General features: G+C 73.5%; 103 protein-coding genes and 1 pseudogene. 66 read left to right on the top strand and 38 right to left on the bottom strand.

What is annotated here, in order from left to right:
- Positions 1–119 precede the first annotated feature (119 nt).
- From ABZ806_RS13995 to ABZ806_RS13975, 5 genes are all read right to left on the bottom strand, one after another.
- Positions 120–1,379 carry an ABC transporter substrate-binding protein gene (locus ABZ806_RS13995; protein ID WP_500217509.1) on the bottom strand — a complete coding sequence of 420 codons (1,260 nt, stop codon included), beginning with the start codon at positions 1,377–1,379 and terminating at the stop codon, positions 120–122.
- A gap of 39 nt (positions 1,380–1,418) precedes the next feature.
- On the bottom strand, positions 1,419–2,294 hold the full coding sequence (locus ABZ806_RS13990; RefSeq protein ID WP_500217506.1) for a carbohydrate ABC transporter permease: 876 nt from the start codon (positions 2,292–2,294) through the stop codon (positions 1,419–1,421).
- Complete coding sequence (locus ABZ806_RS13985; protein ID WP_500217503.1) at positions 2,278–3,285, bottom strand: carbohydrate ABC transporter permease; 1,008 nt, start codon at positions 3,283–3,285, stop codon at positions 2,278–2,280. The genes ABZ806_RS13990 and ABZ806_RS13985 overlap by 17 nt, the downstream gene beginning before the upstream one ends.
- A gap of 208 nt (positions 3,286–3,493) precedes the next feature.
- Positions 3,494–4,465 (bottom strand): aldose epimerase family protein, encoded by a 972-nt coding sequence (locus ABZ806_RS13980; RefSeq protein WP_500217501.1) that lies wholly within the window; start codon positions 4,463–4,465, stop codon positions 3,494–3,496.
- Positions 4,462–5,424 carry a LacI family DNA-binding transcriptional regulator gene (locus tag ABZ806_RS13975; protein WP_500217498.1) on the bottom strand — a complete coding sequence of 321 codons (963 nt, stop codon included), beginning with the start codon at positions 5,422–5,424 and terminating at the stop codon, positions 4,462–4,464. Before ABZ806_RS13975 ends, ABZ806_RS13980 begins: the two co-directional genes overlap by 4 nt.
- A 145-nt stretch (positions 5,425–5,569) precedes the next feature.
- On the opposite strand from ABZ806_RS13975, the gene ABZ806_RS13970 reads away from it, so the two are divergent.
- The 4 genes from ABZ806_RS13970 to ABZ806_RS13955 are packed head-to-tail and all read left to right on the top strand — an operon-like array spanning position 5,570 to position 11,483.
- Complete coding sequence (locus ABZ806_RS13970; protein WP_500217496.1) at positions 5,570–6,457, top strand: NAD-dependent epimerase/dehydratase family protein; 888 nt, start codon at positions 5,570–5,572, stop codon at positions 6,455–6,457.
- A 12-nt stretch (positions 6,458–6,469) separates the two neighbouring features.
- Positions 6,470–7,522: a mandelate racemase/muconate lactonizing enzyme family protein gene (locus tag ABZ806_RS13965; RefSeq protein WP_500217494.1), complete on the top strand. Its 1,053-nt coding sequence runs from the start codon at positions 6,470–6,472 to the stop codon at positions 7,520–7,522.
- The gene (locus ABZ806_RS13960) at positions 7,522–9,429 is read left to right on the top strand and encodes a DUF6807 family protein (RefSeq protein WP_500217542.1); all 1,908 of its coding nucleotides are present in this window, start codon (positions 7,522–7,524) and stop codon (positions 9,427–9,429) included. The genes ABZ806_RS13965 and ABZ806_RS13960 overlap by 1 nt, the downstream gene beginning before the upstream one ends.
- A complete protein-coding gene (locus ABZ806_RS13955; protein WP_500217493.1) occupies positions 9,426–11,483 on the top strand; it encodes an aldehyde dehydrogenase family protein in 2,058 nt (685 codons plus the stop codon). The genes ABZ806_RS13960 and ABZ806_RS13955 overlap by 4 nt, the downstream gene beginning before the upstream one ends.
- 24 nt (positions 11,484–11,507) lie before the next feature.
- On the opposite strand, the gene ABZ806_RS13950 is transcribed toward ABZ806_RS13955, so the two are convergent.
- Positions 11,508–16,970 (bottom strand): ATP-binding protein, encoded by a 5,463-nt coding sequence (locus ABZ806_RS13950; protein WP_500217491.1) that lies wholly within the window; start codon positions 16,968–16,970, stop codon positions 11,508–11,510.
- Between the two features lie 139 nt (positions 16,971–17,109).
- Entirely contained in the window at positions 17,110–19,149 is a 2,040-nt protein-coding gene (locus ABZ806_RS13945; RefSeq protein WP_500217489.1) for a SpoIIE family protein phosphatase, read from the bottom strand.
- 124 nt (positions 19,150–19,273) lie between these two features.
- Here ABZ806_RS13945 and mftG point away from each other — a divergent pair, with 124 nt between their 5' ends.
- From mftG to ABZ806_RS13895, 10 genes are all read left to right on the top strand, one after another.
- Positions 19,274–20,839, top strand: a complete 1,566-nt coding sequence (mftG, locus tag ABZ806_RS13940) for a mycofactocin dehydrogenase MftG (RefSeq protein WP_500217487.1) — start codon at positions 19,274–19,276, stop codon at positions 20,837–20,839.
- A 68-nt stretch (positions 20,840–20,907) separates the two neighbouring features.
- The gene (locus tag ABZ806_RS13935) at positions 20,908–23,712 is read left to right on the top strand and encodes an AAA family ATPase (protein WP_500217485.1); all 2,805 of its coding nucleotides are present in this window, start codon (positions 20,908–20,910) and stop codon (positions 23,710–23,712) included.
- A gap of 142 nt (positions 23,713–23,854) precedes the next feature.
- On the top strand, positions 23,855–26,302 hold the full coding sequence (locus tag ABZ806_RS13930) for a M4 family metallopeptidase (protein WP_500217483.1): 2,448 nt from the start codon (positions 23,855–23,857) through the stop codon (positions 26,300–26,302).
- Between the two features lie 62 nt (positions 26,303–26,364).
- On the top strand, positions 26,365–26,922 hold the full coding sequence (locus ABZ806_RS13925; RefSeq protein ID WP_500217481.1) for a DUF488 domain-containing protein: 558 nt from the start codon (positions 26,365–26,367) through the stop codon (positions 26,920–26,922).
- A 241-nt stretch (positions 26,923–27,163) separates the two neighbouring features.
- Positions 27,164–27,919 (top strand): SDR family oxidoreductase, encoded by a 756-nt coding sequence (locus ABZ806_RS13920; RefSeq protein ID WP_500217478.1) that lies wholly within the window; start codon positions 27,164–27,166, stop codon positions 27,917–27,919.
- Positions 27,920–27,974: 55 nt separating this feature from the next.
- Positions 27,975–28,769, top strand: a complete 795-nt coding sequence (locus ABZ806_RS13915) for a class I SAM-dependent methyltransferase (protein ID WP_500217476.1) — start codon at positions 27,975–27,977, stop codon at positions 28,767–28,769.
- Positions 28,759–28,959 carry a hypothetical protein gene (locus ABZ806_RS13910; RefSeq protein WP_500217473.1) on the top strand — a complete coding sequence of 67 codons (201 nt, stop codon included), beginning with the start codon at positions 28,759–28,761 and terminating at the stop codon, positions 28,957–28,959. Before ABZ806_RS13915 ends, ABZ806_RS13910 begins: the two co-directional genes overlap by 11 nt.
- Positions 28,956–30,050, top strand: coding sequence for a ferritin-like domain-containing protein (locus tag ABZ806_RS13905; RefSeq protein WP_500217471.1), 1,095 nt, complete (start codon positions 28,956–28,958; stop codon positions 30,048–30,050). The genes ABZ806_RS13910 and ABZ806_RS13905 overlap by 4 nt, the downstream gene beginning before the upstream one ends.
- A 25-nt stretch (positions 30,051–30,075) precedes the next feature.
- Positions 30,076–31,320: a low temperature requirement protein A gene (locus ABZ806_RS13900; RefSeq protein ID WP_500217468.1), complete on the top strand. Its 1,245-nt coding sequence runs from the start codon at positions 30,076–30,078 to the stop codon at positions 31,318–31,320.
- Between the two features lie 87 nt (positions 31,321–31,407).
- Positions 31,408–32,151, top strand: coding sequence for a TVP38/TMEM64 family protein (locus tag ABZ806_RS13895; RefSeq protein WP_500217466.1), 744 nt, complete (start codon positions 31,408–31,410; stop codon positions 32,149–32,151).
- Between the two features lie 18 nt (positions 32,152–32,169).
- Here the strand turns inward: ABZ806_RS13895 and ABZ806_RS13890 are convergent, their stop codons facing one another.
- The 3 genes and pseudogenes from ABZ806_RS13890 to ABZ806_RS13880 form a co-directional block, all read right to left on the bottom strand.
- A complete protein-coding gene (locus tag ABZ806_RS13890) occupies positions 32,170–32,595 on the bottom strand; it encodes a cold-shock protein (RefSeq protein WP_500217465.1) in 426 nt (141 codons plus the stop codon).
- Positions 32,596–32,746: 151 nt separating this feature from the next.
- Positions 32,747–33,748: pseudogene (locus ABZ806_RS13885) on the bottom strand (NAD(P)/FAD-dependent oxidoreductase); the annotation flags it as partial.
- Positions 33,749–33,897: 149 nt separating this feature from the next.
- Complete coding sequence (locus ABZ806_RS13880; RefSeq protein WP_500217462.1) at positions 33,898–34,251, bottom strand: metal-sulfur cluster assembly factor; 354 nt, start codon at positions 34,249–34,251, stop codon at positions 33,898–33,900.
- Between the two features lie 85 nt (positions 34,252–34,336).
- Between ABZ806_RS13880 and ABZ806_RS13875 the strand changes: the two genes are divergently transcribed.
- Positions 34,337–34,789, top strand: coding sequence for a hemerythrin domain-containing protein (locus tag ABZ806_RS13875; RefSeq protein WP_500217460.1), 453 nt, complete (start codon positions 34,337–34,339; stop codon positions 34,787–34,789).
- A 99-nt stretch (positions 34,790–34,888) separates the two neighbouring features.
- Here the strand turns inward: ABZ806_RS13875 and ABZ806_RS13870 are convergent, their stop codons facing one another.
- Positions 34,889–35,386, bottom strand: a complete 498-nt coding sequence (locus ABZ806_RS13870) for a DUF2249 domain-containing protein (protein WP_500217459.1) — start codon at positions 35,384–35,386, stop codon at positions 34,889–34,891.
- A gap of 90 nt (positions 35,387–35,476) precedes the next feature.
- Here ABZ806_RS13870 and fdxA point away from each other — a divergent pair, with 90 nt between their 5' ends.
- The 6 genes from fdxA (at position 35,477) to ABZ806_RS13840 (ending at position 40,652) form a co-directional block, all read left to right on the top strand.
- Positions 35,477–35,818 carry a ferredoxin gene (gene fdxA / locus ABZ806_RS13865; protein WP_500217457.1) on the top strand — a complete coding sequence of 114 codons (342 nt, stop codon included), beginning with the start codon at positions 35,477–35,479 and terminating at the stop codon, positions 35,816–35,818.
- Between the two features lie 86 nt (positions 35,819–35,904).
- Positions 35,905–36,411: a hypothetical protein gene (locus ABZ806_RS13860; protein ID WP_500217456.1), complete on the top strand. Its 507-nt coding sequence runs from the start codon at positions 35,905–35,907 to the stop codon at positions 36,409–36,411.
- A 154-nt stretch (positions 36,412–36,565) separates the two neighbouring features.
- Positions 36,566–37,300 (top strand): LysR substrate-binding domain-containing protein, encoded by a 735-nt coding sequence (locus tag ABZ806_RS13855; protein WP_500217454.1) that lies wholly within the window; start codon positions 36,566–36,568, stop codon positions 37,298–37,300.
- Between the two features lie 54 nt (positions 37,301–37,354).
- Entirely contained in the window at positions 37,355–38,206 is an 852-nt protein-coding gene (locus ABZ806_RS13850; protein ID WP_500217452.1) for an SAM-dependent methyltransferase, read from the top strand.
- 22 nt (positions 38,207–38,228) lie between these two features.
- On the top strand, positions 38,229–40,493 hold the full coding sequence (locus tag ABZ806_RS13845; RefSeq protein WP_500217450.1) for an alpha-glucosidase: 2,265 nt from the start codon (positions 38,229–38,231) through the stop codon (positions 40,491–40,493).
- A gap of 30 nt (positions 40,494–40,523) precedes the next feature.
- Positions 40,524–40,652 (top strand): hypothetical protein, encoded by a 129-nt coding sequence (locus ABZ806_RS13840; RefSeq protein ID WP_500217448.1) that lies wholly within the window; start codon positions 40,524–40,526, stop codon positions 40,650–40,652.
- Between the two features lie 417 nt (positions 40,653–41,069).
- Here the strand turns inward: ABZ806_RS13840 and ABZ806_RS13835 are convergent, their stop codons facing one another.
- Together ABZ806_RS13835 and ABZ806_RS13830 are read right to left on the bottom strand one after the other, a co-directional pair.
- Positions 41,070–41,702: a dihydrofolate reductase family protein gene (locus tag ABZ806_RS13835; RefSeq protein WP_500217447.1), complete on the bottom strand. Its 633-nt coding sequence runs from the start codon at positions 41,700–41,702 to the stop codon at positions 41,070–41,072.
- A 195-nt stretch (positions 41,703–41,897) separates the two neighbouring features.
- Complete coding sequence (locus ABZ806_RS13830; protein ID WP_500217445.1) at positions 41,898–42,464, bottom strand: hypothetical protein; 567 nt, start codon at positions 42,462–42,464, stop codon at positions 41,898–41,900.
- 412 nt (positions 42,465–42,876) lie between these two features.
- On the opposite strand from ABZ806_RS13830, the gene ABZ806_RS13825 reads away from it, so the two are divergent.
- Positions 42,877–43,704, top strand: coding sequence for a helix-turn-helix domain-containing protein (locus ABZ806_RS13825; RefSeq protein WP_500217443.1), 828 nt, complete (start codon positions 42,877–42,879; stop codon positions 43,702–43,704).
- 20 nt (positions 43,705–43,724) lie between these two features.
- Positions 43,725–44,060: a DUF397 domain-containing protein gene (locus ABZ806_RS13820; protein ID WP_500217540.1), complete on the top strand. Its 336-nt coding sequence runs from the start codon at positions 43,725–43,727 to the stop codon at positions 44,058–44,060.
- 258 nt (positions 44,061–44,318) lie between these two features.
- On the opposite strand, the gene ABZ806_RS13815 is transcribed toward ABZ806_RS13820, so the two are convergent.
- Positions 44,319–45,506 carry a hypothetical protein gene (locus tag ABZ806_RS13815; RefSeq protein WP_500217544.1) on the bottom strand — a complete coding sequence of 396 codons (1,188 nt, stop codon included), beginning with the start codon at positions 45,504–45,506 and terminating at the stop codon, positions 44,319–44,321.
- Positions 45,503–46,834: a hypothetical protein gene (locus ABZ806_RS13810; protein WP_500217441.1), complete on the bottom strand. Its 1,332-nt coding sequence runs from the start codon at positions 46,832–46,834 to the stop codon at positions 45,503–45,505. The genes ABZ806_RS13815 and ABZ806_RS13810 overlap by 4 nt, the downstream gene beginning before the upstream one ends.
- 155 nt (positions 46,835–46,989) lie before the next feature.
- Between ABZ806_RS13810 and ABZ806_RS13805 the strand changes: the two genes are divergently transcribed.
- Positions 46,990–47,442 (top strand): TetR family transcriptional regulator, encoded by a 453-nt coding sequence (locus ABZ806_RS13805; protein WP_500217439.1) that lies wholly within the window; start codon positions 46,990–46,992, stop codon positions 47,440–47,442.
- A gap of 12 nt (positions 47,443–47,454) precedes the next feature.
- On the opposite strand, the gene ABZ806_RS13800 is transcribed toward ABZ806_RS13805, so the two are convergent.
- The gene (locus ABZ806_RS13800; protein WP_500217437.1) at positions 47,455–47,982 is read right to left on the bottom strand and encodes a dihydrofolate reductase family protein; all 528 of its coding nucleotides are present in this window, start codon (positions 47,980–47,982) and stop codon (positions 47,455–47,457) included.
- A 69-nt stretch (positions 47,983–48,051) separates the two neighbouring features.
- On the opposite strand from ABZ806_RS13800, the gene ABZ806_RS13795 reads away from it, so the two are divergent.
- From ABZ806_RS13795 to brxD, 7 genes are read left to right on the top strand one after another with little or no spacing between them, the layout of a single operon-like run.
- A complete protein-coding gene (locus tag ABZ806_RS13795; RefSeq protein ID WP_500217435.1) occupies positions 48,052–48,363 on the top strand; it encodes a hypothetical protein in 312 nt (103 codons plus the stop codon).
- Between the two features lie 30 nt (positions 48,364–48,393).
- Complete coding sequence (locus tag ABZ806_RS13790; protein ID WP_500217433.1) at positions 48,394–48,684, top strand: hypothetical protein; 291 nt, start codon at positions 48,394–48,396, stop codon at positions 48,682–48,684.
- 43 nt (positions 48,685–48,727) lie between these two features.
- A complete protein-coding gene (locus ABZ806_RS13785; protein WP_500217431.1) occupies positions 48,728–49,318 on the top strand; it encodes a PadR family transcriptional regulator in 591 nt (196 codons plus the stop codon).
- Positions 49,305–49,925: a GyrI-like domain-containing protein gene (locus tag ABZ806_RS13780; RefSeq protein WP_500217428.1), complete on the top strand. Its 621-nt coding sequence runs from the start codon at positions 49,305–49,307 to the stop codon at positions 49,923–49,925. The genes ABZ806_RS13785 and ABZ806_RS13780 overlap by 14 nt, the downstream gene beginning before the upstream one ends.
- Positions 49,926–49,977: 52 nt before the next feature.
- Positions 49,978–50,364 carry a VOC family protein gene (locus ABZ806_RS13775; protein WP_500217425.1) on the top strand — a complete coding sequence of 129 codons (387 nt, stop codon included), beginning with the start codon at positions 49,978–49,980 and terminating at the stop codon, positions 50,362–50,364.
- Between the two features lie 9 nt (positions 50,365–50,373).
- Positions 50,374–50,496: a hypothetical protein gene (locus ABZ806_RS13770; RefSeq protein WP_500217422.1), complete on the top strand. Its 123-nt coding sequence runs from the start codon at positions 50,374–50,376 to the stop codon at positions 50,494–50,496.
- Positions 50,493–51,806 (top strand): BREX system ATP-binding protein BrxD, encoded by a 1,314-nt coding sequence (gene brxD / locus ABZ806_RS13765; RefSeq protein WP_500217420.1) that lies wholly within the window; start codon positions 50,493–50,495, stop codon positions 51,804–51,806. The genes ABZ806_RS13770 and brxD overlap by 4 nt, the downstream gene beginning before the upstream one ends.
- A 416-nt stretch (positions 51,807–52,222) precedes the next feature.
- Here the strand turns inward: brxD and ABZ806_RS13760 are convergent, their stop codons facing one another.
- Positions 52,223–52,450 carry a hypothetical protein gene (locus ABZ806_RS13760; protein ID WP_500217419.1) on the bottom strand — a complete coding sequence of 76 codons (228 nt, stop codon included), beginning with the start codon at positions 52,448–52,450 and terminating at the stop codon, positions 52,223–52,225.
- A gap of 267 nt (positions 52,451–52,717) precedes the next feature.
- Between ABZ806_RS13760 and ABZ806_RS13755 the strand changes: the two genes are divergently transcribed.
- Together ABZ806_RS13755 and ABZ806_RS13750 are read left to right on the top strand one after the other, a co-directional pair.
- Positions 52,718–52,921, top strand: a complete 204-nt coding sequence (locus ABZ806_RS13755) for a cold-shock protein (RefSeq protein ID WP_024936225.1) — start codon at positions 52,718–52,720, stop codon at positions 52,919–52,921.
- A gap of 146 nt (positions 52,922–53,067) precedes the next feature.
- On the top strand, positions 53,068–54,672 hold the full coding sequence (locus ABZ806_RS13750; protein WP_500217417.1) for a DEAD/DEAH box helicase: 1,605 nt from the start codon (positions 53,068–53,070) through the stop codon (positions 54,670–54,672).
- 43 nt (positions 54,673–54,715) lie between these two features.
- On the opposite strand, the gene ABZ806_RS13745 is transcribed toward ABZ806_RS13750, so the two are convergent.
- From ABZ806_RS13745 to ABZ806_RS13720, 6 genes are all read right to left on the bottom strand, one after another.
- Entirely contained in the window at positions 54,716–56,062 is a 1,347-nt protein-coding gene (locus ABZ806_RS13745) for a ferritin-like domain-containing protein (protein WP_500217416.1), read from the bottom strand.
- 5 nt (positions 56,063–56,067) lie between these two features.
- A complete protein-coding gene (locus ABZ806_RS13740; protein ID WP_500217414.1) occupies positions 56,068–56,841 on the bottom strand; it encodes an HvfC/BufC family peptide modification chaperone in 774 nt (257 codons plus the stop codon).
- Positions 56,834–57,667 carry an MNIO family bufferin maturase gene (bufB, locus tag ABZ806_RS13735; protein WP_500217412.1) on the bottom strand — a complete coding sequence of 278 codons (834 nt, stop codon included), beginning with the start codon at positions 57,665–57,667 and terminating at the stop codon, positions 56,834–56,836. The genes ABZ806_RS13740 and bufB overlap by 8 nt, the downstream gene beginning before the upstream one ends.
- Positions 57,664–58,293, bottom strand: coding sequence for a hypothetical protein (locus ABZ806_RS13730; protein ID WP_500217410.1), 630 nt, complete (start codon positions 58,291–58,293; stop codon positions 57,664–57,666). The genes bufB and ABZ806_RS13730 overlap by 4 nt, the downstream gene beginning before the upstream one ends.
- Before the next feature lie 154 nt (positions 58,294–58,447).
- Entirely contained in the window at positions 58,448–60,223 is a 1,776-nt protein-coding gene (locus ABZ806_RS13725) for a hydroxysqualene dehydroxylase (protein WP_500217408.1), read from the bottom strand.
- 41 nt (positions 60,224–60,264) lie between these two features.
- Positions 60,265–61,347 (bottom strand): hypothetical protein, encoded by a 1,083-nt coding sequence (locus ABZ806_RS13720; protein WP_500217406.1) that lies wholly within the window; start codon positions 61,345–61,347, stop codon positions 60,265–60,267.
- Between the two features lie 143 nt (positions 61,348–61,490).
- Here ABZ806_RS13720 and ABZ806_RS13715 point away from each other — a divergent pair, with 143 nt between their 5' ends.
- The 5 genes from ABZ806_RS13715 to ABZ806_RS13695 are packed head-to-tail and all read left to right on the top strand — an operon-like array spanning position 61,491 to position 65,621.
- Positions 61,491–62,120 carry a TetR/AcrR family transcriptional regulator gene (locus ABZ806_RS13715; protein WP_500217404.1) on the top strand — a complete coding sequence of 210 codons (630 nt, stop codon included), beginning with the start codon at positions 61,491–61,493 and terminating at the stop codon, positions 62,118–62,120.
- Positions 62,121–62,153: 33 nt separating this feature from the next.
- The gene (locus ABZ806_RS13710; RefSeq protein ID WP_500217403.1) at positions 62,154–63,242 is read left to right on the top strand and encodes a TIGR03857 family LLM class F420-dependent oxidoreductase; all 1,089 of its coding nucleotides are present in this window, start codon (positions 62,154–62,156) and stop codon (positions 63,240–63,242) included.
- Positions 63,239–64,231, top strand: coding sequence for a phosphotransferase family protein (locus ABZ806_RS13705; protein ID WP_500217402.1), 993 nt, complete (start codon positions 63,239–63,241; stop codon positions 64,229–64,231). The genes ABZ806_RS13710 and ABZ806_RS13705 overlap by 4 nt, the downstream gene beginning before the upstream one ends.
- Before the next feature lie 9 nt (positions 64,232–64,240).
- Entirely contained in the window at positions 64,241–64,804 is a 564-nt protein-coding gene (locus ABZ806_RS13700; protein ID WP_500217400.1) for a GNAT family N-acetyltransferase, read from the top strand.
- A 49-nt stretch (positions 64,805–64,853) separates the two neighbouring features.
- Positions 64,854–65,621 carry a ribosome hibernation promotion factor gene (locus ABZ806_RS13695; RefSeq protein WP_500217398.1) on the top strand — a complete coding sequence of 256 codons (768 nt, stop codon included), beginning with the start codon at positions 64,854–64,856 and terminating at the stop codon, positions 65,619–65,621.
- Between the two features lie 91 nt (positions 65,622–65,712).
- Here ABZ806_RS13695 and ABZ806_RS13690 read toward each other — a convergent pair whose 3' ends face one another.
- Positions 65,713–66,279 carry an Rv1733c family protein gene (locus tag ABZ806_RS13690; RefSeq protein WP_500217395.1) on the bottom strand — a complete coding sequence of 189 codons (567 nt, stop codon included), beginning with the start codon at positions 66,277–66,279 and terminating at the stop codon, positions 65,713–65,715.
- 131 nt (positions 66,280–66,410) lie between these two features.
- On the opposite strand from ABZ806_RS13690, the gene ABZ806_RS13685 reads away from it, so the two are divergent.
- Both ABZ806_RS13685 and ABZ806_RS13680 read left to right on the top strand, forming a co-directional pair.
- On the top strand, positions 66,411–67,313 hold the full coding sequence (locus ABZ806_RS13685) for a universal stress protein (protein WP_500217393.1): 903 nt from the start codon (positions 66,411–66,413) through the stop codon (positions 67,311–67,313).
- Between the two features lie 21 nt (positions 67,314–67,334).
- Positions 67,335–68,177 carry a universal stress protein gene (locus ABZ806_RS13680; protein ID WP_500217390.1) on the top strand — a complete coding sequence of 281 codons (843 nt, stop codon included), beginning with the start codon at positions 67,335–67,337 and terminating at the stop codon, positions 68,175–68,177.
- A gap of 21 nt (positions 68,178–68,198) precedes the next feature.
- Here ABZ806_RS13680 and ABZ806_RS13675 read toward each other — a convergent pair whose 3' ends face one another.
- Positions 68,199–68,798: a TetR/AcrR family transcriptional regulator gene (locus ABZ806_RS13675; RefSeq protein WP_500217389.1), complete on the bottom strand. Its 600-nt coding sequence runs from the start codon at positions 68,796–68,798 to the stop codon at positions 68,199–68,201.
- A gap of 92 nt (positions 68,799–68,890) precedes the next feature.
- Between ABZ806_RS13675 and ABZ806_RS13670 the strand changes: the two genes are divergently transcribed.
- Complete coding sequence (locus tag ABZ806_RS13670) at positions 68,891–69,547, top strand: HAD family hydrolase (protein WP_500217386.1); 657 nt, start codon at positions 68,891–68,893, stop codon at positions 69,545–69,547.
- Positions 69,548–69,550: 3 nt separating this feature from the next.
- On the opposite strand, the gene dmpG is transcribed toward ABZ806_RS13670, so the two are convergent.
- From dmpG to ABZ806_RS13655, 3 genes are read right to left on the bottom strand one after another with little or no spacing between them, the layout of a single operon-like run.
- On the bottom strand, positions 69,551–70,579 hold the full coding sequence (dmpG, locus tag ABZ806_RS13665) for a 4-hydroxy-2-oxovalerate aldolase (protein WP_500217384.1): 1,029 nt from the start codon (positions 70,577–70,579) through the stop codon (positions 69,551–69,553).
- A complete protein-coding gene (locus tag ABZ806_RS13660; RefSeq protein ID WP_500217381.1) occupies positions 70,576–71,529 on the bottom strand; it encodes an acetaldehyde dehydrogenase (acetylating) in 954 nt (317 codons plus the stop codon). Before ABZ806_RS13660 ends, dmpG begins: the two co-directional genes overlap by 4 nt.
- Entirely contained in the window at positions 71,526–72,320 is a 795-nt protein-coding gene (locus ABZ806_RS13655) for a 2-keto-4-pentenoate hydratase (RefSeq protein WP_500217379.1), read from the bottom strand. The genes ABZ806_RS13660 and ABZ806_RS13655 overlap by 4 nt, the downstream gene beginning before the upstream one ends.
- Before the next feature lie 107 nt (positions 72,321–72,427).
- On the opposite strand from ABZ806_RS13655, the gene ABZ806_RS13650 reads away from it, so the two are divergent.
- On the top strand, positions 72,428–73,165 hold the full coding sequence (locus ABZ806_RS13650; RefSeq protein WP_500217377.1) for an IclR family transcriptional regulator: 738 nt from the start codon (positions 72,428–72,430) through the stop codon (positions 73,163–73,165).
- Between the two features lie 68 nt (positions 73,166–73,233).
- Here ABZ806_RS13650 and ABZ806_RS13645 read toward each other — a convergent pair whose 3' ends face one another.
- The 6 genes from ABZ806_RS13645 to ABZ806_RS13620 all read right to left on the bottom strand — a co-directional run bounded on the left by ABZ806_RS13645 (position 73,234) and on the right by ABZ806_RS13620 (position 80,455).
- A complete protein-coding gene (locus ABZ806_RS13645) occupies positions 73,234–76,008 on the bottom strand; it encodes an FAD-binding and (Fe-S)-binding domain-containing protein (RefSeq protein ID WP_500217537.1) in 2,775 nt (924 codons plus the stop codon).
- Between the two features lie 171 nt (positions 76,009–76,179).
- Complete coding sequence (locus ABZ806_RS13640) at positions 76,180–77,868, bottom strand: nitrilase-related carbon-nitrogen hydrolase (protein WP_500217375.1); 1,689 nt, start codon at positions 77,866–77,868, stop codon at positions 76,180–76,182.
- Between the two features lie 44 nt (positions 77,869–77,912).
- Positions 77,913–78,656, bottom strand: a complete 744-nt coding sequence (locus ABZ806_RS13635; RefSeq protein WP_500217373.1) for a maleate cis-trans isomerase family protein — start codon at positions 78,654–78,656, stop codon at positions 77,913–77,915.
- Positions 78,653–79,534: an isocitrate lyase/PEP mutase family protein gene (locus tag ABZ806_RS13630; protein ID WP_500217370.1), complete on the bottom strand. Its 882-nt coding sequence runs from the start codon at positions 79,532–79,534 to the stop codon at positions 78,653–78,655. Before ABZ806_RS13630 ends, ABZ806_RS13635 begins: the two co-directional genes overlap by 4 nt.
- The gene (locus tag ABZ806_RS13625; protein WP_500217367.1) at positions 79,531–80,169 is read right to left on the bottom strand and encodes an isochorismatase family protein; all 639 of its coding nucleotides are present in this window, start codon (positions 80,167–80,169) and stop codon (positions 79,531–79,533) included. Before ABZ806_RS13625 ends, ABZ806_RS13630 begins: the two co-directional genes overlap by 4 nt.
- A complete protein-coding gene (locus ABZ806_RS13620; protein ID WP_500217365.1) occupies positions 80,162–80,455 on the bottom strand; it encodes a Dabb family protein in 294 nt (97 codons plus the stop codon). Before ABZ806_RS13620 ends, ABZ806_RS13625 begins: the two co-directional genes overlap by 8 nt.
- A 143-nt stretch (positions 80,456–80,598) precedes the next feature.
- Between ABZ806_RS13620 and ABZ806_RS13615 the strand changes: the two genes are divergently transcribed.
- From ABZ806_RS13615 to narI, 16 genes are all read left to right on the top strand, one after another.
- The gene (locus ABZ806_RS13615; protein ID WP_500217361.1) at positions 80,599–81,369 is read left to right on the top strand and encodes an IclR family transcriptional regulator; all 771 of its coding nucleotides are present in this window, start codon (positions 80,599–80,601) and stop codon (positions 81,367–81,369) included.
- A 350-nt stretch (positions 81,370–81,719) separates the two neighbouring features.
- Positions 81,720–82,991 carry an FAD-dependent oxidoreductase gene (locus ABZ806_RS13610; protein ID WP_500217358.1) on the top strand — a complete coding sequence of 424 codons (1,272 nt, stop codon included), beginning with the start codon at positions 81,720–81,722 and terminating at the stop codon, positions 82,989–82,991.
- A gap of 127 nt (positions 82,992–83,118) precedes the next feature.
- Positions 83,119–84,174, top strand: coding sequence for a class I SAM-dependent methyltransferase (locus tag ABZ806_RS13605; protein ID WP_500217355.1), 1,056 nt, complete (start codon positions 83,119–83,121; stop codon positions 84,172–84,174).
- Positions 84,174–84,464 (top strand): hypothetical protein, encoded by a 291-nt coding sequence (locus ABZ806_RS13600; RefSeq protein ID WP_500217351.1) that lies wholly within the window; start codon positions 84,174–84,176, stop codon positions 84,462–84,464. Before ABZ806_RS13605 ends, ABZ806_RS13600 begins: the two co-directional genes overlap by 1 nt.
- A gap of 46 nt (positions 84,465–84,510) precedes the next feature.
- Entirely contained in the window at positions 84,511–86,064 is a 1,554-nt protein-coding gene (locus tag ABZ806_RS13595) for an ABC transporter substrate-binding protein (RefSeq protein WP_500217347.1), read from the top strand.
- Complete coding sequence (locus ABZ806_RS13590) at positions 86,064–87,161, top strand: class I SAM-dependent methyltransferase (RefSeq protein ID WP_500217344.1); 1,098 nt, start codon at positions 86,064–86,066, stop codon at positions 87,159–87,161. The genes ABZ806_RS13595 and ABZ806_RS13590 overlap by 1 nt, the downstream gene beginning before the upstream one ends.
- Complete coding sequence (locus tag ABZ806_RS13585; RefSeq protein ID WP_500217340.1) at positions 87,161–88,228, top strand: ABC transporter ATP-binding protein; 1,068 nt, start codon at positions 87,161–87,163, stop codon at positions 88,226–88,228. The genes ABZ806_RS13590 and ABZ806_RS13585 overlap by 1 nt, the downstream gene beginning before the upstream one ends.
- Positions 88,225–89,241 (top strand): ABC transporter ATP-binding protein, encoded by a 1,017-nt coding sequence (locus tag ABZ806_RS13580; protein WP_500217338.1) that lies wholly within the window; start codon positions 88,225–88,227, stop codon positions 89,239–89,241. The genes ABZ806_RS13585 and ABZ806_RS13580 overlap by 4 nt, the downstream gene beginning before the upstream one ends.
- Positions 89,242–89,256: 15 nt before the next feature.
- The gene (locus ABZ806_RS13575) at positions 89,257–89,550 is read left to right on the top strand and encodes a hypothetical protein (RefSeq protein ID WP_500217335.1); all 294 of its coding nucleotides are present in this window, start codon (positions 89,257–89,259) and stop codon (positions 89,548–89,550) included.
- A complete protein-coding gene (locus ABZ806_RS13570) occupies positions 89,547–90,473 on the top strand; it encodes an ABC transporter permease (RefSeq protein WP_500217333.1) in 927 nt (308 codons plus the stop codon). The genes ABZ806_RS13575 and ABZ806_RS13570 overlap by 4 nt, the downstream gene beginning before the upstream one ends.
- Positions 90,470–91,390, top strand: coding sequence for an ABC transporter permease (locus ABZ806_RS13565; RefSeq protein WP_500217331.1), 921 nt, complete (start codon positions 90,470–90,472; stop codon positions 91,388–91,390). Before ABZ806_RS13570 ends, ABZ806_RS13565 begins: the two co-directional genes overlap by 4 nt.
- 214 nt (positions 91,391–91,604) lie before the next feature.
- A complete protein-coding gene (locus ABZ806_RS13560; RefSeq protein WP_500217330.1) occupies positions 91,605–92,846 on the top strand; it encodes an MFS transporter in 1,242 nt (413 codons plus the stop codon).
- Between the two features lie 113 nt (positions 92,847–92,959).
- On the top strand, positions 92,960–96,652 hold the full coding sequence (locus tag ABZ806_RS13555; protein WP_500217535.1) for a nitrate reductase subunit alpha: 3,693 nt from the start codon (positions 92,960–92,962) through the stop codon (positions 96,650–96,652).
- Positions 96,652–98,394: a nitrate reductase subunit beta gene (gene narH, locus ABZ806_RS13550; RefSeq protein WP_500217328.1), complete on the top strand. Its 1,743-nt coding sequence runs from the start codon at positions 96,652–96,654 to the stop codon at positions 98,392–98,394. Before ABZ806_RS13555 ends, narH begins: the two co-directional genes overlap by 1 nt.
- A complete protein-coding gene (gene narJ, locus ABZ806_RS13545; RefSeq protein WP_500217326.1) occupies positions 98,391–99,077 on the top strand; it encodes a nitrate reductase molybdenum cofactor assembly chaperone in 687 nt (228 codons plus the stop codon). The genes narH and narJ overlap by 4 nt, the downstream gene beginning before the upstream one ends.
- Complete coding sequence (narI, locus tag ABZ806_RS13540) at positions 99,074–99,853, top strand: respiratory nitrate reductase subunit gamma (RefSeq protein WP_500217325.1); 780 nt, start codon at positions 99,074–99,076, stop codon at positions 99,851–99,853. Before narJ ends, narI begins: the two co-directional genes overlap by 4 nt.
- Positions 99,854–99,928: 75 nt before the next feature.
- Here the strand turns inward: narI and ABZ806_RS13535 are convergent, their stop codons facing one another.
- From ABZ806_RS13535 to ABZ806_RS13525, 3 genes are all read right to left on the bottom strand, one after another.
- Positions 99,929–101,122, bottom strand: a complete 1,194-nt coding sequence (locus tag ABZ806_RS13535; protein ID WP_500217323.1) for a globin domain-containing protein — start codon at positions 101,120–101,122, stop codon at positions 99,929–99,931.
- Between the two features lie 180 nt (positions 101,123–101,302).
- Positions 101,303–101,731, bottom strand: coding sequence for a pyridoxamine 5'-phosphate oxidase family protein (locus ABZ806_RS13530; protein ID WP_500217321.1), 429 nt, complete (start codon positions 101,729–101,731; stop codon positions 101,303–101,305).
- A gap of 66 nt (positions 101,732–101,797) precedes the next feature.
- Positions 101,798–102,223 carry a pyridoxamine 5'-phosphate oxidase family protein gene (locus ABZ806_RS13525; RefSeq protein ID WP_500217319.1) on the bottom strand — a complete coding sequence of 142 codons (426 nt, stop codon included), beginning with the start codon at positions 102,221–102,223 and terminating at the stop codon, positions 101,798–101,800.
- 134 nt (positions 102,224–102,357) lie between these two features.
- Here ABZ806_RS13525 and ABZ806_RS13520 point away from each other — a divergent pair, with 134 nt between their 5' ends.
- The 8 genes from ABZ806_RS13520 to ABZ806_RS13485 all read left to right on the top strand — a co-directional run bounded on the left by ABZ806_RS13520 (position 102,358) and on the right by ABZ806_RS13485 (position 108,234).
- Entirely contained in the window at positions 102,358–102,747 is a 390-nt protein-coding gene (locus ABZ806_RS13520; RefSeq protein WP_500217318.1) for a hypothetical protein, read from the top strand.
- Between the two features lie 86 nt (positions 102,748–102,833).
- Complete coding sequence (locus ABZ806_RS13515) at positions 102,834–103,715, top strand: Gfo/Idh/MocA family protein (protein ID WP_500217316.1); 882 nt, start codon at positions 102,834–102,836, stop codon at positions 103,713–103,715.
- Between the two features lie 3 nt (positions 103,716–103,718).
- Positions 103,719–104,111, top strand: a complete 393-nt coding sequence (locus ABZ806_RS13510; RefSeq protein ID WP_500217315.1) for a rhodanese-like domain-containing protein — start codon at positions 103,719–103,721, stop codon at positions 104,109–104,111.
- Between the two features lie 178 nt (positions 104,112–104,289).
- Positions 104,290–105,000, top strand: a complete 711-nt coding sequence (locus ABZ806_RS13505) for a hypothetical protein (protein WP_500217314.1) — start codon at positions 104,290–104,292, stop codon at positions 104,998–105,000.
- Between the two features lie 333 nt (positions 105,001–105,333).
- On the top strand, positions 105,334–105,825 hold the full coding sequence (locus ABZ806_RS13500) for a metallophosphoesterase family protein (RefSeq protein ID WP_500217312.1): 492 nt from the start codon (positions 105,334–105,336) through the stop codon (positions 105,823–105,825).
- Between the two features lie 177 nt (positions 105,826–106,002).
- Positions 106,003–106,953 (top strand): DUF4365 domain-containing protein, encoded by a 951-nt coding sequence (locus ABZ806_RS13495; RefSeq protein ID WP_500217311.1) that lies wholly within the window; start codon positions 106,003–106,005, stop codon positions 106,951–106,953.
- Positions 106,941–107,285, top strand: a complete 345-nt coding sequence (locus tag ABZ806_RS13490) for a hypothetical protein (protein WP_500217309.1) — start codon at positions 106,941–106,943, stop codon at positions 107,283–107,285. The genes ABZ806_RS13495 and ABZ806_RS13490 overlap by 13 nt, the downstream gene beginning before the upstream one ends.
- A 91-nt stretch (positions 107,286–107,376) precedes the next feature.
- Complete coding sequence (locus tag ABZ806_RS13485) at positions 107,377–108,234, top strand: crotonase/enoyl-CoA hydratase family protein (RefSeq protein ID WP_500217307.1); 858 nt, start codon at positions 107,377–107,379, stop codon at positions 108,232–108,234.
- A gap of 79 nt (positions 108,235–108,313) precedes the next feature.
- On the opposite strand, the gene ABZ806_RS13480 is transcribed toward ABZ806_RS13485, so the two are convergent.
- Positions 108,314–109,156: a patatin-like phospholipase family protein gene (locus tag ABZ806_RS13480; protein WP_500217305.1), complete on the bottom strand. Its 843-nt coding sequence runs from the start codon at positions 109,154–109,156 to the stop codon at positions 108,314–108,316.
- Between the last annotated feature and the right edge of the window lie 624 nt (positions 109,157–109,780).

The raw sequence follows: 109,780 nt of genomic DNA, 5'->3' as shown, positions 1-109,780 counted from the left end.
CGCCCGGGGCCCCCCCCCTACGACGGCTTTTCGCTGGGGGCGCACCTCCTGGGGGGGGGGGGGGCGCCGGGCGCCCCGCCCTGTCCCGGGCCCCCACGGCTCGTCATCGGGACGGGGCCCTACTGGGACAGGGCGCTGTCGGCCTCGGACAGGAAGGTCTTGGCCGCCTGGTCCGGCGACGCCTTGCCGAACAGCACCGAGTCGGTGGCGCGCTTGAGGATGTCCTCCATCTCCATCGCGCCCTTCGGCGGGATGGAGATCGGGCTGAGGTCGCCCTTGATCGCGTCCATGAAGGCCAGCACCTTCTGGTCGGCCGGGGACAGCTTGCCCTTGATCGCCGTGACGACCTTCGCGTTGGTGGGCAGGCCGCGGTCGCTCAGCAGGATCGCGCCGGCGTCCGGGTCGTTCACCAGGAAGTCGACGAACTTCCCGGCGGCGGCGGACTCCTCGGACTTGGACGAGATCGTGTAGTACATCGCCGGCTGCAGGAACATCCCGGACGTGGTGGCGCCCGGCGCCTTCGGCATGCGCAGCAGGTCCAGCTCCTGGCCGGACCCCTTGGTCAGGGTGTCCAGCTGGTTGCTCCACCAGCTGCCGAACGCGCTCTTGTTGGTGGCGACCAGCGCCTGGTCGGGCTTGGTGCCGGTCTCCAGCATCTCGTCGGCGCCGGGACCGGCCTTGGTGTCGATGATCTTCTTGATCAGCGCCCACCAGTCCTTGATGGTCTGCTCCGACAGGGCGACCTTGCCGTCGGCGTAGTACTGCTCGCCGCGCTGGGCGGCGAAGATCTGCAGGAACGCCGGGTTCTCGTTGTACTCGGTGCCCCAGACGTCGCCGCCGCTCTTCTCGGTCACCTTCTGGGACATCGCGATGTAGTCGTCCCAGGTCCAGGTCTTGTCGTCGGGGGCCTTCTCGCCGTACTTCTCCAGCGTCTTCTTGTTGACGATCATCGGGAACGCGTTGACGCCGGTGGGGATCGCGTACTGCTTCCCGCCGACCTGCCCGGCCTTGAGGACGCCCTGGTCGAGCCCGGCGGTGTCCACCTTGCCGTTCAACTCGGCGAGGACGCCGCGCCCGGCGTACTCCGCGAGGCCCCGGATCTCGATCGACATGACGTCCGGGGCGTCGCCGGCCGCGGTCTTGGTGGCCAGCTTCTCGTAGTAGCTGTCCCAGTCGGAGAAGTCGCCCTCGACGTCGATCGTGGGGTTCTTCTGCTCGAACGCGGCGATGGCCGACTCGGTCAGCTTCTGCCGGGAGTCGCTTCCCCAGTAGGAGAAGACGATTTTGGTCTTGCCGCCGGAATCGTCGTCGCCGCTGCCGCAGGCGGTCGCCGACAGGGCGATCGCGGTGACGGCGGCGGCCGCCAGGATGCGCTTCATTTCTGTGGTACCTCCGGGGGGAAGGAAAGGTTGCAGGGGCTATTTGAGGCCGGTGGTGGCCATTCCTCGGACGAGGTATTTCTGGCCGGCCAGGAAGAAGCCGAAGATCGGGCCGAGCGAGATGATCGACATCGCGAACATCGGCCCCCAGGAGGAGTCGCCGCTGGAGTCCAGGAACTGGCGCAGCGCGACCGGAGCCGTGAGGTTGTCGGAGTTGGTCAGGTAGAGGTTCTGGGTGAAAAAGTCGTTCCACGTCCAGATGAAGGTGAAGATCGCCGTGGTGGCGAGCGCGGGGACGCACAGCGGCATCACCACCTGCAGGAACGTGCGCAGGTGCCCGGCTCCGTCGATCGCCGCCGCCTCGTCCAGTTCCCGGGGGAGGGTGCGGATGAACTGCACCATCAGGAAGATGAAGAACGCGTCGGTGGCGAGGAACTTGGGCACGACGATCGGCCAGATCGTGTTGATCCAGTCGATCTTGCTGAACGCGATGTACTGCGGCACGACCGTGACATGGTGCGGCAGCATGATCGAGACCAGCATGATCGCGAACCAGAGCTTCTTGAGCGGGAACTCCAGCCGGGCGAACGCGTAGGCCGCCAGCGAGCAGGCGAGCAGGTTGCCGACGACCGCGAGGGAGGTGATGACCGCCGAGTTCCACAGGTAGTAGCCGAACGAGTGCTTGAGCGCGCCCCAGCCGTCGGCGTAGTTCTGGCCGGTCACCTCGCCGGGGATCAGGCCCGGCTCGCGGAAGATCACGTCCTCGGGCTTCACCGAGCTGGAGATCATCCAGAGCAGCGGATAGAGCATGAACAGCCCGAACGCGATCAGCAGCACGTGCTTGGTCAGCCGGGAGGCGGGCCGGAACAGGACCGGGGTCCGCCTGTTCGCCGGGCGCCTAGTTGTCGTCGCCATAGAAGACCCAGAATCGAGACATGAGGAAGTTGACGGCGGTCAGGGCCCCGATGATGAGGAGCAGCACCCACGCCATGGCGGCCGCGTATCCCATCTCGTAGTTCTTGAAGCCCTTGATGTAGAGGTAGAGCGTGTAGAAGAGCGTCGAGTCGACCGGTCCGCCGTTGCCGCCGCTGACCACGAAGGACTGCGTGAACGACTGGAACGACTTGATGACCTCCAGCACGGCGTTGAAGAAGATGATCGGCGTGAGCAGCGGCAGCGTGATCGAGCGGAACTGCCGGAGCCGGCCGGCGCCGTCGACCCGGGCCGCCTCGTAGAGGTTCTGCGGGATCTGCCGCAGCCCGGCCAGGAAGATGACCATCGGGGCGCCGAACGTCCAGACGTGCAGGATGATCAGCGTCCACAGCGCCGTGTCCGGGCTCGTCACCCACCCCTGGCCCTCGTAGCCGAACCAGCCCAGGAACGTGTTGACGATCCCGTCGACCCCGAAGATCTTCCGCCACAGGATCGAGATCGCCACGCTGCCGCCGAGCAGTGACGGCAGGTAGAAGATCGACCGGTAGAACGACAGCCCGCGCAGCCCCTTGTCCAGCGCCAGCGCCAGCCCGAGGGCGAAGGCCAGCTGGAGCGGGACGGAGACGAAGACGTAGGTGGTCGTGACCTTGAGCGAGTTCATGTACCGGTTGTCGGCCGTGAACAGCTTGTCGTAGTTGTCCGTGCCGACCCAGTGGGCCGGGGCGAGCAGGCTGTAGTCGGTGAACGACAGGTACAGCGAGGCGATCATCGGGCCGAGCGTGATGACGAACAGTCCGATGAACCAGGGGGCCAGGAACAGGTAGGCGGCCCAGGCCTGTGAGCGGGCGCGGGAACTCTTGCGGTGTCCCGGGCGGTGGTGGAGGCGGCGTCGTGCGGGCGTCTTCGCGGGGGGCGCGACCGTCGGTCCGGCCGTCCCCGTCGCCGTCTCGGCCGCGGCGGGCCTCAGCGTCATCACTGGCCCTTCGATGAGTCGGAGGTGGTTGAGATAGCGCTTTCTTAGCGCGAAGCCGGAGATGACGTCAACCCTTTGCAGTGAGATACCTCACTGCCGCTCACCAGGCGTTTTCGTATAAGCCGAGGTCAGCGCAGAAGTCGGGGACGGAGCGTCGCCTAACGATCTCCGTCCCCGTCTGCTTGTTACTACAACCGTTTGCAGTCGGTCATGCCGTACCGAACCGGTAGCCGGTGGTCGAGACGAGCTCCTCGCCGGGCCGCAGGACGGCGGACGGGAACCCCGGCCGGTTCGGTGCGTCGGGGAAGTGCTGCGTCTCCAGGCACAGGCCCGCGAACGGGCCGTACGGGCTGCCGCCGCCGCCCAGCATGTGGCCGGTGTAGAACTGCACGCCCGGTTCGGTGGTGGTGACCTCCATCGAGCGCCCGCTGCCCGGATCGGTGACGGTCGCCCGCCCCTGGAGGACGTAGCAGTGGTCGTAGCGGCCGCCGAGCCGCGCGTCGACCCGGCTGGGGGCGGTGAAGTCGAACGGCGTCCCGGCCACCGGCGCCAGTTCGCCCGTGGGGATCTTTCCCTCGTCCACCGGGAGGTAGCGGTCGGCCTCCAGCGTCACCACGTGCCCGCGCACGTCGCCGCCGCCCGCCAGGTTGAAGTAGGAGTGGTTCGTCAGGTTGACGACGGTGGGCGCGTCGGTCGTGGCCCGGTACTCCAGCTGCAGCGTGTCGCCGTCCAGGACGTACCGGACCTGGACCGTCAGCTCTCCGGGGTAGCCCTCCTCGCCGTCCGGGCTCACCAGGCCGAGCAGCAGGTCCGCCGGCGCCGCCGACTCGACCCGCCACACCCGCTTGTCGAAGCCGCGGACGCCGCCGTGCAGGCTGTGCCCGCCGTCGTTGACCGGCAGCCGGTACTCGGTGCCGTCGAGGGTGAACCTGCCGCGGGCGATGCGGTTGCCGTAGCGGCCGACGACCGCGCCGAAGTACCGGCTGCGCCGCAGGTAGTCCTCCAGCGTGCCGAGGCCGAGGACGACGTCGGTGCCGTCGGCCACCTCCAGCCGCTGGACGGTCGCGCCGTAGGTCAGGACCGCGACGCGCAGCCGCCCGTTGTCGAGGACGTGGCGTTCGACCTTCTCGCCGTCGGGGGTGACACCGAAGGCGGTGTCGTTGATGTCGGGACTTGTCATGGGAGTCCTTTCGGGGGAGCGGTGGACTCGCGGACCACCAGATGCGTTTCCAGGACGGTGGCCGCGCTCATCGACGTGATGAGCAGGTCGACGGCCATGCGCCCGGCGTCGGCCGTGGGCATGGCGACCGTGGTGAGCTTGGGCCGGTACAGGCGCCCGGTGATGCTGCCGTCGATGCCGATCACGCTGATGTCGCCGGGGACGCCGACGCCCAGCTCGTCCAGGCCCTCGATGAGGCCGATGGCGACGAGGTCGTTGTAGGCGAGCACGCCGGTCACCCCGGCCGCCGCGACCTCGGCGGCGATGCCGAGGCCGCCCTCCTCGGTGGGCGCGTTCGGGCCGATGACGACCGTTTCGAGGCCGGGCACGTCGGCGACGGCCCTGCGGATCTCGCCGCTGGTCCAGGAGCCGGCCGGGCCCGAGACGAGCGCGACGCGCCGGTGGCCGAGCCCGGCGAGGTGCTCCATCGCGGTGCGGGCGCCGCGGGCGACGTCCATGACGACGGTCGTCACCCCGCGCAGCCGCCGGTTGACCAGGACGAACGGGATCGTCTCGACCAGCTTCTCCAGCGCCTTGTTCGAGGAGCGGGGGCTGCACAGCACGATGCCGTCGACCTGCTTGGAGAAGGCGAGGACCAGCTCCTCCTCCTTGGCCGGGTCCTCGTCGGTATCGGCGACGAACAGGTGGTAGTCCTGGGCGCGGGCGGCGGCCTGCGCGGCCTTGATCAGCGGCGGGAAGAACGGGTTCGCGAGGTCGGCCACGATCAGCCCGAGGTTGTTCGTCCGGCCCGTGGTGAGCGAGCGGGCCGCCCGGTTGGGCCGGTAGCCGAGCCGCTCGGCCACCGCCAGCACCCGGGTCCGCGTTTGCGCGTTCACCATGTGCGGCGCGGAGAAGGTTCGCGAAACCGTCGAGACGTGCACGCCGCACGCGTGCGCCACGTCCCGGATAGTCACTGCCATGGCGCCTACCTTAACGCAACCGTTTGCACGTTCGTAATGATCGCTCTCACTGTTTCTGCTGGTCGCACGCCATTCACTTGACGTGCGAGTGATGTGGGCGCGATGGTTACTGCAACTGGTTGCAGCGAGCTGAGGAGTCCATGCGGTGAGCAGAGTGCTCGTCACCGGAAGCGCGGGCCGGCTGGGCCGCAGCGTCGTCACCACGCTGGCGGCGGCCGGACACGAGGTGATCGGCGTCGACAGCGCCCCCGGCACGCCCGCCGAGGCCGCCGCGGAGCTGCCCGCCGACCTCACCGATCTGGGCGAGGCCCATTCGGTGATCACCCGGTTCCGGCCGGACGCGGTGGTCCACCTGGCCGCCATCGCGGTGCCCTTCGGCCGGACGGACGCGACGACGTTCCGCGTCAACACCCAGCTGGCGTTCAACGTCTGCGCGGCCTCGGTGGCGCTGGAGGTGCCGGAACTGGTCGTCGCGAGCAGCCCGACGGTGATGGGCTACGGCGCGCCGGGCGGCTGGACGCCCGACTACCTGCCGCTGGACGAGGAGCATCCGCCGCGGCCGTGGAACGTCTACAGCCTGTCGAAGCTGGTCGCCGAGCAGACCATGGAGACGTTCGCCCGCTCGGCGGCCGCCACGAGGATGGCCGCGTTCCGCCCCTGCTTCGTCATCGCGCCCGAGGAGTGGGAGGGCGCCCCGACGCAGTCCGGGCACACCCTCCGCGAGCGGCTGGACCGGCCCGAGATCGGCAGCGTGTCGCTGTTCAACTACCTCGACGCCCGGGACGCCGGCGAGTTCATCGGCGCCCTGCTCGCCCAGCTGCCGGGGCTGGAGCGCAACGGCGAGGTGTTCTTCGCCGGCGCCGGCGACGCGCTGGCCGCCGAACCGCTGGCCGAGCTGCTGCCCCGCTTCTTCCCCGCGACGCGGGAGGCCGCCGCCGCGCTCACCGGCACGGCCCCCGCGTTCTCCTCCGCCAAGGCCGAGCGGCTGCTCGGCTGGACCGCCAAGCGCAGCTGGCGCACCGAACTCGCCTGAAGGGACCCCGGCGTGATCAAGGATCTGTCGGTCGAGCCGCGGTCGGTGCCGCTGGCCCGGCCCTGGGGCGCGGACGTGCCCCGCAACCACGTCCTGCTCGTCACGCTCACGCTGGACGACGGACGCTCGGGGACCGGGCTCTCCTGGACTCCCCAGATCGGCGCGCACGCGGTCCAGGCGCTGCTGGAGCACGACATCCGCGACGCGGTGATCGGGCTTCCGGCGCACGCCGGCGTCGTGTGGGACCGGCTGTCGGCCCATCTCGGCGAGGCGGGACGGTCCGGGATCGTCCCGATCGCGATGGCCGGGGTCGATCTCGCGCTGTGGGACCTGGAGTGCGGCGGCCGCTCCCTGGTGGAGGTCCTCGGGGCGCGCCGCGACAGCGTCCCGGTGTACGGCAGCGGGATCAACCGGCACTACCCGCTGGACGAGCTGACCGCGCAGGCCGGGCGCTGGGCCGCCGCCGGATACCCCGCCGTCAAGATCAAGGTCGGGCGGCCCTCGCTCGCCGAGGACGTCGCGCGCGTCGCCGCCGTCCGGGAGGTCGTCGGCCCGGACACCGCGCTGATGGTCGACGCCAACCAGCTGTGGGACCTGCACCGGGCCAGGACCGCGCTGCGGGCGCTGGAGCGGTTCGACCTGCACTGGGTCGAGGAGCCGCTGCCCGCCGACGACCTCGCGGCGCACGTGGAGCTGCGGCGGAGCACCGGCACGCCGATCGCCGTCGGTGAGAACATCGCCACCGCGCACGGGTTCCGCGACCTGCTGACCGCCGGGGCCTGCGACGTCGTCCAGCCGAACGTGGTGCGGGTCGGCGGGATCACCCCGTTCCTGCGCATCGCCGAGCTCGCCCGGGTGTTCGGCGTGCCGGTGCACCCGCACCTGATGACCGAGCTGTCGGGCCAGCTCGCCCTCGCCCTGCACCATCCGGCGATGGTGGAGGTCCCGGAGGACGCCACGCTCACCGACCTCGGGCTGCTCGCCGACCCGTCCCCGGTGGAGATCACCGGTAGCGCGCTGCGCGCGACGGGCGCGCCGACGCGCTGGTCGAAGGGGCGGGCGTGATGGGGCCGGTGAAGGTCGTCGTCGCCGGGGTCAACGGCTACGGGCGCCACCATCTGCAGAACGTCCGGCGGCTGGCGGCGGCGGGCCGGGCCGAGCTGGCGGGGGTGTGCGACGTCCGGCCGCCGGCCGGGCTGGACGTGCCCGTCTCGGCGGATCTGGCCGCGCTGATCGGGCGGACCGGGGCCGAGGTCGCGGTGATCGCCACCCCGATCCACACGCACGCGCCGCTGGCCGCGGCCGCGCTGCGGGCCGGGGCGCACGTGCTGCTGGAGAAGCCGCCCGCGCCGTCGGTGGCGGAGTTCGAGACGATCTCCGCGGCGGTCGCCGAGACGGGCCTTGCCTGCCAGATCGGCTTCCAGTCGCTCGGCTCGGACGCGATCGCCGCCGCGCGGGACGTGCTCGGCGAGCCGGTCCGCGCCATCGGGGTGGCCGGGTCGTGGACCCGCCCGCTCGCCTACTACACCCGCTCGGCCTGGGCGGGCCACCGCCGGCTGGACGGCGTCGACGTCATGGACGGGGCCCTCACCAACCCGTTCGCCCACGCGGTGGCGTCCGCCCTGGCCGTCGCCGGCGCCGATACCGTCGACTCGGTCGACGGCATCGAGCTGGAGCTGTACCGCGCCAACGCGATCGAGTCCGACGACACCTCCAGCGCGCGGCTCCGGCTCGCCGGCGGGACGGTCGTCGCGATCACCGTCTCGCTCTGCTCGGACCGGCGCACCGAGCCCTACCTGCACCTGCACGGCGAGTCCCGCTCGGCCCGGCTGTTCTACACCCTCGACGAGATCGAGGCCGGCGGGGTCAGGACCGGCTTCGCCCGGACGGACCTGCTCGGCAACCTCCTCGCGCACATCCGCGACGGCGCGGACCTGCTGGTGCCGCTCGCCCGCACGGGCGGCTTCACCCGGCTGCTCGACGCGATCCGGCGCGCCCCCGGACCGCGTCCGATCGAGGGGCGGTTCGTGCGGGCGGAGCCGTCCCGGCTGGTGCTGCCCGGCATCGAGGGCCTGGTCGTCCGCGCGGCGGACGACCTCGCGACCCTCTCCGAACTGGGCTTCCCCGGCAGCCTCGGCTCGGCCGGGAGGCCGTGGCCGGAGACGGTGCTGCGGGTGGCCGGGCGGGAGGTCGCCTCCTACATCCAGCGCGGTGACCTGCAGGCCACCGATGCCCCGCGGCCCCACCTGCACCCCGTCCGGACGCTCGGCGGGACGGCCGTCACCGAGACCCAGCCGGACGACCACGTCCACCACTTCGGGGTGAGCGTCGCGATCTCCGACGTGGACGGCGCCAACTTCTGGGGCGGCTCCACCTACGTCCGCGGCGAGGGCCCGAAGATCCTCCCGAACCACGGGCGGCAGCGGCGGCGCACGCTCCGCCCGGTCGGCGGCGGCTACGCGGAGTCCCTCGACTGGGTCGGCCCGGACGGCACCGTCCTGGCCGGCGAGGAGCGCACCCTGACCGCGCGTCCCGTCGCGGGCGCGTGGGTGCTGGACTTCGCGTTCACGCTGACCGGCCGCACGGGGAGGCCGCTCGTCCTGCGGAGCTCCGCCTGCAAGGGCCGGACGGGCGCGGGGTACGGCGGGTTCTTCTGGCGCGCGCCCAAGGACTCCGCCGGCCTGGCCGTCTTCACCGCCGAGGCGTCGGGGGAGGAGGCCGTGCACGGCAGCGTCACGCCGTGGCTGGCGCTGACCTCGGACGCGTGGAGCCTGCTGTTCGTCCAGACGACCGGGCTCGACCCGTGGTTCGTCAGGGTCGCCGAATACCCGGGCGTGGGCCCCGCGCTGGCCTGGGACGAGCCGCTGACCGTCCCGGACCGGCTGGACCGGGCGATCACCGTGGTGGTCGCCGACGGGCGCCTCACTCCCGACGCGGCCCGCGACCTCGCCGCCGGGGAGACGACCCCGTGAGGATCTTCGTCGCGGGCGACTCGACCGCCGCCGACTACCCGTCCGGCCAGGCGCCGCAGGCGGGCTGGGGGCAGGCCCTGGCCGCGTTCCTGGACGTCCCGGTCGTCAACGCCGCCTATCCGGGCGCGAGCGCCCGCAGTTCGATCGAGCAGCTCGGCATGTACGACCGGATCATGGCCGAGATAGGCCCGGACGACGTGCTGCTGATCTGCTTCGGCCACAACGACGGCAGGCACGACCAGGCGAGGTTCGGCGCCCCCTACGGCGCCTACACGTCCTGCCTCCGGCGCTACGTCGAGGGCGCCCGGTCGCGCGGCGCCCGTCCGGTGCTGGTGACCTCGGTCGAGCGCCGCACGCCCGACGGTTCCCCGACCCACGGCGAGTATCCGCCGGCGATGAGGGCGCTGGCCGCCGGGGAGGGCGTCCCGCTGGTCGACCTCCAGGCCGCCAGCGCCCGCCACTGGCGCGACCTCGGCCCCGAGGCCACCCGGGAGCTCTTCCTGTGGCTCGGCCCGCACCCCAACTACCCGCGCGGCAGCGCCGACGACACCCACTTCACCGCGGCGGGCGCGATCGAGGCCGCCCGGCTGCTGCTGGCCGAGGCCGGGCCGCTGCTGCCGCCGGCCGCCCGAGCCCCCGCCGACCTGACCTGGAGATCCCCGATGCCGGTCTGGAGCGTCGACGCGCGCACCGGCGGCCCCCGCAGGGCGTACGCGGCGGCCACCCCGCAGGAGGTCGGCGCGGTCTGCCGCCGCGCCGCCGACCTGCTGCCCGTCCTCGACGAGGCCGGGCCCCGCGAGCGCGCCGGGCTGCTGGACGCGATGGCCGCCGCCCTCGACGCGCGGGTGGACGCACTCGTCGCGGCGGCCGACACCGAGACGGCCCTGGACGCGGAGCGGCTGACCACCGAGGCCGCCCGCACGAGCGCGCGGCTCCGCCGGTTCGCCGGAGTGCTGCGCGAAGGCTTCTTCCTCGACGTCCACCTCGACTCCGCGCCGCCGGGACCCGACGTGCGCCGCATGAACGTCCCGCTCGGCGCCGCCGGGGTGTTCTCGGCGCCGGACCTCCCGTTCGCGTCCGGTGTCGCGGGCGGCGGCACCGCCGCCGCCCTGGCGGCCGGCTGCACGGTGGTCGTCAAGGCACACGAACTCCACCCGGAGACCGCCGCCCTCACCCTCGGCGCGCTCCGCGCGGGCGCCGCCGCCGCGGGCTTCCCCGAGGATGTGGTCCAGCTGGTCCACGGACGCGAGGCGGGCACCGCCCTGGTCAAGGACGCCCGCGTGAAGGCGATCGCCTTCACCGGCTCCGCGCGCGAGGGCCGTGACCTGCACGACCTGGCCGCGGCGCGGCCCGAGCCGATCCCGTTCTACGGGGAGACCGGCGGCCTCGACCCGCTCGTCGTCACGCCCGGCGCGGCGAAGGCCCGGCCGGCGGAGATCGCCGAAGGCGCGGCGGCGTCCGGCCTCGTCCTCGCCCCCGCGGGCTCCGGCCTCCCCGAGGCGATGGCCGAGTTCGTCACCGCCGCCGCCCCGCAGACGCTCCTCGGCGACGCCTTCCGCGCCGCCTACGCCGAAGGCGTCGCCGACCGCGCGGCCATCCCGGGCCTGCGCACGGTCGCGACCGGACGGCCGGGCGGCGACCGCCAGGTCACCGCCTGTCTGATGGCGGGACCGGTCTCACTCCTCGGCCAGTCCGAACTCCTCCTGGAGGAATGCTCCGGCCCACTGACCGTCGTCCTGGAGTACAGCGGCGAGGACGACCTGGCCGAGGCCCTCACCGCCGTCCCCGGCACCCGCACGGTCACGCTGCACAGCGAGCCTCACGAGACCGGCCTCGCCGCACGCCTGGTCGCCCTGGCCCGCGACCGTGCCGGCCGGCTGCTGTTCGACCCGGGTCCGACCGGTACCGCCGAGACGGGCACGGCCGCCGTCGCGCGCTTCCTGCGCCCGGTCACCTACCGGGACTGCCCGCCGCGCCTCCTCCCGCCGGCCCTGCGCGACGAGAACCCCTGGCGCCTTCCCCGCCGCGTGGACGGCGCCCTCGTCCTCCCCTGAGCGGGGCGGACGAGGGCCCGGCCGTCACGGCAGCCGGGACGCGACGGCCTCGATGATCCGCGGGCGGAGCTCCGCGGCGGGGATGACCGCGTCGACGGAGCCGACCTCGACCGCGCGCCGGATGTCGTGCACGCCGTCGAACTCGGTGGCCACCTCGCCGACCTTCTCGGCGCGGACCGACGAGCGGAGCTCGTCCAGCTCGGCGAGCAGGGCGGCGCGGTCGGGACCGGTCGCCGCCGCGACCCGCGACTCCAGGTCGCGGACGCGCGGGTCGGCGGCGGTGCGGGCGTCCACGTCGCGGGCGAACACCACCGCGGCGGCGGGGGCGCCGCCGAGCACCGACGCGAACGAGCCCTCCAGCGCGAGGACGGTCATGTTCGGGTTCAGCGCCTTGGAGAACACCACGAACGCGCCGCCGTGGTAGCGCGAGATCACGCAGAACACGATGGGGCCGCGGAAGTTCACGATCGCGCGGCCGATCTCGGCGCCGTACTCCAGCTGCAGCTTGCGCAGCGACTCCGGCGAGCCGTCGAAGCCGGACAGGTTCGCCAGTACCACCAGCGGGCGGTTGCCGCTGGCCGCGTTGATCGCCCGCGCGGCCTTCCGGGACGACTGCGGGAACAGCGTCCCGGCGGTGTAGGAGTCGGGGCCGTCGGTGGGCGGGAAGCCGCGCCGCGGCACCGAGCGGGACTCGATCCCGAGCAGGCACACCGGCATGCCGCCGAGGTGGACGTCCTGCACGACCGCGGTCTCCGCGTCCGCCATGCCCGCCCAGCGCTCCAGGACCGGGTGGTCCTGGTCGGACAGGGCGCGCATCACGGTGCGGATGTCGAACGGCTTCTTACGGTCCGGGTTGGCCGCGGCGGAGAAGATCTCGCCGACGGTGGTGAACTCGCTGCCCTCGACGGTGTGCGGGAAGTCGGACACGTCGCGGTCGGCGGGGTCGGACGTGGCGGCGCGGCGCGGCGCCTGTTCGCCGGCCGCGACGTAGGTGTGGTCGTAGTGCGCCATCAGGACGTCGCGGGCCGCCATGAGGTTCGGCGCCCAGTACTGCGCCTGCCCGTTCGGGCCCATGACCCGGTCGTAGCCGCCGATGCCGAAGTTGTCTTCGGCGGACACGCCGCCGGAGAAGTCCAGCGACTGCTTGCCGGTGAGCACCATCGCCGACTCCGGCGTCATGACGAGGACGCCCTTGGTGTGCATGAGCATCGTCGCCTCGGCGTTCCAGTACGGCTGCGCGCCGACGTTGATGCCCGCCACCACGACGTTGATCTCGCCGCCGTCCTGGGTGAACTCGACGATCCGCTTGAGCGCCGCCGCCACCCAGTCCATGTTCTCGGTGCCGGACTCCATGGAGATCCGGGCACCGGCGGACAGGGCGTACCACTCCAGCGGCACCCGCATCCGCTCGGCCAGGTCCAGCGCGGCGACGACGCGGCGGCACTCCGGCTCCGACAGCGCGCCGAGCGCCTTGGTCGGGTCGCCGAGCAGCACGACCCGGGTGACGCCCTGCGGGTGCCGCTCGGTCGGCGTGCTGACGACGCCCGCGACGATCGCCGCGGTGTTGCGCCCCTTCGGCCGGTCGACCGGGACGAGCGCGTGGTCCTCGTCCAGGTCGTGCTCGGTGAAGTCGCCGAGCAGCCCGGTCAGCTCGTACGGGTACACGGTGTTGCGGCTGCGGGCGCGCAGCACCTTCTGCCGGTAGCCGTCGACCGGCTCGACGGGCGCGTCGGACGGCTCGCCGACGGTCAGCGCGGTGCCGCCGGCGGCGTCGAAGGAGATCCGCACGGCGACCTTGGCCAGTTCGCCGGTCTCCCGGTCGCGGCGCCGCGCGATGAACTCGATCTCCTCCAGCCCGGCGCCCGCGGCCGTCGGCAGCATGCGCCGGGCGAGCATCTCCAGTTCGGCGCGGGTGAGGTCGCTCGGCGGCCAGACGTAGATCACGATCCGGTTGGTCGGCAGCCGCTTCTTCGACGGTCGCCGCTCCTGCGCCCGGCGGATCGAGTCCAGGCAGGTGGCGACGGTGAACTCGGCCGTCGGCAGGGTGCGCAGGTTGCCGTCGTTGTCGCGCAGCCCGGTCAGGTCGCGCACCTGCGCGAACGCCACGAGGCGGTCGTCGGACGGGTTCTCCCGTGCGACGCACTGGAAGAGGTACACCTCCTCGTCCGAGGACGGCAGCCGGGTCAGGTCGAACCTGCGCAGCCGCTCCAGCCGCATCCGCTCCGCGATGTAGGGGTGCAGGCCCCGGATCAGCCGCTCCTCGGCCATCCCGGCGGCCGACGGGCGGAACGTGAAGTGGTGGTGCATCACCGCGCCGCGGCTGCCCGCGACGGTGGCGGTGAGCCTGCGGACCCGGTCCGGCAGCGGGTGGGCGGCGATGACCTCGTGCAGCGCGGCGGCCATCGCGTCGAAGTCCTCCGGCTGGTTCTCCCAGGAGAGGTAGATGTCGGCGTCGAGAGCGTCCTCGCCGTCGGCGAGCCCGGCGAGGCCGCGCAGGGCGTCGCCGAACGCCTCGAAGCCCACCGCGGCGGAGGCCAGGCGGGAGCCCGCGCGCTCGGCGACGACGAACGTGCAGCCCCCGGCCTCGCCGGTGCGGACGCCGGTCAGCCCCTTGTTGCCGTAGTACCGCCGGGTCAGCACCTCCAGCATGACCGTGTTGTCCGGGTCGCCGCGGTCGAGGCGCTGGCCGAGCAGCCGCACGAGCGGCTCGGTGCTGCGCACCATCTCGGCGATGCGCTCGGCGCGGTCCGGCACGTCCGGCTGGAGGTCCAGCAGCCGCAGGTGCCGGCGGACGTCGGCGTAGACGCGGGCGCGGTTGCGGCGCAGCAGCGGCTGGGCGTACCAGGCGAACACCACGCCGCAGGCGAGGTCGTAGACCACCGGGAAGCGGACCTGCGCCGCCGCGATCAGCCGCTCCAGCGCGAGGCCGGCGGGTTCGCGCAGCGCCTCGGCCGGCGGCGGCTCCCGCAGCCACGCGCCGAGCAGCGCCGTGATCGCCGCGGCGTCCGCGGACGCGCGCTGCTGGGCGAGGAAGATCCGGAAGACGGCGGCCTCCAGCGCGGGGGAGCGCTCCAGCTCGGTGACGCCGTAGTGCCCGAGCGCCTTGGCGAGCGCGGCCCGGTAGGACTCGGGCAGCCCGGCCCGCTCGACGTCCAGGCTCTGCAGGTAGGTGTGGAAGTACTCGCGGGCGCTGTGCACGTGGCCGCCGTCGCCCGCGTCCGCGCCGCCCGCCGGCCGGTCCCGGCTCAGCTCGGCGAGGTCGGCGAACACGTCGATGAGCGCGAGCTCGGCCGCCAGCGGCCGGTGGCCCCGCGCGGCGGCGGCGCGGCGCGCGGCGAGGTAGTCGTCCAGGACGCGGCGCTCGTCGTGCGGGTCGGTGTCGAAGCCGAGCAGCAGGCTGCGCAGGTCCTCCCGGCCGCGCGCGGCGCGCTCGGCCGCCGGGACGGTGCCGGGCGCGGCGGGCAGGTCCAGCTCGACGGCCCCGGCGGACGCGGTCTCCTCCTCGGCGCCGTCGGCGAGCGGCTCCAGCCGCAGCAGCGGCGCGCCGGTCTCCACCTGGCTGCCCACGGACACGACGCACTCCTTGAGCCGCGCCCGGAACGGCGCCCGCAGCACCGTCTCCATCTTCATGCTCTCCAGCACCAGCACCGGCGCGCCCGCCTCGACCTCGGCGCCGGGCTCCAGCGGCGTGGCGACGACCAGCGCGGGCGCGGGGGAGCGGACGACGCCGCCCTCGTCCCGGCTGACCCGGTGCGTCACCCCGTCCACCTCGACCAGGTGGACCGGCCCGTGCGTGCCGGTGAGCAGCCGGTACCGGGTGCCGTTGACGACGATCTGCCCGCTGTGCCGGTCGTGCCGGTCGAGTTCGACGTCGGCGGTGCGGACGTCCGCGCCCGCCTCGATGCCGACGCGGAACCGCCGCGCGCCGACCCGCGCGACCCGCACCCGGTACCCGGCGCCGCGCAGCTTGAGGTCGAGCGGCCGGCCGCTCTCGTGCCGCACCTGCGGGCGCCCGCCCGACGCGGTCGCCAGCAGCCGCCGCCGCGCGGCGCGCTCGCCGTCCTCGTACGCCTCGATCGCGGCGGCGGCGAGCGCGACGGCGGAGTGCCGGTGCGAGACGAGCCCGCCCTCGGCGCGGACGCGGTCGATCCAGCCGGTGTCGGCGCTCGCGCCGACCACCTCGGGCCGGTCCAGCAGGTCGAGCACGAAGCTCTTGTTCGTCGCGCCGCCCTCGATGATCACGGTGGTCTGCGCCATCGCGCGGCGCAGCCGGCCGAGCGCCTCGTCCCGGTCCCGGCCGTAGGCGATGATCTTGGCGATCATCGAGTCGAAGTCGGCGGGGATGGTGTCGCCCTCGCGGACGCCGGTGTCCACCCGGACGCCCGGCCCGGCGGGCAGGTCCAGCCGGGCGATGCGGCCCGGGGCGGGCGCGAAGTCGCGGTCGGGGTCCTCGGCGTTCAGCCGGGCCTCGATGGCGTGCCCGCGCTCCACCGGCGGCGCGCCCTCCAGCCGGCCGCCGGCCGCCACGTGCAGCTGCGCCCGGACCAGGTCGAACCCGGTGGTGGACTCGGTGATCGGGTGCTCGACCTGCAGCCGGGTGTTGACCTCCAGGAACGCGAACAGCCGGTCGCCGGGGTGGTAGAGGAACTCGACGGTGGCCGCGCCCCGGTAGCCGACCGCGACGGCGAGCCGCTCGGCCGAGGTCTTCAGCTCGGCGGCCTGCTCGGCGCTCAGCACCGGCGACGCCGACTCCTCGATGACCTTCTGGTTGCGCCGCTGCACCGAGCAGTCGCGGACGCCGAGCGCCCACGCCGTGCCCCGGCCGTCCGCGATCACCTGGACCTCGACGTGCCGGGCGCCGGTGACCAGGCGCTCCAGGAACACGACACCGCTGCCGAACGCCCGCGCGGCCTCCTGGCTGGTGCGCTCGTAGGCGTCGGCCAGCTCGGCCTCGTCGGTGACCACGCGGATGCCGCGCCCGCCGCCGCCCGCGGTCGCCTTCAGCATCAGCGGGTAGCCGATCCGGGCCGCCGAGGCCAGCGCCTCGTCCAGCGTCGCGACCGCGCCGCGGCTCCACGGCGCCACCGGCACGCCGACCTCCTCGGCGATCAGCTTCGCGCCGATCTTGTCGCCGAGCTTGCGCATGGCGTCCGCGCTCGGCCCGACGAAGGTGACGCCGACCTTCTCGCACAGCTCGGCGAACGCCGGGTCCTCGGCGACGAAGCCCCAGCCGACCCAGGCCGCGTCCGCCCCGGTCTCGACCAGCGCGCGCTCCAGCACCGCCAGGTCGAGGTAGGGGCGCGCCGACGCGGGACCGAGGTCGTAGGCCAGGTCGGCCTCGCGGACGAACGTGGCGGTGCGGTCGACGTCGGTGTGCAGCGCGACCGTCTCGATGCTTGCGCCGGTCTCCGCCGAAAGGGCCCGGACGGCGTGGATGAGCCGCATGGCGGCCTCACCGCGGTTGACGATGGCGACACGACTGAACACCCGACCGAGCCCTCCTGTTGACCATGCCGCGAGACGGCGGCCCCGACGGTGCCACCTTTCCGCCTACCGGGCCGTAGCGCCATGTCGCAGACATCGCACGCTGAGCGCCGAGAGTTGTGGGAATCGTGCAAAGCCGCGGTCACTCCGGGACGCGGACGGCGATGACGGCGATGTCGTCGGTCCCGGTGGTGGGCAGGCCGGTGAGGAGGCCGTCGCAGAAGGCCGGCAGGGGCGCGGCGGCGAGTTCGGCCCCCTTGCGGCAGAGCCGGTCCAGCCCCACGTCCAGGTTCTCGCCCGGGTGCTCGACCAGGCCGTCGGTGTAGAGCAGGAGGGTCGAGCCGGGCGGCAGGGCCTCCACGGCGCTGGTGTAGGTCTGGTCGACGAGCAGGCCGAGAAGGGGGTTGACGGCCTGCTCCAGCAGGCGTGCGCGGCCGTCGGGCGTGACCAGGAGCGGCGGCGGGTGGCCCGCCACCGCGAAGTTGAGCAGCCGCCCGCCCTCCCCGGCCTCATCGACGCGGGCCAGGACGCAGGTCGCCGTGCTGTCGGGCGACAGCGTGCTCATCGCGATGTTCAGCCTGCGCAGGATGTCGCCGGGAGGCTCCTCGCGGTCGACCGCCAGCCCCCGCAGCATGTTCCGGAGCTGGCCCATCTGGACGGCGGCGCCGAGGTCGTGCCCGGCCACGTCCCCGATGGCCAGTACGAGGGCGCCGTCGCGGAGGACGAACGAGTCGTACCAGTCGCCGCCCACCTCCGCGGCGGCCGGGCTGGCCTGGTACCGGGCGACGATGTCGAGGCCGGGGACGCGGGGCGGTTCCACCAGGAGGCTGTGCTGGAGGGCGAGGGCGACCCGCTGGGTGCGCTGGTACCGCATGGCGGTGCTCAGCGCGTCGTGCGTGTGGTCGAACATCTGCCCCATCAGGGCGACGTCGTCATCGCTCATCGGGGGACGGTCGCCGCAGGCCGACGCGGTCACCACCGCGGCGACGTCGCCGTCCACGATCACCGGCATCAGCACCATGCTGTGGGCCTTCGCCTCGGCCATCCACATCACGCTGCCGGCGGGCAGCAGATCCGCCGGCGGCTTGCCGGGCGGGAACGAGCGGCGCTGCGAGCGGCGTCCCCGCGCGGCCCGGATGAACCCGCTGTCGGCGGAGAACCACTCCTCACCGGGCGGGATCCTCCTCGCCAGCCCCGGCCGCGCGGCGGTGGCGATGCGCCGGACGAGGACCGGGGCGGTCGCGGGGCGCTCGGCGTACTCGGGCAGCAGGTGCACGGCGCAGCCGTCGGCGAGCGCCGGGACGAGGACGTCCGCCAGCGCGCCGAGCATGTCCTGCAGCTCGGGGTGCTCGGCGGTCGCGAGGGCGGCGCGGCGGAGCAGTTCCCGCTGCTGCTGCCGCTGCCAGCGCTCCTCGACGTCGGCGCAGGTGCCCACCCATTCCACGACCTCGTCGCCCTCGTACACCGGCGCGGCGTTCACCTCGAAACGCCGGTACTCGCCCTCCCTGGTCCGCAGCCGGTACAGGTGCCGCCAGGGGCGGGACCGCCGCAGCGCCTCCTGCCACGACCGGACGGTCGGCTCGCGGTCGTCCGGGTGCACGGCCCGGATCCAGCCCCTGCCGCGAAACTCCTCCCAGGTCTGCCCGGTCACCCTCTCCCAGCCGGGGCTCGGCTCGAGGGGCCCGCCCCGGGGGCCGGTCACCCACACGATCTCGGCGGTGATCTGCACGAGGCTCTGGAACCTGCGCAGGGCCCGGCGCCGCGTCTCGGCCATGTCGTCGGCGCGCCGGGCCGCGGTGACCTGCTCGGTGACGTCGGCGGCGACCACCAGCACCCCGGGCTCGCCCTGGTCGAACCGGGTGAGGCTGAAGGAGAAGAAGCGCTCCTCGCGGCCGGTGTCGACGTCGGGGTAGAACAGGCTGACCGGCGCCTCGCTGACGTTGACCGGCTCCCCGGTGGCGAGGACGCGGTCGAGCAGGTCGAAGTAGTCGCGTTCGACGAGCTCGCCGAACGCCTCCCGGATCGGCCGCCCGAGCGGACGCTCGCCGAAGCTCGCCCGGTAGGCGATGTTGGTGTACCCGATGCGGTGGTCGGGCCCGTTGGTCACGGCGACCCCCACCGGCGCCGGGTCGAAGACCTCCAGCGTCAGCCTGCCGGGCTCCTCCTCCCGGGCGTCGTCCATGGTCCCCCCGTCGGCCGGCCGTCCTCCGGTCGCCGTACCCCGGGAACCGGTCGAGTATGTGACCTGCCGTTCCGTCGCGGCATAGTGGCCTCGCCGGGGTCGCGAGACACGAAACGAGGCTCGGATGGGCAGGACCGCGGGACGGGGCGCTCCGCTGCCGGGGCGGCGCCCGGATGTGCTGGTGGTCGGCGCGGGCGCGGCCGGGTGCGCGCTGGCGGCGCGGCTCAGCGCCGACCCCGGCTGCCGGGTGCTGGTGGTGGAGGCCGGGCCGGTGCCCCGGGACGCCTCCGGTTTCCCCGCCGACCTGCTCGACGCGCGGCTCGTCCCGGGCGCGCGGCCGGGGCACCCCGCCGTCCGGACCTACCCGGCGCGGCTCGTGCCCGGCGTGCCCTACCTGGCGGTGCGGGGCCGGTTCCTCGGGGGCTCGACGGCGGTCAACGGCGGCTACTTCGTCCGGGCGCGGCGCGCGGACTTCGCGCGCTGGTCGGCCGCCGCGGGCGATCCCGCCTGGTCGTACGAGCGGGTGCTGCCGTTCCTGCGCCGCCTGGAGACCGACCTGGACCACGGGGCGGGACCCGAGCACGGCGGCGACGGCCCGGTCCCGGTCCGCCGCACCGGTCTCGGGCATCCGGCCGCCGCGGCGTTCCAGGCCGCCGCCCGCGAACTCGGTCATCCGGACGAACCGGACAAGAACGCCCAGGATCCGCCGGGGTTCGGCCCGGTCCCGTGCAACACGGTGGACGGGCGGCGGATCAACACCGGCATCGCGTACCTGCTCGGGGCCTCGGCCGGCAGGCCCAATCTCACCGTGGTGGGGGACTGCTCCGTGCGGTCCGTCGTCGTCGGCGGCGGACGGGCCTCGGGGGTGGTCGTCGACCACGACGGCCGGCGGACGGTCCTGGAGGCGGGCGAGATCGTCCTCTCCGCCGGCTCCCTCGCCACACCGCACCTGCTGCACCTGTCGGGGATCGGCCCGGCGGCCGACCTGGAGCGCGCCGGTATCACCGTCGTCCACGACCTGCCGGCCGTCGGCGCCCGGCTCAGCGACCACCCGCAGGTCGCCGTGGAGTGGACGCCCCGGCGGCCGATGGAGGCGCCGTCCGGTTCCTGGCTCGGCGGGGCCCTGCACGTGTCCTCGTCGGCGGGCGGCGACGCCGGCGATCTGGAGATCCTCCAGTCCCTGGTGCCGATCGCGGGCCTGGTCGCGGGCACGGCGCACGTTCCCGGGGCGCCGCTGCCGTTCCTCGTCTCGGTGCAGACCCCGCGGGCGGGCGGCACGCTGCGCACGGTGTCGCCCGACGCGGAGGTCCCGCCCCTGATCGACTACGGCTACCTGCGCACCGGCGGCGACCGGCGGCGGATGCGCGAGGCCGTCCGGGCGGCCGCGGCGATCACGGCCGCCGACGCCTTCGGCGAGGTGGGCGGCGGCCTGGCGGACCCGGTGCCGCTCGGCGACGACCGCCGCCTCGACGCCTGGATCCGCGCCCGCATCGGGACGTCCCAGCACACCTGCGGCACCGCGCCGATGGGGCCGTCCGGCGCGGTCGACGCGCGGGGCCGCGTGCACGGCCTGGCCGGGCTCCGCCTCGCCGACACCTCGATCCTGCCGGCCGCACCGCTGCGCGGCCCGGCGGCAACCGCGGTCCTCATCGGCGAACTCGCCGCGCACGCGCTCGCCGCCGGATCTTGACGGCGGGTGCGGAGAGGTTTACCGTCCGCACGGGGTCGTTCGGGGGCCTGGCGTCCGGAGGCCGCACGATGACACAACCGGTCCGGGTCCGCGCCACTCCGGCGCTCGGCCGGGCGAACGTGCTCGGCGGCGTCCGCGACCACCTCGCCGCGGGCGGCGGCGTCCTGCTGACCGGCCCCGTCGGGATCGGCAAGTCCACCCTGTTCGCCACGCTGGCGGCCGAGCACGCCGCGGCCGGCTACCGGATCTTCGCCTGCTGCCCCGCCGAGACCGAGCACCAGCTCCCGTTCCTCGGCCTCATCGACCTGATCTCGCAGGTCGCCGACGAGGTCATCGACCGCCTGCCGGGGCCCGAGCGGCACGCGCTGCGCTCGGCGCTGCTGCTGCAGGACGTCCCGACCGGGGAGCGCGACCTGCTGTGCCTGCGGCTCGGCGTGCTGCACGCCTTCCGGGCGCTGTGCGCCGACCGCCCCGGCCTGGTGCTGATCGACGACGCCCAGTGGCTGGACCGCCCGACCGGGGAGCTGCTCGCGTTCACGGCGCGGCGGGCGGCCCGGCTCGCGCCGCCGCTGCGGATGGTCGCCTCCATGCGGCCGGGGCCCGGCCCCGGCGGGCCGGGCGAGGACGGCGGCCGGCGGCGGGACGCGGCGGCCCTGTGCCCGGAGCCCGTGCTGACCGTCCGGGTGCCGCCCATGTCGGTGCCGGAGCTGGGCGTCCTGCTGGGCGACCGGTTCGGCCGGTCCTGGCCGCGGGCGCAGCTCGCCAGGATCCACGAGGTGAGCGGCGGCAACCCGTTCTTCGCGGTGGAGCTGGCGCGCAGCGTGCTGGAGAACCCGCAGACCGGCGAGCTGCTCATCCCGCCGAGCCTGTCGGTGCTGATCCGCACGCGGGTCGCGGCCCTGTCCCCGGCCACCCGCGAGGCGCTGCTGGTGGCGAGCGCGGCGAGCCGGCCGTCGGTCGAGCTGCTGCGCAGGACGGGGCGCGGCGGCCTCGCCGAGGCCGAGCGGCGGGGCATCGTCGAGGTCGACGCCGGCGGCGCGATCCGGTTCACCCATCCGCTGCTGTCGGCGGTCATCTACGCGGAGGCGGAGTCCACCGAGCGGAAGGCGGTGCACCGGGCGCTCTCCCAGGCGGTCCGCGACCCGGTGGAACGTGCCCTGCACCTGGCCCGGCTGACGTCGGGACGGGACCGACGGATCGCCGACACGCTGGACGGGGCCGCCGCGGTGGCGCGCCGCCGCGGCGGCATGTCCACCGCCGCGCATCTCGGTGAGCTGGCCGCCGACCACACCCCCGAGGCGGCGCGCGGCACCGCGGTCGGCCGGCGGCTCCGCGCCGCCGAGGACGCCGTGGCGGCGGGCGACTACCCGCTGGCGCGGCGGCTCGCCCGGCTCGTCCTGGAGATGACGGTGCGGCCGCGGGAGCGGGTCCGCGCCTGGATCGTGGTGCTGGACTCCTCCGGCCAGGCCCTGGCGGAGGTGGAGGAGGTCTTCCCCAAGGCGATGGAGGACGCGCGCGGCGAGCCGCTGCTGCTCGCGCCGCTGCACTACCGGCTGAGCTGGCGGGCGTGGATGGTGCGGGGCTCGGCGCAGGCCGCGCACGTGCACGCCCGCCGGTCCGCCGAGCTGGCCGCCCTCGCGGGGGACCGCAGGACGGAGCTGCTCGCCCTGTCCAAGCAGGCGAACATCGAGCTGTTCCTCGGCCACCCGGACGCCGAGCGGACGCTGCGCCGGGCGCTGGCCGACCCGCAGGAGCCGCAGGTGATGTGGCACCACAACGGCCCCGTCTACCTCAAGCACCGCCACCACCTGATGCACGACCGGGTGAACGAGGCCCGCGCCGAGTTACGGGCGCTGATCTACGGCGTCCGCCAGCGCGGCGTGGTCGAGAGCCTGTGCATGTGCCTGTACTGCATGACGCAGGTGGAGATCTACCAGGGCCGCTGCCGGCAGGCGCTCGCCCTGGCCCGGCAGAGCCTGGACCTGGCCGAGGACTCCGGGCTGAGCCAGGGCCCCTCCTGGTACGCCCTGGCGCTGGCGGAGGCGGCCGGCGGCGACCTCGGCCGCGCGCTGTCGGCCGCCGAGCAGGCCGTCCAGCACAGCGCCGACGACGGCGACCAGCTGTTCCTGCCGCGCGCGCTGCACGCCGAGGGGCTCGTCCGGTGGCAGCTCGGCGACGCGGCCGCGGCGGCGCGGGTGCTCGGCCAGGTCCGCGCGCTGGAGACCGGGCAGGGGCTCGGCGACCCGTCGCTGCGCCGCTGGCACGCCGACCTCGCCGACGCCCTCGTCGCGGCCGGCCGCACCGCGGAGGCCGCCGGCCTGGTGGCCGAGACCAGGGCGCGGGCCGCGCGGCTCGGGCGGCGCGGCGTGCTCGCCGTCCTGGAGCGCTCCGCCGCGCTCGTGCGCGCGGCGCAGGGCGATCTCGGCGCCGCCGAGCAGGGCCTGGTCCGCGCGGCGGACCTGCTCCAGGCCCTGCCCTACCGGCTGGAGGAGGGCCGGGCCTGGCTGGAGCTCGGCATGCTCCGCGCCCGGCTGGACGATCCGGCGCCCGGCCGCGCCGACCTGCTGCGCGCCCGCCGCGTCTTCGCCAAGGCCGAGGCGAAGCCCTGGCTGGCCCGCACCGAGGCCGAACTCCAGCGGCTCGACCGCGCGGGGCCGGTCCGCGCGGCCCCCGGCGGGGACGCGCTCGGGGTGCTGTCCGATGTCGAGCGCAGGGTCGCCGTCCTGGTCGCCGAGGGCGCCACCAACCGGGAGATCGCCGCCCGGCTCTTCCTCAGCACCAAGACGGTCGAGGCCGCCCTCACCCGGACGTTCCGCAAGCTCGGCGTCCGCTCCCGGGTGGACGTCGCGCGCCTCGCCGTCGCCGGCCGCTGACGGCCGCGAATCCCATAAATAGGGATATCCCTATGCGTTCCTCGGCAGGCTTTCTCGGCGGCCGCCACCTCCGCACACTCGCGCATATCCACCCCCGTCACCACGGGCTCCCCCTCTCAGTGGTGAAAGGACATCCATCCCCATGTCCCAACGGACCATCGCGATCGCCACGTCGGCGGCGGCACTCGTCGCGCTGACCGGCGTCGCCGTAGCCCAGCCGGCCGCGGCCACCCCGCAGGCCCCGCCCCGTCCCCGCCAACCCGCCGGGCACTCCGCGTTCACGCAGGCGCCCTTCACGCTCGATCCGTCGCCGTCCGTCCGCAAGCGGGCCGTCAGCAAGGCCAAGGAGGCCATCGCCGCGCATCCCGGGCGCGCGCACCGCGCCGGCGGGCAGGCGTTCACGGCCCGGTCGGTCGCCGTCGCCCGCGACGGGTCGGCCGACGTCCGGTTCGACCGCACCTACCGCGGGCTCCCCGTCTACGGCGGGGACCTCGTCGTCCACCTCAAGCCGAACGGCTCCTACCGGGCGCTGGAGACCGCGTCCGACACCTCGGGCGCGATCGGGACGACGCCGTCGGTGCGCGCCCCGGCCGCCGCCCGCCTCGCCCGCAAGCAGCTCAAGGGCACGGTGTCGTCGGTCTCGAAGCCCAAGCTGGCGATCACGATGCAGGGCCGGTCGGCCACGCTCGTCTGGCAGACCGTCGTGACCGGCGTCCGCGCCGACCAGACGCCCAGCAGGCTGCACGTGATGGTGGACGCGCGGAAGGGCCGCGTCGTCCAGAGCAACGACGAGGTCCACACGTTCGTGCCGTCCGGCGTCCGGTCGGCACCCGCCACCGCGACCCGGACCGCCCTCACCCAGGGCAGCGGCCACGGCATCTACGTCGGCACCGTCAACCTGGACCTGACGCAGTCGGGCAGCACCTGGACGATGCGGGACCCCTCGCACGGCAACGGGTACACCACCAACCTGAACCACGCCACGTCCGGCACCGGCACCATCTTCAGCAACTCCACCGGTGAGTTCGGGAACGGCAGCAACTCCGACCCGGCCTCGGCCGGGGTGGACGCCCACTACGGCGCCGCCATGACGTACGACTATTTCAAGAACGTCCACGACCGGAACGGCATCTTCGGCGACGGCCAGGGCGTGCCGTCCCGCACGCACTACGGCAACGCCTACGTCAACGCCTTCTGGGACGGTTCCCAGATGACCTACGGCGACGGCGAGAACAACGCCAGGCCGCTGGTCGAGATCGACGTCGCCGGGCACGAGATGAGCCACGGCGTGAGCGGCGCGCTCGTCGGCTGGGGCGAGAACGGCGAGACCGGCGGGATGAACGAGGGCACGAGCGACATCTTCGGGACGATGGTGGAGTTCTACGCCGGCAACGCGGTCGACACGCCCGACTACACCATGGGCGAGCTGATCGACATCTTCGGCAACGGCGACCCGCTCCGCTACATGTACAACCCGTCGCTGGACGGCCAGTCGCCGAACTGCTGGGACAGCGGCAACGGCGGGCTCGACCCGCACTACTCCATGGGCCCGCTGAACCACTGGTTCTTCCTGACCGCCGTCGGCAGCGGCGACCACGGGTACGGCAACAGCCCGACCTGCAACAACTCCACGGTCACCGGGATCGGCAACGACAAGGCCGCCAAGATCTGGTTCAAGGCCCTCGCGTCCTACGCCAACAGCAACGAGGACTACGCCGACGCGCGCGTCGACTCGCTGAAGGCGGCCGCCGACCTGTACGGCACCCACTGCACCGAGTACAACACCGTGATGGCGGCCTGGGCGGCCGTCGACGTCACCGGCTCGGACCCGGTGCCGGGCACCTGCCCCGGCCAGGGCGGCGCCCCGAGCGTCACCAGCCCCGGGAACCAGAGCACCACGGTCGGAACGGCCGTCAGCCTCCCCGTCCAGGCCAGCGATCCGAACGGGGGGACGCTGTCCTACAGCGCGACCGGGCTCCCGGCCGGGTTGTCGATCAACGCGTCCAGCGGCGTGATCTCCGGTACCCCGACCACGGCCGGCACGAGCACGGTCACGGTCACCGCCACGAACACCTCCGGCCTCTCCGGCACGGCCACCTTCACCTGGACGGTCAACCCGCCGGGCGGCGGGTGCTCCTCGCCGGGCAACAAGGTCTCCAACGGCGGATTCGAGAGCGGCACGTCGCCGTGGACGACGACGTCCGGTGTGGTGTCGTCCACCAGCGACGGTGAAAGCGCCCACTCCGGGACGCACTACGCCTGGTTCGACGGCTACGGCAGGTCGCACACGGACTCCGCGTCGCAGTCGGTGGCCATCCCCGCCGGATGCAACGCGACCCTCACCTTCTATGTGCACGTCGACACGGCGGAGACGACCGGCGTCACGGCCTACGACAACCTCACCGTGAAGGTCGGCGGCAGCACCGTCGCGACCTACTCCAACCTCGACGCCAACTCCGGATACGTCCAGAAGAGCTTCGACGCGTCCGCCTACGCGGGCAAGACCGTCACGCTCTCGTTCTCCGGCACGGAGGACGCGGCCCTGTACACGAGCTTCGTCGTCGACGACGTCGCTCTGAACGCGAGCTGACGGACACACCCCCCTGCCGCCGGTCCTCACCAGGGGCCGGCGGCAGCCGCGTTCGCGCAGGTGTGGCGCTGCTCCTGCCGGGCAGCCTGGACGGAATGGAGCCGCTGCTGACGTTCGGGCACGGGACCGCGGGCCGCGAGGAACTGGCTCCCCTCCTCGGCGGCGCCGGGGTGCGGTCCGTGGTCGACGTGCGCACCGCGCCAGGCAGCCGCCGCAACCCGGACGTGCAGCGCGACGCCCTGGGGGAGTGGCTTCCGGCCGGGGGCGTCGGCTACCGGTGGGACAAGCGGCTCGGCGGCTTCCGCCGGGCCGCGCCGGACTCGCCCGACACCTTCTGGCGCAACGACTCCTTCCGCGGATACGCGGGCCACACGCGCAGCCCCGAGTTCCTGGCCGCCATGGAGGACCTCCTGGGCGAGGCAGGGCGGACCCGCATCGCCGTGATGTGCAGCGAGTCGGTGTGGTGGCGCTGCCACCGCCGCATCATCGCCGACTTCGCCGTCCTGGCCCGCGGCCGCCCCGTCCTCCACCTCGCCCATGACGGCCGCCTCACCGAGCACCCGCCGACCCCCGGGGCGCGGCTGCGCGACGACGGGTTGCTCGTCTATGACGGAGAGTGACACCCGCCGCCCCGGCGGGTTCCCAGGCCCCCGTGACACGGGGGTCCAGGGGCGTGGCCAGTGTCCGACCCTGGTGTCCCCGCGGGACCGGGGAGGTGACAGTGGCCGGTATCGGCTCACGGCGGACGCGGCTTCCGGCAAAAAAAGTTCGGCGGAGCTGTCACAGGGCGCCCGGCCGCCCTGTCCTTGATGACGACGGGGCGGCAGCGGCGCGCCCCGGCGAACACGGGAGGGAACGGATATGAAGATCGTGGTCATCGGCGGTACCGGACTGATCGGCTCCAAGCTCGTGGCGAACCTGCGGGAGCAGGGGCACGAGGCGGTGGCGGCGTCGCCGAACACGGGGGTGAACACCCTGACCGGGGAGGGCCTCGCGGACGTCCTGGCCGGGGCGTCGGTGGTGATCGACGTGGCGAACTCGCCGTCGTTCGAGGACGCCGCCGTGCTGGAGTTCTTCGAGACCTCGACGAGCAACCTGCTCGCCGAGGAGGAGAAGGCGGGCGTCGGCCACCATGTCGGGCTGTCGATCGTCGGCACCGAGCGGCCCCCGGTCCGCGGCTACTTCCGGGCGAAGAACGTCCAGGAGAACCTGATCGTGAAGTCGCCGGTCCCGTACTCGATCGTGCACGCCACGCAGTTCTTCGAGTTCACCCGGGGCATCGCCGACGAGGCCACGGACGGGAACACCGTCCGGATCGCGCCGGTGCTGTACCAGCCGATCGCGGGCGACGACGTCGCCGCGCAGGTCGGCAGGGTCGCCGTGGGCGCGCCGCTGGACGGCCGGGTGGAGATCGCCGGGCCCGAGCAGTTCCGCATGGACGAGTTCATCCGCGACGCGCTGGCCTTCTGGAACGACCCCCGCGAGGTGGTCGCCGACCCGCACGCGCACTACTTCGGCGCGGAGGTCGAGGAGCGGAGCCTGGTCCCGCTCGGCGACGCCGTCCTCGGCTCGATCCGCTACAGCGAGTGGCCGGGCCGCGTCCCGGCCGCCAGGTAGCGCCATCCCGCCCGGCCGCACCGGCCGCCGGGCCCGACGAGACGGGGGGACCGCCGTGACCGCGGCAGCGATGACCGCCGAGTTCGACGACGTCGCCCGCTGGACGGCGGACGCGGTCGAGCTGCTCGGGGAGCGGCACGCGATCCCGGCCGCCTGCCGTGGCAGCGCGAGCCCGGCGGCGCTGGCCTGGCTGGGCGAGGCGTGCGAGCTGGCGCCGGGCGCCACGCTGCTGGACGTCGGCGCCGGGGCGGGCGGCCCGGCGGCCTGGGCGGCCGAGCGGTTCGGGGTCCGGCCGGTGCTGCTGGAGCGGATGCCGGCCGCGTGCCGGGCCGCCGCCCGGCTGTTCGGGCTCCCGGTGATCACCGCCGACGGCGCCCGGATCCCGTTGCGGACCGGGTCGGTGGACGCCGCCTGGTGCCTCGGGGTGCTGGACACCGTCCGGGACAAGCCCGCGCTGCTCGGCGAGATCCGGCGCGTCCTCGCGCCGGGCGCGCCGCTGGGGCTGCTGGTGGTCGTCGCGCGGACCCCGCTCGTCCTCGCGGCCCCGGACGGCAACCACTTCCCCACCCAGCGCGAACTCGCCGCGCTGCTGGACGGCGCGGGGTTCGACCTCGTCGAGCAGATCGACCGGCCCGGCGGCGCGCCGCTGGCCTGGTCCCGCCGCGCCGCGCAGGTCGCCGCGGTCGTGGCCGCCCGGCACCGCGGCGACCGCGCGTACGCGCTGGCGGCCCACCAGGGCGAGCGCTTCTCCCGGCTGCTCGCCTCCGGGCAGCTGTCGATGCAACTGGTCCACGCCGCCGGCCGGGTTCCGGCCCGGCCCGCAAGGAGACGAGACGCACGTGAACGGTGACAGGGAATTCGAGATCGAGCTGGAGATCGAGGTCGAGGAGGAACTGGTCCTCGCGGAGTCGAGCCGCCCGGAGGAGACCGCCGCCGCACCACCCTCGGAGTGGCTGTTCGACCCCACCGACGTCGAGCGCGACGTGATCGGCCTCCGCAACATCCTCGGCGCGGCCGAGGCACTGGAAGGCGACGCATGAACCACCCGACCGGTGATGCCGCCGTCCGGCGCCCGGCGCCGATCCCGACGCTCGGCGACCTCCGCGAGCACCTGCAGTGGGCGATCGAGCTGGAGCACGCGACCCTGCCGCCGTACCTGTGCGCGCTCTACTCGCTCGACCCGGAGCGGAACCCGGACGCCGTCCAGGCGCTGCGGAGCGTCCTCGCGGAGGAGATGCTCCACCTGGCGCTGGTCGCGAACCTGCTCAACGCGGTCGGCGGCCGGCCGCGGCTGGACGTTCCGGAGATGCTCCCGCCGCATCCCCGGACGATGCCGCACGGCGACCGCTCCCTGGTCCTGTCCCTGGCCCCCTTCGGAGCCGAGGCCGTCGAGATGTTCCTCCGCGTCGAGAGGCCGGCCCGGCCGGGCGCACCCGGGGAGGGCGACGGCTACGAGACGATCGGCCAGTTCTACGACGCCGTCGAGGACGGGCTGCGGGACCTGTGCGACCGGCTCGGGGAGCGGCGGGTGTTCTGCGGCGACCCGGCCCGCCAGGTGACGTCCGCCGGCTTCAGCAGCACCGGCGGCCGGCTGATCGCGGTGCGCGGCCTGGACTCGGCGCTCGCCGCGCTGACGGAGATCGTCGAGCAGGGCGAGGGCACCTCCCGCGGCGAGGTCTGGGACGGCGAGCGCGACGTCTTCCACCCCGGACGGGACGAGGTCGCGCACTACTACCGGTTCCAGGAGCTCAAGGCCGGCCGGCGTTACCGGCGCGGTGACACCCCCGAATCCGGGCCGACCGGCGAGCCGGTGCGCGTCGACCTGCGCGGCGTCCGGCCGATGCGGCGCGATCCGCGGGTGGGCGACCACCCGCCCGGCAGCGCGATCCGGGCGGCCCAGGACGCCTTCAACGGCACCTACTGCACCGTCCTGCAGATGCTGGAGCGGGCCTTCGACGGCGATCCGGCGGCGCTCGACGCCGCCGTCGGCGCGATGTTCGCGCTCCGGCGGCAGGCCGAGGCCCTGATGGGCATGCCCGAGGAGGGCGGCACGACCGCGGGGCCCACCTTCGCCTACGTCCCGCCGGAGTCGCGCGGCCGGGCCGCCGAGCCCGCGCGCAGCGCGCGGTGACCCGAATGTGCGCGGGGGCGGACCGGTGTCCCTGACGAGTGCGGGCACCGGCCCCGGCCCGCCCCGGCCGGGCGGCGGGATCCGGATCCGGGTGCGGATGCGGGCGCGGCCGATCGACGAGCCGCACCGCGCCGCGAGCCCGCTGGAGCTGCTGTTCGACCTGACGTTCGTGGTCGCGGTCGCGGCCGTCACGGCGCGGTTCGCGCACGACATCGCCGGCGGCCACGCCGCCGCCGGGCTCCTGCCGTTCCTCCAGGTCTTCTTCGCCGTCTGGTGGGCCTGGATGAACTTCACCTGGTTCGCCTCGTCCTACGACACCGACGACGTCGCCTACCGGCTGCTGACCATGGTGCAGATGGCGGGCGTGCTGGTCCTCGCCGCCGGGGTGCCGGCCGCGTTCGACCACGGCGACTACGGCGCCGTCACCTTCGGCTACCTGATCATGCGGATCGGGCTCGTCGCGCAGTGGGTGCGGGCCGGGACCGAGGACCCGGCGGGCCGCCGGACCGCGTTCCGCTACGCGGCCGGCATCGGCCTCCTGCAGGTCGGCTGGCTGCTGCGCCTGCTGCTGGACGAGGCGGGCGTGCTGCCGCCGTCCGCCCGGGTGCCCGCCTTCGCCGCGCTGGCCCTGCTGGAACTCGCGGTGCCGCGCCGGGCCGAGCGGGCGGCGCCCACCGCCTGGCACCCGCACCACATCGCCGAGCGCTACGGCCTCTTCACGATCATCCTGCTCGGGGAGAGCGTCCTCGCCGCGACCAGGGGCGTCGCGGGCGCGCTGGAGAAAGACGAGATCAGCAGCCCGTTCGTGGTGATCGCCGTGTCCGGGCTGGTCGTGCTGTTCGCGCTCTGGTGGCTGTACTTCCTGGCGCCGGCCGGCGAGGGGCTCAGCGACCGCCGGCACCGCTCCTACTGGTGGGGGTACGGCCACTACTGCCTCTTCTCGGCCCTCGCCGCCCTCGGCGCCGGCCTGGAGGTCGCGGTCGAGCAGTCGGCGCACGAGGTGTACGCGTCCGCCCTGGCGGTCTGCTACGCGGTCGCGGTGCCGCTCGCCGCGTTCCTCGGCACGCTGTGGCTCATCCACGCGTCGATCGTGGCGGACCCCCTCGCCCATCCGGCCGCGGTCGCGGCCTGCGTCGTCGCCGTCCTGCTGCTGCCGCTGGCGGCGCCGCGCCTCGGGGCGGCCGCGGTGATCGCCGCGTTCGCCGCGATCTGCGTGCTGCTGACCGGCGCCACCATCGCGTCGAGGCGTGCCGTGCCCGGCGGCGGGTGAGGCGGGCCGGGGCCGGTGCTTGGGATGCGGCGGCGGTTCCGATGGAATGGGGAGGCACACCCGACCCGTCCCCGGCAGGAGCCCCGCATGAGCCCCGACCCCGCCGCGCCGCCGGTCCCGTCCCCGCCCCCGTCCACGCCCCCGGCCGGACGACCGCGCGGACCGCTCGTGCGGCTGCTCGTGCTGGGCGCGCTGCTGCTGGGGCTCGGCGTGCTGGCGGTGCTGACCGGCGGCGCGCTGTGGGACGGCGTCAGCGACTGGGTCGAGTCGCTCGGCCGGTGGGGGCCGCTGGTGTTCGCGCTCTGCTACGTCCTGGCGGTGGCGGCGCTGGTGCCCGGTTCGGTGCTGAACGCCTCCGCCGGAGCGCTGTTCGGGATCGGCGTGGGCACCCTGGCGGTGCTCGCGGGCGCCACCGCGGGCGCGGCGCTCTCCTTCGGCCTCGCCAGGGTCCTCGGCCGCCCGGCCATGTCCCGCTACCTCGGGACGGGCCGGATCGCCCGCCTGGACGCGCTCCTGTCGCGGCGGGCGTTCGAGTCCGTCCTGGTCCTGCGGGTGGCGGGGGTGTTCCCGTTCGGCGCGGTCAACTACGGCGCCGGGGTGGCCGGGGTGCGGTTCGCGCCCTACCTCGCCGGGACCGCGCTCGGCATCGTGCCCGGCACCCTCGTCTACACCGGCCTCGGCGACGCGCTGCGCGAGCCCGGCTCCCCGCTGGTCTGGATCGCCCCGGTGGGCCTCATCCTGCTCAGCGCGTTCAGCTGGTGGCTGGCGCGGCTCGTCCGCTCCCGCACCGCCGGAGACCGCCCGGCCCCCGGGGACACCCCCGCCGCCTGACGGCGTCCGGCCGGCGGGTCAGTCTTCGCTCCAGCCGTGCTTGCGGGCCAGGGTCAGCAGGCTCTCGCGGAGCTTGAGGAGCTGGGCGCCGGTCAGGTCCGGGACGGTGTCGAGGACCAGCTCGGTCAGCTCGATGCGCAGCTCCCTCGTCGTGAGGACGTCGCAGAGGGCCTCGTCGTCGGCCGAGGAGACGCGCCCGCCACCGCCGCCGGGGACGAGGCGGTCGCCGATGACGCTCACGTCGAACGCCTTCAGCCCCCGCTCGCCGTCGATGAGCTCGTACTCGACCGACGTCCCTGTGGTGATGAGGCTCTTGTCGTCGTTCAGATCGTTCACGTGGACGAAGACGTCGGGACCGCCCTCGTCGGGGGTGATGAATCCGTAACCGCGAACCTCGTCGAACCGCGCGATCCTGCCCACATGTACCACGACGACATCCTTCACCGAAACGCACCTGCACCATCTGCACCGGAATGCGCGGTGGGCTCTCCGGTCGCGCCACGTCGTTCCGGCCGTCTGCCCCCAGAGTAGCCAAGGAGCCGCCCGGCGTGCGGGAGGCCGCGGCCGATCGGCCGCGGCGTCCGGGCCCGGCGCCCTAGCTGGCCGGCGGCGGGGACCGGTCCGGGCGGTAGGCGGCCAGGGCCGGTTCGCCGTGGTCGAGGTCGGCGGCGATCAGGTCGGCCAGGTGCGGGCCGAGCGTCATGCCGCTGTGGGTGACGGCGGTGTAGAGGCCGGGCAGGTGCCGGCCGACCAGCGGCCGCCCGTCCACCGGGAGCGGCCGGACGCAGCGCCGCACCGTCTGGAGGCCGGCCGCGAACGCGGGCAGGAGCGCGCGGGCGCGGCGGAGCAGTTCGGCGCCGCGGGCGTCGAGGTCGGCCGCCGGGGTGGCGAGGTCGGTGGCGTCGTCCAGGTCGGCGGCCTCCAGGACGAGCCCCTGCGACGGCGTCGGGCGCAGGTCGAGGCCGGGGGAGTGGACGACCCCGTTGACCAGGCCGGGCGCCGGGGTCGTGGTGGCGGTGAGGCCGGGCGCGGGCGACCCGGGCGCCGCGGCGTCCAGCAGGGGCAGGTCGAGGCCGGCGGTGGCCAGGAGCGCGGGGCTGTGCCGGCCCGCCGCGCAGATGGTGAGGTCGGCGTCCAGGTCCTCGCCGGTGCCGAGCCGGACACCGGTGACGCGTTCGCCGCGCAGCGTGAGCCGGGCCGCCGGGGCGCCGGTGACCAGCCGCGCTCCCGCCTCGCGGGCCCGTCCGGTGAGGGCCGCGACGGCGTCGGGGCCGTGCGCCCAGCCCTCCCCTGGGTAGTGGGCGATGACCGCCCCGGCGGCCGGGCGCAGCGACGGCTCGATGCCGCGCAGCCGGTCGGCCGTCACCAGCGCGGCCGGGTAGCCGAGGGCGGACAGCCGGGCGACCCGCTCGGCCAGCCGGTCCCGGTCCGGGCCGGCGATGGCCCAGGCGGTGTTCCCGGAGATGCGGAACCAGCCGGGGTCGCCGAACCCGCCGGCCAGCCGCCGCCAGGCGCCGAGGGCCGCGACGCGCAGCGAGTGGTAGGCGGGGTCGTCCGGGTCGTTGGCGTTGAGCCAGGCGAAGCCCGCGCCGGAGGCGCCCGCCGGCGGGCCGGTCCTGTTCGACCAGCGTCACTTCGGCGGCGTCCGCCCCGCCGGTGAGCCGGTCGGCGAGCGCGGCGCCGATGATCCCGCCGCCGACGATGAGGATGCGCACATCCCCAGCGTCGCATCCGCGGACCGGTTCGTCAGCCCCGCCAGCCGAGCATCTCCTTGGCGGCGTCGGTCATCATGTCCGGCTCCCAGACCGGGTCCCACACGAACTCGGTCTCGACGTCGTCGACGCCGGGCGCGCCCCACAGCGTGGAGCGGATCGTGTCCTCGAAGTAGTCGTTGAGCGGGCAGGCGGGGGTGGTCATGGTCATCCGGATGCGCGCCACGCCGTCGGCGACGCCGGCGCCGTAGACGAGGCCGAGGTCGATGATGTTGACCCCGAGCTCGGGGTCGATGACCTCGCGCAGCATCTCCCGGAGCAGCTGCTCGTCGGGCGGGCCGGCGAGCCATGCCGTCATCGGTCCGCCCGGGGTCGTGGGCTCGCTCATGTCATCACGTCCTCTCCGTCCCCTAGTTTTTACAGACCCTGTTGTATAAAAACAAGGGAGAGTCGAGGAGTGAGGGAGAGGCCACATGGGAAGCGAGACGCTGGCGGCGGCGCTGGAGCGCGAGCACCGCGAGATCGACGCGGGAATCGAGGCGTTCACGGCGAGCGGCGGGCAGGAGACCGGGCCGCTCAAGCACGCGCTGGACGCGCTGCGCCGCCACATCTACCTCGAGGAGGAGTTCCTGTTCCCGCCGCTGCGGGACGGCGGCCTGATGGCGCCGGTCTTCGTCATGCTGCGCGAGCACGGCGAGCTCTGGCGCACGATGGACCGGCTGGAGGGCGGGCTCGGCGGGGAGGCCGGGCAGGCCACCGCGCGGGAGCTGCTCGCCCTCCTGGAGCGGCACAACTCCAAGGAGGAGCCGATCCTGTACCCGCAGGCCGACGCGGTGCTGACGCCCGAGGCGGCCGACCGGCTGCGCGGGTTCATCGCCTCCGGCCGCACCCCCGAGGGCTGGGTCTGCCAGAACGCCGGGGCGTGAGGCACGGCAAGGGGGCCCGGTCGCGATGACCGGGCCCCCTTTCGGTGCCGCTCGTTTCGGTGTCGCTCGTTTCGGTGCCGCTCGGAGTGGCGGCCGTGCTCAGGCGGCGGCGGTGCGGCCGATGCGGACCCGCCAGGTCTCCGGCCCCTCCTCCAGGTAGTCCCAGGTGAACTCGCCGTCGTGCTCGGCGGCGAACTGGTAGTACAGCGGCTTCGGGTCGTGGTCGTTGATGAGCACGAAGCCCTCCCCGGAGCCGAGTCCCGTCCACGTCTCGAAGATCAGCGTGTGGCGGCGTGCGGGGGCCTCGGAGCGGACGTCGAGCGGGCGGTCCTCAGCGGTCATGGCGGTCTCCTTCGCGGTGTCGGTTCGTTCGCCCTCGGGCAGGCGGGCCAGGTAGTGCATGACGCCGTTGATGCGCTCGGCCTCGGCGGGATGCTCGTGGCGCAGCGCCGACCAGGCGTCGGCGGCGAGCCGGCTCGCCTGGTCGGGACGGCCCGCCTGCCCGAGCGCGCGGACCGCGCGCGAGAGCAGCCGGGTGAGCGCCGCCACCGGCTCGGGGGCCGGGGCGGGGCGGTCGGCCGTGGTCGTCGGACCCACCTCCCTCGGGTTTGTCCAACCCTGAATTGTTTATACGAGGACAGTAGTGCAAAATGGGTTCCGCTATCAACGTCGCCGAGGAGACCTGCCGTGACCTACGTGATCGGTGAGCCGTGCATCGATGTGATGGACCGCGCCTGCGTGGACGAATGCCCCGTCGACTGCATCTACGAGGGCGAGCGGTCGCTCTACATCCATCCGGACGAGTGCGTCGACTGCGGCGCCTGCGAACCGGTGTGCCCGGTCGAGGCGATCTACTACGAGGACGACCTGCCCGCCGCACTGGAGCCCTACCGCGAGGACAACGCGCGGTTCTTCGGCGAGACGCTGCCCGGCCGGGACGAGCCGCTCGACACCCCCGGCGGCGCCACCAAGCTGGGCGCGCTCGGCGTGGACACGCCGCTCGTGGCGTCCCATCCCCGCTCTGAATGATATTTCAGTTGATCTTGACCGGCGGGTCTCCCTAGGGTCGTGCGTGATCCATGAAGTCCAGCCCCGCAGGGGGAACGGGAGATCACGTGAAGCAGCGGATCGGCCGAATCGCGGTGGCGGGCATGGCCGCGGCATCGCTGGCCGGGCTCGGCACGCTGGTGACGGCGGGCCCCGCCAACGCCACCGACTCCAAGTGCGCGACCAGCCAGAAGGAGTACCCGACCAACGGCTACAACGCGGACATCAAGGTCGAGCTCTGCATCAGCCGCAACTGGGGCGGGTCCGGCGGCAGCAACAGCTACACCTGGGCCTGGGCCAAAGTGACCTGGGGCGACTCGGGCGCGGGCAAGTTCGAGAACTTCGACGTCCAGGTCCGGATCGAGCAGAACGACGCCGACATCAAGACCAGGACGTGCGACTTCACCTCGGCGGTGAACGGCAGCACGTCCGGCTCCAAGACGTGCCGGCTGCCCAGTTCGGGCTCGTACGTGAACATCAGCGGCAACACGGCCGACGGGCATGTCGTCGCCAACGTCAACGACGACGGCGAGGGCAACCACACCTGGGGCCTGCAGGGCACCGGAAAGATCTGAGCGGCCGGGGCCGGCGCCGGACGCCGGCCCCGACTCCGCGCGGCCCGCCTCACGGACGCTCGCGCGGGCGCTTGCGGGCGCGCGGCAGCGGGCTCCGGCGGCGGCGGGTCCTGGGTGCCGTCGCGTCCCCAGATTTCGGCGAGGCAGCCGCCCGATGACCGCCGCCACCTCCGGCTCCCAGTCCGGCTTCGCGCACCAGTCCGGCGGCAGGACGTCGTCCCACCGGTCGAGCAGCCCGCGCGTCGTGGCCGCGTACTCGCGCAGGTCGAGGACCCGGCCGTCCCTGACGAGGCCGGGGAAGGCCGGCCCGGCCACCGAGCGGCGCGAGTTCACGATCATCGCCTCGGGCTACGCGGTCGCCGCGTTCGGGGCCGCCCTGGCCCGCGCCCTGCTCGGCGCGGTCGACGGCCTGCTCATGCCGCACGGCGTCATCAGCGGCTTCCCCACGGTCGAGCTGTACCGGGACGAGTGGGTCTGCGTGGTCGCCGACGACCATCCCGACGTTGGCGACGCCATCACCCTGGACGACCTGGCCCGCCTGCCCTGGGTCGTCTACCAGCGCCCCTACGACGCGCCCGCCGCCCGCCAGCTCTCCACGCTCGGCCTGGAACCCCACGTGGAGGTCTCGGTGCAGAGCTTCCAGCTCCTCCCCACCCTCGTCGCGGGGACCCGCCGGGTCGCCCTCATCCAGCGGCGCCTCGCCGAACTGATGGCCCCGGTGGCGCGGGTGCGCGTCCTGCCGTGCCCGTTCGAGGCGGTGCCCGTCCAGGAGGCGCTGTGGTGGCACCCCGTCCACACCCAGGACGCGGCCCACAGCTGGCTCCGCGAGACCGCCGCCCGCGTCGCCGCCGGCCTCGCGTCCGGCCTCGCGTCCGGTCCGGCGGGATAGCATGTCGCCAAAGATCAGTTATGTCGGACAACATGCGAATCAGGTGGGGTTGTGGTGGCGGAGAACGATCCACGATCGGAGTGGCCGGGCGACCGCGCACCGTCCCTCGACCTGCGGACCGACGTTCCGCACTCGGCCCGCATGTACGACTACTACCTCGGCGGCAAGGACAACTACGCCGCCGACCGCGCCGCCGCCGAGCAGGTCCTGGAGATCTTCCCGGACGTCGCGACCGGCGCCCGCGCGAACCGCCGCTTCCTCGGCCGCGCGGTCCGGCTGGCGGCGGACATGGGCATCCGGCAGTACCTCGACATCGGCACCGGGATCCCGGCGTCCGACAACACCCACGAGGTCGCCCAGGCCGTCGCGTCCGACTCCCGCGTCGTCTACGTCGACAACGACCCGATCGTCCTGACGCACGCCCGCGCCCTGCTGGCCGGGACGGCCGAGGGCCGCACCGCCTACCTGGACGCCGACTTCCGCGACCACGAGAAGATCCTCGGCGCGCCCGAAACCCACGAACTGATCGACTTCACCGAGCCGGTGGCGCTGCTGACCGTCGCCCTCCTGCACTTCGTCCCGGACGAGGACGGGCCGGGCGACATCCTGGAGCGCTACAAGGCCGCCCTGCCCCCCGGCAGCGTGATGATCTTCTCCCACTCCACCACCGACCTGGTGGACGACCCGGAGGAGGCCGCGCGCGTGGTGGCCACCTACCGGGCCGGCGGGGTGAACCTGAACCCGCGCACCCGCGAGCGCATCACCGGGTTCTTCACCGGCTGGGATCTCCAGGACCCCGGCGTGGTCCCGGTCACCGACTGGCGCCCTGACGGCAACCCCCACGACGCCGCCCTCACCCAGGCCCAGGCCGGCGCCTTCGGCGGCGTAGCCGTCAAACCCGCCTGACCCCGGCTCCCGGACGGGCACGATGAGGACCCGGTACAGGGTGATCGCCGCCGTGCTGTCGGTGGCCGTGCTGCTGCCGCTCACGTCGTCCACGGCGCAGGCCGGTGTTCTCGACACGCTGTCGCCGGGTGCGCTCACGCTCGCGCCGGGCGCCGCCGCCCGCGCCGAGGTCGGCGGGTTCCGGGTGTCCGCCGACCGGCGGGAGGACGGGCGCGCCCGCCTCACGGTGACCGCCGGCGGCCGCACCGTCTGGGCTGCCTCCCCTGGGAGGTCCTTCGTCGCCGCCGCGCTGGGCCGGCTGTCGTGGCGCGAGCGGACCGGCATGTTCACCCCCGACGAGTTCGCCGGCTGGCGGCTGGCCGACCAGCGCATCGACCGCGTCACCCGGTCGTCCGGGGACGTGGTCGTCAGCGGCACGCTCAGCGGCGGCCCGCTCAGCGCGCCCTACACGTGGCGCGTCTCGGACGCCGGAACGGGGCGCCTGGCCGTCCGGGTCACGGTCGGCACGGTGACCGGCCTCGGCGTGCACCGCCGTCCGGACGTGGTGGCGCTGGCCTCCGCGCGCGGCCGCGGCGAGCGCTTCCACGGGTTCGGCGAGCAGTTCGCCCCGTTCGACCTGGCGGGGCGGCGCGTCCCGATCGTCGTCCGCGAGCAGGGCATCGGCCGGGGCCGCCAGCCGCTGACCGCGATGGTCGACCTGGTCTCCGGCCAGGGCGGCGCCTGGGACACCACCTACGCGCCGATGCCGTTCTACCTGACCAGCGAGAACCGGGGCTTCGCGCTGTCGGGCGGCCGCTACTCGGTGTTCGACCTGTCGCAGCCCGGCCTGACCGTCGTCCAGGCATGGGCCCCGGAGATGGACGCCGAGCTGTACACCGGCCGCGACCCCGCCGAGGTCCTCGCCGCCCGCACCGCCGCGACCGGCGGAATGTCTCCGCTGCCCGCGTGGACGCGCGACGGCGCCGTCCTCGGCCTGCAGGGCGGCACCGCCGAAGTCCGCCGGGTCGTGGACGAGATGCTCGCCGCGGGCACCGAGATCTCCGCGGTCTGGCTGCAGGACTGGACCGGCCGGCGCACCACCTCGTTCGGCGACCGGCTCTGGTGGACGTGGCAGCTCGACCGAACCCGCTACCCCGGCTGGGACGACCTGGTGGACGACCTGCACCGGCGCGGCATCAAGGTGCTGACCTACGTCAACCCCTTCCTCGTGGACCCGTCCGGGAAGCCCGGCGGCGTCCACCGCGACCTGTTCGCCGAGGCCCGCGACCACGGCTACCTGGTCACCGAGCCCGGCGGATCCCCGTACATGCTCGACCAGGGCGAGTTCTCGGCCGCCATGGTCGACTTCACGAACCCGGCGGCCCGCGACTGGTACGCGCGGGTCATCGCCACCGAGGTCGCCGGGGCCGGCGCGGACGGGTGGATGGCCGACTTCGGCGAGGGCCTCCCGTTCGACGCCGTCCTGCACGCCGGTTCCCCCGCCGACCTGCACAACCGGTGGCCGGTGGAGTGGGCGGAGGTCAACCGCCGCGCCTGCGAGCTGGCCGACCGCTCCGACTGCCTGTACTTCATGCGCGCCGCCTACACCGGCTCCCCGGCCCGGACGCCGCTGTTCTGGGCGGGCGACCAGCTCGTCGACTGGGACGCCCACGACGGCCTCGCGTCCGCCCTGCACGGCATGCTGTCGGCGGGTGTGTCCGGCATGACGCTCACCCACAGCGACATCGGCGGCTACACCGCCGTCGACACCCCGCTCGGCGACTACCACCGCTCACCCGAACTCCTCCAGCGCTGGGCGGAACTCGCGGCCTTCGGCGTCCTCTTCCGCACCCACGAGGGCAACAAGCCCGACCAGAACGCGCAGATCTACGACACCCCGGCGAGCCGTGCGTCGTTCGCTCGGTCCAGCCGCGTCTACGCGGCCCTGGCCGACTACCGCGCCACCGTCGAACGCGAGGCGGCCCGCGGCCTGCCCGCCCTGCGCCACACCTGGCTCGTCCACCCCGGCAGCCCGGCCGCGACGGCCGACGACCAGTTCTTCTTCGGCCCCTCCCTCCTCGTCGCCCCGGTCCTCACCCCGGGCGCGAAGACGGTCCAGGTCCACCTCCCCGCCGGCCGCTGGACGAACGTCTTCACCGGCCGCACCTACGGCGACCGGACCGGCGCGGCGAAACTGACCGTCCCGGCGCCCCTCGGCACCCCCGCCGCCTTCGTCCGCGAGGACGACCCACAAGGCACCAAGATCCGCACCGCCCTCAGAGAAGCCGGCCTGACCAAGACCCCTTGACCGAGATTCTGGCGTCTCCCCAGGTCAGATATGGGCTCTGATCTGCTTGACGGGATGGCCGAGTGCGTCGGCGATGGCGGCGAGTTCCTCGCCCTCGAACCAGGTGCGGTCGGGTTCCAGATCGCGATCTCGAAGCGGGCGAAGCCGCACGGCCAGTGATGGTCGGGCACGTCCAGCGATGTGACGGCACCGCAGCAGGGCACCGTCACGGCCAAGGCGGCGAAGCCGTCCGCACCATGGGCTTCGAGCAGGTCGCCCCACCACTCGGTGTCGATCGAGCCGCCGCAGTGCGGGCAGCCGATCCGTTCCAGATTGCCGCCGCAACCGACGGAGGTGAGGGCGTCATGCCAGGTGACGTCGATATCGACGTCCACCCCGCCGGGAACGCCGGGGGCAAGGTCCGCGACGAGCCCGGCGGCCCGCGCGGCCCGGACATTTCGGACCCTCGCCCAGCGACCACGCACGTCGCCAGCGCCACCGGATTCGTTGATCTGCGGCGTGTTGTTGTTATGAGCGCGTCGGAAGCAACAACACGCCGCAGGTCAACGCATTCGGTGAACCTTGGTGGACGTCGCGCTAGTTGCCGCGGTCGGGTGCGCTCATGTCTCCCGTCCCGGGCGTGCCCTCGGCGAGGCCGTAGCGCAGGTAGACGGTGCCCTTCGGGCTGGCCACCGGCGGTTCGAGGAGCGTGACGTTCGCCGGGACGGCGCCGCCGTCGAACACCTTCTTCCCGACGCCGAGCACGATCGGGTGCACCCAGAGGTCGAGACGGTCGAAGAGCTTCTCGCGCAGGAGAGTCTGCACCAGGTTCAGGCTGCCGACGACCTTCACGTGCTCGTGCCGGTCGCGGATCTCCCGGACCGCCCCGGCCAGGTCCGGGCCGACCTGCGTGGACCCGGCCCACGAGAGGTCGGGCCTGCCGCGGGAGGCCACGTACTTGGGGACGCTGTTGAAGAGCGTGGCGATCTCGTTGTCCTGGCCGCTCTCCTGGTGCGGCCAGTAGGCGGCGAAGATGTCGTACGTGCGGCGGCCGAGCAGTAGTGCGTCGGTGCCCTCGTACGCCGCGCCGACCTGTGCCCCGGCGACCTCGTCCATCAGAGGCGCCTGCCAGCCGCCGAACGGGAACCCCGCCGGGTCCTCGTCGGGGCCGCCCGGCGCCTGCCCGACCATGTCGAGGGTCGCGAACATCTCGATGTGGATGAGGCCCATGATCTACTCCCGATGAAGTGGTTGCGCGGTCGAAGAGGTGGACCCGCGGAGGCCCACAGACTCATCGCCGCGCGCTCCCGGTTCACACCTCCGCCGTGGTCATCTGGGGAGGCGGGACCCGTTCGCGGACGGGTGGGAGCCGCGCGGCGGGGGAGGGACGGGAGGAACCTCCCCCGCCGCGCGGCGGCTTGAGGGTCAGCGGCGGGTGCGAGCCCTGAAGATCGTCTCGATGAGGGCTTCGGGGTCGGGGGCGTTGACGATCCGCCATCGCGTTCCGCCGGGGATGAGAGCCCACCACTCCTCGGTGCAACTGCCCCACCAGCAGATGACGCCGGAGCGGTCTTGCAGGTCGGCGATCGTTTTCGCGTGGGGCTGGTTCGGGTGGGGGCGGGGGATGGGGCGCCGCTCGTCGGTGGTCCCGCGCCGGTGGGTCCGGGCCGCGAGGACGGCGGCCACGTACGGGGTGAGGATCCGGGTGATCCGCTCGGCCGCGTGGATCGGCTTGGTGTGCGGGGCCAAGTCCTCGCCCGTGCTCGACCGGTACCACCAGACATCGGGCGTCGTTCCGGGGACGAGCGTGATGCTCTCCCCGAAGTCCGGGACGGCCGGGTCGAAGACGCGTAGGAGTGGACGCCCGCCGTCGTAGCGCGGGACGGCCTTCCAGCCTTCGCGGATGACTTCCTGGGCAAGTCGGTCAAGGTGGACCGAAATGGACGAGGTCGGGGTGCCGGCGTTCAGATTCTTGGCTTCGATCCACCGCATTACCATTGCACCCGCTTACTGGGTTCGGACCTCCGCTGGGTGGACGCGCGATTGAGTTCGACTAGGAGCGCCCTACGGAGTTCTTCTGCGGTGTTGCGCACAACGGTCGGATCCACGCCGGCCTTAGGGTTGTGCAGAGTGGCGACCCAATCGCCGAGCCGTCCATCGTAGCGTGTCGCGCGCCAGATTCGATGGCCCTGGAAGTCCTCGCGGAGCAGGGCCAACGCCTGGTCATCAGGGTTGCCTGGCGTATCCATGATCGTTTGAACCTTCGGTGTGATTTCTCTCCGTTGCCGGTTCCAACCTTGCTGTAATCAAGTTACTCTTCGAAAGAGCAAGAAAGAACGAACGGGAAAATCCGCGCTCGCCCGTTCGAAAACGATCTTATTTTCAAATCCTCCCGGAGGTTCCTGTGCCTCGTCGTCCCCGCGACCCCGGCATCCCGTCCTCGCCCGCGGAATACTTCGGCACCGAGTTGCGTGCTAAGCGGGAATTGTCCAACTTGTCGCGACCGCAACTTGCGGAAAAGCTCGGCTACTCGCCTCAGAGGATCGGTCAGGTCGAGTTGGGTGGGAGTCCTCCGTCCGAGGACTTCGCTAAGGACTGCGACGTCTTCTTCAAGACGGACGGATCGTTCCACCGCATCTGGAAGTGGATCCGGGACTTCGGGCGACTCGCCGCCCTGCCCCCCGGCTTCCCCGACTTCATCGCACGCGAACGCGAGTCCGAGGTGATGCACGTGTTCGAGACGATGGTCATCACCGGCCTGTTCCAGACCCCCGAGTACGCCTATGAGGTGCTCAAGTCCGACAAAACGTCCGAGACCGTTGAGCACCTCGTCGCGACCCGAATGGAGCGACAGGAGATCCTCAAGCGGGAAAACCCGCCGTACGTGGTCGCGGTCTTCGACGAAGGCGCCATCCGTCGTCCGCTCGGAAGCGTCGAGGTCATGAGGAGGCAGATCCAGCATCTCATCGACCTTGCTGAGCTGCACAACATCGTGATCCAGATCGTCCCGACGGCCAAGGGAGGCTATGCGGGGCTGCCCGGCTCATTCACGGTCATGAGTTTCCGAGACGACGTCGATGTCGTGCACGTCGGTAGTCACGTGGGAGCGCAGCTCATCGATCACCCTGACGGCGTCCGGAAGTATCGGGTACGTTTCGATTTGATCAGGGGTGCGGCGATGTCCGCTGACGACTCCTTGGGCCTGCTCCGGACGATCTTGGAGGACCTGTGAACACGCAGGATGTGTCTGCCATGCAGCGGTGTAAGAGCTGCCGCAGTGGTGACACCGGCGGAGGGTGCGTTGGGGGCGCGCTGGTCCCGGCGCGCTGGCGCAAAAGCAGCCACAGCGATGATACCGGCGGCCAATGCGTAGAGGTCTCGTCATTGGTGCCCGTATCCATTGCCGAGTGGCGAAAGAGTAGCCGCAGTACCAACATCGGGGGCCAGTGCGTCGAGGTGGCGGACTTGGCGGCGGCGGTGGCGGTGCGGGACTCCAAGGACCCGGACGGGCCGAAGCTGATCTTCGGTCCGGACGCGTGGCGGGCATTCGCCTCCCAGGTCAGGACCGGCACCCTCGACCTGGCCTGAGCCCCGAACGCCCCAAGCCCCCGGCCCGGCCCGAACGTCACGGGGCGGGGGGCTTCACGTGTGAGACGTCCGCTCAGGCCCGGCTCGGATGTCCCCTCGGCCGCACCTTCGAGGCGATCAGGGCCGCGATGATCGCGCTCCTCGCAAGCACGACGACCGGGCCCGCGCCCGCGCCATGGAGGGCGGGGTCCATCGGCGCGGGCGACGGCGGACGGGCCACTGGCGCCCAGGGGCGAAAGGGGCGGCTGGGCCGGATGGTCAGTGGGTGGTCAGTGACTGGGCGACCTCCTGGGCTGCCGCGTAGGCGCCTCGTAGGGCGTGCTTCCTGCTGAGCGGTTCGCGTTCGTCCGTCGCCTCGTAGGTCACCCGGACCAGCACGTTGCCGTCCCGGAAGACGACCTCGCCGGGGACGACCTCGGGGACCTGCACGGCGAACGCCTGGTCGCCCAGGCCGGTCACGGCGCGGAAGTACTTCCTGTCGTGGACGCTCAGCGTCTCCTCCGCGCGGGCGTCGGCGTGCCGCATCACGTACTCGCGGGTGGCGAGCCGGGCGCCGTCGAACAGGCCCGAGCCCGGGACGACCGCCGCGGAGACCGCGAGTTCGCGGTCCATCGACCGCCACGAGCAGTTGCTGACCTCGGCGTCCTTGATGGCGAGGGCGCCGCCGCGCGAGGCGGGTTCGCCGGTGACGGAGTCGCCCTCCACCAGCCGGTGCAGGGTCCGCTCGGACACGGCCGCGCACAGGTCGGGGACGGTGCGGGCCGGCGTCGGCCGCGGCGCCGCGGCGATCGCGGGGTGCGCGGGCGTGCGCGTGCCCAGGGCGGCGGCGACCTCGGACGCGGCGGCGAACGCGCCGTCCCGTGCCGTCTCCTCCGGGAGCGGCAGGAAGAGCGAGCGGTACTGGACGGTGACGTTCGCGTTCCCCACCCGCATCACGACCGTCGCGCCGGTGGACGGGGAGACCTGCACGAACGCCTCGTCGCCGAGACCCGTCACCGCCGTGCCGGTCACGTTGGACCATTTCGGGCCCAGCGACTTCATCGCCGCGGCGGCGGGCGCCCGGCCGGTCTGCGGCACCCCCGGCCGCAGCGCCGTGCCGGCGAACAGGGTGAACCCGACCGACAGGTGCCGCTCGGACTTCCGGTCGTCCCGGTGCGACGACCACGTGCAGGTGCCCTGGCCGCCGTCCTTCGCCGTCCGCGCGTCGGGCACCAGCCGGGCGAGCGTGGCGGCGGAGACCCCGCAGCGCTCCGGGTACGCCCCGACGGCCGGTCCCGCCGGCACCCGGTCGGGCCCGGCCGGCGGGTCGGGCAGCCGGTCGAGGCTTCCGGGCGACGGCAGCGCCTTCACCAGGACGATGCTGAGCACGATGACGACGACGGCGGCGAACAGGACGGCCCCGCCGGTCCCGTTCGGCGATGCGGTGGTCCGCGGCGTTCCCGTCATGACCGCAACGACCTCTCCACCGCGACGGCGACCGTGTAGGCGCTGTCGACCAGCCGGTTCCCGCTCAAGGGCGTCTCCTCATCGGCGCCCTGGTAGGACACCTCGACCAGTAGGTTGCGTTTCTGGAAGACCACGAAGCCCTCGTCGCCGCTCGACGACGTCCGCGCGGCCCGGGTGACCGCGAACGCCCGCTCGCCGGGCCCGGCCAGGGGCTCGAACCCGGTGAACCGGTCTGATCCCGGGGCGTTGCCGGCCCGCATGTTCTCGTAGACGCCCAGGTACCGGCGCGCCGCCGTGAATGCCCCGAGACCGGGCACGCGGTCCTCCTCGACGATGATCGCGACCGTGAGGGTGCGCGACTGGCCCTCGCCGGAGTACCGGGACGTGCGCGCCTTCCACGTGCAGGCGTCGGTGGACGTCCCCGGCCAGTTCAGGGCGGGGAGCAGGGACGCGGTGGCCCGCCTCCGGTACGCGCCGCGCGCCACCTTGTCGACGGTGGCCGCCGCGACCGCGTCGCACGGTTTGGGGACGTGCCGCACCGGCGGCGTGCCCGGATGCTTCACCCGGCTCAGTACGGGCCGCGCCGCCGTGCCCATGCTCTTCGCCGTCTCCGACGCCGCCGCCAGGGCGCCGTCCAGCGCGGTCTTCTCCTGGATCGTCCTGCGCCCGCCGCGCACGGCGTCCCAGCCCCGGTAGCGGATCGTCGCGACGGCGTTGCCGACGCGGAACTTGACGATCGCGCCCTCGGTCTCGGTGTCCGCCGAGTAGCGGGCGGTGGCCTCCTCGCCCAGCCCCTCCACGATCTGGGGACGGGCAGGGCCCCGCGCGAAGGCCGGTGTGTCGTCCATCAGCCGCAGCGCGTCGCTGATCGGCGACTGCAGGCGACTCCCGGCGAGGGCGATGTCGACGTCGAGGACGCGCTCGTTGCGGAAGTCGCCGGTGCAGAAGCCGCACTTGGCCTTGCCGTCGTCCAGCGAGTACCACATGCAGCTGCCCGGGCCGCCCGCCCGGAAGACACCGCCCTTCTCGGCGTCGGGGTCGGAGCCGGGCGCGAGCCTGGCGGCCGTGCCCTTCGACACCCCGCAGTTGGCGGGCACCTTCTGCACGATCCGGCCGGCCGGGACGGGGTCGGCGGTGGCGGGCGCGGCGGTCAGGGGCCCGTCGGAGATCCCGCCCGGCCCGGCCCGCTGCGCGGCGACCGCGGCGACGGCGGCGGCGACCAGCACGAGGGCGAGCGCCGCGGCCACCGCGCCGCGCCGCCACTTACGGTCTGTCCGCAACCGGTGTGCGAGACCGGTGGATTCGGGATCGGTATCGGGAGCGGGCATGCGAACTCCAGGCCAGGGGCGGGTGCTGACCCGCTTGGATCCCTTGGGGGACGGGAACGTTCCGCAAGGACGTGTCCGGTTTCGGCCACGCCCATTTCCCCGGACGGTCAGCGGCCGTCCTCGACCGCCGCTAGACGCGCGGCGTCCGCGTCGTCGTGGTCGCCGATGCTGAGGGGGACGCCGTCGCGAACAGGGAGCGGATCCTGGCGGCGGCGGAGCACGCCTTCCGGGAGCGCGGCATGGCCGTCGACATGCGCGCCGTCGCCGCGGCGGCCGGGGTCGGCGTCGGCACCCTCTACCGGCATTTCCCGGCCCGGGAGCACCTCGTCCAGGCGGTGGCGGGAACCGACCTCGCCGACCTGGCCGGGGCGTCCCTTCCCGAGGGGATGCCCGCGATGGCCGCTCTCCGCGCGTTCTTCACCGCGGCGCTGGCCCGGCTCGGCCAGGAGGCCGTCGACCGCTCCCGCACGGACCACACCCTCGCCGTCGATGTGCCCGCCCGCGACATCGCCTACCAACTGCTCGGGCTCGTCCGCGTCGCACCGCTGATCCCCGACGGCATCGAGCACGAGGTGGAACTCGCCCTGCGCGCCCTGGCCGCGAAGTAGCGGCGCCGGACGTCAGTACGCGACGCGGTACCAGTGCGCCGACTCGCCCGGGAGCCGCTCCAGCCCGACCCGCTCGCCGCCGGGGTTGTCGAACAGCGGGACCCCGTCCCCGAGGAGCACGGGGGCGATGAAGACGAGCACCTCGTCCAGGACCTTCGCTTCGATGCACTGCCGGGCGACGTCCGCGCCCAGGACGTTGACGTAGCGGTCCCCGGCGGCGGCCCTGGCCTCCGCGACCGCAGTCCCGAGGTCGCCGGCGAACGTGACCCCCGCCGGAGGCCCGGCCGGTGGCCGGTGCGTCAGGACGACCACCGGCCCCTGGTACTCGCCGCCGAACGCGCCCTCCTTGTCGGTGCCCTTGTTCGGGTCGTCCCCGCCGAACGTGCGGTTGCCGACGAGCAGCGCGCCGATCTGCGCGAGCAGGCGCTCGGCGGTCGGATTCGGTTCGCCGAGGTGCTCGGTCAACCAGGACATGTCCCCGCCCGGCCCGGCGATGAAGCCGTCGAGCGACATCGTCGCCGAGTACAGCAGCTTGGCCACAACTCTTCCTTCCGTCGGTTCCGAAAGAAAGACTCCCCCCGAACCCGGTGCTCATCGGAGCCTCCCGGCGTGCATCCTCCACCCGGGGCCTGGCGCACGGGGCTCCTTGGCACCGTCGCCGTCGCGCTCGTCTCGGGCGTCCTCCCGCTGTGGTTCGGGCTGCCGCGATGGCTGGACGGCCCGCAGCGCGACGCCGAGCGCGAGGTCAGAGGGACGATGACCGCCGGACTGGAGGCGGCGGCCCGCGCGGGCCGCCTCGACGCGCACGCCGCATTGCGCGCGGCCCGGGCGTCCAACACCCGGCTGCTGCGCTTCGCCGACGGCGGGGACGGCACGCGAGTCGACGAACCGCACGTGGGAATCGCCAGGCAGGACCAGTGAGCCCGGCCGCCCGGCACCCGTCCCCAGGCCATGGCGCGCATCTGGAAGACCGCCGAGAAGACGCGCGCCGCACTCGCCGCCGCGAACGAGGACGGGCCCATCACGCGGGAACGGGTGCGGCCCGCCGTCGCCGGGGACCTGGGCGCGCTGTGGTCTTTCGAGCGGCAGAGCAGCGCCGAGACGACCGCCGTCGCCGACTACATCTCCCTCACCGCGTCCGGAGAGGTCGAAGCCGCCGAATGCGCCGAGTTCCACATCGTCCGGGGACCGGAAACGCGCACGGTCACCCTCCATCGGCTGCCGAGCTGCCCCGCCTCCTGACCGGAATGCCCGCTCCCTTGTATTCTAGTACTAGAGTAAAGCGATGGCCGCCGATCTGACGCCCGCCGAGCTGACCCTGCTCGGCCTGCTCGTGGAGAAGCCGAGACACGGTTATGAACTGGACGAGGTCATCAGCGCGCGCGGCATGCGCGAGTGGACCGAGATCGGCTTCAGCTCGATCTACTACCTGCTGGCCCGGCTCCGCGACCGCGGGCTGATCGCCGAGGTCGAGGCGTCCAGGCCGGCGCGGGGCAGGGCCCGCCGGGTCTACGCGCCCACGGACGAGGGGCGCCGGGCGTGCGCGCGGGCGGCCGAGGCCGTGGTGGCCGAACTCCGACCGGTGTTCCCGCCCGTCCTGGCCGGGCTGGCCAACCAGCCGGTCATCGAACCCGACCGGCTCCGGGCCGCGCTCGACCGGCGGGCCGCGGCCCTGGCGGAGAAGATCGCCGCCATCGGCGCCGCCCGCGACGCCCAACCGGGGATGCCCGGATTCGCCCGCGCCATCTTCGACTACGCGTTGGGCCAACTGGCCGCTGAACGGCAATGGCTGGCCGCCTACCGGGCGGAACTGGACGGCCCCGGCCGATCAACCGACAACCCCCACCCGGAAGGCGACGGCCATGACCCGATATGACGTCAAGCGAGAACTCAAGCAGTACTACGCGCCCAAGAACAGCGAGTGGGCGCTGGTCGACGTGCCGGCACAGCGGTTCATCGCCGTCGACGGCCGCGGCGACCCCAACACCAGCGCCGACTACGCCCGCGCCGTCGAGGCCCTCTACAGCGTCGCCTACACGATCAAGTTCGCCAGCAAGCGGACCCTCGGCCGCGACTTCGTCGTCGGGCCGCTCGAAGGGCTGTGGTGGTCCGACCGCCCGGAGGTGTTCACCGCCCGCGCCAAGGACGCCTGGCAGTGGCGGATGCTCATCAGCCAGCCCGACTGGATCACCGAGGACTTCATCGACGAGGCCAAGCAGGCCGCGCTGGCGAAGAAGGGCCTCCCAACGATCGCCGACGTCCGCTACGAGACCCTGCACGAGGGCACCAGCGCCCAGCTCCTGCACATCGGACCCTACGACGACGAGGGACCCGTACTCGCCAAGCTCCATCACGAGTACCTCGCCGCCAACAACCTGCGGATGACCGGACACCACCACGAGATCTACATCGGCGACCCCCGCCGTGCCGAACCCGCCAAACTCAGGACCGTCCTCCGGCAACCGGTGCGGACGGCGAACTGACGCGATGATGCCGAACCACCGGAATCACGCGTGGCTTCGTAGACTCGTGGTCATGCTCAGACTCGGGTTCCCGGTGATCGGCGTGACCGATGTGCCGCGCGCGGTGGCGTTCTGGACGTCCGCCCTGGACTTGGTGGCGGTACCAGAGCGGGAGAGCCCGACTTGGCGGACACTGGAGCACGCGGACGGATCAGGCCGGGCACTGGGCCTGATGCGCAGCGAGTCGCCCGCCGAACCGCACCCGCGTATCCATCTCGACCTGCTGGTGGACACCACGGCCGAGCAGGAGTCCGAAGTCGCGCGCCTGATCGGGCTCGGGGCGACCAGGCTCGCCTGGGACCTGTATCCACCGGACCCCGACTTCGTCGTCCTGGCCGACCCGGACGGCAACGCCTTCTGCGTGGTGGACCAGAGCCGGGCCCCGTCCGGCCCGGCGTAAGGTTCGACCGTGGCCGCGGAGAAGAGCGCGGCGCCGCGCACGCCGAAGCCCAGGGGCGGGACGAAGGACGTCTTCGCCCCGCCCGGCACGGAAGCGGAGCCGCTGCGCGAGCGGTTCGAGGTGGACGGATGAGGCGGGCCGGCGCCGTCCGGCGGCGGGAGGTCATCGACGCGCTGCGGCGCGGCACCGTCCCGCGCAGCGGCCTCGACCTGTTCGCCGTCGGCCTCGACCGGTTCGCGGGCGCGCTGGACGACCAGCTCGCCGCCGTCGGCAAGGGCGGCTCGGCGTTCCACGCGATCCGCGGCGAGCACGGGTCCGGCAAGACGTTCCTCGCGCGCTGGCTGGGGGAGCGCGCCAAACGCGCCGGGCTCGCCGTCGCCGAGATCCAGATCTCCGCGACCGAGACGCCGCTGCACCGCCTGGAGACCGTCTACCGGCGGCTCACCGAGCGCCTCGCCACCGCCACGCACCCCGCCGGGGCGCTGCGCCCCATCGTCGACCTGTGGTTCTACACCCTCGAAGAAGAGGTGCTGGACGCGGGCGCGGCCGCCGAGGACGACCCCGCCGGGCTGGCCCGCGCGGTCGGCGAGCTGATGGAGCGGCGGCTCGCCGAGGTCGCGCGGACCACGCCCGCGTTCGCCGCCGCGCTGCACGGCTACCGCCGGGCCCGGGAGGACGGCGACGCCGCCACCGCCGAGGCGCTCATCGCCCGGCTCGGCGGCCGGAGGCCGTCGGCGCGGCGGGCCGCCGGGGTGCGCGGCGACCTCGACCACCGCGGCGACCTCGACCACCGCGGCGCGCTCGGGTTCCTGCGGGGGCTGCTGACCGTGCTGCGGGACTGCGGCCATCCCGGGCTGCTCGTCGTCCTGGACGAGACCGAGACGCTGCAGCGGGTGCGCGGCGACGTCCGCGAGAAGGGGCTGAACGCGCTCCGGCGGCTGCTCGACGAGATCGACGGCGGCGGCTTCCCCGGCCTGTTCCTGGTCGTCACCGGCACCCCCGCGTTCTTCGACGGGCGGCAGGGTGTGCAGCGGCTCGCCCCGCTCGCGCGACGGCTCGCGACCGACTTCACCCCCGACCCGCGATTCGGCTCGCCGCCCGCCGTCCAGCTCCGGCTCACCGGTTTCGACCTGCCGAAACTCGGGGAACTCGGGCGCAGCGTGCGGGACCTGTACGCGGCCGGGGCCTCGCCCCGCGTTCCGGAGAAGGTGGACGACGCCTACATCGCCGGCCTCGCCGCCGCCGTCACCGGCGAACTCGGCGGGACGGCCGGCGCCGCGCCCCGGCTCTTCCTGCGCACACTCGTCGCCGACGTGCTCGACCGGGTCGACGAGTCCCCCGACTTCGACCCGCGCCGCGATTACGCGCTCACCGTCTCCTCCGAGGAACTGACCGAGACCGAACGCGACGCGGCCGGGGACGTCCACCCGGACCCTTCGTGAGCCGCCGTCATCGCCGCTCTCCACAAAGGCGAGAAACGCCTCGCCTCCAGGAGCACGCGGCCGGAAACCGGCCGTGGGCCGAGAACTGGAACGGGCTGCCGCCTTTCGACCGCAGCGCGGAACCCATCGCCGTCCATCTCACCGACGGCGGCTTCAGCGAACAGGACGGCGAATACCTGTCCATGGGCCCGGCCGCCGGGGAGAGATTCGGCCGCCGCCGCTTCATGGAGATGACGGCCGTCCTCACCGCGACCCCCGCCGGGCACACCGGCGAGAAGCAGCGGTCCGAGGACGAGCGGGCGCGGCCGGCGCGCCGGCCTGGCACCGGCCAGGAGGAAGGCGGGAACCGCCGACGCCGCGGGCGGGCTTCGCCCGCCCGGCGCCGACGAGCGCGCCGGCCGCGGCTCGGCCGGTGGTCAGAGCTTGAAGAGCTTGGCGAACGGCGCGAGGATCTTGACCTTCTGGTTCCCGAAGTCGACCAGGACGGCCCGGCCGTCGTGGACCTCCAGGATGCGGCCGAGTCCGTACTTGTCGTGCGTGACCCGGTCGTCCGGCGCGAAGATCTTTGCCGGCGGTGCTGCGGGCGGAGGCTTGAACGGGCTGGTGGGCAGGTGTCGCCGTCTGCCGGGTTCAGTGGACTTCACCTTTGCAGTATGCGCTCTCCGGGACCCTCCGCGGACCGTGTTCAGCAGGTCATATGGAAATCATCACAGTAAAATCCGGGCACCGGCGCCCTCCCCCGGGCCATGTGGTAGCGTTGTCGTAGTTGCGGTTCCCAAGACATGTGCATGCGCCTGCGGATCTACTTCGGCAGGCGCATTTTTTGTTGCTCTGGAATTTTCCGGATGGGCCATCGCGGCGCCCCGGCCGCACACGGTGTGCGTCCGGGACCGACCAGAAGGAGAACGACCATGGCCACCGGTACCGTGAAGTGGTTCAACGCGGAAAAGGGCTTCGGCTTCATCGAGCAGGACGGCGGCGGCGCCGACGTCTTCGCCCACTACTCCAACATCGCCGCCCAGGGCTTCCGTGAGCTCCAGGAGGGCCAGAAGGTGTCGTTCGACATCACCCAGGGCCAGAAGGGCCTCCAGGCGGAGAACATCGTCCCCGCCTAATGGCACGCCGCGCGGCGGGCGGCCTCCCCAAGGCCCGCCCGCCGCGCGTTCGCGCCCCCGCCGGCCGCCCGAGTGCCGCCGGCCTCATTCCGGTTCGTCTTGAGAGGCACCTCCTCGACACGCACCGCTTTCGAGGAAGGTCTCCCATGCCACGCACCGCCCCGCCCGCCGGGCGGGAACGCCGCCATCGCCGCCCCGCCAAGCGGGCCGATGCCGGCGCCCCGAAGACGTCCACCCCGGCCGCTCCGGCCGCCCCCGCCACTCCGGCACTGCCCCCGGTCGAGTCGTTCGCGGACCTGCGGATGCCGGCGCCGCTCCTCGCGGAGCTGGGCCGCCAGGGCGTGACGGCCCCCTTCCCCATCCAGGCCGCGAGCCTGCCCAACGCCCTCGCCGGACGAGACGTCCTCGGCCGGGGACGCACCGGCTCCGGCAAGACCCTCGCCTTCGGCCTGGCCGTGCTGTCGCGCACCGCCGGGCGGCGCGCGCAGCCGCGCGCCCCGCTGGCGCTGGTCCTCGTGCCCACGCGGGAGCTCGCCCAGCAGGTCACCGAGGCGCTCACCCCGTACGCGGACGCCGTGCGGCTGCGGCTCGCCACCGTCGTCGGCGGCCTGTCGCTGTCCCGCCAGGCGAACGCGCTGCGCGGCGGCGCCGACGTCCTGATCGCGACCCCCGGACGGCTCGCCGACCTGATCGAGCGCGGCGACTGCCGGCTCGGCGAGGTGGCGATCACCGTGCTGGACGAGGCCGACCAGATGACGGACATGGGCTTCCTGCCGCAGGTGACCCGGCTGCTGGAGCAGACCCCGCGCGGCGGCCAGCGGATGCTGTTCTCCGCGACGCTCGACCGCAACGTCGACCAGCTCGTCCGCCGGTTCCTCAGCGACCCGGTCACCCACTCGGTCGACCCGTCGGCCGGCGCGGTCGCGACGATGGAGCACCACCTGCTGCACGTCACCGAGACCGACAAGCACGAGACGACCGCGCACATCGCCTCCCGCGACGGGCGGGTGATCATGTTCGTGGGCAAGAAGCACGCCGCCGACCGCCTGGTCCGGAAGCTGACGGCCCGGGGCGTGCGGGCCGCCGCCCTGCACGGCGGCAAGTCGCAGTCGCAGCGCAACCGCGCGCTGAACGGCTTCCACAGCGAGGACGTCAACGTCCTCGTCGCCACCAACGTCGCCGCCCGCGGCATCCACATCGACGACCTCGACCTCGTCGTCAACGTCGACCCGCCCGCCGACCACAAGGACTACCTCCACCGCGGCGGCCGCACCGCCCGCGCCGGACGCACCGGCACCGTGGTCACCCTCGTCCTGCCCGAGCAGCGCCGCGAGATGAAGGACCTGATGAGCAAGGCCGGCATCACCCCGCACATCGCGCAGGTGGGCCCCGGCGACCCCGAACTGGCCCGCATCACCGGCGCCCGCACCCCGTCCCGCGCCGCCGCCCCCGGCGCGCAGGCCGGCAGGCCCCAGCCCGCGAAGGCCCAGGCCGCGAAGCCGCAGGCGGACAAGCCCCGGGCCGCGAAGTCCCAGAGCGCCAAGTCCCAGACTGCGAAGTCTCAGAGCGCGAGGACCCGGACCGCGAAGGCCCAGACCGCGAGGACTCAGAGCGGGACGTCGCAGACCGCGAATTCTCGGCCCGAGAAGTCCCGGAACGGCAAGTCCCAGGCGCCGAAGGCGCAGGCGGGCCAGCCGCGGACGGCCCACGAGCGCGGCCCGCGCCGCCGCCGCTCCTCCCTGAACACCTGACGCGGCGCGCACCCCGCGCACCCCGCGGTGCCGGCGGCCCCGGTCAGACCTCGGCGAGCAGGGAGATCTGGCGGCGGACGCCGTCGGGGCCGCCCAGCGACGGGAAGTGCTGGATCGCCTTGTCGCAGAGTTGCTCGAGCTGCCGCTTCTTCGGCGCGCCGCCGAAGTCGTAGAACTCGAAGGATGGCGCGGCGTGCGGCGAGTCGGGCTTGCCCGGATCGATCGGCGTGCTGACGAGGCACTGGGCGATGGGGTAGAGGATCCCCTGCATCGCGGCGATGTCGTTGCGTTCCAGACGGTAGCGGTGGCTGAACTGCTCCGTGCGGGGCGTCCTCTTCCCGGCCTCGTTCCCGTGCTGGGCCGGGGGAGTGTAGACCACTTTCTTCTCCAGGTCGTCGGTCGAGTGCTTGTAGGTCTCGTCCAGCAGGCACAGCGTGTAGCAGTACGCGGCGTTGAACAGCTCCATCAGGCCGTGGACGCGGGGGTTGCCCGTGAAGGCGGCGATCTTCGGGTTGGAGACGACGGGCCAGGTCACCGCCGGGTCGTCGATGCCGATCTCGTGCTTGGCGCTGCCGTCGCCGGCGCCGATGCCCTCGTCGCCCCGCTCGATCCGGCGGAACTTCTCGTAGTGGGTGAAGTCCTCCATCCCCACGCCGGTCGGGGTCCGCTCGCGGTTCTCGGCCGACCCCTCGCCCTGCTCGATGATCAGTTCCAGTGCCTGGAGCGCCGTCTCCAGGTTGTAGACCCGGACCGGCTTGCCGTGGCCGAACTCGTTCCAGAAGCCGCGGCTGTACTGCTTGCGGACGTTGGCGATGTCCCATGTGATCTGGTCGTCGAGCATCACGAAGCCGAGCTCGATCGCGCGGTAGAACTCGCCCAGGCTCGCGTACTGCCCGGGGCGCTCCGGATGGCCGGCGAACGACTTCGCCTTCATGTCGACGTCGTCGGGCATCTCGACTCTGCGGAAGGTGCTCACGTGCTTCTTGCTCAGGCGCTTCAGCTCGAGCTTGATCTCGTGCCCCTCGCGGTCCTTGTCGTTGTACCGGTGGAGCATCATGCTGGGATAGCCCGGCAGGAACTTGCGGTCGTAGAAGGTGATCCGCTCCCCGGCCCCGATCGCGACCAGGAGGTTGCGCACCAGGGCAAGATGCAGCATCTCCTCGATGGCGATGCCGGTCAGCGAGCGCAGCACGCCGCGCGGAGCCGACCACTGGGAGTGGCCGCCGACCTTGAGGGAGTAGAGCGAGAACAGGTACAGCGGGATCGTGGACATCTCCACCTGCGCCGCGGCGTGCAGGTGGTCGGCCAGGTCCTTGACCGTCTCGATCCCCCGCCGCGCGTCGACCGGGGCGATCGACGTGTCCTGCCGTGTGTCCTCGGCCGTGCTCATGGCGTTCATCGTGCGGTGTTCCTCTCCATCGGAGCCGGGACCGGCCCGGCCGGGTCGTGCGCCGCGCCGAGCCGTTCGGCGCGGGTCAAGAAGCCGAGCCCGGTCCACTTCCGCAGCCAGCCGGCGGGCACCGGGCCGGCGGCCCCGCCTCTGGCGAGCGTGTCCAGAGCAGCGAAGGGGCGCGGGCCGAGCTCGCGCACCACGAGCGCGTAGTCGCGCCGGGAGACGGCCAGGTGGACGGGCCGCGGCGCGGGCAGCGGCGGGTCGGCGCCCTCCCGGACGGCCGCCAGGTACTCGTGGGCGGGCCAGGTCAGCCGCAGCAGGCGCAGGCAGGGCACGGCCCGCAGGCCCGTCCCCGGCGGGACGCCGTCCTCCGTCCCGGGTGCCTCGGTGGCCTCGGTGACGGCCCGCTCGAACCGGGCCAGGTCGATGATCATGTCCGGCCAGTGCTCGGCGCCGTCCGGGCGGGTCTCCGCCAGGTGGGCGGCGAACCCCTCGTCCAGCCGGAACAGGGTGTAGGCGCGGGGCGGGTGCGCGTCCAGGTAGTCCAGGGCGAAGCCGTCGAAGACGTCCCGGCCCAGCAGGCGCACCAGGCCCGGATGCAGGCCGCGCATGGACTCCAGGAGCCGCAGCCGGTAGCCGCGCCAGTAGATCGCGAGCCGCTCCCGCGCGGTCAGCCGCGCCGACGCGGTGACGACGCGGGCGGCGTCGCCGGCCGGGCCGTCGGGATCGAGGATCGCGGCGTGCATCCACGACTGGATTCCGGCCAGCTCACCCATGGGTCGCCGGGACCGCCGCGGCGATCCGCCGCGCCTTGCCGAGTTCGGCCTCCAGGACGGGGAACGCGGGCAGCCGGTCGTCCCACTCCAGCAGGGTCGGGACGTCCCCGGCGGCCTGCACCGCCGTCCGGTACAGGTCCCACACCGGATCGGCGACGGGCGCGTCGTGGCTGTCGATGAGGTGGCTGCCGTAGTCGGTGTGCCCCGCCAGATGGATCTGCCCGACGCGGTCGAACGGCAGCGCGCGCAGGTACTCCGCCGGGTCGGAGTCGTTGTTCACCGACGACACGTAGACGTTGTTGACGTCCAGCAGCAGCCCGCAGTCGGCGTCCTCGGCCAGCCGGGACAGGAACTCCTGCTCGGGCATCGTGGACGCGGTGAACCCCGCGTAGGTGCTCGGGTTCTCCAGCAGCAGCCGGCGGCCGAGGAACTCCTGGACGACCCGGACCCGCGCCGTGACGTGCGCCAGCGCCTCCTCGGTGAACGGCAGCGGGAGCAGGTCGTGGGTGTTGCGGCCGAGGACGCCCGTCCAGCACAGGTGGTCGGACACCAGGACGGCCCGGACGGCGCCGGCGAGCGACCGCAGCCGCGCGAGGTAGCCGAAGTCGAGCGGATCGGTGCTGCCGATCGAGAGCGAGATGCCGTGCAGCACGATCGGGTACCGTTCCGCGACCTCGGCGAGGTCGCGGCGGCGGCGCCCCGCGGAATCCAGGTAGTTCTCCGAGATCGCCTCGAAGAATTCCACCGGCGGCGTGTGCCGCAGTACATATCCGATATGCGGGGAACGAAGTCCGATGCCGAATCCGAGTGATCGGGAGCCCGTCATTTCTTGGACTGCGCGGCGCCGTCGCCCGTCCTCTTCGCCGCGGATTCCTGCGGCGGCGGTATCTTCTCGTCGTCGATGTCGTAATGCGGGATCATCCCGTCGGGAATGCCCCCGCCCGGGGACGGCGCGAACGCCAGCCCGGCCCGGTACATGCGGTCCTCCATGAGCCGCCGCGCCTGCTTCCAGACGCTCTTGCCCTTCATCGGCCCGTTGCTGAAGACCCGGCTGACGTTGATCGGGACGGCGCAGCTGCCGTTGTACCGGCACGCCTGCTCACCGGGCCGCCACTGCTGCTCGTCGCTGCCGGCGTAGCCGCAGCCGCCCTGCCCGCGGCAGTTCCCCTCGCCGTGGCAGACGTGCCGCACGGTCGCGCAGTTGCCGGTCCCGGCCATGCGGGCGCCGCGGTCGATGTCGGAACCGCCGCACGCGTTGAGGCCCATGCAGACATGCTGCTCGAGTCCCTTGACCGGCGAGCCGCACGAACTCTCGCCGGAGCTCGCCGCGGGTGTTCCGGGGCTCACTCCGCTCATGTCGTATCTCAGTGCCTCCGCGTACTCCGGCGCGGACAGCACCTCCGTTCCCGCGTCCTCCCCATGCCCGTCGTACTGCCGCCCCGTGCCGCCCATGCATGCCCCCGAATTCGCCGGACCGATGCGTTTCCGCAGGTCACCCTTGCCGGAAGCCAAGATCGATAAGCCGGCGGGCGGGGGCGTTGGCGCGGGCATGGCCGAATCAGTGCCGGAAGGCGACCCGGCGTCGCCCGCGCCGGGCGGTGATTGGTCACATCACATCGAAAAGGTTGGGCTGGCCGGCGCGGTAGCGGCGGGCGTCCAGGTCTTTCAGGCCGTCCAGCTCTGGAGGCTGGTAGAGCGGCCAGATCTCGGCGGGGGCGGCGGGGGAGCCGGCGGCGTCCAGCAGGGCGTTCACGGCGGCCCGTCCCGATTCGTTCGCGCCTTCCATGGTGGCCAGGTCGATGCCCGTCCGGACGTAGTCGCCCGCCATGAACAGGTTCGGGATCTTCGTCCGGGGGTGCGGGCGGTTCTTCCAGCTCCCGACGGTGTTGACCATGAGGGGTTCGTCGTTGGCGTTGCGGCCGGTGGAGGGGTTCCAGCTGATCGCGGGGTCGAGGAACCACGAGTGCAGGAGATTGTCCGGGAGGACCGAGCGGCCGGTGTCCTCCAGATGGTCCTTCATCTGCGCCCAGACCTCCTTGGCGATCTGGGCGGGGCTGCACTGCTTGGCCGGCTTCCGGTAGAGGATTCCGGGGGTGTCCCAGTCGGAGATGTCCACCGACAGGCAGTCCAGGACGCTTCCGTCGCCGTAGTCGCCGGAGATGTCCCTGTCCCAGAGTTTGCTCTGCAGGACGGCGGTGATCTGCCACGGGGAGTCCATGAAGTTCACCTCCTGGCCGATGCCGTCCGGGGTGCGGCGCAGGAAGAGCTGCAGGCCGTTCATCCACTCGGTGTGCAGGTTCTTGAGGGACTCCAGGGCCGGGTCGAGGGCCAGGACGGCGGGGGAGACGAGTTTCCGCGCGCGTTCGACCGGCATCGCGGAGATGAACCAGTCGGCTTCGGCGCTGCGGCGCCGCCCGGCGGCGTCCACCAGGCGGACGGAGCCGATCCGGCCGGAGACGATGTCGAGGGCCTCCGCCGCCTGGTCCACCTCGAAGCGGACGCCGCGTCCGCGCAGATAGCTCACCCAGGGGTCGATCCATGCCTCGTTCGTGGGCCCGTTGAGCATGCGGGCCAGGCCGCCGTCGCTGCCGAGGCCGAGCCCCGACAACACGAACGCCTGGCCCATGGCGCCGACCGTCCTGGTGCTGGCGACCTCCTCCTTCACGGCCACCAGGCCGCGGGTGAGGAAGCGCGCCACGATCGCCTGGTAGTCGCGCGACCTGCCCTCGGCGCGCACGTAGTCCCACCACGGCACGTTCTCCCACTGGCCGAGGCGCCGCGCGTCGCTGCTGGTCACGTAGACGACGAACCGGTTGACGAACAGGGCCAGCTCGTCCGGCGGGATGGCGGCCGCCTGCTCGACGACGCCCGTCAGCGTCTCCTGCAGCGCGGCCAGGTCGAACCCGCCGCCCGAGCCGGAGAAGTCGGGCGTGATGATGTCCGAGCGGCCCCCGTTGCGGGCGATGCGCGTCGACGTCAGCGGGAACATGTTGTCGTGGACCCCGTTGGCGTTGCCCGCCACCGGGATGCGCCGCATCGTGTCCGGGACGTTGCGGTAGAAGCCGGGGAAGAAGCGGAAGCCGTGCTCCCCCTGGAGGTCGCGCCGCCCGCCCTTGCCGGTGCCCCGGACCGGGATGCTCCGGGCCTTCCCGCCGAGGGCCTTGCGCTCGAACACGGTCACGTCGAAGCCGCGTTCGACCAGTTCGTGGGCGGCGGCGAGGCCGGCCATGCCGCCGCCCAGCACCGCGACCCGCCGTTTCGGGGCCGCCGCGCGGGCGGACGGGACGGGCAGCAGCGCCGCCGCGCCCGCGGCCGCGGTGCCGTACAGGATCCGGCGCCGCGAGACGGGTGCGGCGGAGCCGTCGTGTGTCGGGTCGGGCATGGTCGCCGTCCTTCGGAGAGGGTGGTCGGGAGAGGGGGCGGTCAGGAGCGGGGGAGCCGCGGGGGAAGCGTCCGGATGTGCTCGATCAGGCCGAGCGAGCCGGGGACGGTGCGGCCGAGCGATTCGGGCAGCGCGAGAAGGCCGGCGTCCAGGATGAACGGGTCGACGACGTGGAAGCTGCGGTTGAGTCCCGGCCGCTTCCCGATGAGCCCGTCGGGCGTCGCGAGCAGCGACGACGGGCACGACAACGTGGTGGTGTCCGGGTAGGAGAAGAGGCCCGAGACGCGCCAGTCCGACAGTTCGATCGTGGCCATGCAGCCGTAGGTCGCGCCCGGCGTCGCGCGGCCCACGACGCCCTGCCAGGTCCCGTCGCCCTTCACCACGCCGCCGAGCAGGGTGGCGGTGCCGTCCGGCTCGTGCGAGACGCCCCACTCCCAGCCCGAGTAGCGCTGGTCGACGACGCTGAACCGGCCCCAGTTGTGGTCGTGGTAACCGCGCCAGCCGGTGACGTCGATTCGGGACGATCCGGGCGGCTCGAGCCAGCCCGTCACCCGGCTCGTGGCGACGGGCGACGACCAGTACATCGTCTGGTCGCCGTCGTAGCGGATGGGCCCGCCGGTCACCCCCGGCACCGCGTCGTCGAACCAGATGTCGCCCTTGGCGAAGAGCCCGTGCCAGGTCAGGTGGTAGCCGCGCGCGGGGTCGTAGACGAGGTCGCCGGCGCTGCTGCGCACGACCGGCCCGTCCGCCGCCGTCACGTCCAGCGCCGGCTCGGGGAGCACCAGCTTCTGCCCCTTCTCCGGGTACCAGAAGATCAGCGCGGTCGGGACGGGCGCGGTGAACAGCATCGCGATGAAGGTCCGGTGCGTCGCCGGGTCCATGACGTGCGCGTACCACCACTCGGTGGTGGAGCCGGGGTGCGGCCCGTCGTCGGACGGCTCGGCGAGCTTGCCGGGCACCTGCGTGAGGTCGGAGCGGGTGATGTCGGTGTGCGGGATCCAGGAGCCGGGATCGCCGTCGGCGCGCGCGGGCCGGCTGGTCGCGGCGGCGGCCGACAGCGAGGCGGCCAGGACCAGTGCCAGCAGGACGGCGAGATGCCGCCGCGGGGTGTCGGGACGTACCACGTTGAGCCTCCTCGGCCGAGCCCCCCGTGACGTCCGGCCCCTGGCGTGGAGCCGTGGACCGAGTGTGGTTCGGTCGCCGAACGCTGTCAAGCACTGTGTCGACACACTGTCCGATCGCGGCCGGGGCGGGTACGCTCGGCGCCATGGCGTCCACCACCCGGCCCCGCAGGAAGGTCCGCGAGCGGCGCGAGGACGTCCGGACCCGGGTGCTGCGGGCGGCGGCGGAGATGATGGCCGACGGCACGCCCTACACCGAACTGCCCGTCCAGCGGATCGCCGAGCGCGCCGACGTGGCCCGGTCGACGTTCTACCTGCACTTCCCCGACAAGAGCCGGCTGCTCATCGCGCTGGCCGAGCAGGCGGTCGAGGCGCTGTTCGGGGAGGCCGTGATCTGGTGGCGCGCCGACCACGCGGACGGGCCGGACGGCGTCGCGCACGCCATGCGGCAGATGATCGCCGCCTACCGCGAGCACCGCCGGGTCCTCGGCGCCCTGGCGGAGGTCGCCGGCTACGACCCGGACGTCGCGGCGTTCTGGCGCGACCGGATGCGGGGGTTCGCCGAGGTCGTGCGGGAGCGGCTCGACGCCGAGCGGCGCGCGGGCGCCGTCGACCCGGCGATGGACGTCCCGACGACCGCGCAGGTGCTGATCTGGATGGTCGAGCGGACGATCTCGGCGCACTGCCGCCACGACGAGGAGGCGGGCGACGAGCAGATCGCGCGCACACTGGCCCGCGCCATCTGGCTGACGGTCTACGGTGTGCGGCCCCCTTGATTATGGACAGCTGTCCAGACTAGATTCCACCTCGTGCACAGCGCCGATCTTCCTGAACTGGGCTTCTACGGGCTCGCCGGGCATTCGGGCAGCCCCCGCGATCTGGTCGGCGAGGTCGCCGAGGGGGAGCGGCTGGGCCTCGGCTCGGTGTTCCTCTCCGAGCGCTTCACCACCAAGGAGGCCGCCGCGCTCTCCGGCGCCGCCGCGGCGGTGAGCGAGCGCATCGGCATCGCCACCGCCGCCACCAACCACAACACCCGGCACCCGCTGCTGACCGCGACGTTCGCGACGACCGTGCACCGGCTGTCCGGCGGCCGGTTCGCGCTCGGCCTCGGCCGCGGCTTCGACATGCTCTTCGACGTCATGGGCCTGCCCCGCGTCACCACCGCGCAGCTCGACGACGTCATCGGCATCCTGCGGCGCCTGTGGCACGGCGAGGCGGTCGCCGGGCACGACGGGCCCGCCGGGACCTTCCCCTACCTCAGCCAGGACCCGTCCTTCGACGAGGACATCCCGGTCCTCCTCACCGCGATGGGGGAGCGGACGCTGGAGTTCGCCGGGCGGGTCGCCGACGGCGTCGTCCTGCACACCTTCTTCACCGACGAGACCCTCGCCAGGTCCGTCGCCGCGATCCGGCGCGGAGCGGACCGGGCCGGGCGCGACCCCGCGTCCGTCCGCGTCTGGTCGGTGCTCGCCACGGTCGGCGACCACCTGGACGAGGAGGCGCGGCTCCGCAAGCTCGTCGGCCGCCTCGCCACCTACCTGCAGGGCTACGGCGACCTGCTCGCCGGGGTCAACGGCTGGGACCCGGCGGTGCTGGCCCGGTTCCGCGCCGACGACCTCGTCGCGGGCTACCCCGGCGCCTTCGACGTCGTCGGCACCGCCGCCGACCTGCACCATGTCGCCGGGCTGATCCCGGACGAGTGGCTCGACGCGTCCGCGACCGGCTCCCCCGAACGGTGCGCGGCCCGCGTCCTTGACCAGTTCGGCGCGGGCGCCGACGGCGTCATCCTGCACGGCGCGACGCCCGCCGAGCTCGCCCCCGTGCTGGACGCCTACCGCCGCGTCCGCCCGGACGGCTTCGACGGCCTGCCCCGCAACCCCGGCCGGGCGCCGCGATGATCACGGCGCCGTGGCTCGGCGGCGTCCTGGACGGCCGCGTCGACGACGTCGCGATGGAGCCCATCGGGACCGGCCAGATCGGCTCGGTGTACCGGCTGAGCCTGGCGGGCAGCGGCGTCCCGGCCCGCCTCGTCGCGAAGCTGCCCATCGCCGACCCCGCCGTCCGGGCCATGCTCGGCGGCACCTACCGCACCGAGGTGCTCTTCTACCGCGACATCGCCGGGACGGTCCGCATCAGGACCCCGCACTGCCACCACGCCGAGATCGACCTCGACACGTTCGAGTTCGTCCTGCTCCTGGAGGACCTCGCCCCGGCGGTGCAGGGCGACCAGCTCGCGGGCTGCCCGCCCCGGCGGGCGCGCGACTGCGTCGCCGGCCTCGCCGGGCTGCACGGCCCGCGCTGGTGCGACCCGTCCCTCCTGGACGTCGACGGGCTGACCCGCCCGGACGCGGCGGATGCCGGGACCCTCGCCGAGGTCTACGGCCCCGCCGTAGAGATCTTCATCGACCGCTTCCGCGGCCGGCTCGGCGCCGCGGACGAGGACACGCTGCGCGGCACCGCGGACGCCGTCGGCCCGTGGCTGGTCGACCGGGCCGAGCGCTTCGGGCTCGTCCACGGCGACTACCGCCTCGACAACCTGCTCTTCCCGCCGGAGGGCGCGCCCATCACGGTCGACTGGCAGACCCTCACCATCGGGCTCCCCGCCCGCGACCTGTCCTACTTCCTGGCCACGAGCCTCGGCGTCGCCGACCGCCGCGCCCACGAACGCGACCTCGTCGCCCGCTACCACGAGGCGCTGCTCGCGCACGGCGTCCGCGACTACCCGCTCGGCCTCTGCTGGGACGACTACCGCTTCGCGCTCCTGCAAGCGCCGCTCATCATCGTCCTCGGCTGCGCCTACGGGACGCCCACCGAGCGCGGCGACGCCATGTTCCTCGCGATGAACGCCCGTGCCTGTACCGCGATCCGGGATCATTCATCCGAGTAGGGTCGGTCGGTGACTTCGACACTGCGCACCGACCGCCTGTTACTGCGTCCCTGGACCGCGGCCGACCGCGAGCCGTTCGCCGCGCTGAACGCCGACCCGCAGGTCATGGAGCACTTCCCCGCGCCGCTCACCCGCGCCGAGAGCGACGCGATGATCGACCGGGTCGAGGCGCGCTTCGCCGAGAGCGGGTTCGGATGGTGGGCCCTGGAGGTCGCCCGCACCGGCGAGTTCATCGGCTTCACCGGCCTGTCGGTGCCGCGCTTCGACGCCCATTTCACGCCGGCGGTGGAGATCGGCTGGCGCCTCGCCCGGCCCGCCTGGGGCCACGGCTACGCCACGGAGGCCGCCCTCCGTGCGCTGGGCTACGCCTTCGACGAGGCGCACCTCGGCGAAGTGGTCTCCTTCACCAGCGTCCCCAACGTGAGATCCCAGGCCGTCATGAAGCGCATCGGCATGACCTCCGACCCGTCGGACGACTTCGAGCACCCCCTCGTCCCCGAAGGCCACCGCCTGCGGCACCACGTCCTGTACCGCCTCACCGCCACGGCCTGGAAGGACGTTCGTCCCTGGTGACAGGGTCCGCCGTCGCCGAGAGTGGAGGCACGACGGAAGAGGGGGACGGATGGTGAACGTGAGAAACCCGCAGGCTCCCGACGTGGTCTTCGACGTCAGGGGCGACGTTCCGGACCGGTTCGCCGACGCGGCCAGGGAGAAGGTCGCCGCGGCGTTCCGGCAGGCGCCCGAGCCGGTGCTGTTCGCCCGCGTCAAGCTGGCCACCGCGCCCGACCCGGCGGTCGAGCGCCCGGCGATGGCGCAGGCCACCGTGGACGTCAACGGGCGCCCCGTCCGGGTGCACGCGGCCGCCGCGACGATGCAGGAGGCTATCGACCTGCTGCCCGACCTGCTGCGCGCCCGGTTCGAGCGGATCGGCGGCCGGCGCGAGGCGTCCCGCGCGCCGAAGGCCGGACGCCCCGCGCACCGGCCCGCGCGGCACGTCCGGCCGCCCGGCGAGCGGGAGATCGTGCGCCGCAAGACGTTCGCGCCCGACACCCAGACCCCGGACGAGGCCGCGTTCGACATGGACCTCATGGACTACGACTTCTGGCTGTTCGCCGACGCCGGGACCGGGCAGGACGCCGTCCTCTACCGGGCGGACGGCGGCTACCGGATCGCGCTGGCCGACCCCGGGGCCGACCGGGACGGGCCGGTGGCGGTCCCGCTGAGCGTCAGCCCGCACCCGGCACCGCGCATCGGCGAGCGGGAGGCGATCGAGCGGCTGGAGGCGCTCGGCCTGCCGTTCCTGTTCTTCGCGGACGCCGGCACCGGACGCGGCAGGATCCTCTACCACCGCTACGACGGCCACTACGGCCTCCTGGAGTCCACGCCGTAGCCCGCGCGAAGGACGCCGCCCCGGCCGGACCGGGGCGGCGTTCCCGTTGCACGAACCCGGCGTCGGCGTCAGAGGGTCTCGCGGTGGGCCGTCAGAGGGTCTCGCGGTGGGCCAGGGCCGACCAGCTCTCGTCCCACAGGGCCTCGCGGCGGCGATCGCCGCGGCGGCGGGTGACGAGGTACAGCGCGAGCAGGGGGAGGCCGATGGCCGCGGCCGTCACCGCGCCGGTCACGGCCGTGGTCGCGATGGTGTCGGTCCGGGTGCGGGGCGAGCGGGCCAGGGCGCCGGACCCGTCCACCCAGATCTCGCGGCGCATGCCCGGCTTCACGGACGTGTCCGCCGGGACGACCGCCGTGCGAAGGCGGCCGTCGGGGGACGTCCAGGACAGTTCCGCGTAGGCGTGCCGCAGCCCCGGGCCGTCCTGCCGGTTCAGCCGGGTGACGCGGGCGTCGATCCGGTGGTTGGCGGCCTGCGCCAGTTCCGCCCGCACGCCGTGCCGGTACGCCTGCGCGGCGAGCGCGGCGGACGCCGGCGGCGCGAGGCCCGCGAACAGGGCGATGGCGCCGACACCGGCCGCCCACTGGCGGCGGTCGACGGTGCGGCGCAGGTCGTTGCGGTCGAAACCGAACCGGCGGCGGACGCGTCCGAGCCTTCCCATCTCTCCTCCTCTCCCCTGACGGTAATCGCCGGTCAAAATCCCCGGCAGGTCCGGAGGTCCCGGGGCACGGGACCTTCGTCCCCTTCTGTACGGGTACCGGGGCGCGCAGACTGGACGGCAGGGAGGCACCCATGAACGGCGAAGAGGAGACACGGTGGCCGCACATCCTGTTCGGTTATGACGGGACGGCGGAGAACGACGCGGCCCTGCGCTGGGCGGTCGAGGAGGCGAGGCTCCGGCGGATCGGGCTGGTGATGTGCCACTGCTGGCACTGGCCCTACCCGGCCGGCCACACCGACCCCGCCATCGAGGCCATCATGAAGCGGGCGGGCGCGAACCTGCTCGACCACGGCGTCCGGCTGGCCTACGAGCTGGGCGTGCCGGGCGCGGTCCGCAAGCGGCTGCGGCGCGGGCCCGCCACCGAGGCGCTGCTGCGGGGCGCCGCCGGGGCCGAGCTGATCGTGGTCGGCGCGCCCGGACCGGCCGGGCCGGGGGCGACGGCGCTGGAGCTGCCGGGCCGCTCCCCGCGCCCGGTGATCGCGGTCCGCGGCGGCGGCGTGCCGCGCCGGGTCGTGGTGGGCGTCGACGGGTCGCCCGGCTGCGGGCCGGCGCTCGGCTTCGCCGCGCAGGAGGCGGCGCTGCGCGGCTGGGAGCTGCGGGTCGTGCACGGCTGCTGGGAGCCCGGCGCGGTCGCCGAGTCCGAGCTCGCGCTGTTCCACGACCGGGCGCTGCTGGAGCGGACCCGCGCGGCCGAGCTGGACGCGGCCGTCGCGCCGTGGCGCAGCCGCTACCCGGACCTGCGCATCGAGATGTCGCCGCTGCTGGAGCGGCCGTTCGACGCCCTCCAGGACGCCGCGCGGGACGCCGGCCTGATCGTGCTCGGCGAGCGGGGAACCGGCGCCGGCCCGCTCGGCGCGACCGCCGCCGCGATGCTGCGCCGCGCCCGGCGCACCGTCGCGATCGTGCCGGGACGAAGGTCCCGGGAAGCGCGGACCGTCGCCTCTGATCACCGCGTCCCGGCCCGGCAAGGATAGGAACCGACGGAGGGAGCGACGATGAGCGATCGACGCGGTGTGGTCGTCGGCTACGACGGGTCCCGGCAGAGCGAGGCGGCCGTCCGGTGGGCGGCCGAGGAGGCGCGGCTGCGCGGCGTGCCGCTGACCGTGGCGCACGCCTGGGAGGCGTTCACGGCCGTCGGGCCGATGGCGGTCCCGGTGGCCGACCTGCGGGCGGCGGCGCAGGAGATCGCCGCGGAGGGCGCGAAGCTCGCCCGCGAGGAGACCGGCGACGTGCACGCCGTCCTCGGCCGCGGCGGGCCCACGACCGCGCTGCTGGAGGCGTCCCGCGACGCCGAACTGGTCGTGGTGGGCTCGCGCGGGCGCGGCGGGTTCGCCGGCCTGGTGCTCGGCTCGACCGGCCTGGAGCTCGCCGGGCACGGCCCGTGCCCGGTCGTGGTCGTCCGGGAACCGCGGGCCGACGGGCCGGTCGTCGTCGGGGTGGACGGCTCCGCCGCCTCGCTGGAGGCGCTCGGCCTGGCGTTCGCCGAGGCCGGGCTGCGCGGCGCCGAACTCCTCGCGGTGGTCGCCTGGCCCGCCGACGCCGGCCCCGGAGGCGCCCCGCTGGTGGACGCCGAGGCGCTGCGCGAGGTCGCGCGGGAGCGGCTCGGCCGGCTCGTCGAGCCCTGGCGGGAGCGGTACCCGGCCGTCCCCGTCCGGACCGAGGTGTTCATCGGCCCGCCGCGCGAGGTGCTGCTCGCCGCGGCCAGGGACGCCCGGCTCCTCGTCGTCGGGTCGCGCGGGCTCGGCGGATTCCGCGGCCTGCTGCTCGGCTCGGTCAGCAACGCGCTGCTGCAGCACGCCGCCTGCCCGGTCGCCGTCGCGCACGCACCCCGCGGCTGACCGGCCCGTCCCGGGCCGCCGCTACTCGGCGACCAGCGCCTCGGTGGCGTGCAGGGCCGGGCCGGTCGGCAGGTCCGGGTCGAGGATCAGCTGCAGCAGCAGGCCGTCCAGCATCGCGGTGAACAGCATCGCGGTGCCCTCGCGGCGCTCGTCCGGCCAGTCCGGGCACAGCTGGCCGAGCCGGGCGGCGATCCGGGCCCGGACGGCGCGCGACCAGTCCCGCCGCTCGGCGCCCATCCGCGGGTCGCGCAGCGCCCTGGCCAGCAGTTCGGCCGCGAGCCGCAGGTTGCGCTCGCCCGCCGCCATGCGCGGGACGAGGTCGCGCAGCGCGCGCAGCGCCGCCGGGGTGTCGGGCGCGGCGAGCATCGCGTCCACCACCGGGTCGACGACCATCTCGCCGGCCCGCTGCGCGACCGCGACGTGCAGGCCCGGCAGCCCGTTGAAGTAGTGGTGGAGCAGCCCCGGGCGGGTTCCGGCGCGGTCGGTGACGGCCCGCGCCGTCACCGCGGGCCAGCCGCCCTCGGCGAGCAGGTCGAGACCGATCCGCACGAGCTGGTCCCTGCGCGCCCGCCCGCGGGGAGTCGACGCGCCGCTCCCACCGGCGGGGTCCTGGTGGGTCATGCCGCCAAGCTATCCCAGCCGTTGCACCGTGCAAAGATCGTCGCGGGCCGGCGGCGCGACTGGCCGCCGCGGGGGCGGGTAGGGGCCCCGCCATGGCCGATGCCGTGCTCTTCGACGTCGACGGGACACTCGTCGATACCAACTACCTGCACGCCACCACCTGGTGGCAGGCGTTCCGGCAGTACGGCCACACGGTCCCGATGCGGAACATCCACCGGGCGATCGGCATGGGCTCCGGCAAGCTGCTCGACCACCTGCTGCCGGACGGCCGGGACCGCGCCGGCGACGACGCGATCGCGTCGGCGCACACGGCCCTGTACGCGCAGTTCTGGTCGCGGCTCGCCCCGTTCGACGGCGCCGCCGACCTGCTGCGGGCCTGCGCCGGGCGGGGGCGGCGGGTCGTCCTCGCCAGCTCCGCCGCCGTCCCGGAGCTGGCGGCGCTGCGCGCGGCCCTGGACGCCGACGACGCGGTCGACGCGGCCACGTCCGCCTCGGAGGTGGGGGAGAGTAAACCCGCCCCGGACCTCGTGGAGCTGGCGCTGGAACGCGCCGGGGTGCCGGCCGGGCGCGCCGTGTTCGTCGGCGACACCCGCTGGGACGTCGAGGCCGCCGGACGCGCCGGAATGCGCTGCGTGTGCGTCCTCACCGGCGGCTGGAGCCGGGAGGAGCTGCGGACGGCGGGCGCGGCGGCCGTCTACGACGACCCCCGCGCCCTCCTCGCCGGCCTCGACGCGAGTCCGCTGGCCTGAGGCTCAGGACTGCGCGCGCTCGCGCTCGGCGCGCAGCTGCATCGCCACGTCGATGATCATGTCCTCCTGGCCGCCGACGTAGCCGGCCTCGCCGACCTTCTGCAGGATCTCGTGCGTCGGGACGCCGTAGCGCTCGGCGGCCCGCTCCGCGTGCAGCAGGAAACTGGAGTACACGCCCGCGTAGCCCTGCGTGATCGCGCCCCGGTCGGCGAACGGCAGCCGGTGCAGGAACGGCTTCACGACGTCGTCCGCCGCCGCCATCGCGCCCTGCACGTCCACGCCGGTCGGGACGCCGAGCCGCTCGAACGTCGCCACCAGCACCTCGGTGGGGGAGTTGCCCGCCCCGGCGCCGAGCGCGCACAGCGCCCCGTCGATCTGCCGGGCGCCGTTCTGCTGCGCCAGCACCGAGTTCGCGACGCCCAGCGACAGGTTCTGGTGCCCGTGGAACCCGACCTGCGCCTCGTGCCCGATCTCCTTGACCAGCGCGCTGATCCGCTCCTGCGCCTCACCGAGGACGAGCGCGCCCGCGGAGTCGACGACGTACACGCACTGCGCGCCGCCGTCCACCATGATCCGGGCCTGCTTCGCCAGCTCCTCCGGCCCGACCCGGTGCGACAGCATGAGGAACCCGACGGTCTCCATGCCGAGCTCGCGGGCGGCGGCGAAGTGCTGCAGCGACACGTCCGCCTCGGTGCAGTGCGTCGCGACCCGGGCGACCGACGCGCCCGCGTCGTGCGCCATCTTCAGGTCGTGGACGGTGCCGAGGCCCGGCAGCAGCAGGACGGCGATCTTGGCGCGGGTCGCCTCGTCCACGGCGGCGGCGACGAGCTTGACGTCGTCCTCCAGTGAGAAGCCGTAGTTGAAGGACGAGCCGCCGAGGCCGTCGCCGTGGGTGACCTCGATGACCTCCACACCGGCCGAGTCCAGCGCGTGCACGACCCCGCGGACCTGCTCCTCGGTGAAGCGGTGCGCCATCGCGTGGCTGCCGTCCCGCAGCGTCGAGTCGGTGATCCTGATCTTGTCCGCGGTCACGATGCCACCTTCCTGCGCGCGATCTGCTCGCCCACCCGGGCGGCGGCCGCGGTCATGATGTCGAGGTTGCCGGCCCACGGCGGCAGGTAGTCGCCGTTCCCGCGGACCTCCAGGAACACCGCGACCCGGGCCATCCCGTTCCAGATGTCGCGGGGCTCGTCGAACTGCGGCTCGGCGCGCAGCGTGTAGCCGGGCACGTAGACGGCGACCTCGGCCACCATCTTCTCGATCGACTCCTGGATCGCCGCGGTGTCGGCGTCCGACGGGATCGCGCAGAACACCGTGTCCCGCATGATCATCGGCGGGTCGACCGGGTTCAGGATGATGATCGCCTTGCCCCGGGCGGCGCCGCCGACATCCTCGATCGCGCGGGCCGTGGTCTCGGTGAACTCGTCGATGTTCGCGCGGGTGCCCGGACCGGCCGAGCGGGACGCGATCGACGCGACGATCTCCGCGTACGGAACCGGGACGACCGACGACACCGCGTGCACGATCGGGATCGTCGCCTGCCCGCCGCAGGTGATCATGTTGAGGTTCGGTGCGGCCGACAGCGTGTCCAGGTTCACCGGCGGGCACACGAGCGGCCCCGCCGCGGCGGGCGTCAGGTCGATCGCCGTGATCCCCGCCTCCTCGTAGCGGGGGGCGTTCGCCAGGTGCGCCTTCGCCGAGGTCGCCTCGAACACGATGTCGGGCAGCGTCGGCTGCTTCAGCAGCCAGTCCACGCCCTCCGCCGACGCCGGCACGCCCAGCTTGCGGGCGCGCTCCAGCCCGTCCGACTCCGGCACCACGCCGATCATCGAGTGGACGTCGATCAGCTCGCTGCGCATCAGCTTGACCAGCAGGTCGGTACCGATATTGCCCGGCCCGACGATGGCCGCGGTCAACTTGCTCACTGTGCCGGGCTTCTGCGAGGGGGCGGCCCCCCGCGCCCCCCGGTTCGCTTCGCTCATTTCTGCTCCTTTCCGAACCGGGCGGTAACAGAACCGATCCCGGCGAACGTCGCCGTCAGAGTCTCGCCGGGCGCGACCGGCACGGCCGCGGTGATCGAGCCGGGCAGCACCACGTGCCCCGCCTCCAGCGTCACGCCGCGCTCCCCGAGCACGTTGGCCAGCCACACCAGCGCGTTGATCGGCGAGCCCAGCACCGCGCCGCCCGCGCCGGTGTCGATCAGGTCGCCGTCGCGGCGCAGCAGGCAGCCCATCAGCGACAGGTCCAGGTCGTCCAGCCGGACGGGCCGGGTGCCGAGCACGACGCCGCCGCTGGAGGCGTTGTCGGCGATCGTGTCCGGCAGGGTGATCTTCCAGTCCGCGATGCGGGAGTCGATGACCTCCAGCGCCGGCAGCACGTAGTCCACGGCGGCGACGGCGTCGGCCGCCGTCGCGCCCGGCCCGGCGAGCGGGCGGCCCAGCACGAACGCGATCTCCGGCTCGATGCGGGGCTGCAGGAACCGGCCCGTGTCGATCGGGGCGCTCTCCGGCAGGAACATCGTGTCCAGCAGGACGCCGAAGTCCGGCTGGTCCACGCCCATCTGGCGCTGCATCGCCGCCGACGTCAGCCCGACCTTGTGGCCCTTGATCCGCGCGCCGGCGGCCGTCCACGCCTGCACCTGGGCGAGCTGGACCGCGTAGGCGTCGGCCACCGACATGCCCGGGTGGTCCTTGGTCAGCGGCGAGATGGGAGTGCGGGCGGCGTACGCGTCCAGCAGTGCCGCCGCCGCCTTCTCCACGGAACCCGGGTCCATTGGGGCCGTCCTTTCGTTTGTCTGCCGTGGCCGAGCCTCCCCCGCCCGGGGCACGGGGGGCAACGCGCGCGTCCCGCGTGGTGGGACACATCTTCTACAGTGGGGCCGTGCCGCCCGATGACAGCTACCTGCGCCGCGCCGTCGCGGTGCTCACCGCGTTCCGGGCGGACGACGACGGCCTCGGCGCCGCCGAGATCGCCCGCCGCAGCGGCCTGCCCAAGTCGACCGCCCACCGCATCGCCCTCGACCTCGCCGGGGCGGGCCTCCTGGAGCGGGACGGGGCACGGGTGCGGCTCGGGCTGCGGCTGTTCGAGATCGGGCAGCGGGTGCCGCGCCAGCGGGTGCTGCGGGACGCGGCCGTCCCCTACATGTCGGACCTGCGGGAGGCGACCCGGCAGACCGTCCACCTCGCGGTGCTGGAGGGCACCGAGGTCGTCTACGTGGAGATCCTCGGCTCACCGGGCGGCCCCCGGATGCCGTCGCGGATCGGCGGGCGGCTGCCCGCGCACGTGACCGGGGTGGGCAAGGCGATCTTGGCGTTCTCGCCGCCGGAGGCGGTGCGGGCCGTCCTGGACGCGGGGCTGGTCAAGCTGAGCGAGCGCACCGTCGTCGCGCCGGGGCTGCTCGCGAAGGAGCTGGAGCGGATCCGCGGCGAGGGCGTCGCCTACGACCGGGAGGAGTCCGGCGCCGGGATCGTGTGCGCGGCCAGCCCCGTCCTCGGCGCCGACGGCCGGGCCATAGGCGCCCTTTCCGTCTCGGGCTGGTCGACCGAACTACGCCTGACGGCGGTCGCCCCGGCCGTCCACACCGCCGCCCTGACCCTCTCCCGCACCCTCTCCCACTGACCTGCCGTCTTGTTGATCTGCGGCGTGTTGTTGTTATCCGGCCGCTCATAACAACAACACGCCGCAGATCAACAACGGGGGCGGTCCGGGGGGAGGTGGCGGGCCAGGAGTTCGGCCAGGTGCTCGCTGGTGCGGTTCGCCAGGTCGGTCAGCTGGGTGCGGCAGCTGAAGCCGTCGGCCAGGACTACCTCGTCCTCGCCCGTCGCGCGGACGGCCGGCAGGAGCCGGGTTTCGGCGACCGCCACCGAGACGTCGTGGTGGCCCTTCTCGACGCCGAAGTTCCCGGCGAGGCCGCAGCAGTCGCCGACCCGGGCGACCCGCGCGCCCGCCCGCTCCAGCAGCGCGGCGTCCTTCGTCCAGCCCATGACCGCGTGGTGGTGGCAGTGCGGCTGCGCGATGCCGGAGACGCCGGACAGGTCGGGCGGCGTCCAGTCCCCGGTCTCGGTGAGCAGCTCGGCGAGCGTGCGGGTCGCGGCGGCCACCTCGCGCGCGGCGGCGGCGTCCACGCCGCGCAGCAGTTCCCCGGCGTCCGAGCGCAGCACGCCCGTGCAGGACGGCTCCATGCCGACGACCCTCGCGCCGCGCCGGACATGGGGGAGCAGCGCCCGGACGGTCCGCCGGGCCTGCGCGCGCGCCCCGTCCAGCTGGCCGGTCGAGATCCACGTGATGCCGCAGCACACCGGGTCCTCGGTGACCGTCACGCGGTAGCCGGCGTGCTCCAGCACCCGCACGGTCGCCTTGCCGACCTCGGGGGAGAACGCGTCGGTGAAGGTGTCCACGAACAGGACGACGTCGCCGTGCCGGCCCTCGGGGCTGCGGTGGGAGGCGAACCAGCGCCGGAACGTCACGGGCGCGAACGCGGGCAGCGACCGCCGCCGGTCGATCCCCGCGCCCCAGGCGAGGAGGGGTTTCAGGGCGCGCGACCGCATCACCGCGTTGACCGCCCTGATCGACGCGGGCGCCTTGGCCGCCAGCCGCGTCCAGCGGGGGAGCCAGCCCAGCGCGTAGTGGACGCGCGGCCGGATCCTGCGCCGGTACCGCTGGTGCAGCGCCTCGGCCTTGTAGGAGGCCATGTCGATCCCGGTCGGGCAGTCGGACGCGCACCCCTTGCACGACAGGCACAGGTCGAGGGCGTCGTGCAGCGCGTCGGACTTCCAGCCGTCCGGGCCGAGCTTCCCGCTGACGACCTCCTGCAGGACGCGCGCCCGCCCCCGCGTGGAGTCCTTCTCCTCGCGGGTCGCGAGGTAGGACGGGCACATCACGCCGCCCGCCGCCGTGTTGTCGGCGCGGCACTTGCCCACGCCCGTGCATCGGTGCACGGCCCGCGACAGGTCGCCGCGATCGTCCCGGTAGGCGAGACCGAGCCCCCGGTTCAGCGGGACGAGCTGCACGGCGCGCACATCGGCGTCCACCAGCGCCGGACGGACGATCACCCCGGGGTTCAGCACGTCATCGGGGTCGAAGACGTCCTTCACGGCCGCGCACAGCGCCAGCGCCTCGGCGGTGTACATGTGCGGCAGCAGCTCGCTGCGGGCCCGCCCGTCGCCGTGCTCGCCGGACATCGTGCCGCCGTGCCGCGCCGCGAGCGCCGCCGCCTCGTTCAGGAAGTCGCGGAAGATCCGGGTGCCCTTCGCCCGGCCGAACGGGAAGTCGATCCGCACGTGGATGCACCCGTCGCCGAAATGCCCGTACGGGACGCCGAACAGCCCGTACTCGTCCAGCAGCGCCTCGAACTCGCGCAGGTAGGCGCCGAGCCGCTCGGGCGGGACGGCGGCGTCCTCCCATCCCGCGTGGGCCTGCTCGCCGTCCGGCGTGCGCGCGACGAGCCCCGCGCCGTCCTCGCGGATCCGCCACAGCGCCTCGGCGAGCGCCATGTCCTCGACGACCATCGAGTCGGCGCAGCCGGAGTCGCCGGCGACCTTCCGGGCACCGTCGCGCAGGCCCCCGATCTCGGCGCCGGCGAGCTCCACCAGCAGCCACCCCGACCCCTTCGGCAGCGGCGGGACGGCGTCGGCGCCGCGCCGCTCGCGCATGACCGCGGTGATCCGCGAGTCGAGCCCCTCGCACGCCACCGGCCCGTGCGGCAGGATCGCCGGGACCGCGTCGGCGGCCTCCGCCATCGACCCGTAGCCGAGCACGACCAGCACGCGGCACGCGGGCTCCCGCACCATCCGCACCCGCGCCGCGAGCGTCAGCGCGAGCGTCCCCTCGCTGCCGACCAGCGCCCGCGCGACGTCGAACCCCTTCTCCGGCAGCAGATGCTCCAGCGAGTAGCCGGACACCTGCCGCCCGAACCGCCCGAACTCCGTCCGGATCAGCGCCAGGTTCTCGCCCACCAGCCCGCGGAGCCGGTCGAGCAGCGCGCTCTGCGCGGCCGCTCCGGGCACATCGCCCAGTCGCAGCCGCTCCCCGGACCCGGTGACCACGTCCAGGCCCAGCACGTTGTCGCTCGTCCGCCCGTAGCCGAGCGCCCGCGACCCGCACGCGTTGTTGCCGATCATCCCGCCGAGCGTGGCCCGCGTCCGGGTGGACGGATCGGGCCCGAACCGCAGCCCGTGCTCCGCCGCCGCCTGGTGCAGCCGCGCCTGCACGATCCCCGGCTCGACCAGCGCCGTCCCGGCGCCGGGGTCGATCTCCAGCACCCGGTTCAGGTGCCGGCTGACGTCCACGACGACGCCCGGCCCGACCGCGTTGCCCGCGATGGACGTCCCGGCGCCGCGCATCGTCAGCGGGACCCCGGCGTCGCGGCACACCCCGAGCACGGCCGGAAGCTCCGCGACGTCCCGGGGCGTCACGACCACCGCCGGCGGCACCCGGTACAGCGACGCGTCGGACGCGTACATGGCCCGCGCGAGCGCCGAGTCGTCCACCCCGCCGACCCCGGCCCCCCGCAGCGCCTCCACAACCCCGCGATGATCGTCCACCGAACGTCCCTCCCCGCGCCGAACCCTTGGCAGCGACGCTAGTACCCGGCGCCGGGGCACGGCGCGGGGTCCCCGCGCGAAAAAGTCCGGTCAGCGCGCGGTGAACACCCCGTACAGCTCGGGGTGCCGCTTGGCCAGCGGATCCAGGTGGCGGCCCATCATCTTGTCGTTGGACTCGCGGAGATCCAGTTCGATGAGGAGCTGCTCCTCGAACCCGGGGCGGGTCCAGTAGCCGGTCGGGTACCGCATCACCGCGATCGGCTGGCCGGGGACGAAGTCGTCCGCCCGCACGACCTGGCTGCCCAGGCCGGCCGGGTCGTCCAGCCGGTTCACCGACACCAGGTGGACGCGGTTCTCCTCGGTCCGCTCGGTGGCCGCGACGTGCATGGCGTCCGGGGTCGTCCACGTGGTCGGGTGGACGATCACCTCCGCGCCGCCCAGCGCCAGCGCGCGCGCCGCCTCCGGTACCCACACCTCCTCGCCGATCATGAAGCCGATCCGGCCGATCGGGGTGTCGGCCACCGTGAGCGCGTCGCCCGGGGACGCCCAGGCGCGGTCGGCGTCGGTGAGGTGGGTCTTGCGGTACCGGTGCGCGAGCTCCCCGGCGTCGTCGATCAGGTGGACGGTGGAGTGGTACGCGCCCCCGGCCTCCTCGACGAGGTTCACCGCGACCCACACCTTCGCCTCGGCGCACGCCGCCGCCAGCCGCGCCAGGACGCCCCGCGATACCTCGGCGGCCCGCGCCGGATCGGCGGCGACCTCGCCGGGCGCGAAGCAGAACAGCTCCGGCAGCACGCCGAGCCGGGCGCCCGACGCACCCGCGTGCGCGATCTGGCCGAGCGCGCGCAGGACCGTCCACTCGCCGCTGCGGAACCAGCTGACCTGCATCACGGCGACCGGCAGCGGGCGCGGCGGCATGCCCGCCGGCGCGGGCCCGTACATGGCGGCGGCCGGCACGTCGTGCAGGGGCGCCGTCAGCAGCCCGTACAGCTCGGGGCGCCGCCAGGCGAACAGGTCGCCGACGCCCGGCATCCGCTTGTCGCGGGCCTGCGCCGGGTCGATGTCGGCGACGACGAGGCCGGGCTCGGTCTCGCCCGCGTCGGCGAGCCGGGTGCCGTCCGGCGCGACGATCTGGCTGCCGCCCATCCACGGCCACTCCAGCTCGGGCCCGCCGACCGTGTTGGCGGCGATGTGGAACACCCGGTTCTCCATGGCCCGCAGCGGCACGTGCACCCGGAACTCGTCGGGCCCGCGCGAGTTCAGCGAGTTGCAGAGGATCTCGGCGCCGAGCAGGCCGAGCGCGCGCGGCGTGTCCGGGACGATGCCGTCCGCGCACAGCAGCAGCCCGATCCGGCCCAGCTCGGTGTCGAAGACCCGGTACGGCTCGCCGCCCGGCTCGAAGAGCGTGTACTCGTAGTCCCACAGGACGTGCTTGTTGTGCACACCGATGACCTCGCCGTCCGGCCCGATGAGGACGGAGGCGATGTGCACGACCGGCTCGGCCGCGCCGCGCAGGTCCACGCCCACCGCGATGTGGACGCCGAGTTCGGCGGCGGTGGCGCGCAGGCCCGACACGAACGGGCCGTCCAGGTCCTCGCTGCGCCGCCAGCACTCGTCCCGGCCGGCGTGGTCGCGCACCCGGTTGGCGTTCTCCGGGAGCACCACCAGGCGGGCGCCCTCGGCGGCGGCCCGGCGGACGTAGCCGTCGCACAGCGCCAGGTTCGCCACCGGGTCGGTCCCGGAGAAGAACTGCGCCGCCGCGACTCGCACCAGTGGCATGGAGGTCTTCCTTCTCTGTTCGTCCGGCATGGCGGAGGTCCCGGTCACAGCGTCGCCAGCAGGCGTCCGGCGCCGGGCACGCGGTCGGTGATCCCGTTGCTGCGGTAGGCGTGCCACAGGGTGGCCGCGTTGATGGCGACGACCGGCTTGCCCAGCTCCTCCTCCAGCTCGGCGGCGACGCCCATGACCGGCAGGTTCGTGCCCGCCTGGACGAGCGCCTCGACGTCCGGGCCGTCCACCTCGGCGAAGGCGGCGCGCAGCTCGGCCCGGGTCACGTCCGCGATGGACGTCGCCGAGCCGCACTTCAGCCCGCGCACCGCCGCGACGTCGTACCCGAGCTGGGTGAAGAACCCGCGGACCTGCTCGTCGGCGACCGGCTGGTAGGGCGTGACGACGCCGATCCGCGACACCCCGAGCCGGGACAGCGCGGCGTGGCAGGCGGACGCGCCGGTGGTGACGGGCAGCCCGGACAGCTCGCCGATCCAGCGCTCGAACTCGGCGTTGCCGTCGACGCCGCCCCAGAACGTCTCGGCGCTCATGCCCATCACCAGGTGGTCGGGCTCGCAGGTCAGCACCGACTCGACCGCCGCGCCGATCTCGCGGCGCAGGCCCTCCAGGAACGCCTCGAAGCTCGCGTCGTCGGTGAGGGCGCCGTCGCGGATCAGGATGCGGCCGGCGTGGAACGACACGCCCGGCACGCGGTGGCGGTAGTACTCGTCCTCCACCACGGTGTTGGTCGACGGGACGATCACCCCGAAGACGAGGCGGTCGGCGAGGACGGTGGTCATGGCGTCTCCGTAGCGGGTTCCGTGGGCTCGGGGAACCGGGCGGCCAGGCCGGGCAGCCCGAGCAGGTCGTTCAGTTCGGTCCAGGTCATGGCGGGATCGGGGGCGCGGCCGTCGCGCAGGATCGCGCGGTAGGCATCGCGCGTGGCGGCGGCGCCGGCCAGCGCGGCCGTGACCGGGTACAGCACCAGGCGGGCGCCGGCCTTGCCGAGGACGTCGAGGGGGTCGCCCGGCGGCCCGGCCGCCGAGCAGTTCACCACCAGCGGCAGGCCGCGGGCGGCGTCCCGGACGTCGCGGACGGTCGCGGCGTCGACGGCGCCCTCCACCATGATGGCGTCGGCGCCGGCCGCGGCGTAGGCGGCGACCCGGCGCAGCATCTCGGCCGCCCCGGCGGGGCGCAGCGCGTCGGTGCGCGCGATCACCACGAGCCGGCGGCGCGCGGCGACGGCGGCGCGCAGCCGCGCGACCGCCACGGGCAGGTCGACCAGCCGGACGCCCGGCTGGTGGCCGCAGCGCTTCGGCTGGACCTGGTCCTCCAGGTGCAGCGCCGCCGCGCCCGCCCGCTCGTAGCGGCGGACGGTCTCGGCGACCTGCGGCGGGTCCCCGTAGCCGGTGTCGGCGTCGGCGATCACCGGCAGCGCGGTGCCGGCGACGACGCGGCCCAGCGCGTCCAGCATGTCGGTGCCGCCGACGAAGCCGAGGTCGGGCAGGCCGAGCGAGGCCGCGCTGACCAGCGCGCCGGACAGGTGGACGGCCGGGAACCCGGCGGCTTCGGCCAGCCGCGCGGTGAGCGCGTCGTGGCAGCCGGCCGCGGGGATCGGCGGGCCGGTGTTCAACCCCGCCCGGAGCTGGTCGCCCGGATGCGTCTCCATGCCGCTCATGCCTCCCACCGGTCCAGGATCTCGGCGGTGCCGTGGACGTCGGCGTACTTGGCGCCGAGGTCGAACAGTGCGGCCTCGTGCGGGCGCGGGTCGCGGTCGGCGACCGCGTCGGCGACCACGGCCGGCCGCAGCCCGTGGCACAGCGCGTCCACGGCGGTCGCCCGGACGCAGCCGCTGGTGCTGACCCCGGTGATCACCACCGAGTCGGTGCCGAGCGCGGTGAGCGTGCTCGCGAGCGGGGTGCCGAAGAAGGCGCTGGGGTACTGCTTGCGCACGGTCAGGTCGCCGGGCTCGGGGACGAGCTCGTCCGGCGGCAGGCCCCACGGCGAGCCCTCGTCGAACAGCCGCAGCGCGGGCACCTTGCGGTAGAAGAGGCCGCCGTCGGCCCCGCCGGGCGCGTAGCCGGCATAGGTGAACACCACGGGGTGTCCGTGCTCGCGGGCGGCCCGCGCCAGCCGCGCGACGCGCCCGACGATCGCCGGGGCGGGCGGCGCGTACAGCGGGCTCTCCTGGGAGAGGTAGGCGCGCACCAGGTCGACGATGAGAAGCGCCGGCCTGGTGCCGGGGCCGAGCCGCGCGCCGAAGCCCGCCTCGCGGTAGTCCTCGGCGAGGTCGGCGCCGGCGGGGTCAGACATCGAACTGGATCGCCGCGCGCTCGGCCAGGATCGGCTTGATCAGGTCCGCGACGAGGCGCTGGTGCGCGGGGTGCTCCTGGTAAGCGCGCCAGGCGTCGGCGTCGTCGAAGTCGAGGACGGCGGCGAAGTCGTGGGCGCCGTCGCTGAGCGCCAGGTCGGGCCCGCACGCGAGCGCGCGGATGTGGCCGATCTCCGCGGGCAGGGCGCGGAAGGCGGCCTCCGCGGACCGCTTCTGGGCGTCGGTGGCCCCGGGGGTCCACCGGAGCAGGATGATGTGCCGAAGCATGCCGAGATTCCTCCGGGCGTGGTCGCGGGTAACGGCGTGCTTGGTTACTACATTGTGAGAGGATTCATTTTGCTATGTAGGAGAAGGTAGATCCTGGTCCGCCGCCGGTCAAGCCGCGGCGGGCCCGCGGACGAGGAGACGACGTGACCGAGCCGACCCGGCGGCGCAGCGGCGCGGAGAGTTCCCGCAAGGCCCTGCAGCTGCTGCTGGCCTTCGACGAGCGGCGGCACACCCGCTCCGCGGCCGACCTCGCCGCGGCGCTGGAGATGCCGATCAGCTCGGTGTACCGGTACCTGTCGGTGCTGCGCGAGACCGGCATGCTGGAGGAGGCCGGCGCGGGCGAGTACCGCCTGTCGTGGGTGTTCGTCCGGCTGGCGCGGGCCGCGCGGGCCGCCGGCGACACGCTGGAGGCGCTGGCGCGCCCGGTGCTGGCGGCGGTGGCCGAGGCCGGCGGCGAGACCACCCTGCTGATCAAGCGGATGGGCTGGAGCGCGGTCTGCGTGGACCGGGTCGACTCCCCGCACTCGGTCCGCCTGCAGTTCGACCCGGGGCAGCGGATGAGCCTGCACCGGGGGTCGGCGGCGCGCGTCCTGCTGGCGTCCATGCCGGCCGCCGACCGGCACCGCTACCTGGCGTCGGTGCCCGACCTGACCGAGCACGCCCGGGACCAGATCGAGACCGACGTCGGGACCGTCGCCCGGGTCGGCTGGGCGGAGAGCTTCGGCGAGGTCGACGAGGGCATCTGGGGCGCCTCGGCCGCGATCCGCGACCAGGGCCGGGTGGTCGCGGCGCTCGGCGTCGCCGGACCGCTCTACCGGCTCCAGCAGGACGACCGCGCCCGCATCACCGAGCTGGTGATCTCCGGGGCCGAGGAGATCTCGGCCGCGCTCACCGACGGGACCGCCTCCCCCTGACCCTCTGACCGCTGACCCTCCGCCCGCACCGCGGGCCCCGTACCCGACGGCCCCGCCGCCTCGCCTCGCGAGCGCGGCGGGGCCGTTTCGCGTGCCGGGTCCGTCTCACAATGTGCGACAAAAAGTGATCACTTTCGGTAATTTGACCAACACGTATATCCTCCGTGAAAGCGCGCAGAACCCTTGCCCTGTCGGGGATCGCGGCGCATCGTCCGAGGTTGGCGCCGTTCGGCGGGCGGATAAATCTCCCGGACGGCCATTGACGTCGTCGTGCGAGGTCCGTAGCTTCTACCGCATATTAAGTACGTGGTTACCGCATTGTGAGAGATGCGAGCAACAGGAGGAACCTCGTGCTTGTCGGCCTGAACGATCCGCGGCTGCCGCGCGACGTCGATGTGGCGATCGCCGGCCTCGGCCCGGTGGGCGCCACCGCCGCGCTCACCCTCGCCCGAGCCGGGCTGCGGGTGGCGGTCTTCGAGGAGGCCGGGCGGAACACCGGGGAACGGGACGCCGGCGAGTCGCGCGCGTCCACGTTCCATCCGCCGACCCTGGAGATCCTCGACGACCTGGGCGTCGCCGGCGAGCTGCACGAGGCCGGCCTCGTCACCGACACCTACCAGTACCGCGACCGCACCGGCGGCCTCGTCGCGCACTTCGACCTGGCCAGCATCAGCGGCGACACGCGCTTCCCGTACCGGCTGCAGAGCGAGCAGGACAACCTCGTCCGGATCATCGGCGACCGGCTGGCCGAGCTGCCGGACGTCCACCTCGTGCACGGTGCCCGGGTGCGCGCGGTCGAGACCGAGGACGGGAGCGACGCCCCCGTCACGCTGACCGTCGAGGCGGCCGGGGACGAGAAGGCGGCGCCGGTCGCCTGCCGGGCCCGCTGGGTGATCGCGGCGGACGGAGCGCACAGCACGGTGCGCCGCCACCTCGGGATCCCGTTCCCCGGCATGACCTACCCCGAGCGGTTCCTCGTGGTGTCCACCACCGACGACTTCGCCGAGCTCATCCCCGGCATCGCCGGGGTGAACTACATCGCCGACCCGGTCGAGTGGCTGGTCCTGCTGCGCACCCCGAAGCACTGGCGGGCGCTGTTCCCGATCGCGGAGGCCGAGGCCGACGGAGGCGCCCTCGACCCCGGATCGATCCAGCGCCGGCTGCGGGCGGTCGCCCCGCTGGACCGCGGCTACACGGTCTCGCACGCCCGCATCTACCGGGTGCACCAGCGGGTCGCCGAGCGCTTCCGGGCCGGCCGGGTCGTGCTGGCGGGGGACGCCGCGCACATCAACAACCCGCTCGGCGGCCTCGGCATGAACAGCGGCATCCACGACGCCGCCGCCGCGTGCGCGGCGATCCTCGCGGCCGAGGACGGCGACACCGGCGCCGTGGACGCCTACGCGACCGCCCGCCGCGCCGTCGCACGCGACTACGTCCGCGTCGTGACGCACGAGAACTGGGAGTCCCTGCAGGAGGAGGACCCGGAGCAGCGCCGCCGCCGCGCCGACGAGATGCGCCGCGCCGCCGCCGACCCGGAGCTCGCCCGCGCCCACCTGCTGCGCAGCTCGATGCTCACGGCGCGGGTCCCCGAGCCCGCCGCGGGCGTGACCGGACCGGCGTGAACCGGACCGGCCTGGAAGTGAACGGCCTGGAAGTGAACGACACGGAAGTGAACGGCACGGACGAGACCGGCGCGGCAGGGACCGGCCCGCGCCGGCCGCCGTGGAACGGATGGGAGAGGAGAAGGCCATGGATGTACCCCTGATCCAGCGCGACCGCGCGGGGCTGGAGTTCCTGGGCTCGCTGCAGGGCTACACGGGCGGGACGCTGCAGCCCGCGGCGGCCGGGCGCTACGCGGAGCTGGTCCCCGACCCGCCGGCGGCGCTGCCGGACCGGCGCCGTTCGGTGGCCGAGGCGCTCGGCGGCTACGGCCCCTGGCTGTTCGACCGGCTGCTCACCCGCTACGTCGCCGAGGAGATCTACGTCCGGGCGATCCCGGGCGCCGAGCGCGCCCGCGCGGAGATCGAGGAGTGGCTCGACGTCCCGGCCGACGCCCCCGGGTCGCTGACGCTGGACCCGGACCTGGTGCCGCCGTCGTACCACGGTGACGGCTTCCACCTGACCTACCGCGGCTGGGACGGGCACGACCTGATGGGCGTGGTCATCCACGACCTCGGCTACCGGCACGTGCTGATGCCGGGCGGCGTCGGCGCCGTCCGGGCGGGCGAGAACCTCATGGACCAGCGCACGCAGGTCGTCAGCGAGGCGCCGCGCCGCGACTACCGGCGGGTCCTGGAGCCCGGCTGCGGCAACGGGCGGTTCGCCACCGCCGTGTCCACCGTGCTGCCGGACGCCCGGTACACCGGGATCGAGCTGTCCCGGACGCAGCTGGAGTACGCGCGGGCGCGCAGCGTCCACGAGGGGCGCGCCTGGGAGCTGATCCAGGCGGCGGCCGAGGACACCGGCCTGCCGGACGCGTCCGTCGATCTGGTCGCGATCTACACGCTGTTCCACGAGACCCCGCCGAAGGCCACCGAGGCGATCCTCGCGGAGATGTTCCGGGTGCTGGAGCCCGGCGGAGACCTGGTGATCGGCGAGATCGCCCCGTACGAGCGCAACGACGCGTTCCGGTCGGTCGTCCTGGACTGGGAGACCGACAACCGCGGCGAGCCGTTCATGCGCTCCTACCTCCAGCTGGACCTGCCGGGCCTGGTCGAGCGGGCCGGCTTCACCGGCGTCGAGGCCTACGGCATCGGCAAGGGCGACTACCCCTGGATCGTGCGGGCGCGCAAGGAGGAGAAGTGATGACCGGCCAGCCGCGGTACCTGGAGTCCGACCGGCTCGACGAGATCACCCGGATGCTGACCGAGCTGGCCTCGGAGGTGTGGATCCTGCGGGACCGCACCCTCGTGCTGGAGCACCTGCTCCGCGAGCGCGGCTGCCTGGACGAGGACGCGGTCGACGCGCTGCGCCCGTCGCAGGAGCTGCTGGCGAGGCTCGGCGAGGAGCGCGGCGCGTTCGTCGCCCGCGTGTTCGGCGCCGTCCTGGACCCCGGCGCCCGGACGGCGGCCGCGGTGTCCGCCGCCACCCCCTGATCCGTCCGTCCACCACCAACGAAGAACGACACAGAAGGAGCGACCAGTGGGCGAGAGTCCTCTTCGCGGGTTCGGCGCGGCCCTCGACCGGCGGGGGTTCCTGCGCTCCGGGCTGGCTCTCGGCGGCGCGGTGGCCGGCGCGGGCCTGCTCGGCGCGTGCGGCGGCCCCGGCTCCTCGGGCGGAGGCGGCGGCCGCAAGGGCCTGGTCATCGGGACGGTCGTCGTCGACGACACGATGAACCCGATGGAGGAGCAGTACACGACCTTCCAGTTCAACGCCTTCGACGGGCTCGTCCGCCAGCTGCGCGGGGACACCGAGGCGGTGCCGCGCCTGGCGCGGGAGTGGGAGCGCAAGGGCGACACGGTCTGGCGGTTCCGCCTGCGGGACGGCGCCGCGTTCCACAACGGCGCGAAGGTGACGGCCGACGACGTTGTGTTCAGCTTCACCGAGCTGCTCGGCAAGAAGTACGCCAACGCCTCCACGATCGAGTCGATCAAGTCGGTCCGCAAGGTCGACGCCGCGACGGTCGAGATCGAGACCAGGGCCCCCGACCCGCTGCTGCTGGCCCGGATCGGCCAGGTCTTCATCGTGCCCAAGGCGTACTGGACGCAGAAGGGCGCCGACGGCTTCGCCAAGGCGCCGATCGGGTCGGGACCGTTCACGATCAAGAGCTTCGCCCCGGACAGCGGCATCGAGTTCGCCGCGTTCGACGGCTTCTGGGGCACCAGGCCGAAGTCGCCGGAGATCACGCTGCGCTACTTCACCGACGCCGGCGCGATGGCGTCGGCGCTGCAGGCCGGGGAGATCGACGCGGCGCAGAACCTCGGCGCCGAGACGATCAAGACGCTGAACGGGCGGGACGGGCTGACCGTCCGCACCGACTTCAGCGGCAACCAGAACATGTTCCAGCTCAACACGGGCAAGGCCCCGTTCAACGACCCCAAGGTCCGGCAGGCCGCGGTCAAGGCCATCGACGCGCAGGCGCTGATCGACGCGATGACCTACGGCGCCGGGGTGCTGGAGGACGGGCAGATCCCGGTGAAGGGCGTGTTCGGGTACAGCGCCGACCTCCACCGTCCCGCGCACGACCTGGCGGAGGCCAAGAGCCTGCTCAAGGCGGCGGGCGCGGTGGGCGCCGAGATCGAGATCTTCGGGATGTCGATCTACAAGAAGCTGTACGAGGCGGTCGGCGCGCAGCTCCAGCAGGCCGGCTTCAAGCCGAAGATCAACGCGGTGGAGGTGCCGGTCTGGGTCAAGACGTTCCGGAGCGGCTCGGACGCCGACATCTTCTACCGGGGCGCGTCCTACACCGGCATCTTCGACGCCGACCGCCCGTACCGGTTCGTGTCGTCGTCGAACAAGCCGTTCGTCGAGGACTCCAAGTGGGACGACCTGATGAAGGCGCAGAGCACCGAGATGGACTCCGCCAAGCGTGCGAAGAAGCTCGTCGACTGCGCCCGCTACCTGCAGGACCAGTCCTACATCCTCTACACCTACGGCGGTCCCACCGTCGGCGGCCACCGCGAGGGCGTGTCCGGGTTCGACAACAGCAACGGCCTGATGCTGCTCCTCGACCAGATCACCAAGCAGGACACCTGATGCCGGACGCAGACCGGGCCGCGTCCGTGCCGGACGGCATGAACCCCGACGTCGTGCTGGAGCAGCGCGGCCGGGCCGAACTGGAGTTCCTCGCCGGGATGCGGGCGGCGCTGGCGCCGCTGCGCGCCCGGGTGCGGGACCGGGTCGAGGCGTCCGGGCGGGTCGCGGCCTGGGCCGACGACCCGGACGCCGACATCGCCGTCCTGCGCGACGCGGTCGCCGCCGAGCTGGCCGGGACGACCGAGCAGGACGTCGTCGGCGCCGCGCTGCGCTGGAACCGGCGGCTGCTCACGCCGCGCGCCGAGGACGCCTTCGCGGCCCGCCGCGACGTCCTGGAGGCCCTCGCCGCCGCCCCGGATCCGGACGCGATCGCCGACCGGGGCGACGCGGCGGTCCCGCGCTACTGGAGGTACGAGTTCCACGGCACCCGGGGCGGCTGGGACGGCCACGAGCACATGGGGTTCGTCCACCACGAGCTGGTCTACCGGTACCTGCTGGTGCCCGCCTTCGGCGACATCTTCGCGCAGCGGGCGAAGGTCGCCGCCGCGGCGCCGCGCGACGACTACGCGGCGATCTGCGACCTCGGCTGCGGGACCGGGCAGTACACGCTCAAGCTCGCCCAGCACTACCCGGGCGCCCGGATCACGGGCGTCGACCTGTCGGCCGCGTCGCTGCGCTACGCCCAGCGGCGCGCCGCCGACCGGGGGATGCGCTGGGACCTGCTGCGCGCCCCGGCCGAGGACACCGGGCTGCCGGCCGGAGGCCAGGACCTGGTGACCTCGTTCATCCTGCTGCACGAGATCCCGCCGCACGCGGTGGAGAAGGTGTTCGCGGAGGCGTTTCGGCTGCTGCGCCCCGGCGGCGACCTCGTCTTCTCCGACGTGGCGCCCTACCGGCGGCGCGGCGCCCACCAGGCGTGGCTGGACGACTGGGACGCCGAGAACGGCCACGAGCCGTGGTGGCGGACCACCGCGCAGGCCGACCTGGCCGCCGTCGCCGAGGCGGCCGGGTTCACCGGCGTCCGGCAGGAGGCGCTCGGCCCCGGCTCCTACCCGTGGGTGACGATCGCCCGCCGGCCGGAGGAAGGAGGGACCTGATGGGCCGCGTCGAAGTGACCGGCACGCCGTCGCCCGCGCAGGACCACGCCAAGGACCGCGCCGCGGACCGCGCCGGGGACGGTATGGCGCTCGGCCTGCGGGACGTGCGGGTGTCGCTGCCCACCGCCCGGGGCGAGCTGAGCATCCTGCGCGGGGTGACGTTCGGCGTCGCGCGCGGCGAGATCGTCGCGGTCGCCGGCGAGTCGGGGTCGGGCAAGTCGACCTCGATCCTCGCGGCGCTGCGGCTGCTGCCGGCGGGGGCGCGGGTCACCGGCTCGATCGAGTGCGGCGGCGACGACGTCCTCGGCATGCCCCGGCGGGAGCTGCGGCGGCTGCGGGCGGGCCGTGCCCGCATGGTCTTCCAGGACCCGTGGCGGGCGCTGCACCCGATGAAGCGGATCGGCGCGCAGCTGGTCGAGTCGGCGCGGACCGCCGACCCCGGCCTGTCCAAGGACGCCGCCCGCACACTCGCCGCCGAGACCCTGGGCCGGGTCGGCATCCCCGACCCCGGGTCGCGGATGCGGGCCTACCCGCACGAGATCTCCGGCGGCCAGGCGCAGCGCATCGTCATCGCGATGGCGCTCGTCGCCCGGCCGGCGGTGCTGCTGTGCGACGAGCCGACCACCGCGCTGGACGTCACCACGCAGGCCCAGATCCTGGAGCTGCTCCGCGACCTGAACCGGGAGCTGGGCCTGTCGATCGTGATCGCCACCCACGACCTGGACGTCATCGCCGACATCGCCGACCGGCTCGTGGTGATGTACGCGGGCGCGGTCGTGGAGGAGGGCCCGACCGCCGACGTGCTGGCCGGGCCCCGCCACCCCTACACGCACGCGCTGCTGCGGGCCGCGCCCGGGCTCGCCGGGGGAGGCCGCCTGCGGGCCATCGCGGGACGGCCGCCGGCGCCGGCCGAGGAACCGGCGGGCTGCGCGTTCGCCGCCCGCTGCCCGAGCGCGCACGACATCTGCTCGGCCGTCCGGCCCGAACCCCGCCCGGTGCTGCCCGGCCGGATCGCGGCGTGCCTGCGCGCCGAGGGCTACGGCGCCGTCCCGGGAGGAGGTTCATGACCGGCGAGACCGTGGCCCGCGTCAGCGGGCTGGTGAAGGACTTCCGGGTCCCGGGCGGGCGCCCGCTGCGGGCCGTCGACGACGTCACCCTCGCGGTGGGGCGCGGCGAGACGCTCGGGCTCGTCGGCGAGTCCGGCAGCGGGAAGTCGACGCTGGCGCGGATGCTGATCCGGCTGGAGCGCCCCACCGCCGGGCGGATCGAGTTCGAGGGCGCCGACATCACGGCGATGCGCGGCGCGGCGCTGCGCGGCCACGTCCGCCGCCGGATGGCGATGGTGTTCCAGAGCTCGTCGACGTCCCTGAACCCCTACCAGCGGATCGGGGACGTGCTCGCCGAGCCGCTCCGCGCGCACCGCGTCGGCGACGGGGCGTCCCGCCGCGCGGCGGTCGCGGCGATGATGGAGCGCGTCGGGCTCGACCCCGCGTTCACCGGCCGCTACCCGCACGAGCTGTCCGGCGGGCAGCGGCAGCGCGTCGGCATCGCCCGCGCGCTGATGCTCGACCCGTCGCTGATCGTCGCGGACGAGCCCACCGCGTCCCTGGACGTCTCGGTGCAGGCGCAGGTGGTGAACCTGCTGCAGGACCTGCAGGCCGAGCTCGGGCTGTCGTACCTGTTCATCACGCACGACCTCGGCCTGGTCGAGCACCTCAGCCACCGGATCGCCGTGCTGTACCTGGGGCGGCTGGTGGAGATCGGCGACACCGCGCGGATCTTCGCCGCGCCCGCGCACCCCTACACGGCGACGCTCGTGTCGATGCGCCGGGACGCCGAGCACCGGATCGTCCCGGCCGGGGAGATCCCCTCGCCGGCCGACCGGCCGTCCGGGTGCGTGTTCCGGTCCCGCTGCCCGATCGCGCGGGACGTCTGCGCCGCCGAGGCCCCGCCGCAGGCGGAGATCGCCCCCGGGCACCTGGCCGCGTGCCACTTCCCCGGCGAGCTCCAGCCGGGCGGCGGCGACGCCCCCGTCCGCACCCCGGCGGCCCCGCCGCTGGTCACCCCGATGCTCTCCTAGAAAGGCGGTGCGACCATGCCTGGATTCGCCGTCGACGACCCCCGCCACCTGGACGGGAAGGTGCCCCTGGACGCGCTGTTCAACGCGCTGATGGAGGTGGCCTCCGAGGTCTGGGTGCTGCGCGACCGCTTCGCCGTCCTGGAGGAGGTCCTGCGCGAGCGCGGCACCATCACCCGGGACGACATCGAGCTGCTGCAGCCCGGCCCCGAGCTGGCCGAGCGCCTGGCGGCCGACCGCCGGACGTTCCTGGAGCGGATCATGGAGGCGCTGGCCGCCGCGCCGCCGGCCGGGGAGCGGGACCACCGGTGACCGGCTACATCGTCCGGCGGCTGCTGCTGATCGCGCTGGTCGCCTGCGGCGTGTCGACGTTCCTGTTCGCGCTGTCGCGGCTGTCCGGCGACCCCGCGGTGCTGCTGTCGCCGCCCGACGCGTCCGCCGAGGTGGTGGAGGCGACCCGGAGCCGGCTCGGCCTGGACGCGCCGGTCGCGGTGCAGTACCTGGACGCGCTGCGCAGCTCGTTCACCCTCGACTTCGGCGAGTCGTTCGCGTTCGGCCGGCCGGCCGCGCAGATGGTGTTCGAGCGGCTCGGCCCGAGCCTGTGGATCGTGGTGCCGGCGATCGTCCTGTCGGTGCTGCTGTCGTTCGGCATCGGCGTGGCGGCGGCGCTGCGCCCCGGGCGGCTCAGCGGGCGCCTGATCATGGCGGGCACCTTCCTGCTCGGCAGCGTCCCCTACTTCTGGATGGCGCTGCTGCTGGTGCTGCTGTTCGCCGTCCGGCTGGGCTGGCTCCCGGCGACCGGCAACAGCGGCTACGGCAGCCTCGTCATCCCGGTGGCGGCGCTCACCATCACGGCCGTGTCGACCAGCACGCGGATCGCCCGCGGCCAGCTGCTCGACTCCTTCGGCGAGGGGCACGTGCTCACCGCCCGGTCCAAGGGCGTGCCGCCGTGGCGGGTGCTGCTCGGCCACGCGCTGCCCGGCGCGCTGCCGCCCATGCTGGCCTGGCTCGGCATCGAGTTCTCGTTCCTGTTCAGCTCGCTGCTGATCCTGGAGCCGCTGCTCGGCTACAACGGCCTCGGCGCGCTGCTGATCCGCGGGGTGTCGAACCAGGACTTCCCGCTGGTGCAGGCGAGCGTGTTCTGCATGGCCATGCTGATCACCCTGGTCAACATCGGCATGGACGTGGTCGTCCGGCTGGTGGACCCCCGGCTGCGGACGGAGGCGGCCGCATGACGTCGCTCACGAAGGACCCGGCCACGGGCGCGACGGAGGCCGCGGCGCCGCCGAGCCGGTCGCGGGCCGCCGAGATCGCCGGGCGGGTCTGGTCGGACGGGGCCGGCAGGGTCGCGGTGGTCCTGCTGGCCGTGCTGGCGGTGGCGGCGCTGGCCGCGCCGCTGCTCGCCCCCTACGACCCGGTCGCGCAGGACCTGGCGGAGGCGGCGCGGGCGCCGTCCTGGAGCCACCCGCTCGGCACCGACACCCTCGGCCGGGACGTGCTCAGCCGGCTGCTGTACGGGCTGCGGCTCAGCATGGCGATCGGGATCGTCACCGCGACGGCGTCCGCGGTCTTCGGGCTGCTGCTCGGGCTCGTCGCGGGCTACTACGAGAAGAGCATCGGCATGGTGCTGATGCGGGTCGCCGACATCCAGTTCGCGGTGCCGTTCGTCGCGGTCGGCGTGGCGCTGGCCGCCGTGGTCGGCCCCGGCATCGTCAAGCTGATGGTCATCCTGGCGCTGTGGGGGTGGGTCAACTACGCGCGCACGATCGCCAACTCGGTGGCGCAGGTCCGGCGGCTGGAGTTCGTCACCGCCGCGCGGACGCTCGGGACCCGCATCCCGGCGATCATGCTGCGGCACATCGCGCCCAGCGTGCTCGGCCCGGTGATCATCCTGTGGTCGACCAGCGCGGGCGTGCTGGTGCTGGTGGAGAGCGCGCTGAGCCTGCTGTCACTCGGCGTCCAGCCGCCCGGGTTCTCCCTCGGCAGCATGCTGGCCGACTCGCGCGCCACGCTGCAGCTCGCCTGGTGGGCGACGGTGTTCCCGGGCCTGGCGATCATGGCGATCGTGGTGGCGTTCAACCTGCTGGGCGACGCCCTGCGCGACGCGTTCAACCCGTCCGTCCGCACCCGGCACGACCCGGAACTGTGGTGACCGCCGCCGGCCGCGCGGGGTCGTGACCCGCCTCGGGCGCGGCTCCGCCCGCCGCGCTCCATGAAGGGACCCTTGGAAGGACGAAGGTCCCTTCATGGAGCGCACCGCTTTCAGCGAAGGTGAAACCGGCGGGTAGCCGATCATGGTTACCCTGCCTGAGGTTGGGGAAGGCCCAACGGCACTGCGCTGGGAGCGATGGAGAATGGTGCGGCAGGTGACGGAAGCTCGGCAGGAGACCGGACCCGGGCCGGCGGAGCCCGGGCGGGCCGCCGGAGGCGGGCGGCCGTGGGTCATGCTGGTGATGGCCACCCTCGGATTCGCGGTGAACTTCTGGGCGTGGGCGCTGCTGAGCCCGCTCGCGCCCGGGCTCAAGGACGCGCTGAGGCTGACGTCGTTCGAGCAGTCGCTGCTCGTGGCGGTGCCCGTGCTGGTGGGGTCGCTCGGCCGGATCCCGGTGGGGGCGCTGACCGACCGGTTCGGCGGGCGGGTGATGTTCCCCGCGGTGTCGCTGATCACGATCGTGCCCGTCCTCTACCTGGGGCTCGCGGGGCACTCGTCGCTGCCCGCGCTGCTGGCGGGCGGCTTCTTCCTCGGGATCGGGGGGACGGCGTTCGCGATCGGGGTCCCCTTCGTGAACGCGTGGTTCCCCCCGGAGCGGCGCGGCCTCGCGATCGGGATCTTCGGCGCGGGCATGGGCGGCACCGCCGTCAGCGCGCTGACCACCGTCAAGGAGGCCGACAGGTGGGGGACGGAGACCCCCTTCGTGGTGATGGCCGTCCTGCTCGCCGTCTACGCGGCCGCCTCGTGGTTCGTGCTGCGGGAGGCGCCGGGGCGCACCGCGCCGGCCGAGCCGCTCGCCGCGCGGCTGGCGGCGACGGCCAGGCTCGGCGTCACCTGGCAGATGTCGGCGCTCTACGCGGTCGCGTTCGGCGGCTACGTCGCCTTCTCGGTGTACCTGCCCACCTACCTGAAGGCCGAGTACGGGCTGTCCACGGCCGACGCCGCGAACCGGATGGCCGGGTTCGTGCTGCTGGCCGTGGTGATGCGGCCGGTCGGCGGCTGGCTGTCGGACCGGCTCGGCGCGGTCCGGGTGATGACGGTCTCGCTGGCGGTGACGGTGGCCGGCGCGGTGGTCCAGTCGTTCGCGCCGGCGCTGATGCCGGTCGGGACGATCGCGTTCCTGGCCATGGCGGCCGCGCTCGGCGCGGGCAGCGGCGCGACGTTCGCGCTGGTCGCCCAGCTGGCCCCGGCGAACAAGGTCGGCGCGGTGACCGGCGTGGTCGGTGCCGCGGGCGGCCTCGGCGGGTTCGTCCCGCCGCTGCTGATGGGCGCCCTGTGGGGCAGCCTCGGCGAGTACCGGATCGGCCTGCTGCTGCTCTCCCTCGTGGCCGCCGCGGCCGGGGTGTTCACCGCGACGAGCGTCCGGCGCGCCGTGGCGACGCGCCGGGCCACCTGAAATCACACCGACCCGCCGGAGACCGGCGAGACGATGCACTCCGGGGGCGATTTCTCCCTAGATGATGCGGAAGAAGGGGATCCGAGTTGAGTTCGACCCATGGCCGGCCGGGGATGGACGGCCCGCTGGAAGACGCGCTGGTGGGCACGCGCAGGTACTTCACCCGCGCGCGCGTGTCACCGGACCTGCGGACCATGACCAAGAAGGGCGGCCGTGAGGCGGACGCCTTCTACCGCGACCGGTGGTCGCACGACAAGGTGGTGCGCTCCACCCACGGGGTGAACTGCACCGGGTCGTGCTCCTGGAAGGTGTACGTCAAGGACGGCATCATCACCTGGGAGGCGCAGCAGACCGACTACCCGTCGGTCGGCCCCGACCGCCCCGAGTACGAGCCGCGCGGCTGCCCGCGCGGCGCGTCGTTCTCCTGGTACACCTACTCGCCCACCCGGGTGCGCTACCCCTACGTCCGCGGCGTCCTGCTGGAGATGTACCGGGAGGCCAGGGCCAGGACGGGCGACCCGGTGCAGGCGTGGCGCGAGATCGTCTCCGACCCGGAGAAGGCCCGCGCCTACAAGGACGCGCGGGGACGCGGCGGCCTGGTGCGGGCGACGTGGGACGAGGCGACCGAGATGATCGCCGCCGCGCACGTCCACACGATCAAGGAGTTCGGGCCCGACCGGGTCGCCGGGTTCTCCCCGATCCCGGCGATGTCGATGGTGTCGCACGCGTCCGGCGCCCGGTTCGTGTCCATGCTCGGCGGGACGATGCTGTCGTTCTACGACTGGTACGCCGACCTCCCGGTGGCGTCCCCGCAGGTGTTCGGCGACCAGACCGACGTCCCCGAGTCGGGCGACTGGTGGGACGCCGGCTACCTCATCATGTGGGGCTCCAACGTGCCGGTCACCCGCACCCCCGACGCGCACTGGATGACCGAGGCCCGGTACCGGGGCCAGAAGGTCGTCGCGGTGTCCCCGGACTACGCCGACAACGTCAAGTTCGCCGACGAGTGGCTCGCCGCCCAGCCGGGCACCGACGGCGCCCTGGCGATGGCCATGGGCCACGTCGTCCTCAAGGAGTTCTTCGTCGACCGGCAGGCCGCGTACTTCACCGACTACGTGAAGCGCTACAGCGACCTGCCGTTCCTGGTGCGCGTCGAGGAGCGCGACGGGACGTACGTGCCCGGCAAGTTCCTCACCGCGGCCGACCTGCCGGGCGCCGAGGCCGAGTCCGAGAACGCCGCGTTCAAGACCGTGATCCTGGACGCCGCCACCGGCCGCCCGCTCGTCCCGAACGGGTCGCTCGGCTTCCGCTACGGCGAGTCCGGCAAGGGCAAGTGGAACCTGGACCTGGGCGACGCCGACCCCCTGCTGTCCGTCGCGGCCGGCGAGGCCGGCGCGGGCGGTGCGGGCGGCGAGGCGGTGGAGATCGAGCTGGCCCGGTTCGACGGCATCGACGGCGCGCCGGGAACGCTGCGCCGGGGCGTGCCCGTCCGCACCGTCGGCGGCCACCTGGTCACGACCGTGTTCGACCTGCTGCTCGCCCAGTACGGCGTCGGGCGCGACGGCCTGCCCGGGACCTGGCCCACCGGGTACGACGACGCCTCCGAGCCCGGCACCCCGGCGTGGCAGGAGACCATCACCGGCGTCCCGGCGCAGGCCGCCGAGCGGATCGGCCGCGAGTACGCGGCCAACGCCGAGGAGACCCGCGGCCGCTCGATGATCATCATGGGCGCGGGCACCAACCACTGGTTCCACTCCGACACCATCTACCGGACGTTCCTCGCGCTGACCACGCTGACCGGCGGGCAGGGCGTGAACGGCGGCGGCTGGGCGCACTACGTCGGGCAGGAGAAGTGCCGCCCGGTCACCGGGTGGGCGCAGCTGGCGTTCGGGCTCGACTGGTCCCGGCCGCCCCGGCAGATGATCGGCACCGCGTTCTTCTACCTGCACACCGACCAGTTCCGCTACGACCAGTTCGACGCGGGCGCCCTGTCGGCGGCGACCGGCGGCGGGACGTTCGCGGGGCGCTCCACCGCCGACGTGATCGCGCAGGCGGCGCGGCTCGGCTGGATGCCGTCCTACCCGACGTTCGACCGCAACCCGCTGACCCTCGCCGACGAGGCGGAGGCCGCCGGGAAGCAGGCCGGCGAGTACATCGTCGGCGAGCTGAAGGCCGACCGGCTCAAGTTCGCCTGCCAGGACCCGGACGCCCCGGAGAACTTCCCCCGCGTCCTGACGGTCTGGCGGTCCAACCTGCTCGGGTCGTCCGCCAAGGGCAACGAGTACTTCCTGCGGCACCTGCTCGGCGCCGCCGACGCCGTCCGCGCGGAGGAGACGCCGCCCGAGGCCCGGCCGGAGGAGGTCGTCTGGCGGGACGAGGCCCCGGCGGGCAAGCTCGACCTGCTGCTGTCGCTGGACTTCCGGATGACCAGCACCACCGTCTACTCCGACATCGTGCTGCCGGCGGCGACCTGGTACGAGAAGCACGACCTGAACACGACCGACATGCACCCGTTCGTCCACTCGTTCAACCCGGCGATCGGGCCGCCCTGGCAGACCCGCAGCGACTGGCGCGCGTTCCAGGACATCGCGACCGCGTTCAGCCGGCTCGCCGAGGGGCACCTCGGCGTCCGCAAGGACGTCGTCGCCGTGCCGCTGCTGCACGACACCCCCGACGAGATGGCGACCCCGCACGGCCGCGTCCTGGACTGGGCGAAGGGCGAGTGCGAGCCGATCCCCGGCGTGACGATGCCGAAGCTCGTCACGGTCGAGCGCGACTACCCGGCGATCGCGGCGAAGATGACCGCGCTCGGCCCGCTCGCCGAGCGGCTCGGCGCCACCACCAAGGGCGTCACGTTCGACCTGGAGCGGGAGGTCGAGTACCTCGGGCACAAGAACGGCGTCGTGCGCGGCGGGCCGGCCGACGGCCGCCCCTCGCTGAAGCGGGACGTGCACGCCTGCGAGATGATCCTCGCGTTCTCCGGCACGACGAACGGGCACCTGGCCACGCAGGGCTTCAAGACGGTGGAGAAGCGCACCGGAACGAAGCTCGCCGACCTCGCCGCCGAGCACGAGGGCAAGCAGATCACGTTCGCCGACACCCAGGCCGCCCCCGTGCCCGTCATCACCTCCCCGGAATGGTCGGGGTCGGAGAGCGGCGGGCGCCGCTACTCGCCGTTCACCATCAACGTCGAGCGGCTGAAGCCCTGGCACACCCTCACCGGGCGGCAGCACTTCTACCTCGACCACGACTGGATGGCCGAGCTGGGCGAGCAGCTGCCGACATTCCGGCCGCCGCTCAACATGTCCGCCCTGTTCGGCGAGCCGGAGCTGGGGGAGACGGGCGAGCTGGGGCTGACCGTCCGCTACCTCACCCCGCACAACAAGTGGTCGATCCACTCCGAGTACCAGGACAACCTGTTCATGCTGTCGCTGTCGCGCGGCGGCCCGGTGATCTGGATGAGCGGGGTGGACGCGGCCAAGATCGGCGTCCGCGACAACGACTGGATCGAGGCGGTCAACCGCAACGGCGTCGTCGTCGCCCGCGCGATCGTCACCCACCGGATGCCCGAGGGCACCGTGTACATGTACCACGCGCAGGACAAGCTGATCGACGTTCCGCGCGCGGAGACGTCCGGCCGCCGCGGCGGCATCCACAACTCCCTGACCCGGCTGCTGATCAAGCCGAGTCACCTCGTCGGCGGGTACGCGCAGCTGTCGTTCGCGTTCAACTACCTCGGGCCGACCGGCAACCAGCGCGACGAGATCACCGTCATCCGCCGCCGCTCCCAGGAGGTGCAGTACTGATGCGCGTCATGGCGCAGATGTCGATGGTGATGAACCTCGACAAGTGCATCGGATGCCACACATGCTCGGTCACCTGCAAGCAGGCGTGGACGAACCGCAGCGGCGTCGAGTACGTCTGGTTCAACAACGTCGAGACCCGCCCCGGCCAGGGCTACCCCCGGCGGTACGAGGACCAGGAGAAGTGGCGCGGCGGCTGGGTGCTCAACAAGCGCGGGCGGCTCGCGCTCAGGGGCGGCGGCCGCTGGCACAAGCTGGTGACGATCTTCTCCAACCCGAAGCTGCCCGGGATCGACGACTACTACGAGCCCTGGACCTACGACTACGAGACCCTCACCAACGCGCCGCTGCAGGAGCACACGCCGGTCGCCCGGCCGAAGTCGCTGCTGTCCGGCAAGGACATGAAGGTCTCGTGGTCGGCGAACTGGGACGACGACCTCGGCGGTTCCGTGGACCACCTGGACAAGGACGTCCTGCTCAAGGACATCTCCGCCAAGGTCAAGGCCGAGTTCGACAACACCTTCATGTTCTACCTGCCGCGGATCTGCGAGCACTGCCTCAACCCGTCCTGCGCGGCGTCCTGCCCGTCCGGCGCGATCTACAAGCGCGCCGAGGACGGCATCGTCCTCGTCGACCAGGACAAGTGCCGCGGCTGGCGGATGTGCGTGTCCGGCTGCCCCTACAAGAAGATGTACTTCAACCACCGGACCGGCAAGGCCGAGAAGTGCACCTTCTGCTTCCCGCGCATCGAGGTCGGCCTGCCGACGGTGTGCGCCGAGACCTGCGTCGGGCGGCTCCGCTACATCGGCCTCATCCTCTACGACGCCGACAAGGTGCTGGAGGCGGCGTCCACGCCCGACGACGGCGACCTGTACGAGGCGCAGCGCGGCGTGTTCCTCGACCCGAACGACCCCGAGGTCATCGCGGCGGCCGAGCGCGAGGGCATCCCGCAGGACTGGATCGAGGCCGCCCAGCGGTCCCCGATCTACGCGCTCATCAACACCTTCAAGGTGGCGCTGCCGCTGCACCCGGAGTACCGGACGATGCCGATGGTCTGGTACATCCCGCCGCTGTCGCCGGTCGTGGACGTCATCCGCGACACCGGCCACGACGCCGAGGACAGGGGCAACCTGTTCGCGGCGATCGACGCGCTGCGCATCCCCGTCGAGTACCTGGCGGAGCTGTTCACCGCCGGGGACACCGCGGTCGTCGACGGCGTCCTGCGCCGGCTCGCCGCGATGCGCTCCTACATGCGCGACATCAACCTCGGCCGCGAGCCCGACCTCGCCATCCCCGAGGGCGTCGGGATGACCGGCGAGGAGATGTACGACATGTACCGGCTGCTGGCGCTCGCCAAGTACGACGAGCGGTACGTGATCCCGACGGCGCACGCCGAGGACGCGCACAGCCTGGAGGAGATCGCCACCGAGTGCAGCCTGAACTACGACGGCGGCCCCGGCATGGGCGGCGCGGAGCTGCCCGGCGGCTCCGGCCCGTTCGGCGAGGCGTCCGGGCGGCCGAACCCGATCGCGGTGGAGAACTTCCACATGCTGCGGGCGCGGCAGACCTCCGACAACCCCGTCGACCCGGCCGACAAGCACAAGCGCGTCAACCTGCTCAACTGGGACGGCAAGGGCGCCCCCGCCGGGCTGTTCCCCGAACGCGCGGGCGACTCGGAGGTCGGTCCGAGCGGCACCAACCCGCCCGCCGACTCGGGGCCCGCCGAAACGGAGCGCAAGCCGTGAGGATCAGATCCCCGAAGAAGCCCGGCCTCGGCGACGCCGAGCTGGCCACCGCCTGGCAGGCGGCGTCGCTGCTGATCGGCTACCCCGACGAGGAGCTGCTCGGGCGGCGCCCGCTGCTGCGCCGCGCGGTCGCGGGCCTGCCGGAGCCGGTCGCGGAGCCGCTCGGCCGCGTCCTGGACCACCTGGACGCGACGCCGCGGCAGGACCTGGCGGCCGACTACGTCGCCACGTTCGACTACCGCAAGCGGTGCTGCCTCTACCTGACCTACTACGCCTACGGCGACACCCGCAAGCGGGGCATGGCCCTGCTGCGGTTCAAGCAGGCGTACCAGGCGGCCGGGCTCGACCTGGACGACGGCGAGCTGCCCGACCACCTGGCCGTGGTGCTGGAGTTCGCCGCGACCGGCGACCCCGTGCAGGGGCGGCGGCTGCTGATCGAGCACCGCGCCGGCCTGGAGCTGCTGCGCCTCGCGCTGACCGAGGCCGGGTCGCCGTGGGCGCCCGTCCTGGACGCGGTCGCGGCGACCCTGCCGCCGCTGACCGGCCGCACCGAGGACGCCGTCGCCCGCCTCATCGCCGAGGGGCCGCCCGACGAGTCGGTCGGCCTCGCCCCCTACGGCGCCGACGCCGCCGCCATGGGCCCCGTCCTGCTGCCCGATCCCGTCGTTGGAGCCCCGTCATGACCCCCACCCTGCCCGTCCTCGCCGCGGAGAGCGGCGGCGACCCGGGCGTCACCGGCACCCTGCTGTGGGTCGCCCTGCCCTACGTCACCATCGCGGTGTTCGTCCTCGGGCACATCTGGCGGTACCGCTACGACAAGTTCGGCTGGACGACCCGCTCGTCCCAGCTGTACGAGCGGCGGCTGCTGCGCATCGGCAGCCCGCTGTTCCACTTCGGGATCCTGGTCGTCGCGCTCGGCCACGTCGGCGGGCTCGTCATCCCCGACGGCTGGACCGAGGCGGTCGGCGTCACCGAGCACATGTACCACGTGGTCGCCGTGGTCCTCGGGACGATCGCCGGGTTCTGCACGCTGGCGGGCCTCGCGATCCTGATCTACCGGCGCCGGACGGTCGGCCCGGTGTTCCTCGCGACCACCCGCAACGACAAGCTGATGTACGTGGTGCTGGCGGGCACCATCGTCATCGGGCTGGCCGCGACGGTCGCGGCCAACATCATCGGCGACGGCTACAACTACCGGGAGACGATCTCCCCGTGGTTCCGGTCGGTGTTCTACCTCCAGCCGGACCCGGAGCTGATGACCGGCGTGCCGATCCTGTTCCAGCTGCACGCGCTCAGCGCGCTGCTGCTGTTCTGCATCTGGCCGTTCACGCGGCTGGTGCACATGCTCACCGCCCCGGTCGGCTACCTGACGCGCCCCTACATCGTCTACCGCAGCCGCGACGAGCACCTCGGCATGCACGAGACGCGCCGGGGGTGGGAACGGGTCCAGCGCCCCTGACCCGCACGTGGTCCGGGGACGAAGAATGCTCCCACCCCGCGCCGGGGTGGGAGCATCACCGTTCCCGGCGGCGGGTCAGCGGATCCAGAGGTCGGGGCCGAAGACCTCGTAGTGGATGCGCTCGTCGGAGACGCCCGCGTCCAGCAGGCCGCGCCTGATCTCGCGCATGAACGGCAGCGGGCCGCACATGAACACGCGGGCCTTGTCCGGCAGCGGCAGCTCCGACACGTCGATCCGGCCGCGCCGGACGTCCGCGCCGAGCCCGCCGTCGCCGGGCTCCTCGTACCAGGTCAGCTGCCGGAACCCGGCGATCCGGCGGCCCGACTCGGCGATCTGGGCGCGCAGCGCGTGGGTGCGGGGGCTCCGGTCGGCGTGGACGGCGAGGACCTCGCGGGACGGGTCGGCGGCGGCCAGGTGGTCCAGGACCGCCGCGGCGGGGGTGATGCCGATGCCCGCGCTGATCAGGACGAGCGGGTCCTCCCCGTCGTCCACCACGACGTCGCCGAACGGCCGGGACAGCTCCAGCTCATCGCCGGGCGCCGCGTGCTCGAACAGGTACTGCGAGACGGCCCCGTCCGGTGCGGCGTCCTCGCCGCGCACCCGCCGGACGGTGATCTGGACGGTGTCGCCCGCGGCCCGCGACAGCGTGTACTGGCGGGGCTGGCGGAGGCCGTCCGGCAGCGTCACCGCGACGGACACGTACTGGCCGGGACGGTGCGCGGGGACCCCGCCGCCGGCGGGCGCCAGCACCAGGGAGACCACGTCCTCCGCCTCGTCGCGGCGGTCCACGACCCGCCACGGCGTGTACGGGGCGGCCGGATCGCAGGCGGTGTCCTGGTAGAGCCGCGCCTCCTCGTGGATGAGGAGCGTCGCGAACAGCCAGTACACCTCGGACCAGGCGGCGTGCACCTCCGGCGTGACCGCGTCGCCGAGCACGGCGCCGACCGCGTTCATGAGGTGCCGCCCGACGAGCGCGTACTGCTCGGGGCGGATGCCGAGCGAGGCGTGCTTGTGCGCGATGCGCGGCAGCATCTGCTGGAACGGCATCGTGGAGTCGGGGTCGACCAGGTGCGCGGCGAAGGCGGCCACCGAGCCGGCGAGCGCCTGGCGCTGCTCGCCGTTGGCCTGGTTGCCCTGGTTGAACACGTGCCGCAGCTCGGGGTGCGCGGCGAACAGGGCGGAGTAGAACCGGCCGGTGATCTCAACACCGTTGGCGCCGACCGCGGGCAGCGTGGCCCGCACGGTCTCGGCGTGGTCGGACGAGAGCATCAGAAGCCTTCCTGTGGGGGCGCCGCCGCGGGCGCGGCGGCGGGGGAGTGCGCGTGCTGGACGCCCCTGGCGACCGCCCGATCTTATTGGCGATGCGCCAATAAGAGCTGTGATGTGCACCACACCGGCCCCGGAAGCGGGGTCACGCCAGGGACGGCGCGCGGCGCGCCTCGAGCGGAATCAGCGCGCGGGCCCGCCGGCGGGCGGGATGCGGCGGCCGGTGACCCGCCACAGCGGGATGCGGATGAAGTGGTCGCGCGGCCCCGGCGCCCACGGCCGCAGCGGCAGCCGGGCCACCCGCGCGGCCTCCGCCGGATCGGTGACCGCGCGGGCCTGCCCGACCGCCGCCACCGACCAGCCCGTCCGGGCGGCCGGGTCGAACGCGTCCACCTCGAACGCGACGATCGCGCCGCGCAGCGCCGCGTCGAACTTCGAACCCGGCGCGGTGCGGACGACCACGGCCTCGTCGCCGTCCAGGACGAAGGTGACCGGCTGGATCGCGGGCAGCGCCTGATCGGTGTAGACCACGCGCCCGACCGGCGCGGACCGCAGCAGCGCCACGCACTCCTCGCGCCCGAGGATCTCCAGGTCTTCTCCGATGGCTCGCATATCACCAGGGTCCTCGACGGGAGGCGGGGGACACAGGGGCGAACGTCCCGGGCCTCACCGGAGGCGTCAGGAGTCGGCGGGCACCCGCGCGCCGATCCGCCGGCCGGTGATCAGCTCGGGCCGGATGCGGACGAAGTACTCCCGCTCGCCGGGCGCCCAGCTGCGCAGCGGCAGCGCCTCCAGCGCGGCCGCGTCGGCCGGGTCGGTGACGTGCCGGGCGGGACCGACCGCGACCACCGACCAGCCCGTCTCCGCCGCCATGTCGAACTCGTCGACCTCGAACGCGACGATCGTGTCGGCGGCGGCCTTGGCCAGCCGCGACGTCCGGGACGTCCGGATCACGATGTCGCCGCCGGCGACGGCGAAGTTCACCGGCTGGACGGCGGGCAGCGCGTGGTGGGTGAACACGATCCGCCCGATCTCCGCGCGCGCCAGAAGACGGCGGCACTCGTCCTCGTCGAGGATCTCCAGGCCGCTGTGGTCGAGCTGCATGGCTCCAGCGTGGAGCCCCGGCGCGCCCGCCGTTAGGGACGAAGGTCCCGAATCACGGGGTGGTGCCTGACCAGGCACGTCGGGGCGGTAACGTCCCGGACAACCCCGACGAATCCGCCCCGCCTGGAGGTCCCGTGCTCGCCCTCACCGCCGCCGACGTGCGCCTGTTCCTGCACGTGCTCGCCGCGACGATCTGGGTCGGCGGCCAGATCACGCTCGGCGCGCTCGTGCCCGCGCTGCGCGGCTACGAGGGCGTCACCAAGATCGCCGCGCGCCGCTACAACCTGGTCGCCTGGCCCGCGTTCGCCGTCCTCGTCCTCACCGGGATCTGGAACATCACCGCGGGCGACATCGGCGGCCCGGCGCAGCGCACCCTCGAAGTGAAGATCGTGTTCGTCCTGCTGTCGGGCGTGGCGGCGTTCCTGCACACCCGCGCCACCTCCAAGGCCGGCCTCGCCGTCTGGGGAGCCCTCGGCATGGTCGGCGCCCTCGCCGCCCTCCTCTTCGGCGTCCAGCTCGGCTGATCCGCGGCCGGCCCGCGGCCGCACCGGCGCCCGCCCGGGACGTCTTCGGTGAACTGACCTGCGAGTAGATCGTCTAGGTTTGCCCTATGAGCGATTCTGTGGCGGTGGGGCTGGTCGGAGCGGGACCCTGGGCGGGCATGGTGCACGCGCCCGCGCTGGCGGCGGGGCCGGCGACGCGGCTCGCGGGCGTGTGGGCGCGGCGGCCCGAGGCGTCCGCCGAGCTGGCCGGAAAGCACGGCGCGCCCTCGTTCGCGCGGATCGAGGAGCTGTTCGACGCCTGCGAGGCGGTGGCGTTCTCCGTCCCGCCCGACGTCCAGGCCGACCTGGCCGCCCGCGCCGCCCGCGCCGGGAAGGCCGTCCTGCTGGAGAAGCCCCTCGCCATGGACCTGGACGGCGCCCGCCGGGCGGCCGGCGCCATCGCGGAGGCGGGCGTCGTCTCGCAGATGGTCTTCACGCTGCGCTACTCCCGCGCGGCCCGCGACTTCCTCGCCCGGGTGAGCGGCCTCGACCCGTTCGGCGGCTACGGCTCGTTCGTCTCCTCGGTGCTGAGCGGCGGGCCGTTCGCCACCCCGTGGCGGCTGGAGAAGGGCGCGCTGCTCGACCTCGGCCCGCACATCGTCGACCTGCTGGACGCCTCGCTCGGCCGCGTCGCCGGCGTCCGCGCGCACGGCGACCCGCTCGGCTGGCTCGGGCTGACCCTGGAGCACGAGGGCGGCGCGGTCAGCCAGGCGTCCGTCTCGATGGCGGGGACCGGGGACCTGCCGCCCGCCCGCGTCGAGGTGTACGGGCGCAAGGGCCACGCCCTGCTCGACTGGTCGCAGCTCGGCGACGACGCGTTCGCGACGATGGTCGCCGAGTTCGCCGCGGCCGTCCGCGGCGGGCGGGCCCCGGCGCTGGACGTCGCGCACGGCCTGCGCATCCAGGAGATCCTCGCCTCCGCCGAGGCCCAGCTCGCCGGGCAGGGCTGACCCGTGCCCCGGACGATCGAGGAGATCCTCGCCGCCGCGCGCGACCGGCTGGACCGCCTGGACCCCGGCCGCGCGCACGCCGAGCTGCGCGGCGGCGCCGTGCTGGTCGACATCCGCCCGGCGGCCCAGCGGGCGGACGAGGGGGAGGTCCCCGGCGCGCTGATCGTGGAGCGCAACGTCCTGGAATGGCGCTTCGACCCGGCGTCCGGCGCCCGGCTGCCCGAGGCGACCGGGCACGACGTCCGCGTCATCGTGTTCTGCTCGGAGGGCTACACCTCCAGCCTCGCCGCCGCGTCCCTGCACGATCTCGGCCTGACCCGCGCGACCGACATCGACGGCGGGTTCCGCGCCTGGCGCGCCGCCGGGCTGCCGACCACCGGGGGAGCCGGGCGCTGAGCGCCGCGGCGCGCACAATTCACCTGTTTCGGCGGTCGATATCGCATCCGTCTTAGTGTCCGGCCCGCTATTTTTAGCGGCGAACTTATAAGACATGAATTTGTTTTCCATTGGGCCTTGCTTTTTGCGATCACTGGGGTAGAAAAAGTCAAACCCCCTCCAGGGAGGAATACCCTCAGTGAAGGCTCCCATCACCAGGCTGGCCCTGCCGCTGGCCGCCGCGTCCGCGGCACTCGCCATGGCCGCCACCGGCGCGTCGGCCGCCACCACCACCATCCGCCAGGACACCGCCGCCGGAGCGCCCTACTCCGGCAACTGGCAGGTCTCCACCGTCGGGCCGCTCACCTTCTCCGTCGTCTACCTGGGCTCGACGGTGACCGGCTCCTGCGACAGCGCGACCCTGCAGGGCACGGTCGAGTCGTCGGGCCCCGGCGAGCTCACCGCCGCGTCGATCGGCGCCTGCCAGACGTCCAACGGGCTCAGCTCGCCCGCGACGGACCTCGACCTGTCCGAACTGCCCGACAAGAGCGGCTCGATCGCCTACGACCCCGTCGCCGGCGGCCGCGACGGCGTCCTGTCCATCAACGGCGGCCTCAGCTTCAAGCTGGAGGGCAACGTCCTCGGCATCCCCCTCACCTGCTACTACGGCTTCGAGACGGGCGGCGCCCCCGGGCTCAGCTTCGACGTCTACAACCGGGACAACCCGAACCGCCCGCTCCCCGACCGGGACGACGCGCAGGGCAAGTCCGACAACATCACCCTGGTGCGGCAGTCCGGCAGCAGCTTCCTCTGCCCGTCCAACGGCACCGGCAGCGGCGCCGGGATCGCCCGCGGGGAGAGCACCCCCGGCTCGGGCGTCTTCGACCGCAAGCTCTACCTGACCGCGTAGCGCGGGCCCGCGGCACGGAGCGGCGGCCGGTCCCCGGGGCCGGTGCAAGGGAGTGATCATCCACCCCGGGGCCGGCCGCCCTCACGTGCCCTCGCGGTGCTGGGTCGCCGTGTCGGAACGACCGGGGGCGTACGGCCGGGATCCTTCGGGACGAACGCGAGGAATTCGAGCCTAACTCCGCTGGTCAGCCCTGTGTAATGACAGGGTGCTTACAGTTGTTTCCCACCGGTGTCCGGATCCCGCCGTGGCAAAATCACCGGGAATCACCCGCATCCGATCGGGGACGCCGGCCCGCATCGGTTTCATCCCGCCCGGTGCGGAACAATCGGGGGCGTGAGAGCGGTGGCCCTTTCCGACACGCACGCGCCCCGGCGCTGGAAGTCGTGCCCGCCGCGGGTGGCCGAGCACCTGCGCGGCGCGGACGTGATCCTGCACGCCGGCGACGTGTGCACGGCGTCCGTCCTGGACGAACTGGCCGAGTACGCGCCGGTCCACGCGGTCCTCGGCAACAACGACGGCCCCGACGTCGCCGCGTGGGGCGCCCCCGAACGCCTCGAACTCGACCTGGACGGCCTCGCCATCGCGATGGTCCACGACAGCGGCCAGGCCCGCGGCCGGACCGCCCGCATGCGCCGCTGGTTCCCCGCCGCCGACCTCGTCGTCTTCGGCCACTCCCACATCCCGCTGGACGAAACGGCCGACGGCATCCGCATCTTCAACCCCGGCTCGCCCACCGACCGCCGCCGCCAGCCCCACGGCACCCTCGGCCTCCTGGACATCCACGAAGGCCACCTGACCACCGCGAAAATAATCCCCATCACCTGAACCACCGCACCTCGGCGGCCCCTCCGCATCCGGGGCGTCACCTGGATGAGCCTCGGCTCCCCCCCCCGCCTCAGCGTGCCGGCACACGCCTGGACACCGTTACCGGCGCCGGTCTTGGATGGTCCGGCCGGCTGCGAGCAGCCGCTCCGTCCCACAATCGCCCGGAAACGAGGTGGCATGCCCACAGTCCCCGCCGGTCGCAGGGTGGCCCGCGCCGCCGTCAACGCCCTGCGCGCCCTGCTGGAGCGGCACGACCACATCGTGCACGAGGTCGACGGCCAGAACGACTTCGGCGAGGACCTGCACGTGGAGTTCACGGTGGACGGCAGGCGCACCGGCGACCTGGTCAAGGCGCAGATCAAGGGCGGCCGCTCATGGCGCGGCAAAGGCGGATACCGCGTTCCGGTCGACCACCATGGTGAATCGTGGGCGGACGGCAACGTACCCGTGCTCTGCATCGTCCACGACCCGGACACCGAAACCCTCTACTGGGCCAACGCCACGGAACAGTTGCTTTCGGCGCGTCGCCAACGACGGGTGCTGAAGAGCATCGTGATCGATGAGGCCAAGGTGCTGGACGACGGCACCGTGGCCGCCTTCGTCGTCGCCGCGCGCCATTACCTGAGTCGCTACCGGGGCAATCAGGCACTGCAGGCGCGCATCGGCGAGATGGCCGGGGCCGAGTTCGAGACGTCCGACATCGTCCTGCACTTCGTCAACGAGCACGGGGAGGACCTCGTCTTCTGGCAACGCCAGGGCGAGGGGTACGCGACGCTCCTGCACAGCGATCTCGACTGGGAGCCGGAGTTCATCGGGCCGGAGATGCTGCACTTCGACATGTCCCTCGGCCTACGCGGCGTCGACCCGGTGCCCACGGTGGGAGACACCATCCTCAACCCAGGGGAAGCGCTGTGGCTCGCCGCATGCTTCGAGTCGACCGAGTGGGCGCGCCGCCCTCGGCAGGACCAGGCGCTCCCCGTATCGATCCGGCCGTCTCGCGCGAGCTCGGAGAACTCGAGTCGGATGCCGCGGTGCGGGCGGAGGCCGCCGCCGCGTCCTATGACACCTGGGACGATATGTCCCCGGTGGCGAGGCGCCTCGCCACCCACTACCTGGTGGACCGAGTGAACCTCGGCCTCCCGTCCGACCCCATCGGCGAGCAGTTCCGCATCGTCTGGCGTTGGAGACGCCCCTGGGGCGAGTACGGCTTCTCCGCCAGGGTGGGCCGGCCGAGCACCCGGCCGACGTCGCGACGGGAGATCGTCGCGGCTCGCCGGCTCGCACCCGGCGACACCGTCTACTGGCTGAGCCGGCATGGCAACGAGCGAGGGCGACGCGTCTCCGAGACCTGGTGGTCGGAGGAGACACCCGGCGCCGTCTGCGTGCTCTTCGACAACCTGTCGCTGGGGGACACCTTCTGGCCGGGTGAGGAGTTCGCGAGGACGAAACGGGCGACCTGATCCGCGGGCCCGAGGGGTCGCCCTCGACGGTCGCGGGGACGGCATGGAATCGTCCCCTTGAGATGATCGCCTCGACGGAGGGGAGCGGGGGATGACCCACCGCGTCACCGTGAACGTGCACGAAGGGGTCGCCGATGTGCGGCTCAACCGGCCCGACAAGCTGAACGCCCTCGACATGGCCACGTTCGACGCGCTCGCCGAGACGGGTGACGCGCTGGCGGCGGACCCGTCCGTCCGGGCCGTCGTCCTGTCGGGTGAGGGACGTGCCTTCTGCGCGGGACTCGACTTCTCCGGGTTCGCCGCCATGGCCGGCGACGGGGAGCGCACCGGTAACGGTGAGCGGACGAAGCGGCTGCTGAACGACATCACGGACCGCGAGCCGGGACGCATCACCAACCTCGGGCAGCAGGCGGTGCACGTCTGGAGGGAGATGCCGCAGCCCGTCATCGCCGCCGTCCACGGGCACGCGCTCGGCGGCGGCCTGCAGATCGCGCTCGGCGCCGACATCCGCATCGTCGCGCCCGACGCGAAGCTGTCGGTGCTGGAGATCCGCTGGGGACTCGTCCCGGACATGACCGGCACCGCCGCCCTGATCCGCCTCGTCGGCGAGGACGTCGCGAAGGAGCTCACCTTCACCGGCCGCATGGTGTCCGGCGAGGACGCCGCCCGGATCGGGCTCGCCACCCGCACCGCCGACGATCCGCGCGCGGCCGCCACCGAACTCGCCCGGGAGATCGCCGGCAACAGCCCCGACGCGGTACAGAGTGCGAAACGGCTGCTGAACCGCGCGGCGGACCACGACCTCGCCGGGCAGTTCCTCGAGGAGTCGCGGGCGCTCGGCGCGCTGCGCGGCGGCCCCAACCAGATCGAGGCCGTCCGCGCCTACTTCGAGAAGCGCCCGCCCTCCTTCACCGCCCCGGCCACCGCTCCGGGAACCGCCCCTGGCTGACGCGGAGACACTGCGGCGTGCCGACCGGCGGGGCGGCACGCCGCAGTGAGTCCGCGCGGGCGGGAGTCCGGTCGCCGGGCTAACCCCAGAAAGGGGCGATCTTCGCGGCCGTCGCCTGTCCCTGGGCGAGCCCCGCGTCCGCCGACGGGGTGCGGGTGGACGGGTCCAGCGGGTCGGTGCCGAAGGCCGCCAGCGCCGCCTCGTCCGGGGTGATCACCTCGACGCCCCCGCCCTCGCCCTCCACCGCGGCGATGTCCACGGCCAAGCGGGGATCGTCCATCGGCGCGATGAGCAGTACCCGTTCGTACCCCGCCGCGAGGTCGAGGTTGTTCACCGAGCGCACCCCGCCGTCCACGAAGCGGATGCCGCCGATCGTCACCGGCGGCCAGATCATCGGGACGGCGCAGCTCGCTGCGACGGCGTCCACGAGTGACACGCCCGAGTCGCGGTCGAAAAGGCGGAGGTCGCCGGTCAGCGCGTTCACCGCCGTCACCCTCAGGTCCCTCGACGGCCATTCGCGGACGGGCAGCCGCGCCTCGATCACGGCCTGCCGCTCGGCCTCGTCAACGGTGTCGGCGGCCAGCGCCCGGGCCCCGAGCCCCTGGCGGATCGCCGCAGGGTCGCTGTTCTCCTGCGCGAGCCGCATCCAGATGTCCGCGAACTCCGCGACCGTCACACCGCTTGACGGGACCAGCTCCCGGTTCTGCAGTGCCGGATCGGCCTGGCGCGCGAACAACTCCCCGATGGGCAGGCCGCTGCCGACCTGGGCCGCCACCGCCGAACCGGCCGAGGTGCCGAGCAGGAGATCCGCGCCGGTGACGTCCGTTCCCTCAGCGGCGAGGCCCGCGAGCACCCCCGTCAGCCAGGCGATCCCCGCGACACCGCCGCCACCGAGCACGAGCGCACGCTCGTTTCCACTCATAGTTCGTCCTTCCCCGTCGTGACCGTCAGAGCGTACGGCGGGAAGAACCGCCTGCGGCGCGCGCGCTGCCGAGCCTGTGCCCCGGCGCGATGCCGTACCCGGCCAGGTCTGGAGCGGAATACCGGCGGCGCCGTGCTCGTTGGAGGACTCGACCACGTGCGCGAGGAGAGTGTGCGTGAGGGTCCCAGAGTGTCGATTTGACGTCGACGCTCGGACAACGTAAGTTAACCCCTCGTCCCCTTCACGGATGCAGGACGCCCGCATGGCGGCCGGCCGGACGACGGGGAACCCACCTACGAACCAGCCGATGCGGCTTCGTCGCGTCTGCTGTGCCGTGCGGTGGCGTCGGAAAAGGCTCCGTTTTGACAATCGGGCCGGATCTGATGAAATAGCTTCACCGCTCCGAAGGTGCCGCGCAAGCGGCATTGGACGGGCGTTATCGAAGAAGGCCGAAATTGACAGACCGGCCGGATCCGGTAAAGTAAGACGAGTCAGCCCCAAGGCGGGAAACGCGAAAGCGGGTCCAGCACGGTGGGTGTCCGTTTCTTGAGAACTCAACAGCGTGTTAAAAGCCAGTGCCTTTATCGGCTCGGTCGTTTTTCGGCCGGGTCGCCCCGTGGCCAT

This window comes from Spirillospora sp. NPDC047418 (assembly GCF_040643275.1).
In the GTDB taxonomy this organism is placed as follows: Bacteria; Actinomycetota; Actinomycetes; order Streptosporangiales; family Streptosporangiaceae; genus Spirillospora.
The sequence above is the reverse complement of the archived record's forward strand: the minus strand, read 5'-3'. Positions and strand labels throughout refer to the sequence as shown.

Bases quoted from the DNA above. Each gene is read 5' to 3' on its own strand.
- ABZ806_RS13635 (WP_500217373.1), bottom strand. From the start codon at position 78,656: ATGACCACCGTCCTCGCCGACCGCCTCGTCTTCGGGGTGATCGTCCCG.
- ABZ806_RS13945 (WP_500217489.1), bottom strand. From the start codon at position 19,149: ATGGACGACGCCCGGGAGGAGGAGCCCGGCAGGCTGACGCTGGAGGTC.
- ABZ806_RS13565 (WP_500217331.1), top strand. From the start codon at position 90,470: ATGACGTCGCTCACGAAGGACCCGGCCACGGGCGCGACGGAGGCCGCG.
- mftG (WP_500217487.1), top strand. From the start codon at position 19,274: ATGGGCAGGACCGCGGGACGGGGCGCTCCGCTGCCGGGGCGGCGCCCG.
- ABZ806_RS13905 (WP_500217471.1), top strand. From the start codon at position 28,956: ATGAACCACCCGACCGGTGATGCCGCCGTCCGGCGCCCGGCGCCGATC.
- ABZ806_RS13995 (WP_500217509.1), bottom strand. From the start codon at position 1,379: ATGAAGCGCATCCTGGCGGCCGCCGCCGTCACCGCGATCGCCCTGTCG.
- ABZ806_RS13745 (WP_500217416.1), bottom strand. From the start codon at position 56,062: ATGAGCACGGCCGAGGACACACGGCAGGACACGTCGATCGCCCCGGTC.
- ABZ806_RS13715 (WP_500217404.1), top strand. From the start codon at position 61,491: ATGGCGTCCACCACCCGGCCCCGCAGGAAGGTCCGCGAGCGGCGCGAG.
- ABZ806_RS13585 (WP_500217340.1), top strand. From the start codon at position 87,161: ATGGGCCGCGTCGAAGTGACCGGCACGCCGTCGCCCGCGCAGGACCAC.
- ABZ806_RS13750 (WP_500217417.1), top strand. From the start codon at position 53,068: ATGCCACGCACCGCCCCGCCCGCCGGGCGGGAACGCCGCCATCGCCGC.
- ABZ806_RS13695 (WP_500217398.1), top strand. From the start codon at position 64,854: ATGGTGAACGTGAGAAACCCGCAGGCTCCCGACGTGGTCTTCGACGTC.
- ABZ806_RS13675 (WP_500217389.1), bottom strand. From the start codon at position 68,798: ATGACCCACCAGGACCCCGCCGGTGGGAGCGGCGCGTCGACTCCCCGC.
- ABZ806_RS13580 (WP_500217338.1), top strand. From the start codon at position 88,225: ATGACCGGCGAGACCGTGGCCCGCGTCAGCGGGCTGGTGAAGGACTTC.
- ABZ806_RS13740 (WP_500217414.1), bottom strand. From the start codon at position 56,841: ATGGGTGAGCTGGCCGGAATCCAGTCGTGGATGCACGCCGCGATCCTC.
- ABZ806_RS13930 (WP_500217483.1), top strand. From the start codon at position 23,855: ATGTCCCAACGGACCATCGCGATCGCCACGTCGGCGGCGGCACTCGTC.
- ABZ806_RS13530 (WP_500217321.1), bottom strand. From the start codon at position 101,731: ATGCGAGCCATCGGAGAAGACCTGGAGATCCTCGGGCGCGAGGAGTGC.
- ABZ806_RS13920 (WP_500217478.1), top strand. From the start codon at position 27,164: ATGAAGATCGTGGTCATCGGCGGTACCGGACTGATCGGCTCCAAGCTC.
- ABZ806_RS13590 (WP_500217344.1), top strand. From the start codon at position 86,064: ATGCCGGACGCAGACCGGGCCGCGTCCGTGCCGGACGGCATGAACCCC.
- ABZ806_RS13480 (WP_500217305.1), bottom strand. From the start codon at position 109,156: ATGAGTGGAAACGAGCGTGCGCTCGTGCTCGGTGGCGGCGGTGTCGCG.
- ABZ806_RS13990 (WP_500217506.1), bottom strand. From the start codon at position 2,294: ATGGCGACGACAACTAGGCGCCCGGCGAACAGGCGGACCCCGGTCCTG.
- ABZ806_RS13875 (WP_500217460.1), top strand. From the start codon at position 34,337: ATGGGAAGCGAGACGCTGGCGGCGGCGCTGGAGCGCGAGCACCGCGAG.
- ABZ806_RS13690 (WP_500217395.1), bottom strand. From the start codon at position 66,279: ATGGGAAGGCTCGGACGCGTCCGCCGCCGGTTCGGTTTCGACCGCAAC.
- ABZ806_RS13625 (WP_500217367.1), bottom strand. From the start codon at position 80,169: ATGTCTGACCCCGCCGGCGCCGACCTCGCCGAGGACTACCGCGAGGCG.
- ABZ806_RS13630 (WP_500217370.1), bottom strand. From the start codon at position 79,534: ATGAGCGGCATGGAGACGCATCCGGGCGACCAGCTCCGGGCGGGGTTG.
- ABZ806_RS13790 (WP_500217433.1), top strand. From the start codon at position 48,394: ATGGCGCGCATCTGGAAGACCGCCGAGAAGACGCGCGCCGCACTCGCC.
- ABZ806_RS13555 (WP_500217535.1), top strand. From the start codon at position 92,960: ATGGACGGCCCGCTGGAAGACGCGCTGGTGGGCACGCGCAGGTACTTC.
- ABZ806_RS13620 (WP_500217365.1), bottom strand. From the start codon at position 80,455: ATGCTTCGGCACATCATCCTGCTCCGGTGGACCCCCGGGGCCACCGAC.
- ABZ806_RS13845 (WP_500217450.1), top strand. From the start codon at position 38,229: ATGAGGACCCGGTACAGGGTGATCGCCGCCGTGCTGTCGGTGGCCGTG.
- ABZ806_RS13685 (WP_500217393.1), top strand. From the start codon at position 66,411: ATGAACGGCGAAGAGGAGACACGGTGGCCGCACATCCTGTTCGGTTAT.
- ABZ806_RS13985 (WP_500217503.1), bottom strand. From the start codon at position 3,285: ATGACGCTGAGGCCCGCCGCGGCCGAGACGGCGACGGGGACGGCCGGA.
- ABZ806_RS13880 (WP_500217462.1), bottom strand. From the start codon at position 34,251: ATGAGCGAGCCCACGACCCCGGGCGGACCGATGACGGCATGGCTCGCC.
- ABZ806_RS13840 (WP_500217448.1), top strand. From the start codon at position 40,524: ATGGGCTCTGATCTGCTTGACGGGATGGCCGAGTGCGTCGGCGATGGC.
- ABZ806_RS13785 (WP_500217431.1), top strand. From the start codon at position 48,728: ATGGCCGCCGATCTGACGCCCGCCGAGCTGACCCTGCTCGGCCTGCTC.
- narH (WP_500217328.1), top strand. From the start codon at position 96,652: ATGCGCGTCATGGCGCAGATGTCGATGGTGATGAACCTCGACAAGTGC.
- ABZ806_RS13775 (WP_500217425.1), top strand. From the start codon at position 49,978: ATGCTCAGACTCGGGTTCCCGGTGATCGGCGTGACCGATGTGCCGCGC.
- ABZ806_RS13640 (WP_500217375.1), bottom strand. From the start codon at position 77,868: ATGCCACTGGTGCGAGTCGCGGCGGCGCAGTTCTTCTCCGGGACCGAC.
- ABZ806_RS13515 (WP_500217316.1), top strand. From the start codon at position 102,834: ATGAGCGATTCTGTGGCGGTGGGGCTGGTCGGAGCGGGACCCTGGGCG.
- ABZ806_RS13600 (WP_500217351.1), top strand. From the start codon at position 84,174: ATGACCGGCCAGCCGCGGTACCTGGAGTCCGACCGGCTCGACGAGATC.
- brxD (WP_500217420.1), top strand. From the start codon at position 50,493: ATGAGGCGGGCCGGCGCCGTCCGGCGGCGGGAGGTCATCGACGCGCTG.
- ABZ806_RS13535 (WP_500217323.1), bottom strand. From the start codon at position 101,122: ATGCTCTCGTCCGACCACGCCGAGACCGTGCGGGCCACGCTGCCCGCG.
- ABZ806_RS13855 (WP_500217454.1), top strand. From the start codon at position 36,566: ATGACCGCCGCCACCTCCGGCTCCCAGTCCGGCTTCGCGCACCAGTCC.
- ABZ806_RS13670 (WP_500217386.1), top strand. From the start codon at position 68,891: ATGGCCGATGCCGTGCTCTTCGACGTCGACGGGACACTCGTCGATACC.
- ABZ806_RS13755 (WP_024936225.1), top strand. From the start codon at position 52,718: ATGGCCACCGGTACCGTGAAGTGGTTCAACGCGGAAAAGGGCTTCGGC.
- ABZ806_RS13975 (WP_500217498.1), bottom strand. From the start codon at position 5,424: ATGGCAGTGACTATCCGGGACGTGGCGCACGCGTGCGGCGTGCACGTC.
- ABZ806_RS13725 (WP_500217408.1), bottom strand. From the start codon at position 60,223: ATGCCCGACCCGACACACGACGGCTCCGCCGCACCCGTCTCGCGGCGC.
- ABZ806_RS13815 (WP_500217544.1), bottom strand. From the start codon at position 45,506: ATGACGGGAACGCCGCGGACCACCGCATCGCCGAACGGGACCGGCGGG.
- ABZ806_RS13495 (WP_500217311.1), top strand. From the start codon at position 106,003: ATGCCCACAGTCCCCGCCGGTCGCAGGGTGGCCCGCGCCGCCGTCAAC.
- ABZ806_RS13895 (WP_500217466.1), top strand. From the start codon at position 31,408: ATGAGCCCCGACCCCGCCGCGCCGCCGGTCCCGTCCCCGCCCCCGTCC.
- ABZ806_RS13830 (WP_500217445.1), bottom strand. From the start codon at position 42,464: ATGCGGTGGATCGAAGCCAAGAATCTGAACGCCGGCACCCCGACCTCG.
- ABZ806_RS13655 (WP_500217379.1), bottom strand. From the start codon at position 72,320: ATGGACCCGGGTTCCGTGGAGAAGGCGGCGGCGGCACTGCTGGACGCG.
- ABZ806_RS13645 (WP_500217537.1), bottom strand. From the start codon at position 76,008: ATGTACGCGTCCGACGCGTCGCTGTACCGGGTGCCGCCGGCGGTGGTC.
- ABZ806_RS13820 (WP_500217540.1), top strand. From the start codon at position 43,725: ATGCAGCGGTGTAAGAGCTGCCGCAGTGGTGACACCGGCGGAGGGTGC.
- ABZ806_RS13960 (WP_500217542.1), top strand. From the start codon at position 7,522: ATGGGGCCGGTGAAGGTCGTCGTCGCCGGGGTCAACGGCTACGGGCGC.
- ABZ806_RS13780 (WP_500217428.1), top strand. From the start codon at position 49,305: ATGACCCGATATGACGTCAAGCGAGAACTCAAGCAGTACTACGCGCCC.
- ABZ806_RS13660 (WP_500217381.1), bottom strand. From the start codon at position 71,529: ATGAGCGAAGCGAACCGGGGGGCGCGGGGGGCCGCCCCCTCGCAGAAG.
- bufB (WP_500217412.1), bottom strand. From the start codon at position 57,667: ATGACGGGCTCCCGATCACTCGGATTCGGCATCGGACTTCGTTCCCCG.
- ABZ806_RS13980 (WP_500217501.1), bottom strand. From the start codon at position 4,465: ATGACAAGTCCCGACATCAACGACACCGCCTTCGGTGTCACCCCCGAC.
- ABZ806_RS13730 (WP_500217410.1), bottom strand. From the start codon at position 58,293: ATGGGCGGCACGGGGCGGCAGTACGACGGGCATGGGGAGGACGCGGGA.
- ABZ806_RS13935 (WP_500217485.1), top strand. From the start codon at position 20,908: ATGACACAACCGGTCCGGGTCCGCGCCACTCCGGCGCTCGGCCGGGCG.
- narI (WP_500217325.1), top strand. From the start codon at position 99,074: ATGACCCCCACCCTGCCCGTCCTCGCCGCGGAGAGCGGCGGCGACCCG.
- ABZ806_RS13835 (WP_500217447.1), bottom strand. From the start codon at position 41,702: ATGGGCCTCATCCACATCGAGATGTTCGCGACCCTCGACATGGTCGGG.
- ABZ806_RS13485 (WP_500217307.1), top strand. From the start codon at position 107,377: ATGACCCACCGCGTCACCGTGAACGTGCACGAAGGGGTCGCCGATGTG.
- ABZ806_RS13575 (WP_500217335.1), top strand. From the start codon at position 89,257: ATGCCTGGATTCGCCGTCGACGACCCCCGCCACCTGGACGGGAAGGTG.
- ABZ806_RS13810 (WP_500217441.1), bottom strand. From the start codon at position 46,834: ATGCCCGCTCCCGATACCGATCCCGAATCCACCGGTCTCGCACACCGG.
- ABZ806_RS13705 (WP_500217402.1), top strand. From the start codon at position 63,239: ATGATCACGGCGCCGTGGCTCGGCGGCGTCCTGGACGGCCGCGTCGAC.
- ABZ806_RS13680 (WP_500217390.1), top strand. From the start codon at position 67,335: ATGAGCGATCGACGCGGTGTGGTCGTCGGCTACGACGGGTCCCGGCAG.
- ABZ806_RS13605 (WP_500217355.1), top strand. From the start codon at position 83,119: ATGGATGTACCCCTGATCCAGCGCGACCGCGCGGGGCTGGAGTTCCTG.
- ABZ806_RS13525 (WP_500217319.1), bottom strand. From the start codon at position 102,223: ATGCAGCTCGACCACAGCGGCCTGGAGATCCTCGACGAGGACGAGTGC.